The sequence below is a fragment of the Mesorhizobium sp. M0598 genome, from assembly GCF_040320865.1.
In the GTDB taxonomy this organism is placed as follows: Bacteria; Pseudomonadota; Alphaproteobacteria; order Rhizobiales; family Rhizobiaceae; genus Mesorhizobium.
In genome coordinates this window covers 1-99060 of record NZ_JAMYQL010000023.1, presented here as the reverse complement: position 1 = coordinate 99060, position 99060 = coordinate 1, and the positions used below count along the sequence as shown (strand labels likewise).

The 99060-nt window shown below is 62.8% G+C and carries 105 protein-coding genes and 8 pseudogenes; 55 read left to right on the top strand and 58 right to left on the bottom strand.

What is annotated here, in order from left to right:
• Positions 1–615: 615 nt before the first annotated feature.
• Both NKI59_RS24475 and NKI59_RS24470 read left to right on the top strand, forming a co-directional pair.
• Entirely contained in the window at positions 616–1722 is a 1107-nt protein-coding gene (locus NKI59_RS24475) for an efflux RND transporter periplasmic adaptor subunit (RefSeq protein ID WP_051406143.1), read from the top strand.
• Positions 1719–4922 carry an efflux RND transporter permease subunit gene (locus tag NKI59_RS24470; protein WP_352707402.1) on the top strand — a complete coding sequence of 1068 codons (3204 nt, stop codon included), beginning with the start codon at positions 1719–1721 and terminating at the stop codon, positions 4920–4922. The genes NKI59_RS24475 and NKI59_RS24470 overlap by 4 nt, the downstream gene beginning before the upstream one ends.
• 411 nt (positions 4923–5333) lie before the next feature.
• Here the strand turns inward: NKI59_RS24470 and NKI59_RS24465 are convergent, their stop codons facing one another.
• Positions 5334–5975 (bottom strand): peroxiredoxin-like family protein, encoded by a 642-nt coding sequence (locus tag NKI59_RS24465; RefSeq protein WP_352593740.1) that lies wholly within the window; start codon positions 5973–5975, stop codon positions 5334–5336.
• Between the two features lie 415 nt (positions 5976–6390).
• Between NKI59_RS24465 and NKI59_RS24460 the strand changes: the two genes are divergently transcribed.
• Complete coding sequence (locus tag NKI59_RS24460) at positions 6391–6993, top strand: cupin (RefSeq protein WP_352707400.1); 603 nt, start codon at positions 6391–6393, stop codon at positions 6991–6993.
• A gap of 59 nt (positions 6994–7052) precedes the next feature.
• Here the strand turns inward: NKI59_RS24460 and NKI59_RS24455 are convergent, their stop codons facing one another.
• Complete coding sequence (locus NKI59_RS24455; protein WP_352707398.1) at positions 7053–7961, bottom strand: hydrogen peroxide-inducible genes activator; 909 nt, start codon at positions 7959–7961, stop codon at positions 7053–7055.
• Positions 7962–8108: 147 nt separating this feature from the next.
• Between NKI59_RS24455 and katG the strand changes: the two genes are divergently transcribed.
• On the top strand, positions 8109–10307 hold the full coding sequence (gene katG / locus NKI59_RS24450; RefSeq protein ID WP_352707396.1) for a catalase/peroxidase HPI: 2199 nt from the start codon (positions 8109–8111) through the stop codon (positions 10305–10307).
• A gap of 78 nt (positions 10308–10385) precedes the next feature.
• Here katG and NKI59_RS24445 read toward each other — a convergent pair whose 3' ends face one another.
• On the bottom strand, positions 10386–11063 hold the full coding sequence (locus tag NKI59_RS24445) for an MIP/aquaporin family protein (protein WP_023677138.1): 678 nt from the start codon (positions 11061–11063) through the stop codon (positions 10386–10388).
• Positions 11064–11407: 344 nt separating this feature from the next.
• Here NKI59_RS24445 and NKI59_RS24440 point away from each other — a divergent pair, with 344 nt between their 5' ends.
• The 3 genes from NKI59_RS24440 to NKI59_RS24430 all read left to right on the top strand — a co-directional run bounded on the left by NKI59_RS24440 (position 11408) and on the right by NKI59_RS24430 (position 13982).
• Positions 11408–12697, top strand: a complete 1290-nt coding sequence (locus NKI59_RS24440) for an RsmB/NOP family class I SAM-dependent RNA methyltransferase (RefSeq protein WP_352707394.1) — start codon at positions 11408–11410, stop codon at positions 12695–12697.
• Between the two features lie 125 nt (positions 12698–12822).
• The gene (locus tag NKI59_RS24435; RefSeq protein ID WP_023677140.1) at positions 12823–13281 is read left to right on the top strand and encodes a PaaI family thioesterase; all 459 of its coding nucleotides are present in this window, start codon (positions 12823–12825) and stop codon (positions 13279–13281) included.
• A gap of 26 nt (positions 13282–13307) precedes the next feature.
• Entirely contained in the window at positions 13308–13982 is a 675-nt protein-coding gene (locus tag NKI59_RS24430; RefSeq protein ID WP_352707392.1) for a 5'-methylthioadenosine/S-adenosylhomocysteine nucleosidase, read from the top strand.
• On the opposite strand, the gene NKI59_RS24425 is transcribed toward NKI59_RS24430, so the two are convergent.
• Positions 13954–14280 (bottom strand): hypothetical protein, encoded by a 327-nt coding sequence (locus NKI59_RS24425; protein WP_352707390.1) that lies wholly within the window; start codon positions 14278–14280, stop codon positions 13954–13956. The two genes, NKI59_RS24430 and NKI59_RS24425, sit on opposite strands and share 29 nt — an antisense overlap.
• Before the next feature lie 71 nt (positions 14281–14351).
• Between NKI59_RS24425 and NKI59_RS24420 the strand changes: the two genes are divergently transcribed.
• Complete coding sequence (locus tag NKI59_RS24420; RefSeq protein WP_352707387.1) at positions 14352–14885, top strand: MarR family winged helix-turn-helix transcriptional regulator; 534 nt, start codon at positions 14352–14354, stop codon at positions 14883–14885.
• A gap of 55 nt (positions 14886–14940) precedes the next feature.
• Positions 14941–16503, top strand: coding sequence for a glutamine-hydrolyzing GMP synthase (guaA, locus tag NKI59_RS24415; protein WP_352707385.1), 1563 nt, complete (start codon positions 14941–14943; stop codon positions 16501–16503).
• Positions 16504–16879: 376 nt separating this feature from the next.
• On the opposite strand, the gene NKI59_RS24410 is transcribed toward guaA, so the two are convergent.
• The 4 genes and pseudogenes from NKI59_RS24410 to NKI59_RS24395 all read right to left on the bottom strand — a co-directional run bounded on the left by NKI59_RS24410 (position 16880) and on the right by NKI59_RS24395 (position 20137).
• Complete coding sequence (locus NKI59_RS24410) at positions 16880–17674, bottom strand: SDR family NAD(P)-dependent oxidoreductase (protein WP_352707382.1); 795 nt, start codon at positions 17672–17674, stop codon at positions 16880–16882.
• A gap of 36 nt (positions 17675–17710) precedes the next feature.
• Positions 17711–18526, bottom strand: a pseudogene (locus tag NKI59_RS24405) (alpha/beta fold hydrolase).
• A gap of 55 nt (positions 18527–18581) precedes the next feature.
• Positions 18582–19301, bottom strand: a complete 720-nt coding sequence (locus NKI59_RS24400) for a hypothetical protein (protein ID WP_352707380.1) — start codon at positions 19299–19301, stop codon at positions 18582–18584.
• Positions 19302–19312: 11 nt separating this feature from the next.
• Positions 19313–20137 (bottom strand): alpha/beta fold hydrolase, encoded by an 825-nt coding sequence (locus tag NKI59_RS24395; protein ID WP_352707378.1) that lies wholly within the window; start codon positions 20135–20137, stop codon positions 19313–19315.
• Positions 20138–20284: 147 nt separating this feature from the next.
• Between NKI59_RS24395 and NKI59_RS24390 the strand changes: the two genes are divergently transcribed.
• Complete coding sequence (locus tag NKI59_RS24390) at positions 20285–21226, top strand: GlxA family transcriptional regulator (protein WP_352707376.1); 942 nt, start codon at positions 20285–20287, stop codon at positions 21224–21226.
• Here the strand turns inward: NKI59_RS24390 and NKI59_RS24385 are convergent.
• From NKI59_RS24385 to NKI59_RS24370, 4 genes are all read right to left on the bottom strand, one after another.
• Complete coding sequence (locus NKI59_RS24385; protein ID WP_352707374.1) at positions 21223–21702, bottom strand: DUF302 domain-containing protein; 480 nt, start codon at positions 21700–21702, stop codon at positions 21223–21225. The genes NKI59_RS24390 and NKI59_RS24385 overlap by 4 nt on opposite strands.
• Positions 21703–21732: 30 nt before the next feature.
• Complete coding sequence (locus tag NKI59_RS24380; protein ID WP_352707371.1) at positions 21733–22764, bottom strand: zinc-binding alcohol dehydrogenase family protein; 1032 nt, start codon at positions 22762–22764, stop codon at positions 21733–21735.
• Positions 22765–22964: 200 nt separating this feature from the next.
• Positions 22965–23684, bottom strand: a complete 720-nt coding sequence (locus NKI59_RS24375; RefSeq protein WP_352707369.1) for a hypothetical protein — start codon at positions 23682–23684, stop codon at positions 22965–22967.
• Between the two features lie 865 nt (positions 23685–24549).
• Complete coding sequence (locus NKI59_RS24370; protein ID WP_352707367.1) at positions 24550–25197, bottom strand: TetR/AcrR family transcriptional regulator; 648 nt, start codon at positions 25195–25197, stop codon at positions 24550–24552.
• 288 nt (positions 25198–25485) lie between these two features.
• Here NKI59_RS24370 and NKI59_RS24365 point away from each other — a divergent pair, with 288 nt between their 5' ends.
• A complete protein-coding gene (locus NKI59_RS24365) occupies positions 25486–26379 on the top strand; it encodes an NAD(P)/FAD-dependent oxidoreductase (RefSeq protein ID WP_352707365.1) in 894 nt (297 codons plus the stop codon).
• Between the two features lie 133 nt (positions 26380–26512).
• Positions 26513–27375: pseudogene (locus NKI59_RS24360) on the top strand (class I SAM-dependent methyltransferase).
• 906 nt (positions 27376–28281) lie between these two features.
• Here NKI59_RS24360 and NKI59_RS24355 read toward each other — a convergent pair.
• From NKI59_RS24355 to NKI59_RS24335, 5 genes and pseudogenes are all read right to left on the bottom strand, one after another.
• Positions 28282–28394: pseudogene (locus NKI59_RS24355) on the bottom strand (alpha/beta fold hydrolase); the annotation flags it as partial.
• Positions 28395–28397: 3 nt separating this feature from the next.
• Positions 28398–29210 (bottom strand): SDR family NAD(P)-dependent oxidoreductase, encoded by an 813-nt coding sequence (locus tag NKI59_RS24350; RefSeq protein ID WP_352614861.1) that lies wholly within the window; start codon positions 29208–29210, stop codon positions 28398–28400.
• A 34-nt stretch (positions 29211–29244) separates the two neighbouring features.
• Positions 29245–29751: an SRPBCC domain-containing protein gene (locus NKI59_RS24345; protein ID WP_352623146.1), complete on the bottom strand. Its 507-nt coding sequence runs from the start codon at positions 29749–29751 to the stop codon at positions 29245–29247.
• Between the two features lie 3 nt (positions 29752–29754).
• Positions 29755–30353: pseudogene (locus NKI59_RS24340) on the bottom strand (NADPH-dependent F420 reductase).
• Positions 30354–30502: 149 nt separating this feature from the next.
• Positions 30503–31237 (bottom strand): SDR family NAD(P)-dependent oxidoreductase, encoded by a 735-nt coding sequence (locus NKI59_RS24335; protein WP_023676197.1) that lies wholly within the window; start codon positions 31235–31237, stop codon positions 30503–30505.
• A gap of 268 nt (positions 31238–31505) precedes the next feature.
• Here NKI59_RS24335 and NKI59_RS24330 point away from each other — a divergent pair, with 268 nt between their 5' ends.
• The 3 genes and pseudogenes from NKI59_RS24330 to NKI59_RS24320 form a co-directional block, all read left to right on the top strand.
• Positions 31506–32402 carry a LysR family transcriptional regulator gene (locus tag NKI59_RS24330; RefSeq protein ID WP_352457592.1) on the top strand — a complete coding sequence of 299 codons (897 nt, stop codon included), beginning with the start codon at positions 31506–31508 and terminating at the stop codon, positions 32400–32402.
• Between the two features lie 90 nt (positions 32403–32492).
• Positions 32493–33197: an NAD(P)H-dependent oxidoreductase gene (locus tag NKI59_RS24325; RefSeq protein WP_352707413.1), complete on the top strand. Its 705-nt coding sequence runs from the start codon at positions 32493–32495 to the stop codon at positions 33195–33197.
• Positions 33198–33305: 108 nt separating this feature from the next.
• Positions 33306–33470, top strand: a pseudogene (locus tag NKI59_RS24320) (GMP synthase (glutamine-hydrolyzing)); the annotation flags it as partial.
• A 46-nt stretch (positions 33471–33516) separates the two neighbouring features.
• Here NKI59_RS24320 and NKI59_RS24315 read toward each other — a convergent pair.
• From NKI59_RS24315 to NKI59_RS24305, 3 genes and pseudogenes are all read right to left on the bottom strand, one after another.
• Positions 33517–34061: pseudogene (locus NKI59_RS24315) on the bottom strand (dihydrofolate reductase family protein).
• A 155-nt stretch (positions 34062–34216) separates the two neighbouring features.
• The gene (locus NKI59_RS24310; protein ID WP_352707362.1) at positions 34217–34654 is read right to left on the bottom strand and encodes a dihydrofolate reductase family protein; all 438 of its coding nucleotides are present in this window, start codon (positions 34652–34654) and stop codon (positions 34217–34219) included.
• Between the two features lie 458 nt (positions 34655–35112).
• Entirely contained in the window at positions 35113–37179 is a 2067-nt protein-coding gene (locus NKI59_RS24305) for a N,N-dimethylformamidase beta subunit family domain-containing protein (RefSeq protein ID WP_352707360.1), read from the bottom strand.
• A 198-nt stretch (positions 37180–37377) separates the two neighbouring features.
• Between NKI59_RS24305 and NKI59_RS24300 the strand changes: the two genes are divergently transcribed.
• From NKI59_RS24300 to NKI59_RS24255, 10 genes are all read left to right on the top strand, one after another.
• Positions 37378–38151, top strand: a complete 774-nt coding sequence (locus NKI59_RS24300; protein WP_352623151.1) for an SDR family NAD(P)-dependent oxidoreductase — start codon at positions 37378–37380, stop codon at positions 38149–38151.
• Between the two features lie 81 nt (positions 38152–38232).
• A complete protein-coding gene (gene hisD / locus NKI59_RS24295; protein ID WP_352707358.1) occupies positions 38233–39555 on the top strand; it encodes a histidinol dehydrogenase in 1323 nt (440 codons plus the stop codon).
• Between the two features lie 15 nt (positions 39556–39570).
• Positions 39571–40593, top strand: a complete 1023-nt coding sequence (locus tag NKI59_RS24290; protein ID WP_352707355.1) for a zinc-dependent alcohol dehydrogenase — start codon at positions 39571–39573, stop codon at positions 40591–40593.
• A 31-nt stretch (positions 40594–40624) separates the two neighbouring features.
• A complete protein-coding gene (gene hutC, locus NKI59_RS24285) occupies positions 40625–41356 on the top strand; it encodes a histidine utilization transcriptional repressor HutC (protein ID WP_352707353.1) in 732 nt (243 codons plus the stop codon).
• A gap of 224 nt (positions 41357–41580) precedes the next feature.
• Positions 41581–42582, top strand: a complete 1002-nt coding sequence (locus NKI59_RS24280) for an ABC transporter substrate-binding protein (protein WP_502901101.1) — start codon at positions 41581–41583, stop codon at positions 42580–42582.
• Positions 42583–42679: 97 nt separating this feature from the next.
• Positions 42680–43477 (top strand): ABC transporter permease, encoded by a 798-nt coding sequence (locus NKI59_RS24275; protein WP_352707410.1) that lies wholly within the window; start codon positions 42680–42682, stop codon positions 43475–43477.
• Between the two features lie 10 nt (positions 43478–43487).
• A complete protein-coding gene (locus NKI59_RS24270) occupies positions 43488–44270 on the top strand; it encodes an ABC transporter ATP-binding protein (protein WP_352707347.1) in 783 nt (260 codons plus the stop codon).
• A 204-nt stretch (positions 44271–44474) separates the two neighbouring features.
• Complete coding sequence (locus NKI59_RS24265; RefSeq protein WP_051406115.1) at positions 44475–44876, top strand: YciI family protein; 402 nt, start codon at positions 44475–44477, stop codon at positions 44874–44876.
• Between the two features lie 86 nt (positions 44877–44962).
• Positions 44963–45655, top strand: a complete 693-nt coding sequence (locus NKI59_RS24260) for an RNA polymerase sigma factor (RefSeq protein WP_352707344.1) — start codon at positions 44963–44965, stop codon at positions 45653–45655.
• Positions 45556–46218 carry an RNA polymerase sigma factor gene (locus NKI59_RS24255; protein WP_352707408.1) on the top strand — a complete coding sequence of 221 codons (663 nt, stop codon included), beginning with the start codon at positions 45556–45558 and terminating at the stop codon, positions 46216–46218. The genes NKI59_RS24260 and NKI59_RS24255 overlap by 100 nt, the downstream gene beginning before the upstream one ends.
• Positions 46219–46500: 282 nt before the next feature.
• Here the strand turns inward: NKI59_RS24255 and NKI59_RS24250 are convergent, their stop codons facing one another.
• Entirely contained in the window at positions 46501–46929 is a 429-nt protein-coding gene (locus tag NKI59_RS24250) for a type II toxin-antitoxin system VapC family toxin (RefSeq protein WP_352707342.1), read from the bottom strand.
• On the bottom strand, positions 46926–47168 hold the full coding sequence (locus NKI59_RS24245; protein ID WP_352468031.1) for a type II toxin-antitoxin system Phd/YefM family antitoxin: 243 nt from the start codon (positions 47166–47168) through the stop codon (positions 46926–46928). Before NKI59_RS24245 ends, NKI59_RS24250 begins: the two co-directional genes overlap by 4 nt.
• A 193-nt stretch (positions 47169–47361) precedes the next feature.
• Here NKI59_RS24245 and NKI59_RS24240 point away from each other — a divergent pair, with 193 nt between their 5' ends.
• From NKI59_RS24240 to NKI59_RS24215, 6 genes are all read left to right on the top strand, one after another.
• Entirely contained in the window at positions 47362–47685 is a 324-nt protein-coding gene (locus NKI59_RS24240; protein ID WP_023716560.1) for an ArsR/SmtB family transcription factor, read from the top strand.
• Positions 47682–48092: an SRPBCC family protein gene (locus tag NKI59_RS24235; protein WP_352707340.1), complete on the top strand. Its 411-nt coding sequence runs from the start codon at positions 47682–47684 to the stop codon at positions 48090–48092. The genes NKI59_RS24240 and NKI59_RS24235 overlap by 4 nt, the downstream gene beginning before the upstream one ends.
• A 71-nt stretch (positions 48093–48163) precedes the next feature.
• Positions 48164–48556, top strand: a complete 393-nt coding sequence (locus NKI59_RS24230) for a VOC family protein (protein ID WP_352707337.1) — start codon at positions 48164–48166, stop codon at positions 48554–48556.
• Between the two features lie 87 nt (positions 48557–48643).
• The gene (locus NKI59_RS24225) at positions 48644–48874 is read left to right on the top strand and encodes a hypothetical protein (protein WP_023716563.1); all 231 of its coding nucleotides are present in this window, start codon (positions 48644–48646) and stop codon (positions 48872–48874) included.
• A gap of 4 nt (positions 48875–48878) precedes the next feature.
• Entirely contained in the window at positions 48879–49349 is a 471-nt protein-coding gene (locus NKI59_RS24220) for a DUF1801 domain-containing protein (RefSeq protein WP_352451013.1), read from the top strand.
• Between the two features lie 109 nt (positions 49350–49458).
• On the top strand, positions 49459–49839 hold the full coding sequence (locus NKI59_RS24215; RefSeq protein ID WP_502897041.1) for a DUF1801 domain-containing protein: 381 nt from the start codon (positions 49459–49461) through the stop codon (positions 49837–49839).
• On the opposite strand, the gene NKI59_RS24210 is transcribed toward NKI59_RS24215, so the two are convergent.
• Both NKI59_RS24210 and NKI59_RS24205 read right to left on the bottom strand, forming a co-directional pair.
• Positions 49840–50748 (bottom strand): dihydrodipicolinate synthase family protein, encoded by a 909-nt coding sequence (locus tag NKI59_RS24210; RefSeq protein WP_352707334.1) that lies wholly within the window; start codon positions 50746–50748, stop codon positions 49840–49842.
• A gap of 10 nt (positions 50749–50758) precedes the next feature.
• Positions 50759–50986: a hypothetical protein gene (locus NKI59_RS24205; protein ID WP_352707332.1), complete on the bottom strand. Its 228-nt coding sequence runs from the start codon at positions 50984–50986 to the stop codon at positions 50759–50761.
• A gap of 26 nt (positions 50987–51012) precedes the next feature.
• Here NKI59_RS24205 and NKI59_RS24200 point away from each other — a divergent pair, with 26 nt between their 5' ends.
• The 6 genes from NKI59_RS24200 to NKI59_RS24175 all read left to right on the top strand — a co-directional run bounded on the left by NKI59_RS24200 (position 51013) and on the right by NKI59_RS24175 (position 56755).
• Complete coding sequence (locus tag NKI59_RS24200) at positions 51013–52110, top strand: Gfo/Idh/MocA family protein (protein WP_352707329.1); 1098 nt, start codon at positions 51013–51015, stop codon at positions 52108–52110.
• A 10-nt stretch (positions 52111–52120) separates the two neighbouring features.
• Positions 52121–52780: a ThuA domain-containing protein gene (locus tag NKI59_RS24195; RefSeq protein WP_352707327.1), complete on the top strand. Its 660-nt coding sequence runs from the start codon at positions 52121–52123 to the stop codon at positions 52778–52780.
• A 152-nt stretch (positions 52781–52932) separates the two neighbouring features.
• Positions 52933–54132, top strand: a complete 1200-nt coding sequence (gene uxuA, locus NKI59_RS24190; RefSeq protein ID WP_352707325.1) for a mannonate dehydratase — start codon at positions 52933–52935, stop codon at positions 54130–54132.
• Positions 54129–55043: a PfkB family carbohydrate kinase gene (locus NKI59_RS24185; RefSeq protein ID WP_352707323.1), complete on the top strand. Its 915-nt coding sequence runs from the start codon at positions 54129–54131 to the stop codon at positions 55041–55043. The genes uxuA and NKI59_RS24185 overlap by 4 nt, the downstream gene beginning before the upstream one ends.
• 97 nt (positions 55044–55140) lie before the next feature.
• Positions 55141–55923 (top strand): SDR family NAD(P)-dependent oxidoreductase, encoded by a 783-nt coding sequence (locus NKI59_RS24180; protein WP_352623163.1) that lies wholly within the window; start codon positions 55141–55143, stop codon positions 55921–55923.
• Positions 55924–55993: 70 nt separating this feature from the next.
• A complete protein-coding gene (locus NKI59_RS24175) occupies positions 55994–56755 on the top strand; it encodes a GntR family transcriptional regulator (protein WP_352623164.1) in 762 nt (253 codons plus the stop codon).
• On the opposite strand, the gene NKI59_RS24170 is transcribed toward NKI59_RS24175, so the two are convergent.
• From NKI59_RS24170 to NKI59_RS24160, 3 genes are read right to left on the bottom strand one after another with little or no spacing between them, the layout of a single operon-like run.
• A complete protein-coding gene (locus NKI59_RS24170; RefSeq protein WP_352623165.1) occupies positions 56741–56929 on the bottom strand; it encodes a hypothetical protein in 189 nt (62 codons plus the stop codon). The genes NKI59_RS24175 and NKI59_RS24170 overlap by 15 nt on opposite strands.
• Positions 56930–56937: 8 nt before the next feature.
• Positions 56938–57066, bottom strand: coding sequence for a hypothetical protein (locus tag NKI59_RS24165; protein WP_280952094.1), 129 nt, complete (start codon positions 57064–57066; stop codon positions 56938–56940).
• A gap of 5 nt (positions 57067–57071) precedes the next feature.
• Positions 57072–57287, bottom strand: a complete 216-nt coding sequence (locus NKI59_RS24160; RefSeq protein WP_352623166.1) for a DUF2934 domain-containing protein — start codon at positions 57285–57287, stop codon at positions 57072–57074.
• A 219-nt stretch (positions 57288–57506) separates the two neighbouring features.
• Here NKI59_RS24160 and NKI59_RS24155 point away from each other — a divergent pair, with 219 nt between their 5' ends.
• From NKI59_RS24155 to NKI59_RS24115, 9 genes are all read left to right on the top strand, one after another.
• Positions 57507–57905, top strand: coding sequence for a hypothetical protein (locus NKI59_RS24155; protein WP_352623167.1), 399 nt, complete (start codon positions 57507–57509; stop codon positions 57903–57905).
• On the top strand, positions 57902–59122 hold the full coding sequence (locus tag NKI59_RS24150; protein WP_352623168.1) for an Nramp family divalent metal transporter: 1221 nt from the start codon (positions 57902–57904) through the stop codon (positions 59120–59122). The genes NKI59_RS24155 and NKI59_RS24150 overlap by 4 nt, the downstream gene beginning before the upstream one ends.
• Positions 59122–59484, top strand: coding sequence for a hypothetical protein (locus NKI59_RS24145; protein WP_352623169.1), 363 nt, complete (start codon positions 59122–59124; stop codon positions 59482–59484). Before NKI59_RS24150 ends, NKI59_RS24145 begins: the two co-directional genes overlap by 1 nt.
• Entirely contained in the window at positions 59484–59822 is a 339-nt protein-coding gene (locus NKI59_RS24140) for a hypothetical protein (RefSeq protein ID WP_352623170.1), read from the top strand. The genes NKI59_RS24145 and NKI59_RS24140 overlap by 1 nt, the downstream gene beginning before the upstream one ends.
• Before the next feature lie 34 nt (positions 59823–59856).
• Positions 59857–61143 (top strand): SDR family oxidoreductase, encoded by a 1287-nt coding sequence (locus tag NKI59_RS24135; RefSeq protein ID WP_352707320.1) that lies wholly within the window; start codon positions 59857–59859, stop codon positions 61141–61143.
• The gene (locus NKI59_RS24130; protein WP_352593714.1) at positions 61143–61616 is read left to right on the top strand and encodes a DUF2269 family protein; all 474 of its coding nucleotides are present in this window, start codon (positions 61143–61145) and stop codon (positions 61614–61616) included. The genes NKI59_RS24135 and NKI59_RS24130 overlap by 1 nt, the downstream gene beginning before the upstream one ends.
• Before the next feature lie 268 nt (positions 61617–61884).
• Positions 61885–62613: a hypothetical protein gene (locus NKI59_RS24125; RefSeq protein ID WP_352623171.1), complete on the top strand. Its 729-nt coding sequence runs from the start codon at positions 61885–61887 to the stop codon at positions 62611–62613.
• Positions 62610–63005 carry a phage holin family protein gene (locus tag NKI59_RS24120; protein WP_352707318.1) on the top strand — a complete coding sequence of 132 codons (396 nt, stop codon included), beginning with the start codon at positions 62610–62612 and terminating at the stop codon, positions 63003–63005. The genes NKI59_RS24125 and NKI59_RS24120 overlap by 4 nt, the downstream gene beginning before the upstream one ends.
• Entirely contained in the window at positions 63002–63931 is a 930-nt protein-coding gene (locus NKI59_RS24115; protein WP_352593711.1) for a hypothetical protein, read from the top strand. Before NKI59_RS24120 ends, NKI59_RS24115 begins: the two co-directional genes overlap by 4 nt.
• 295 nt (positions 63932–64226) lie before the next feature.
• Here the strand turns inward: NKI59_RS24115 and NKI59_RS24110 are convergent, their stop codons facing one another.
• From NKI59_RS24110 to NKI59_RS24065, 10 genes and pseudogenes are all read right to left on the bottom strand, one after another.
• Positions 64227–64748: a ferritin-like domain-containing protein gene (locus NKI59_RS24110; protein WP_352707404.1), complete on the bottom strand. Its 522-nt coding sequence runs from the start codon at positions 64746–64748 to the stop codon at positions 64227–64229.
• Positions 64749–64855: 107 nt separating this feature from the next.
• Positions 64856–65050: pseudogene (locus NKI59_RS35165) on the bottom strand (c-type cytochrome); the annotation flags it as partial.
• Positions 65051–65249: 199 nt separating this feature from the next.
• Positions 65250–66134: a cytochrome c oxidase assembly protein gene (locus NKI59_RS24100; protein WP_352593709.1), complete on the bottom strand. Its 885-nt coding sequence runs from the start codon at positions 66132–66134 to the stop codon at positions 65250–65252.
• Positions 66131–66472, bottom strand: a complete 342-nt coding sequence (locus NKI59_RS24095) for a hypothetical protein (RefSeq protein ID WP_352593708.1) — start codon at positions 66470–66472, stop codon at positions 66131–66133. Before NKI59_RS24095 ends, NKI59_RS24100 begins: the two co-directional genes overlap by 4 nt.
• A 1-nt stretch (position 66473) precedes the next feature.
• Positions 66474–67079, bottom strand: coding sequence for a cytochrome c oxidase subunit 3 (locus tag NKI59_RS24090; RefSeq protein ID WP_352593707.1), 606 nt, complete (start codon positions 67077–67079; stop codon positions 66474–66476).
• The gene (ctaD, locus tag NKI59_RS24085) at positions 67076–69052 is read right to left on the bottom strand and encodes a cytochrome c oxidase subunit I (protein WP_352707316.1); all 1977 of its coding nucleotides are present in this window, start codon (positions 69050–69052) and stop codon (positions 67076–67078) included. The genes NKI59_RS24090 and ctaD overlap by 4 nt, the downstream gene beginning before the upstream one ends.
• Positions 69049–70065, bottom strand: coding sequence for a cytochrome c oxidase subunit II (coxB, locus tag NKI59_RS24080; protein WP_352707314.1), 1017 nt, complete (start codon positions 70063–70065; stop codon positions 69049–69051). Before coxB ends, ctaD begins: the two co-directional genes overlap by 4 nt.
• The gene (locus NKI59_RS24075) at positions 70062–70595 is read right to left on the bottom strand and encodes a c-type cytochrome (protein ID WP_352707311.1); all 534 of its coding nucleotides are present in this window, start codon (positions 70593–70595) and stop codon (positions 70062–70064) included. Before NKI59_RS24075 ends, coxB begins: the two co-directional genes overlap by 4 nt.
• A gap of 1 nt (position 70596) precedes the next feature.
• Positions 70597–71460, bottom strand: a complete 864-nt coding sequence (locus NKI59_RS24070) for a substrate-binding domain-containing protein (protein ID WP_352593704.1) — start codon at positions 71458–71460, stop codon at positions 70597–70599.
• Positions 71441–73243 (bottom strand): methanol/ethanol family PQQ-dependent dehydrogenase, encoded by a 1803-nt coding sequence (locus NKI59_RS24065; protein WP_352593703.1) that lies wholly within the window; start codon positions 73241–73243, stop codon positions 71441–71443. The genes NKI59_RS24070 and NKI59_RS24065 overlap by 20 nt, the downstream gene beginning before the upstream one ends.
• 322 nt (positions 73244–73565) lie before the next feature.
• Between NKI59_RS24065 and NKI59_RS24060 the strand changes: the two genes are divergently transcribed.
• The 4 genes from NKI59_RS24060 (at position 73566) to NKI59_RS24045 (ending at position 75883) form a co-directional block, all read left to right on the top strand.
• Entirely contained in the window at positions 73566–74396 is an 831-nt protein-coding gene (locus NKI59_RS24060) for an SIR2 family NAD-dependent protein deacylase (RefSeq protein WP_502897040.1), read from the top strand.
• 84 nt (positions 74397–74480) lie between these two features.
• Entirely contained in the window at positions 74481–74666 is a 186-nt protein-coding gene (locus tag NKI59_RS24055; protein ID WP_352623173.1) for a hypothetical protein, read from the top strand.
• A 49-nt stretch (positions 74667–74715) separates the two neighbouring features.
• The gene (locus NKI59_RS24050) at positions 74716–75306 is read left to right on the top strand and encodes a LysE family translocator (protein ID WP_352641024.1); all 591 of its coding nucleotides are present in this window, start codon (positions 74716–74718) and stop codon (positions 75304–75306) included.
• A gap of 82 nt (positions 75307–75388) precedes the next feature.
• Entirely contained in the window at positions 75389–75883 is a 495-nt protein-coding gene (locus tag NKI59_RS24045; protein WP_352707309.1) for a hypothetical protein, read from the top strand.
• 32 nt (positions 75884–75915) lie between these two features.
• Here NKI59_RS24045 and NKI59_RS24040 read toward each other — a convergent pair whose 3' ends face one another.
• The 3 genes from NKI59_RS24040 to NKI59_RS24030 all read right to left on the bottom strand — a co-directional run bounded on the left by NKI59_RS24040 (position 75916) and on the right by NKI59_RS24030 (position 76909).
• Positions 75916–76215 (bottom strand): DUF982 domain-containing protein, encoded by a 300-nt coding sequence (locus tag NKI59_RS24040; RefSeq protein ID WP_352707307.1) that lies wholly within the window; start codon positions 76213–76215, stop codon positions 75916–75918.
• A 41-nt stretch (positions 76216–76256) separates the two neighbouring features.
• Positions 76257–76580 carry a DUF982 domain-containing protein gene (locus NKI59_RS24035; RefSeq protein WP_352707304.1) on the bottom strand — a complete coding sequence of 108 codons (324 nt, stop codon included), beginning with the start codon at positions 76578–76580 and terminating at the stop codon, positions 76257–76259.
• A gap of 125 nt (positions 76581–76705) precedes the next feature.
• The gene (locus NKI59_RS24030; protein WP_023676144.1) at positions 76706–76909 is read right to left on the bottom strand and encodes a hypothetical protein; all 204 of its coding nucleotides are present in this window, start codon (positions 76907–76909) and stop codon (positions 76706–76708) included.
• Between the two features lie 312 nt (positions 76910–77221).
• Here NKI59_RS24030 and NKI59_RS24025 point away from each other — a divergent pair, with 312 nt between their 5' ends.
• Complete coding sequence (locus NKI59_RS24025; RefSeq protein WP_023676143.1) at positions 77222–77785, top strand: sigma-70 family RNA polymerase sigma factor; 564 nt, start codon at positions 77222–77224, stop codon at positions 77783–77785.
• A gap of 50 nt (positions 77786–77835) precedes the next feature.
• Positions 77836–77964, top strand: coding sequence for a hypothetical protein (locus tag NKI59_RS24020; protein WP_352707302.1), 129 nt, complete (start codon positions 77836–77838; stop codon positions 77962–77964).
• A gap of 188 nt (positions 77965–78152) precedes the next feature.
• Here the strand turns inward: NKI59_RS24020 and NKI59_RS24015 are convergent, their stop codons facing one another.
• The 10 genes and pseudogenes from NKI59_RS24015 to NKI59_RS23970 all read right to left on the bottom strand — a co-directional run bounded on the left by NKI59_RS24015 (position 78153) and on the right by NKI59_RS23970 (position 86743).
• Complete coding sequence (locus tag NKI59_RS24015; protein WP_023676213.1) at positions 78153–78371, bottom strand: hypothetical protein; 219 nt, start codon at positions 78369–78371, stop codon at positions 78153–78155.
• A 228-nt stretch (positions 78372–78599) separates the two neighbouring features.
• Positions 78600–79298 (bottom strand): annotated as a pseudogene (locus tag NKI59_RS24010) (class I SAM-dependent methyltransferase); the annotation flags it as partial.
• Between the two features lie 59 nt (positions 79299–79357).
• Complete coding sequence (locus NKI59_RS24005; protein WP_031211613.1) at positions 79358–80347, bottom strand: GNAT family N-acetyltransferase; 990 nt, start codon at positions 80345–80347, stop codon at positions 79358–79360.
• Between the two features lie 7 nt (positions 80348–80354).
• On the bottom strand, positions 80355–81419 hold the full coding sequence (locus NKI59_RS24000; protein WP_352707300.1) for a glycosyltransferase family 4 protein: 1065 nt from the start codon (positions 81417–81419) through the stop codon (positions 80355–80357).
• Between the two features lie 20 nt (positions 81420–81439).
• Positions 81440–82372 (bottom strand): glycoside hydrolase 5 family protein, encoded by a 933-nt coding sequence (locus tag NKI59_RS23995; RefSeq protein ID WP_352593699.1) that lies wholly within the window; start codon positions 82370–82372, stop codon positions 81440–81442.
• Positions 82365–83126: a TIGR04290 family methyltransferase gene (locus tag NKI59_RS23990; protein WP_023676138.1), complete on the bottom strand. Its 762-nt coding sequence runs from the start codon at positions 83124–83126 to the stop codon at positions 82365–82367. Before NKI59_RS23990 ends, NKI59_RS23995 begins: the two co-directional genes overlap by 8 nt.
• 2 nt (positions 83127–83128) lie before the next feature.
• Entirely contained in the window at positions 83129–83929 is an 801-nt protein-coding gene (locus tag NKI59_RS23985) for a nucleotidyltransferase family protein (protein ID WP_352593695.1), read from the bottom strand.
• Positions 83929–85032 (bottom strand): CgeB family protein, encoded by a 1104-nt coding sequence (locus tag NKI59_RS23980; protein ID WP_352457422.1) that lies wholly within the window; start codon positions 85030–85032, stop codon positions 83929–83931. Before NKI59_RS23980 ends, NKI59_RS23985 begins: the two co-directional genes overlap by 1 nt.
• 14 nt (positions 85033–85046) lie before the next feature.
• A complete protein-coding gene (locus NKI59_RS23975; RefSeq protein WP_352579598.1) occupies positions 85047–85643 on the bottom strand; it encodes a histidine phosphatase family protein in 597 nt (198 codons plus the stop codon).
• Positions 85640–86743: an inositol-3-phosphate synthase gene (locus NKI59_RS23970; protein ID WP_352623183.1), complete on the bottom strand. Its 1104-nt coding sequence runs from the start codon at positions 86741–86743 to the stop codon at positions 85640–85642. Before NKI59_RS23970 ends, NKI59_RS23975 begins: the two co-directional genes overlap by 4 nt.
• Positions 86744–86981: 238 nt before the next feature.
• Here NKI59_RS23970 and NKI59_RS23965 point away from each other — a divergent pair, with 238 nt between their 5' ends.
• Complete coding sequence (locus NKI59_RS23965; protein ID WP_352707297.1) at positions 86982–88727, top strand: protein kinase family protein; 1746 nt, start codon at positions 86982–86984, stop codon at positions 88725–88727.
• A gap of 243 nt (positions 88728–88970) precedes the next feature.
• On the opposite strand, the gene NKI59_RS23960 is transcribed toward NKI59_RS23965, so the two are convergent.
• From NKI59_RS23960 to NKI59_RS23925, 8 genes are read right to left on the bottom strand one after another with little or no spacing between them, the layout of a single operon-like run.
• Positions 88971–90017, bottom strand: coding sequence for a UDP-glucuronic acid decarboxylase family protein (locus NKI59_RS23960; protein WP_352707295.1), 1047 nt, complete (start codon positions 90015–90017; stop codon positions 88971–88973).
• Positions 90018–90040: 23 nt separating this feature from the next.
• Positions 90041–91150 (bottom strand): CgeB family protein, encoded by a 1110-nt coding sequence (locus NKI59_RS23955; protein WP_352707293.1) that lies wholly within the window; start codon positions 91148–91150, stop codon positions 90041–90043.
• Positions 91147–92241 (bottom strand): CgeB family protein, encoded by a 1095-nt coding sequence (locus tag NKI59_RS23950; protein WP_023676129.1) that lies wholly within the window; start codon positions 92239–92241, stop codon positions 91147–91149. Before NKI59_RS23950 ends, NKI59_RS23955 begins: the two co-directional genes overlap by 4 nt.
• Positions 92238–93368: a CgeB family protein gene (locus NKI59_RS23945; RefSeq protein ID WP_352623188.1), complete on the bottom strand. Its 1131-nt coding sequence runs from the start codon at positions 93366–93368 to the stop codon at positions 92238–92240. The genes NKI59_RS23950 and NKI59_RS23945 overlap by 4 nt, the downstream gene beginning before the upstream one ends.
• A gap of 2 nt (positions 93369–93370) precedes the next feature.
• A complete protein-coding gene (locus NKI59_RS23940) occupies positions 93371–94474 on the bottom strand; it encodes a glycosyltransferase family 4 protein (RefSeq protein ID WP_352623189.1) in 1104 nt (367 codons plus the stop codon).
• On the bottom strand, positions 94459–95751 hold the full coding sequence (locus NKI59_RS23935) for a TIGR04295 family B12-binding domain-containing radical SAM protein (protein WP_352623190.1): 1293 nt from the start codon (positions 95749–95751) through the stop codon (positions 94459–94461). The genes NKI59_RS23940 and NKI59_RS23935 overlap by 16 nt, the downstream gene beginning before the upstream one ends.
• Positions 95748–96827, bottom strand: coding sequence for an NAD-dependent epimerase/dehydratase family protein (locus NKI59_RS23930; protein ID WP_352623191.1), 1080 nt, complete (start codon positions 96825–96827; stop codon positions 95748–95750). Before NKI59_RS23930 ends, NKI59_RS23935 begins: the two co-directional genes overlap by 4 nt.
• Positions 96824–97930: an NAD-dependent epimerase/dehydratase family protein gene (locus NKI59_RS23925; RefSeq protein ID WP_352623192.1), complete on the bottom strand. Its 1107-nt coding sequence runs from the start codon at positions 97928–97930 to the stop codon at positions 96824–96826. Before NKI59_RS23925 ends, NKI59_RS23930 begins: the two co-directional genes overlap by 4 nt.
• Before the next feature lie 256 nt (positions 97931–98186).
• On the opposite strand from NKI59_RS23925, the gene NKI59_RS23920 reads away from it, so the two are divergent.
• Positions 98187–98459 (top strand): hypothetical protein, encoded by a 273-nt coding sequence (locus NKI59_RS23920; protein WP_352623193.1) that lies wholly within the window; start codon positions 98187–98189, stop codon positions 98457–98459.
• Positions 98460–98563: 104 nt separating this feature from the next.
• A complete protein-coding gene (locus NKI59_RS23915; protein ID WP_352623194.1) occupies positions 98564–98893 on the top strand; it encodes a hypothetical protein in 330 nt (109 codons plus the stop codon).
• Positions 98894–99060 lie beyond the last annotated feature (167 nt).

Sequence of the window (99060 nt, the reverse complement as noted above, 5' to 3'; positions counted from 1 at the left end):
GCCGATGGCCGTCCGTCACCCCTGATCGATTAAAGCCTCACCGACGCTGCCAACGAAGCTCACGCCTCAAACCCCGCGCCCCTCCCGCGAGCGGGTTCGTTCGCTGGCGCAACTACGCCCTCAAGCGCGGTCGCCGGTGATGTCCGCTGTAAGGCGGTGGCACAACTAACTTTAACGGCCGACCTTGGGGCGCGTTGCAGACCGGCAGCCTCGGGGCCGATAGCGGAATGGCGGCTTTAACGTTTGAAGAAGGATTGCGGACGTTCAGCCCGACGGGACCAAGGTCTGCTCCCGGGTCTAGCCGTCCCCTCTCAATGGCGTCCCGGACCGCCCGGTGAATCTGCGTTGCCAGTGGCGGGTGGCGGGGCAGCCACAGGGTGGACATTTCAGCCCACATGGAAAATGATCATGTTGCCATGCACAACACTGCAGTGATCTGATCTCGACGAAAAGCCTGAGCGTAGAAGCGGATCAACCGACCTCCGGGTCCAGCGAGCGAGGACGCAAATGGACACCCCAGAGAATGGGCAATTGCATCGCGACACGGGCGGGCGACCGTGTCGATCGGCCGGCTGGCTTTCCCGCGCCGCCGTGTCGGCGGCATTCCTGCTCGGCATGGCTTTCAGCAGCACTGCGTTTGCGCAGGACCAGCAGCTACCCGTGGTGACAGCGGCCAAGCCGGTGGTCCGTGAAATCGTCGAAGACGACGAGTTCGTCGGGCGCTTCGAAGCCGTCGACCAGGTCGCCATCCGTTCGCGCGTCAGCGGCTATCTGGACAAGGTCAGCTTCCAGGACGGCGCACTGGTCAACAAGGGCGACCTGCTCTTCACCATCGACGAGCGTCCGTACCAGGCGGCTTATGATGCCGCCAAGTCGCAAGTGGACGTCGCCAAGAGTCTGCTCGAATTCTCCAAGATGCAGCTGGATCGCGCCGACGAACTCGCCAAGACCGGCAATATCTCAACCGCGACGGTCGACGACCGCCGGCGGGAATACCTTTCGGCGCAGGCGCAGATGCAGGGCGCGACGGCTGCGCTGACGACGGCCAGCCTGAACATGGAATTCACCGAGATCAAGGCGCCCTTGTCCGGCCGCATCGACCGCCGGCTGGTGTCGGTCGGCAACCTCGTGCAGCCGGATTCCACCTTGCTGACGACCATCGTTACGCGCGATCCGATCGACTTCTATTTCGACGTCGATGAGCGCCTGTATTTCAGCTATGCCCGCGACGCGAAGGAGCGCGGCGGCAGCATGCAGGAAGGCGCCGGCGGGCTCGAGGTGGTGGTTCGCGTCGCCGACCGCGCGGAGGCGGTATTCAAAGGCAAGCTCGATTTTGCCGAGAACCGGATCGACAACGCGACCGGCACCATGCGGGTACGTGCAAGGTTTCCCAACGCCGATGGCATTCTCCAGCCAGGCATGTTCGGGCGCATCAACGTGCCGGGGTCGCTGCCGCATAGCGGCGTGCTGGTGCCCGACGAGGCGATCGGCGCCGATCAGGATCGCCGCATCGTGTTCCTGGTGGACGAGGCCGGGATGGTGTCGGCGAAGCCAGTGCGCACCGGCCCGCTTCTCGACGGCTACCGGGTCATCCGCCAGGGCCTGACCGGCGACGAGACAATCATCGTCAAAGGGCTGATGCACGCCAGGCCGGGCACCAAGGTGAAGGTCGAGATGGTGACGTTGCCGCCCAAGGCCGAGACCGCCGAGTTGCAGCAATGAGGTTCGCACATTTCTTCGTCGACCGTCCGATCTTCGCATCGGTCGTTTCGATCGTCCTGGTGATCCTCGGCGGGATTGCTTATACCCAGCTGCCGGTCGCGCAATATCCCGAGATCGCGCCGCCGACCATCGTCGTTCGCGCGCAGTATCCGGGCGCCGACGCCGAGACGGTCGCAGCGACGGTGGCAACGCCGATCGAGCAGGAGATCAACGGCGTCGAGGGCATGCTCTACATGTCGTCCTATTCGTCGGGCGACGGGGCGATGGCGCTGACCATCACCTTCAAGCTGGGCACCGATCTCGACCAGGCTCAGGTGCTGGTGCAGAACCGCGTGTCGGTCGCCGAGCCGCGCCTGCCCGAAGAAGTCCGCCGCCTCGGCATCACCACCACCAAGAGCTCGCCCGACCTGATGATGGTCGTGCACATGCTGTCGCCCGACAATACCTACGACCAGCTCTACGTCTCGAACTACGCCCGCTCGCGGGTGCGCGACATACTGCTCAGACTAGACGGCGTCGGCGACCTCATCATCTTCGGCGAACGCGAATATTCGCTGCGCATCTGGCTCGATCCGGAAAAACTGTCCGCCCTGGGGATGACCTCGGGCGATGTGGTGCAGGCGCTGCGCGACCAGAACGTCCAGGTGTCGGGCGGCTCGATCGGCGCGCCGCCGACCAGCACCGGCACGGCGTTCCAGTACACGGTCACCACGCAAGGCCGCTTCAACGACGCACGCGACTTCCGATACGTGATCGTCAAATCGACCGACGACGGCCGCCTGATCTCGCTGCAGGACGTGGCGCGCATCGAGCTCGGCGCCAAGGATTACGTCACCAACTCCTATCTCAACGGCAAACCGGCGGTGGCGCTCGCCATCTTCCAGCGGCCGGGCACCAATGCGCTCGCCGCAGCCGCGGAGATCCAGGACAAGATGAAGGAGCTTTCCCGCGACTTCCCGAAGGGGTTGAGCTACGACATCGTCTACAATCCGACCGAGTTCGTCGCCGAGTCGATCCAGGAGGTCTACAAGACGATTCTCGAGGCGATGCTGCTGGTCATCATCGTCATCATCGTCTTCCTGCAATCGTGGCGCATGGCGATCGTGCCGATCGTGGCGATCCCCGTGTCGCTGATCGGCACGCTGGCGGTGCTTTACGCCGCCGGCTTCTCGCTCAACATGCTGACGCTGTTCGGCCTCGTTCTGGCGATCGGCATCGTCGTCGACGATGCGATCGTCGTGGTCGAAAACGTCGAGCGCAATATCGCCAGAGGGCTGGCGCCCAATCCGGCGTCGCACCTGACCATGGACGAAGTCGGAACGGCCGTCATCGCGATCTCGCTGGTGCTGATAGCCGTGTTCGTACCGACAGCCTTCATCCCCGGCATTTCTGGGCAGTTCTATCTGCAGTTTGCGATCACCATCGCGGTGTCGACGGCGATCTCGGCATTCAATTCGCTGACGCTTTCGCCGGCGCTGGCCGCACTGCTGTTCAAGCCGCATCACGCCGCGGCGGCGCCGCCGCGCTTTTTCCTGGCGCGGTTCGGACGGGCGCTCGCCGACGGCTTCAATCGCGGCTTCGACAGGGTCGCCCATTGGTATTCGAGCATCATCCGCGTGCTGGTCGGCTCGTGGATAACGATCGCCGCCATGCTGGCCGTTTTCGCGGCCCTCATCTACGCCACGGTCTACATGGTGCAGTCGGTGCCGCGCGGTTTCATTCCGTCGCTTGACCAGGGCTATGCGATCGTCGTCATCCAGTTGCCGGACGGCGCTTCGCTGTCGAGGACCGATGCGGTCATCCAGCAGGCGTCGCAGATCATCCAGAAAACGCCAGGCGTCGACTACGCAGTCGCCTTCGCCGGCTTCTCCGGCGCGACCTTCACCAACGCCAGCAACGCGGGCGTGATCTTCGCCAGGTTCAAGCCGTTTGACGAGCGACTGAAAGCCGGCCAGTCGGCGACCCAGGTCATCGGCAATCTGTTCGGCAGCCTGCAAAGCATCAAGGAAGCATTCATTATCGCACTGCCGCCGCCGCCGATCCGCGGCGTCGGCAATGCCGGCGGCTTCAAGCTGCAGATCCAGGAGCGCAACAGCGCCGACATGCGGCAGATCCTGGCGCTTGCCAACGAAATCGCCGGCAAGGCCAACAAGACGCCGGGGCTGACGGGTGTGTTCACCACGTTCTCCGCGTCGAGCCCGCAATTCTTCCTGGCGATCGATCGCGACAAGGCGCGCATCCTGAACGTGCCGATCCCCAACATCTTCGAGGCGCTGTCGATCAATTTGGGCACCGCCTACGTCAACGACTTCAACGCTTTCGGGCGCGTCTACCAGGTGCGGGCGCAGGCCGACCAGGCGTTCCGTCTCGATCGCGCCGACATCTTGAAACTGAAGGTGCGATCGGCGACCGGCGCGCTGGTTCCGCTCGGCACATTGGTCGAGATCCGCGACGTCACCGGCCCGGCGCTGGTCCAGCGCTACAACATGTACGTTTCGGTGCCGCTGCAGGGCAACGCCGCGCCCGGCGTTTCCACGGGCGACGCGCTGGCATTGATGGAAGGGATCACGGCAAAGACGCTGCCGGCCGGTACCTCCTATGAATGGACCGAGCTCGCCTATCAGGAGCGCAACACCGGCAATGCCGCTGTCTATATCTTCGGACTGTCGGTGTTGTTCGTGTTCCTGGCGCTGGCGGCGCAATATGAAAGCTGGGTGCTGCCGTTCGCCATTGTGCTGGTGGTGCCGCTCGGCGTGCTCGCGGCGTTGGTCGGCGTGTCGTTCCGAGGGCTGGACAACAACATCCTAGTGCAGATCGGCCTCATCGTGCTGATCGGGCTTGCCGCCAAGAACGCGATCCTGATCGTCGAATTCGCGCGGCAGGCGCAGGAACGCGGGCTGTCGGCCGCCGAGGCTGCCGTCGAAGCCTGCCGGCTCAGGCTGCGGCCGATCCTGATGACCGCCTTCTCGTTCATCCTCGGCGTCGTGCCGCTGATGATCGCAACGGGCCCGGGCGCAGAAATGCGCCAGTCGCTCGGCACCGCGGTATTCTCCGGCATGCTCGGCGTCACCTTCGTCGGCCTGTTCCTGACGCCGGTGTTCTACGTCACGCTCAGGTCGCTGTTTTCACGGCGCAAGCCCCGTGCCGAGGCCGAGCCTTCGGGGCCGGCAGAGGTGCCATCGGAGACGGCCGCCGAGTAGGGTCACGAATTCGCCGCGTCGGGCGCGGCTTATCACTCCAGAAAATCGGCGCGGCGCGGCAACGGCCACGATCTGCGCGATCTCGGCGTCGAGGTGCGGCGGAGACCCTGCTCGGTCTGATCCAGCCTAACAGCCGCATCCAGTTCAGCGAGACGATGCCGGGCGGCGAGGCCAATGCGATCTTCTATCTGGTCGACCGGGCGGGGCTTGAGGGCGCAACCGCGACCTCCGGAGTCCTCGCTTGCGATGTCTGCTTTCAGGACGCGGAGAAGCTGATCTCTACGGCCGAGATCGGACGCGAAGCGGTCATCCACGATCTTCAGGTTTTGACCCAGGACGGCCTTTCCCCGGTAGTGAGCGGGAAGGGCGCGGTCGTCGAGCGAGTTGTCAGCCGCCTATTTCCGCAGCCCATTAATGTGCAACTTGGGAAGCCGCTGACATCAATTCCTCCGGATTCGGCGCCTTGGGGGTATTGAGGCCAGCCTCCAGAACTTCAGTGAAGCTCCAGCGTACAATGCCCCCTCGGTCGATGAGAAACTGACCAACCAGCAGCTCCTTAGCGGAAGCCATCATCTGCTGATCGGCTTCCGTAATCTCATACCCCTCCTTCTTGTTGAGCAACTCGTTTATTGCGATGGGGTCCATAGGCTCGGGCAACTCACCCGGGAGATCGATACGGATCCCCATGACCTTGTCCATCCCGATCTCGCGCAAGCCGAAAGCACGGTGCGAGGCCCGCTCCGGGTCGGACGCGGCGAGAAGATCGGGTGTCGGATGGTAACGGAAATAGAGCCGTGCCCGCTCTACCGGCGTATTGACGACCGCCAGGCATTCGACGCCTTTCTCAGCCAGGGCCGGCTTGAGTTGCGCCATAGCCGCGACATTGCGCCGGCAGAACGCACAGTGCAGGCCTCGAAACAAGCCGATCAACAATGGGCTACGACCTCGAAAATCAGTGAGCGCGATTTTGCCTTCGCGGGAGATCGCATCGAGAATAATATTGGGCGCCCGGTCGCCCGGCTGCAGCGGGCGTTCGACATTACTCGTGGACATGGACAACCTCCTCGCCCGGGTAAGCACACCCAGTCATCGGGGGTTGAGTCCGTGCTGGGGGACGCCAGGGCAAAAATTGCTTTCGACCTTTGCCATATTGCCGAGGTCGAGATTACGCGCGTTGCAGGTGCATCATAACACGAAAAAAGCCTCTGCGGGTCGCCCGTTTCGCGAGCTGTCGCGAGCGCTGTGGTAAACAGTGTATCGTCTCATCCGTGCCATGGGACGACACAGCGGCGGGACTGATTGGATATTCACATGCTTGCGGTGTTCAAGTCTTGAAACTTGGGCGGCTTCGATGTGCCCGGATGTCAAATGCCGACCGCACAGATCGCAGATCTCTACCCTCAGCGGAACCGAGCGCCGTGCAGCCGGTTAAGTCGGCATGAAGCCACCACCAATCCAAGGCCACACCATGAGCATTTTGCAAACTACGAAGAAAGCCGTCGAGCAGGTCACTGGCATCGCCAGACCGGGCCGGCGCGAGGTTCCCGATCTGGTCAGGCCGCGTAAACCGAATACGTTTCGGTTTGGGGATGATGGCCTGGTGCCCAACCATCCGTTCTGGCCGCTTGTCGTCTATCGCGGCGCTGTGAAGTTGCCCGAAGGCTTCGATCCTGCGGCTGTCATGGAGGCGCTGTTCGAGGCAAATGGCTGGGGCGATAGCTGGCGCAACGGCATCTACGGTTACGTCCACTACCATTCGCGGATACACGAGGCGCTGGGCGTTGCGCGCGGCACGGCCAAGGTCCGCTTTGGCGGCAGCAAGGGACGTACGCTGTCGCTGAAGGCCGGCGACGTCGCGGTGCTTCCGGCCGGCACCGGGCACCAGCGTCTTTCCGCATCCGACGACTTTTTGGTCGTCGGCGCCTATCCTCCATCCGGCACCTATGACCTGTGTACGACCGCCGCCGACCATGCCAAGGCAGTCGTCACGATCCCCAGGGTCGGCCGTCCGCGCAAGGACCCTGTCTATGGAAGCAACGGCCCGTTGCTCGCAGCCTGGGAACATGATTGAAGCCGTTCCTTTCTTGCGGGTTGGCTTCGGGACTAAAACCGGATCCTTGACCCGCCGCTCTACGCTGCCAGCACCGCCGTATCCAGCCCGCGAATGATCTTGGCCAGTTCGACGCATTCGTCGTGGCGAACCTTGTTGCGTCGCCACGCCAGGCAGATCGTGCGTTGCGGCATCGGCTCCTGGAACGGCACGATCTTCAAATCGGGGATAGTGCTGGCTGGCCCCGCCGCCATCTCGGGGATGAGCGTGACGCCGAGCCCATGCGCCACCATCTGTAAGAGCGTCGTCAGGCTGGTCGCGCCGTAGCTTGCCATCGCCACCGGCCGCACGTTGCCGCAGACGGCGAGGGCCTGTTCGCGCAGGCAATGGCCTTCCTCCAGCAGCATAAGCCGCTCCAGTGCCGGGCTCTCCGGTGGCACCGGCGGCGAGGCGAAGGCGGGATCGCCGGCCGGCACGGCCAGGAAGAACCGGTCGGAGAAAAGTTCCTCGGTAACCAAGCCCGGGTAATCGAGGGGCAGCGCCGCGACGAAGGCGTCGAGCCTTCCCGAACTGGTGTCGTCGACCAGCGACGCGGTCACCGCCTCGCGCAGTTCCAGCTGTAAGGCCGGGAAATGCTGTTTCAGCTCCGGCAGCACATGCGGCAAGAGATAGGGCGCCACCGTCGGGATGATGCCGAGCCGGAAGCGGCCTTCCAGCGCCGGGCGGCCGCGCCGGGCCGTCGCCTCGACGTCGCGGACGTCGGCAAGAATGCGCTCGATGCGCGGCAGCAGGGCCACGGCCTCGTCGGTCATCCGCACCACCTTGCCGCCGCGCTCGAACAGACGGCAATTCAGCCGCAGCTCCATCTCGGCGATCTGCGAAGACAGCGCCGGCTGGCTGACGCCGGCGAGTTTTGCGGCACGGCCGAAATGCAGCGTCTGCGCCAGCGCCTCGAAATAATGCATCTGCCGGACGGTCAAACCGATCATAAGGAAAACCTATCAGAATAAACAGCAAAGGCAATTTGTCTTTATCGGCTGGGCGGGCTAGTCTGGAACCATTCCAGAATGGCGCGGCCGCTGGCCCTGCCCGGAAAATCAACAAAATCCCGGACAATCAACAAATCGGAGGCAAAGATGGACGCGAAAACCGACGACAACAGCGCCGGCAAATGCCCGGTCCCACATGGATCGGCCAGGAGGAGCAACCGTGACTGGTGGCCGAACCAGCTTGACCTTGGCGTCCTCCATCAGCAGTCCAGCCTCTCGGACCCGATGGACGAGGACTTCGACTACGCCAAGGAATTCAAGAGCCTCGATCTCGATGCGGTGATCAGGGATCTGCACCAGGTGATGACCGATTCGCAGGATTGGTGGCCGGCCGATTTCGGTCATTACGGCCCGCTCTTCATCCGCATGGCCTGGCACAGCGCCGGCACCTATCGCATCGGCGACGGCCGTGGCGGCGCCGGCGCCGGCCAGCAGCGTTTCGCGCCACTCAACAGCTGGCCGGACAACGCCAATCTCGACAAGGCGCGCCGGCTGCTGTGGCCGGTCAAGCAGAAATACGGTAGGAAGATCTCCTGGGCCGACCTGTTGATCCTCACCGGCAACGTCGCGCTGGAATCGATGGGCTTCAAGACCTTCGGCTTCGCCGGCGGCCGCGCCGATGTCTGGGAGCCCGAGCAGGACGTCGACTGGGGATCGGAAACCAAGTGGCTCGCCGACGAGCGCTATTCCGGCGACCGCGAACTTCAGGGCCATCTCGGCGCCGTGCAGATGGGGCTGATCTACGTCAACCCGGAAGGGCCGAACGGCACGCCCGATCCATTGGCCGCGGCGCGCGACATTCGCGAGACCTTCGCTCGCATGGCCATGAACGACGAGGAAACCGTGGCGCTCATCGCCGGCGGTCACACCTTCGGCAAGACCCACGGCGCCGGTGATGCATCGCTGGTCGGGGCGGAGCCGGAAGGCGCCGGCATCGAGGCGCAGGGCCTCGGCTGGTCGAGCAAGCACGCCACCGGCATTGCCGGCGACGCCATCACCTCGGGCCTCGAGGTGACCTGGACCACGACGCCGACCAAATGGAGCAACAACTTCTTCGACAATCTGTTCAACTACGAATGGGAGCTGACCAAGAGCCCGGCCGGCGCCCATCAGTGGACGCCGAAGGGCGGCGCCGGTGCAGGCACCGTGCCGGACGCGCACGATCCCTCGAAGCGCCGCGCGCCGGCGATGCTGACCACCGACCTCGCGCTACGCGTCGACCCGGCCTATGAGAAGATCTCGCGGCGGTTCCATCAGAATCCTGATCAGTTCGCCGATGCCTTCGCCCGCGCCTGGTTCAAGCTGACCCATCGCGACATGGGTCCGGCCGTCCGCTATCTCGGCCCGCTCGTGCCAAAGGAAGAGCTGATCTGGCAGGACCCGATACCGGCAATCGACCACGAGCTGGTCAGCGAACAGGACATCGCCTCGCTGAAGGCGAAGATCCTGGCCTCCGGCCTGTCCGTTTCCGAACTGGTCTCGACCGCCTGGGCCTCGGCCTCGACTTTCCGCGGCTCCGACAAGCGCGGCGGCGCCAACGGCGCCCGCATCCGCCTGGCGCCACAGAAGGATTGGGAGGTCAATCAGCCGGCGCAGCTGGCCAAGGTGCTCGAGACATTCGAAGGCATCCAGAAGGGCTTCAATAACTCGCAGTCCGGCGGCAAGAAGATCTCGCTTGCCGACCTCATCGTTCTCGGCGGCGTCGCCGCGGTCGAGAAGGCGGCCAAGGACGGCGGCCATGACGTGCAGGTTCCTTTCACGCCGGGCCGCATGGACGCTTCGCAGGAACAGACCGACGTCCAGTCCTTCGCCGCGCTCGAGCCGAAAGTCGATGGCTTCCGCAATTATGTCAGGGGCAAGCAGCCGATGTCGGTCGAAGCGATGCTGGTCGACCGGGCGCAGCTGCTGACCTTGACGGCGCCGGAGATGACGGTGCTCGTCGGCGGGTTGCGGGTGCTCGGCGCCAACACCGGTCAGTCGAAGCACGGCGTGTTCACCGACAGGCCGGGCACGTTGACCAACGATTTCTTCGTCAACCTGCTCTCCATGAACACGGTCTGGGATCCGGCCGCCGGCTCCGATGAAGTCTACGAGGCGCGCGACCGCAAGACCAGGGCAGTCAAGTGGACCGGCACCCGCGCGGACCTGATCTTCGGCTCGCACGCGCAATTGCGTGCGCTTGCCGAGGTCTACGGATCGGCCGACGCCGGGCGGAAGTTTGCCAAGGATTTCGTCGCGGCCTGGGCCAAGGTGATGAACGCCGACCGTTTTGACCTCGCGGCGTGATCCGGGCATACGAATTCTCGACGCAACAAAAAAGGCGCGGGCCTCGACCCGCGCCTTTTCCATGAAGCCTTCGAAAAGTCAGTCTTTCTCGAAGATACCGGCCTTGGCGACCACGCCGGCGATGGCGCCGCCGATCAGCGGCGCGACGATGAACAGCCACAGCTGGCCGATCGCCGCAGTTCCCGAAAACAGCGCCGGTCCGATCGAACGGGCCGGGTTGAGCGATGTGCCGGTCACCGGAATGATGGCGAAGTGCAGTCCGGCCAGCGTCAGGCCGATGACCAGGCCGGCGAAGGCCGTCGTGTGCTTGGCGTTGGTGACGCCGAGGATCACCGTGACGAAGGTGAAGGTGCCGATCAGCTCCCACAGGAAGGCCGAGCTGACGCCCCATTTCGTCACGTCCCAGCCATTGGCGCCGAAGCCGCCGGTGTGGCCGCCTACCTGTCCGGAGACGATGATCCACAGCGCCAGCGACGCGATGATGGCGCCGATGACCTGCGCGATCCAGTACGGAATCACATCCCTGGCCGGCATCCGCCCGGCGAGGAACACACCGAGCGTCACCGCCGGATTGAGGTGCGCGCCGGAAATCGGGCCGATCGCGTAAGCGGCCGCTATCAGGCCGATGCCGAACGCCAGACCGATGCCTTCCTGGCCAAGCGGCAGCGCGCCGCCGAAGCCGCCCGTCACCACCGAAGCCGTGCCGATGAACACCAATAGAAACGTGCCTAGAACTTCCGCCAGATAAGTTTTCATTGCCCTCTCCTCGTAACGACCCGCGGCTCCGCTTTTTCTGCGACGCGAATCACCGCGCAAAGAGTATTCGCAACCGGAAAACTTGCAAAGCAGAGCAGTTTCGCAAGCCGCTATGCTTGTGAGCACCAGACACGTACATTAGAAACGTGTAATATATTTATCGAATTGTTTCGTTCCGCATGCCGGCGCCCGCTTGGTGGCGGCGGCTCGCGATGCACCAACCCACATTCGTCACCCTCGGCATGGATCGTCTCGCCGTCGGCGAAACAGAACTGTTTCAATCAGGGCACGAAAAGCTCTAAGAGCAGGGCCGGAATTAATTTGCTGAGTAATGGAAGACGACAATGAGACTGGGCGGGCGGCTGGCGGCAGCCATCGAAGTGCTTGACGACATTGGCCGGCGCCACCGTCCGGTGGCCGATGCGCTGAAGGACTGGGGCCTGTCGCACCGCTTCGCCGGTGGCGGCGACCGTGCCGCGATCGGCAACATCGTCTATGACGCGCTGCGCCGCAAGCGCTCGGCCGGCTGGCTGTTGGGCGAAGACACGCCGCGCGCCATCGGCTTCGGCGCGCTGCTGCTCGAATGGGGCCAGACGGCGCAGTCGCTGAACGAGGCGCTCGAGGGCGACAAGTTCGCGCCGCCGCTGCTTACCGACGACGAATTGAAAACGCTCGGCGGTCGCCGGCTTGCCGATGCGCCGCCGGCCGTCAGGGCAGACATCCCCGACTGGTGCATGCCGCTGTTCGAGCGGGCGTTCGGCACGGCCTGGGTGGAAGAGGGTGCCGCTCTTGGCACTCGCCCGCCGCTCGACCTCAGGGTCAATACGCTGAAGGCCGAGCGCGGCAAGGTGCTGGCCGAATTGGCGGAGACCGGCGCCAAGCCTGCCCGGATCGCGCCGCACGGCATCCGCATCCCGCCGATCGAAGGCGATGGCAGGCACCCGAACGTGCAGGCCGAACCGGCCTTCCAGAAAGGTTGGTTCGAGGTTCAGGACGAGGGTTCGCAGATTGCGGCCGAACTGGCCGGCGCCGAGCCTGGGATGCAGGTGCTCGACTTCTGCGCCGGCGCCGGAGGCAAGACGCTGGCGCTGTCCGCGGCGATGGACAATCGCGGCCAGATCTTCGCCCATGATGCCGAGAAGGCAAGGCTGGCGCCGATCTTCGACCGCATCCGCCGTTCGGAAAACCGCAATGTGCAGATCGTCACCAAGCCGGCCGAACTGGCGCCGCTCGGCAAGCACATGGATATCGTCCTGATCGATGCGCCCTGCACCGGCAGCGGCACCTGGCGGCGCCGGCCGGATGCCAAATGGCGGCTGACGCAGAGACAGCTCGACGCCCGCAAGGGCGAGCAGGAGACGATACTCGATGCCGCCAGGGACTTCGTCAAACCCGGTGGCCTGCTGGTCTATATCACCTGTTCGGTGTTCGACGAGGAGAATGGCGACCAGGTTTCGGCGTTCCGGGACCGCCATCCCGATTTTGTCCCGGTCGATCACCGCCAGCTTTGGGACAGCCGTTTTGCGGGCCACGAAGCGGCAATGCGCATTGGCGCTGCGGGCGGCATTTCGCTGTCGCCATTGCTGAGCGGCACCGACGGCTTTTACTTCTGCGCGCTGCGGCGGGCCGGCTGAATCGTTGTCATCGATACAGGGCTAAGCCGAATGCTGCAGTGCAGCATTTGCGATTGCCTGCCGCCCACCCCTCTGCGATAAATGCCTTTGCAATAAGATTTGCCGAGAAACAAAGGGCGACGGCCATGGCAGCAAAGATCGTTCCTGCTCCCGATTATGAGGACCGCGTCAGGACGTCCTTCGCGCGCCAGAACGCGATGATGACGATTGGCGCCGAGCTGACGCTGGTGACGCCCGGCATCATCGAGATCGAAATGCCCTATTCTGCGGCGCTGACGCAGCAGCACGGCTTTCTCCATGCCGGCGTCATTTCGACGGCTCTCGACTCGGCCTGCGGCTATGCGGCATTCTCGCTGATGCCGGAAAATTCCGGCGTGCTGACCATCGAGTTCAAGGTCAATCTGCTGGCGCCCGGCAGGGGCGAGCGCTTCCTGTTCCGCGGCTCGGTGACCAAGCCCGGCCGCACCATCATCGTCGCCGACGGACAAGCCTATGCGTTCGCCGTCGATGGCGAGGCCAAGCTGATTGCCACAATGACCGGAACGATGATGACAGTGCTCGGCCGCGACGGCATCGAGGGCTGAGGAGCGGGTAGGGAGGATGGACGATCATGGCCGGCAAGACACCTGATGAGCTCACCCCGATGTCCGGCAAGTCCGTTCTCTTCGTCATGGCGGCCGAGGCCGAATACGGTCCACACCTGCAGCGGCTGTTCACGCCGCTGATGACCGGCGTCGGACCGGTCGAGGCAGGTATCGGGCTCGGCGCCGAACTGTCCCGGCTGCACGCCGGGAAGGCGCTGCCGGATCTCGTCGTGTCGCTCGGGTCGGCGGGCAGCCGGACGCTGGAACAGACGGAAATCTACCAGGCCGTTTCGGTTGGCTACCGCGACATGGACGCCTCGCCCCTGGGGTTCGAGAAGGGCGCCACCCCGTTCCTCGACCTGCCTGTCAGCGTGCCGCTGCCGTTCAGGATACAAGGCGTCAGACAGGCGACGCTGTCGACCGGGGCGGCAATCGTCTCCGGCGCCGCCTACGACGCGATCGCCGCCGACATGGTCGATATGGAGACCTTCGCCTGCGTGCGCGCCTGCCAGCTGTTCGACGTGCCGCTTATCGGCCTGCGCGGCATTTCCGACGGCGCGGCCGATCTGAGACACGTTGGCGACTGGACCGAATATCTGCACGTCATCGACGAGAAGCTGGCCGCGGCGGTGCAACTGCTGGAACAGGCGATCGCCTCCGGCGCGATCGACTTCAAGCTTGTTGGGGCGGCAGGTTCTTAGCGTTGCCGAACAGCACGCCGATCATCCTGAAGCGAACGGCGTTGTCGCGATTGATGTAAGTGACTGACCCGGGCTCGTGATCGAGGGCCCAGCGTCCGGTCGCGCCGGTGTCCCAGTCGGCGACATAACCGTCATCGAGCATCCGCCAGCGCCCGCTTCGCGCCTCGCCATCGTCGAGCAGCATGTGCGCGGCACCCTCGCTTTCAAAATAGACGTAAGCCTCCTTGCCGTTTCGTTCCAACACGTGGGTCATGCCCGGAATGAGCATTGCAAGGGTTTCCTTCTGAAGTGCTGCCATGATTTCCTCCTGAATTGAAGTCGCCGATTGCCTTGACCGGCATCGCCACTTAGAGTGAACTAGTAGTCAAGATGCTTGACTATGTATCGGGCGAGAAGAATGTGGTCAAGGGACTTGACGAAAAACCTGAAACGCTGCCGGATCACATAGGTTGGCGGCTGTGGCAGGCGAGCCGCGCCTGGCAGACCGAGTTCGCCGCTGCGATGCGCGCTGCCGGCCATCACTGGTTCACCGAAGCGCGTGCCGGCCTGCTTGGACACATCCCGCGCGGCGGCATGCGCCAGTCGGCGCTGATCGAGCGCTCGGCGATCTCAAAGCAGGCGATTCAGCAATTGCTCGATGGCCTGGAGACGGAAGGTGTGTTGCAGCGTCTGCCCGATCCGCAAGACGGTCGCGGCAAGCTTGTGCGCTACACCCGCAAGGGCCTGGACGCCCTGCGCGATGGCGACCGCATCAAGCTGCAGATCGAACGGAGCTATGTTGCCCGCCTTGGTCACGAGCGTTTCGCGGCGCTGATGGGCGCCTTGCGGTCAGTCGATACAACGCAAACTGATGCAATGGACAAAGCCTCTGGCGTTCAGGACGACACGCCGGAATCGAAGTGAAAGCGCGACCTCACAACCCATTGCGCCGACTCGTTTCTTTCTCTAAACGCTCGCCATGAAAACAGCCAATCATCCCGACACCGTCCTGATTGTCGATTTCGGCAGCCAGTTCACCCAGCTGATCGCCCGCCGCATCCGCGAGGCCGGCGTCTTTTCCGAGATCGTGCCCTTCCAGTCGGCCGAGGCGGCGTTCAAGCGCATCAATCCGAGGGCGGTGATCCTGTCCGGCGGCCCGGCCTCGACCGGCGACATCGGCAGCCCGCGCGCGCCGCAGATCGTCTTCGATGCCGGCGTGCCGGTGCTCGGCATCTGCTATGGCCAGATGGCGATGTGCGTGCAGATGGGCGGCGTCGCCGAAAGCTCCGACCACCGCGAATTCGGCCGCGCCTTCGTCGAGATCGCCGAGGACAGCCCGCTGTTCGAGGGCCTGTGGGCGCCCGGCCAGCGCCACCAGGTGTGGATGAGCCATGGCGATCGCGTCATCTCACTGCCCAAGGGGTTCGAGGTGCTCGGAAAATCGGAGGGCTCGCCCTTCGCCATCTTCGGCAATGTCGAGCGCAAAATGTACGGCCTCATGTTCCACCCCGAAGTGGTGCATACGCCGGACGGCGCCAGGCTGATCCGGAACTTCGTCCACAACATCGCCGGCATCGAAGGCGACTGGACGATGCGCGCCTACCGCGAGCACGCGGTCGAGACGATCCGCAAGCAGGTCGGCAAGGGCAAGGTGATCTGCGCGCTGTCGGGCGGCGTCGATTCCTCGGTCGCGGCCTTGCTGATCCATGAGGCGCTCGGCGACCAGCTCACCTGCATCCTTGTCGACCACGGTCTGATGCGCAAGGACGAGGCATCAGGCGTGGTGGAGATGTTTCGCCAGCATTACAATCTGCCGCTGATCCTGGTCGACGCTTCGGACCGTTTCATCGGCGCGCTCGAGGGCGAGTCGGACCCCGAGAAGAAGCGCAAGACCATCGGGCGGCTGTTCATCGAAGTGTTCGAGGAGGAGGCCGAGAAGCTCGGCGGCGCCGATTTCCTGGCACAAGGCACCCTCTATCCCGACGTCATCGAAAGCGTCTCTTTCAGCGGCGGCCCGTCGGTGACCATCAAGTCGCATCACAATGTCGGCGGCTTGCCCGAACGCATGAACATGCAGTTGGTCGAGCCGCTGCGCGAATTGTTCAAGGACGAGGTGAGGGCGCTCGGCAAGGAGCTCGGCCTGCCCGACAGCTTCATTGGCCGGCATCCGTTCCCCGGTCCCGGTCTCGCCATCCGCTGTCCGGGCGGCATCACCCGCGAAAAGCTGGAGATCCTGCGCGAGGCCGACGCCATCTATCTCGACGAGATCCGCAAGGCCGGCCTCTACGACGCCATCTGGCAAGCCTTCGCCGTGCTGCTGCCGGTGCAGACCGTCGGCGTGATGGGCGACGGCCGCACCTACGAGTTCGTCTGCGCGCTGCGCGCCGTCACCTCGGTCGACGGCATGACGGCAGACTTCTACCATTACGACATGGCATTCCTGGGAGCAGCCGCCAGCCGCATCATCAACGAGGTACGCGGCATCAACCGCGTCGTCTACGACGTGACGAGCAAACCGCCAGGCACCATCGAGTGGGAGTGAGGGAGAGTGCTGTAGAGTATAGAAGCGTAGAATAGCGCATTGCGCGGGACTTCTTCCCAGCGAAAGTGCCGAATGCCGAATAGCTCCCAGGATTTCTCATCGCGGGCACCGTCTATTCTCCGTCACTCCGATCTGATCTCGATTTGGAATCACAATCGGACCCGCACTCGACGACCGGCGAGGCAGTCTCCGAAACAATTGCGCGGGCATCGCTTCGAAGACGCTCGATTGTAACCTTGGTAGTCAAGACCAGCGCAACGAAGACCGCCTTGGCCGCTGAGATATCGTGCAAATAGCAGAGACTCATGCAAGCAGAAGCCGAGCCGCCTGAGCCCGTCAGAGTCCGCGCCAGTCTCAGCGTCGATTCAGAGTCAGATCACCGCAGTTTTCGGTACCGCGGCGCGACGTTGCTCTTCGAGAGGTTCGGCGCCATCGCGAGGCGGGCCTGCTGCATGGCCGTGAACTGCTCTTCGTCCGCCAGCGGCGGTATCGTGACGGTTTCCGCCCGGTCAAAGCCGACCAAAGCTGCATCGACCATGTCGCCGACCTCCATCAGGAAGCCTTCGGGGAAGGAGTCGATGTCCCGGCCGGCCTTTTCCCACAGCTCGGTTCGCGTGGCGCCGGGCAGCACGACCTGGACATAGACGCCCCTGTCCTTGAGCTGGGCGGCCATCGCCTGGCTAAGATTGAGCAGATAGGCCTTGGTGCCGCTGTAGACGCCCTCGAACATCTCCGGCGCAAGCGCGAGCACTGAGGACAGGTTGATGATCGCGCCAGCGCGCTTCGCTGCAAAGGCTTTCGCCGCGGCGGAGGCGAGGCGGGTCGGCGCCGTCATGTTGAGCGCGATGATCCGCGAAAGTTCGGGGGCGCCGTTCTCGAGAATACCCCCCTTCAACGACATGCCAGCATTGTTGACGAGCAGCGTGACGTCGTCGGCGCCCAGGCGCTGTTCAATCTTCGCGACGTCGCCATCCAAGGTGAGGTCTGCCGGGACGATCTCCACCGCAACGCCGGTTTCGCTGCGAAGACGCTCGCCGAGCGCCATCATGCGCGTCAAATCGCGCGCCACAAGGACGAGGTCATAACCACGCTTCGCGAGACGGTCGGCATACACCGCACCGATCCCGGCCGATGCCCCGGTGATGAGGGCGACGCCGTTGGAACTGGCCAAGAGATTTCTCCATTCTTCGGGGAGGATTCGGTTTGTTCAGGCCCTGATGAAGGCAAGCAGGTCCGGGTTGAGCACGTCGGCGTGCGTGGTCAGCATGCCGTGCGGATAGCCCTGATAGACCTTGAGCTGACCGTGCCGCAGCAGCTTGATCGACAGTTCCGAGGAAGCGGCGATCGGCACGACCTGGTCGTCGTCTCCGTGCATCACCAGCGTCGGCACGGTGATCGCCGAAGTCGGTCTCGGAGAACACGGCGATGCAGTCGTAGTGCGCCTTGGCGCCGCCGATCATGCCCTGCCGCCACCAGTTCTGGATCGTGCCTTGGGAGGTGTTCGCGCCGGGACGGTTGAAGCCATAAAAGGGGCCGCTTGCGACGTCGAGGTAGAATTGCGCCCGGTTGGCGGCGAGCGCCGTGCGGAAACCGTCGAACACCGACATCGGCGTGCCGCCCGGATTCTTCTCGGACTTCACCATGATCGGGGGCACTGCTCCGACCAACACCGCCTTGGCGACACGCCCGGGCTTGAGCGGGCAACATAGCGCGCCGCCTCGCCGCCGCCGGTCGAATGGCCAATATGGACGGCGCTCTTGAGATCGAGATGGTGGGTGAGCTCCATCACGTCGGCGACATAGGTGTCCATGTCGTTGCCGGTGTCGGTCTGGGTCGAGCGGCCATGCCCGCGCCGGTCGTGCGCGATCACGCGACAGCCGTGGGACAGGAAGAACAGCATCTGCGCGTCCCAGTCTTCCGCGCTGAGCGGCCAGCCATGGTGGAAGACGATCGGCTGCGCGTCTTTGGGACCCCAGTCCTTGTAGAAAATCTCGGCGCTGTCCGCGACCTTGAGAATAGCCATGCCGGGAAACTCCTTTTTGAGTGTGTCAAATGATAAGGGTGTGTCGGCGCGCCCTTCATTCGATGCGATAGTTTGAGAGATCGACCCCGACGATGAGCGGTTCGGCGGCTGGTTTGTTGTCGGGATTGCGCGGATAGACTCGGAACTTGGAAGGCAACACGACGCCCTCGACGGTGACGGGTTCGAGGAGATAGCGCGCCGCTGCGTTGTTGCCCTGGATCTCGACCTCGTAATCGTGACGCCGGATCAGGCCATCCGGACCAACGTAGAAGGTCTGCTCCCTGCTGTGGGTGGCGATGGTTGCCGGAAAGGTCACCCGCAGCCGGCGCCACGTCTCACCTTCTTCCGACCAGGGTGCGATTTCCTCTGCCACAACGCCTGGCTGCGCGAGGATGAAGGGCGAAGTCAGATAGGTCCACATTGTGTAGCCCGCGAAATAGGCGAGCTGCAGGTCGCTCCAATGCGTCTCCATGGCAAATCCTGTGAAGCTCGCGCGCGGTTGCGGCAGTGTCTCGACGACATCGCCATCGGGTGTCTCGATCCTGACCTCATTGGGCGTGAAGCGGGAGCGGTTCTGTGTGGGTTGGAAGGGCCAGTGCGACACCTCTTCCTTTCGGAGGTTCACCTGGACGTTGGCATGGGCGAGCGTGTCCGGCTTTCCCTTCAGGTCCCAGAGGATACCGAACTGGTGGAGCGTGGCCGTCAGAAAGGAAAATCGCCGGAACCGTTCGAGGCTGCCATGGGCCTCGATCACCTGCTGCTGAAGATCGTGCATATTTCTTCTCCTCAAGCGTCCAGGAAGGTTCGGCAGTGGGTGACGAACGTCTCCCGGTACTGGAACAGTGCGCCGTGGCCTGAGTCCGGATAGAGGATGAGCTGTGCGTTCTTCATGGCCTTGAACATGTTGTACGCATTGATGCTTGGAAACATCGTGTCGTCGCTGCCATGCACGATGAGGGTCGGCTGGGCGATGGCGCGGAGCGTCGCCTCGCCCTCATCCTTGCGGGCGCACCAGCCGATGATCGCTTTCGCCTGCGGCTCGCTGACCTCGTCTCCACTGTCGGGGTCCCGCTCTTGCGTGCGGGTCGTGGCGCGCGCCACGAAAGCCCGGCCGGCGCGCTGGCTTTCTTCCGAGGGCGTGAAGAACAGAGGCAGACGCACATCCGGCGCGCCTTGAGCGAACGCTTCCTCCACTACGGCCAGAAGATGTTCCTCGCCGCCGCGCGGCGCCGCGCCTGCTATGATGATCTTGCGGATCAAGCCGGGGTGTTGCACGGCAAGGATCTGGGCGAGCATGCCGCCGAGGGAGAAGCCGAGAAGATCGACCTTGGCGAGGCCAAGCCCGCGTATGAACGTTTCGGCATCCGTCGCCGTCTGCTCCACGGTGTCGGGCGTTTTGCCGGTTGACGTGCCGATGCCGAGATTGTTGAAGACGATGACCGGCCGCGTCTCGGCCAGCTTGTTCACCACGGCCGGGTCCCAGGCATCCATCGTCCCGGTGAAGTGCTGCAGTAAAACAATTGGGATTCCGGCGGTGGGGCCAAGGCGCCTGTAAGCAAAACGAACACCGCCGATATCGAGATATTCGTTCTTTGTCGTTTCGAGTGACATGTGCGTTCCTGCGTTTGAAAACCGCAAGATAGCTAACAGTGGACTCCCGAAGCCGACAGGACTTAGATGCCATCATTCCGGCCATGAGCATGGCGAGCCATCGCCGGAACAACTATTTACGGGTGAAGCAACCCCTATGGAGAAAGCATGAAGATCGGCCTCGTCCTTTGTCCCGGTTTCCAACCCGTCTGCTTCGGGGCCGTCGCGGCGTTCGACGTCGCCAACAAGCAAGCTGACCAAAAGCTCTACGACATGCGCGTGTTGTCGGAAGATGGAGGGCTGGTCGCCTCGTCATCCGGCATGCAGGTCATGACGGAGGCGTTCGGCGAGGCTCCCTACGACACGCTGATCGTCGCCGCGGGTCTGGAGATTCCGACGTCCTCACCGGGGCTGGTCCGGCTGCTTCGTGGGGCCGCCCGCGACGCCCGCCGGGTCGCGGCCATCTGCCTTGGCTCCTTCGTCCTGGGAGACGCCGGGCTGTTGAACGGCCGGCGCGCCACGACCCATTGGCGTTATGCTCAGACCCTGCAGGACCGGTTTCCGAACTGCCGCGTCGACATGGACAAGATCTACATTGCGGACGGACCGATCTGGACCTCGGCGGGCATGACGGCTGGAACCGACCTCGTCGTCGGCCTGATCGAACGCGATCACGGGGTCGACGTTGCCCGCTCGGTCGCGAAGGGCATGGTCATGTACCATCGCCGCTCGGGCGGACACTCCCAGAACTCTACCTTGCTCGACCTCGGCACCAACGAAGACAGGGTCCAGCGCGCGCTGAACTTCGCCCGCCAGAACCTCGCTCAAAGCCTGACGATCGACGATCTTGCCGAGGCTGCCTGCCTCAGCCCCCGTCAGTTCACGCGGCTGTTTCGGTCGGAAACCGGCACCTCGCCGGCTAAGGCGGTCGAGGCGCTGCGGGTCGAGGCTGCGAAGCTGATGCTGGAGCAGAGCCGGTTGCCGATCGAAGCGATCGCCCGCGAGGTGGGGTTCGCCAATCGGGAGCGGATGCGCCTGGCCTTTGCGCGGCTGCACGGGGAGGTTCCGAGGGCGATCCGCAATGATGCGGGGCCGCTCGCCGCCCTCTAGCCGGCTGCGTTGAGGAGCACCGCTCGGTCGAGGGCGAGCCCGACTTCGCGGATATGCGCGTCGCCGAACTGGCCGAAGAGCGATGAGGGGCGATCATATTCGAAGACTGTCCCGCTCTCGGTCTCGAACAGAGCGACCCGGAGTGGCGCGTAGAGCGCAGCGCCGAGGTGGTGACGGGTCATCTTAGAGGCGGTTATCGGGTTGCCGATCTCATACTGAACCGCATTCTTCCTGCCGCCGGCTATCTCGAGAAGAACTCCGTGGTCGCGCTCAAGGAAAACGAACAGCTTCGGGCCGCTCCTATCGTATTCGTCGATGGCGATCTGGTCTCCGCTGCTCAATAGAGGAATGATCCTCTCATTGAGCTCGGGCAGCTCGGTTGTAAGTACGGCCCGCACTTCGTTGAAAGACCGCCCGCAAGTGATTCTGATATGATCGACGGTGATCGAACGGGACGTGACTGCAACACTGGCCATCAATTGCTCCTTTGCCAGCACCTTTTCCGATCAGCGCTTGCTCAGGGCTGGCCAGCCTGCCAGCACGATCTTGCCCTTGGCGCGCCCGCTCTCGATCAGGGCATGAGCCCGTCGAAGGTTTTCAGCCGAGATGTTTCCGAATGTCTCGGCCAGGGTGGTCTTCAGGGTTCCCGCATCGACCAGCCTCGAGACTTCATTCAGCAGTGCCCCCTGCTCAGCGATATCGGCCGTGCCGAACATCGAGCGGGTGAACATGAACTCCCAGTGCGTCGATACGCTTTTCACCTTGAAGGGCGACACGTCGAGCGAGGCCGGGTCGTCGATCAGGGCAAAGCGGCCCTGCGGCGCAATCAGCTTGGCGATCTCGGCGAGGTGTTGATCGGTGTTGGTCGTCGAGAACACGAAAGCCGGCTGTCCGATCCCCAGCCGTTCGATCTCGATCGAAAGCGGCTTCGAATGATCGATCACATGATCTGCGCCGAGATTGCGGCTCCACTCGGCCGTTTCCGGACGCGACGCTGTCGTGATCACGGTGATATCGGTAAGCTTGCGGGCGAGTTGCGTCGTGATCGATCCGACCCCGCCGGCGCCGCCGATGATCAGGAGGGCATTCGCGGCGCCCGGGACGGCCTTACGGATGTCGAGCCGGTCGAACAAGGCCTCCCAGGCCGTGATGGCAGTCAGCGGCAGGGCCGCCGCTTCCGCGAAGCCGAGCGAAGCGGGCTTCCTGCCCACGATCCGCTCGTCGACCAGATGGAATTCAGCGTTCGTTCCGGGCCGGCCGAACGCACCCGCGTAAAACACCCTATCGCCGGGCTCGAACAGGGCCGCTTCGGGCCCGGTCGCCTCGACCGTGCCGGCGGCATCCCAGCCGAGCACCTTCAAGGGCCCGGGTTCCGGCTGGGGCCGCATCCTCATCTTGGTGTCGACCGGGTTCACTGACACAGCTTCGATCCGCACGAGAATGTCTCGACCGGTGGGTTCCGGCCGCGGCAGATCGATGTCGGTGAGGGATGCCGGATCGCTGATCGGAAGAGGAGACCGGAAACCGATGGCTTTCATGATGATGTGACCTCGTAAGAAACGGTCGGGCCCATCGGCCCGTCAGGTGCCTTGGCCTACCAAACCACGGTGCGTGCCGACAGGACGTAGATGTCATCATTACCGCCATGTCTCTTGGACGATCATAGCTGATCATCCGCATGCCCGATCCGCCGTCAGCCCATTGGTTCGCACCGCAGCGCGATGTCCAAGGCTCGTGGTTAGCCGAGGCGGATGTTTGAGAGATCGATCGAAACCACGAGCGGGTCGATGCCGAAGCTACCATCAGGCTGACGGGCGTAGATCCGACGTCTGGTCGGGAATTTGATACCCAAGACTTCCGTGTAGTCTTCAATGATGTGCGCGCCGGGCGTGTTGCCGGAAATCTCGACGTCATAGTCGTGGCGCTTCAGCAACCCATCGCCGTCGAAATAGAGCGTCTGCACCGTGCTGTGCGTCGCGATGTTGGCCGGGAAGCGGACGGCCAGACGGCGCCAGTCGCCGCTATGAATCGGCCAGGGCTCCAGTTCCTCGGTCTCGACACCCGGCCAGGCAAGCAGGAATGGCATGTTCAGATAGGTCCACATCGCGCATCCGGCGAAATAGGCAAGCTGGAGTTCCGTCCACGGCGTCTGCAGCGTGTGGCCGGCGAAGCTCGCTCGAGGTTGGAGCAGTTCTTCGAGGACGGCGCCATCGGCGTCCTCGATTGCTACCCGCTCCGGAGCGAAGCGGGAGCGCCGATTACCGGCGCCGAACGGCGCATGCGACGCCCGCTCCTGCTTGAGGCCCACCGTGACGTTGGTGCGCGCGAGAGTGTCTGGCAACCCCTTTAAGGACCAGAGGGCGCCGCCCTGCACCAGGTCGGCAGACACCTGCTCGAACTGCCGCCAGCGGTCGAGGCCTCCATGAGCCTTGATAATGAAGTCCTTGAGTTGTGTCATGAATGCGCTCCTGCGAGAGCACGCGCGAGATTGCGCGGCTCGTTCGCTGGAAACTAGAAGGCCGACTGCGCTCCACGAACGTCTTTGATGCCTTGATTCCGGCCACAGCGTTTTGCGGCAACCGAACCAGCAGAGTCTATCCAACAACTGGCCCTGGCGGTCTTTTTCCGACGATGCTGATCGTTAAAGGCGCGTCTAAAGAAGGTCGAAAATCGATCGATCGATGCCGATAGTGGTTGAAACCGAGCAAACTGCGAATCGTCCAAATTCGTCTTTGTAATCAAGAGCGCAAATTTCTGACGGATCGGGGAGACGGTTCTTCATCGCACACAGAAAAAATTTGCGCTGAAACTTCAGCGCGTTACCATGGCTTAAAACAATCGAGTGGGAGTGAGGGAAACGGCGATGATAGGCGGCGCTAGCGTAGAATTTCGCAGAAAATACAATGATTTGCGGGCAGGGCAGACTGCTAGCCAGGGCACATTATCAACGGAATTGACAAATCTATCAAGTCATTGAAATCGTTAAGTTTATCGGAGCGCCTGGCGCGGCTCGCAGCTTGTAGCAGATCACTCTGACGGTACTTTTGACGGTGTTTTTCGTATCCGACAGAGCATTCTAAAAAGTACCGTCATTCGTTTTTAGGATTTGACGGTACTTTTCTGTGTGTCAATGCTTTGAAATATATAACAAAAATGCCCCGTAGCATGACATTTCCGCGCTGACGGTACTTTAGTTATCGACATACATAGTTTCAGCTTTGGCGGCGGTACCGATCGATGTTCCGGACCCGATCGCATATCGTCGGATATCACGAAGCGCCTGGACCACGGTCCCGGCCAAGCTGCCCGGAGCAATCAAATGCTTATCCGCCCGCGTGGTCGTTGCCACCGTGCGCGGCGATGAACATGGCGACGGCCGACCGGCAATAGGATTCGATTTCGTTGTCGTCCTCTGCTCTCGCCTGATCGAAGCGTGCGATAATCGGGAGATCGGATCCTTTGAAAAGCGCGGCAAACAAGCGGGCGGACCGGAGAGGATCGGGCACGTTCAGAACCGCCTTCGCGTGCAACTGACGCAACAGGGCCTCGATTTGGGCGATGACATGGGCGGGGCCGGCTTCGTAATGGAGCTTGCTTAACGACTTTTGATTCGTCTTGTCGGCCATGATCATGGCTTCGACACTGCGGACGTCCGAGCTCAACAGCGTGCGAAGCAGGGATGATCCCACCGCCATGAGCTGATCTTCGGCCGAACCGTCGACGCCTTCAAAAAGGGCCTGTGGTGCAAACTGATGGCAGCGGGTCGCGATGGCCGCGCTGAACAGCGCCTCCTTGTTCTCGAAGTGCCGATAGATGCTGAGCTTGGATATCTTCGCCCGCTGGGCGACCTTGTCCAATGTCGTCGCTTGAAAACCCAATTCCACAAAGAGTTCGCACGCGGCGTCGACTATCGTTTGGCCAAGCGCCTCGTTGGCGGGCCGGCCGCGCCGGCCCTGGCTGTTTACGGTCACGACAATTCCAGTACTTGACAGTATCCTAATTCGCGCATTACGATACCATGTAGTATCGGAAATGTGCAAGCCAGTGGGTAGGTTTCAACCTGTTGTCCAAATCAAGTTTCCCCGGGCCGCCCGGCGATATCGAATGCGGCATTGTCCGGCCGGTCAACACAGTGATGGGCGACTTTCTCGCAGAGGCCGAAGCCCTGCTAGCTGCCCGTCTCGAGCGCGTATCGCTGGACGATATTGCGCGCCCGGCCCAGCCCAACCCCCTCCATCCACGACACGGAGCCCATCACCATGGATGACGTCATCATCATCGGCGGCAGCTTTGCCGGTCTCGCCGGCGCCCTGCAGCTCGGCCGTGCCCGCCGCAAGGTCACCGTTCTCGATACCGGCCTGCCGCGCAACCGCTTCGCCGGCCATTCGCATGGTCTGCTCGGCCACGATCACAAGCCACCGCTGGACATCCTGGCCGAGGCGCGGCAGCAGCTGGCGCGCTATCCCACGATCAGGCTGGTCAATGCCCGGGCCGACAGCGTCTCCGGCGCCATCGACGATTTCTCCGTCCTCACTGGCGATGGCGAAAGCCTTGCGGCGCGCCGCCTGATCCTGAGCTATGGCGTCGCCGACCAGATGCCTGATGTTCCGGGCTTTGCCGAAGGCTGGGGCACGTCCATCGTACCCTGCCCCTATTGCGACGGCTTTGAAGTCGCCGACCAGCATTGGGGCCTCGTCTGGTCCGGCCCGCAGTCGCACAATCATGTCAGGCTGTTCCACGATTGGACCGACACGTTGACGCTCTTCGCCGATGGTCACGACATTCCACCCGATATCCGGGCCGATCTGGCGCGCCGCAACATACCTGTCGTCGATGGCCGGATCATCGAGATCGCCCATCGCGGGGGCCATATCGCCACCGTCAATCTCGAGACCGGCCGCAATGTCGCGGTCGACATCCTGTTCGCCCATCCGCGCAACAAGCCGTCCGCAAGCCTGCATGAATCACTGGGCCTCGGCACGGTCGATACGCCCGGCGGCATCGCCCTCAAGGTCGATGAGCGCCGCGAAACCAGCATTCCCGGCATCTACGCCGCCGGCGACCTCGCCAACCCCGTCATGGCCTCGGTCACCACGGCATCATCGCACGGCGCGATGGCGGGCATCTTCGCCCAGCAGTCGATGCTGGTTTGAGAGCACAGATTCCCTTCTCCGGTTGCCGCGGGCTATCGGATTCAGAAGGTTGCGGGCCGGTGTCACGGAACGCGGGGCCCCTCTCGCCTGAGGGGAGAGCCTAGCAAAGAAAGAATCAGAACAAGGATATGGCATGGCAGAGAAAAATGTTTATCAGGTAGCCGACTGGAATGGCCAAAGCGGGGAGCGCTGGGTCGCTTACCAGGCCCGGCTCGATGCCATGATGGCGGTGTTCGGCCAGGCCGCGATCGAAGCCGCCGCGCCCGTCACGGGCGAACGCGTGCTGGACGTCGGCTGCGGCGCGGGGGCGTCTAGTCTGGATCTGGCCGCCCGCGTCGGCGCGGGGGGTCATGTGCTAGGCGTGGACATATCCGAACCGCTGATCGGCAGAGCGCGCGCGCTAGCGCCGCAGGATACGCCGGCCCTGTTCCAGGTGGCCGACGCCAGCAGCACCGAGTTGCCCGAGGGCGCGTTCGACATCCTGTTCTCGCGCTTCGGAGTGATGTTCTTTGACGATCCTACAGCGGCGTTCGCTCATATGCGCCGTGCGCTCGAGCCGGGCGCGCGGGTCGCTTTCGTCTGCTGGCGCGGCATGGCCGAGAACGATTGGGTGCGCTTGCCGATGGGCGCGATCAAGGGCATCGTCCCGCCGACGGCGCCGCCCGATCCCGAAGCGCCCGGCCCGTTCTCGTTTGGCGACCAGGGGCGGGTGGCGCGTATTCTAACGGCGGCTGGCTTCACCGATGTCGCTATCGCGCCATTCGATGCCTCCATCCCGTTCGGCGAGGGGGGACGCGGGACGCGGCGATCGACGACGCGGTGGAGATGACACTCGAGGTCGGCCCGCTGTCGCGCGCTCTCGCTGATCAGCCCGACGACATCCGCGCCCGCGCCTCGGCCGCGGTTCGTGCCGCCTTCGCGGGCCTCCCCGGCGAGCGGTCGGTGATGATCGGCGGCGCGGCGTGGATCGTCATGGCACGCAATCCGGCAAGCTGACAGGGATTAACAGGGGAGACGCCCCCGCTCGGTGGAGCGGGGCGTCTTTGGCCGGTCAGATTGATGTCCCTTCTGGCTTGGAAGCCGCCATTAGCGAGCTAGAGGCTTTGATGGCGGGGTACAGCGTTTGCACGACACTCGAAAACGTTGGTGCACGTGCTTACGGAGCACGTAGCGGGTACGACGTCCGCACGCGATGTATTCGAGGCTGCACAGAACGCCGCCAAGGCGTAAGTCCGGGACGGATCAAGGCATGAGAGGAACTGCGTGTCGTTCAGGCTCTTGCGAGCCGTGACGGTCTTTTTGCCGACGGGATCGTGAAGGCACAGCTAAAGAATGTCGAAAATCGACCAATCGATGCCGATAGTCGCTGAAACCGAGCAGATTTTGAATCGCCGAAATTCTCCTTTGAATTCAAGAGCGCAAATTTCTGACGGATCGGGGAGACGGTTCTTCATTGCGTGCAGAAAGAATTTGTGCGTGGAATTCAATGCGTTACGATCACTTAAAACAATCGAGTGGGAATGATAGGGCGTACGGTAGAGTAGGTTGGAGTACTGTCGGATATATTCGGAAATTGTTGGTCAACGATAGGAGGCGATAGTTCGCGGGCGATTCTGCAAGAACAAGCAGCCGTTTTGCAGGTCGGCGATAGACCTTCGATTATGTATAGAGAGGCTCAAAGGGATCGATACATCGCGCCGTCCACAGCACATGCTTTGGATTGGGATTGGAGCGCCGATCCAATTCCTCGGACAATAGACATCATGTTCCGTGGATTCGTATCATGGTCCAAGCCCCGGGGCGGGACCAACGAGACGAGCGCACGGCCGCCGAGCACAGCGGGGACGGCGCCGTAGCTGAATACGTTCTCGTGCCTCGCATAGTTTCAGAGTGCTCCCGCAATGCGTGGATCGTGCGCATGCCGTGCGGCAGATCCCTGTAGACTTAAGCGTGCCATGCTTCAGCAGCTTGGCCGACAGCGGACCCGAGTTGGCGAACGGAACAATTTGGTCGTCCTGCTACGCGACGAAGCGGACCACGCCACCATCCACCCGCAAAGCCGCGCCGGTGGTCGCCGAAGCCTGCTCCGAGCATGTGTAGATGATCATGTTGGCCACCTCATCGGTGGTCGCGAAGCGGTGGATGAGGCTCGTCGGACGCATCGCCTGCAGGAAGCCCTGCTCGGCTTCGTGCTGCGTGATTCCATTTGCGTCAGCCTGTTTCGCCATGAAGTTGCCCAGGATCTCAGAGCGGGTAGGTCCCGGCAGGACGGCGTTGACGGTGACGCCCGTGCCCGCGACCGCCTCGGCAAGCCCGCGTGAGACCGCCAGTTGAGCGGTCTTGGTCATGCCATAGTCGAGCATTTCCTTAGGGATGTTGACTGCGGATTCGCTACTTATGAACACGACGCGGCCCCAGCCTTTCGCCACCATCCGCGGCAGGTAATGACGGCTCACGCGCACGCCACTCATTACGTTCAACTGGAAGAGGTCAAGCCAGTCCTCATCGGGGATATTTGCGATATCCTCGACGCCGTTGTAGCTCCGGATGTGTGCTGTACCGACGTTGTTCACAAGGATATCGGCGTCCGGCGCATGCGCGATCAAGGCTTTTGCCCCCTCCGCTGTCGCAAGATCAGCGGCGATACCCGAGATGTCGCTGCCGGGGAAGGCCTGCCGCATCTGCCGCACCGCCTCATCGACCCGAGCGTTTCCACGGCCGTTGACGACGACCGATGCACCGGCACGCGCCAACCCCTCCGCCGTCGCGCGGCCGATACCGGCGGTGGATCCGGTAACAATGGCCTTGCGGCCTTTGAGTTCGATATTCATCTCATTCATCTCCAAAATTAAATAGGAAGCGCAATCAATCCACTGTCGTATTCGCTGTTTCCGCCTCCGCTGCGTGGGCGAGGCTTTCGACCCAGTCTTGGTGATACCGGTAGAGTGCGCCGGGATGTTTGCGCCCGAGCTCATCGAGGAAGAAGGGGCCCTGCTGCGTTTCCTCGGTCAGCACATGGCAGCCATGGTCCGTAGGCGTGATGACCCAGCCATGGTATGCGCTTGAGCCGGTCTCGTCGCCATCAACTGTCGTCGCCCATGCGAGCCTGCGAAGGGGCTCGCATTCCGTTACGACCAGACTCATCGGAAATCCAACCGTCACACGGCTGTATCGCGTTCCGAGCGCCAGTTCAGGCTCCCCCGTCAGAATCTTGACCTGATCCTCGGCGGGAAAGTAGCTCGACCAATTCTCGGCTTCGACGAGCAGCTTCCAGACCGCTTCAGGCGGCGCCTTCACGTCAATGTCGTTGAGTGCGTAGATGGCCGACGTTTTCGGATCATATCGCTCGGGCCAGGTCACATGGTCGTACATCGATTACTGCTCCTTCTTGAACAAATCCTGGAAGATGAGCTGGCCCCAAGTGCGGCCGCGCGCGTGCACCAGCGCGCCACCCTCGTTGAGCTTTCCCAGCTTGACGGGTGCGAACCCGAGTTGTTTGGCCAAGGCCGCCACGGGAGCGGTCGCGTCGTCGTCGTCGCTCGACAGAAAGACGACCCGGTGGCCGCCCTCGACGATCGGATCGGCAGCCAGGGTGGCCGCAACCAGGTGATTGAAACCTTTGACGAACTTGGCGCCGGTGAACGCCTTCGCGACGAAGGCGGAGGACGGGAGGCCGTCCAGCTCTTCAGGCACTGGAAACGCGTTCATCGCGTCGATGACTGTCTTGCCTTCCCAGCTCGGCAGAGCCTTCGCAACCTCGCGATGCTCCCCGAACGGGACCGCCAAGATGATTGTGTCGGCCTCGAGTGCATCCCGCAGCGACTTGGCGACTACCGTGGGTCCAATCGCCCGAGCCTGCGGCGCCAACGCCTCGGGCGGCCGGCGGCTCGCGACGGCCACGTCGATGTTTTACGGGCGAAGGCGTGGGCGAGGGCCTGACCTATCTTACCGAATCCTACAATTGCGTAGCTCATGATCTTCTCCGATCCGTATTGGTATTGTTTCCCCGGCCTTCAACGGCGCTGGGTTATTCGTTCCGCTGTGTGGCGACCTTTGGGTGGTTGTTCCACCATGGACACGCTAGTTCCCGCCGGTCAGCCGCTTCCCGTGATCCGGCGCGATTTCAGATGGCCGAGAAGCCGCCATCGACAGACAACTCCACCCCATTCACGAAGCTCGAATCGTCGGAAGCAAGAAACAGCGCGGCCGTCGCAATTTCCTCAGGACGCCCCATCTTTCCCCGCGGGATCAGGGATTCGAACATCTGCTTCGCCTCCTCGGTGAGGACTTGGTCCTGCATCGGCGTGGCGATCGGCCCCGGGTGCAGCACGTTCACCCGGATATTCCTGCCCTTGAGTTCGTTGAGCCACCCGCGTGCGAATGCGTGCAGCGCCGCCTTGCTCGCCGCATACACGCTGTAACCAGGAAAACCTTTCACCGAAGCAACTGACCCGGTCATGAAGATCGATCCGCCATCGTTGAACAGCGGCAACGCCTTCTGAACCGTAAACAGCGTGCCGCGCGTATTCAGGCCGAAGGCCGCATCGAAGTGCTGCTCGGTAATCTCGCCCAGTGGGACGGCTTCGCCCGTGCCGGCGCTCGCGTACAGGACGTCGATCCTGCCCTTTTCCCGCTTGACTGTATCGAACAGGCGGTCGAGGTCGTCGAGATTGGCCGCGTCGCCGCGCACGCCGGTCACGTTCCGGCCGATCAGCTTGACGGCCTCGTCCAGCGCCTCCTGTCTCCGGCCCGTGATGAAAACATAGGCGCCTTCTTCAACGAACCGCTTGGCGCTCGCCAGCGCCATGCCGCTCGATCCACCCGTGATGACTGCAACCTTACCCTCAAGCTTTCCCATGACTTCTCCTTTCGTGGTGTCGGGACAGCATCTGCCTCCGAGAACCTCGAAATGGGTCCACCGGCATCAGTTGTTGAGTGCGGAAGCGCGCACATCGGTGGTGCGTAATCGATCCGGCTGGACGACTGACGCCAGCCGCGACGATCGGCGTCCGCCGTTCGGAATTGAGCCGCGCTCGTCGACATAGGCTATGATGACCGCCCGTACTGCTGTTCGATGTGTTAGATACGGGCTTTGGAAGGCGCACCGCGCGGTGCCGGATTGCACCATGATCGACTGGGATGACGTTCGCTACTTTCTTGCCGTCGCGCGCGGAGGCTCGGTGCGGGCCGCCGCCGAGCGCCTCGGTGTGAACCACTCGACCGTGCTGCGACGTGTCGCCCAGCTCGAGGAACGCCTCGGGGTGCAGATGTTCGAAAAGCTGCCTTCGGGCTACCGCCTGACGGCTGCGGGCGAGGAGGTCCTCGAGTTCGCTGACCAGATGGAAGTGTCGTCGCACCTGCTGGAGACGCGCGTCTTCGGGCGCGACCAGAGCGTGCGCGGGCTTCTGCGGGTGACGCTGGCACCGCCCCTCGCGACACACCTGCTCATGCCGGACTTCGCCGATTTCGCGCGTCTGCATCCGGACATCGAGATGGAAATCTTGTCGTCCGGCGAGCTGGCAAATCTGACCAACCGAGAGGCCGACGTCGCGATCCGCGTCGTCTACGACCGCAAAACCCTGCCGCTCAATCTTCACGGCCTGAAGGGACCGGAACTGTTCGGCGGCATCTACATGTCCTGCGATCGACTAGCCGCGTGGCGTGCGGGCGCGCCTGATCCCATCCGGTGGATCGTCATAAGCATTCATGGAATTCCGGAATGGGCCAGCGAGGGTGAGGTTCGCACCACGGGGGTTCCCTTCAGGACCACGGACGCCGAGGCGCAGATCGTTGCTGTACGGCAAGGGCTCGGGATCACGACACTGCCCTGCTTCGTCGGCGATGCCGACCCCCTACTGGTGAGGGTGCCGGGCACCGAGCTGCACATGTACGGAACGCTCTGGCTTCTCACACAGGGGGAGACACGCAAGACGAAGCGCGTACGGCTCTTCACGGAGTTCGTATCCCACAGGCTCGCCGCGTACGCGCCGCTTCTCGCGGGGCTGTCCATATCGCGCGACTGACGCCTGGCAGGTCGCCGATGGCGCTGTCTCGAGCGTACCGCTGTAGAAGGGCCATTCTCGGCGTCGAAAAACAATTGCTCTTTGAAGACTGTGGCGCGTACAGCTATTTCGAAATCCATGATTGGTATGAGAAGCTTTGCCCGAGCACCGCGCCGCACGAATGATGACGCGCAGCGCAACCAAATTGGGGAGGATTCAAAATATTGGTATGCGATGTTTGATTGTCACGGCTCATCCACTCAATCCAGCCTTTGCCAAACGCTTTCGGACGCAGCTATCGACACCCTGATGGATGCGAAGCACCAGTGCCGACATGTCGATCTGTATCGATCGGGCTTCTTCCCGGCTCTTACACCGGCGGAGCGCGCGAGCTACTATTCCGGATTCGAGACTACAGAGGTAGCTAAGGAGATTGAGGATCTTCTCTGGGCCGAGACTATCGTCTTGATTTTTCCCACGTGGTGGTTCGGACCTCCAGCTATATTGAAGGGCTGGTTCGACAGGGTATGGGTGCCTGGTATTGCATACGATCACGCAGCCGATCTTGGTGCCATACAACCGCGACTTCGCCAGTTAAGGAAGGTGGTTGCAATAACAACTTTGGGCTCACCTTGGTGGGTCGATTGGCTGATCCTCAGGCGGCCAGTGCGGCGTGTTCTCAAGACAGCTATTCTGAATACCTGTGCTCCTCAAGCCTCGCTTACGTTCCTTTCATTTTACGAGGTTGAAAGTCTGCCTAGGCAAGGTGTCGATGCTGCGGTAAATCGCATTAGATCAATGCTACAGCATCTATAGCTAAGCCCCGTCACAATGCTCCTTTTCTTTGAAGGGCGCAGGTAGAGCAATGCCCGTGGGGACAGCGCGGCTCGTGACCGCTGCCCTTATCGGTATGTACGCGCATACGCGCCGAAAGCGTCACCATCGGTAGATGGCAGCACCGCGGATATCTACCGTGACGACATGGCATTCCTGGGCGCCGCCACCGGCATCATCAACGAGGTGCGCGGCATCAACCGCGTCGTCTATGACGTGACGAGCAAACCGCCAGGCACAATCGATTGGGAATGAGCTCAAATTCGGTCCGACGGACGTTAGGGTGTCGGATGGGTTGTGATCAGGCGGGAACGTACGTCACTCTGATCGCGTCCTCGCCAACCCGGTCGCTGGCCACGAGACGCAGCGGTGGCCGCGGGCCGGCGAAGAATGGCTTGCCGCGACCAAGCACGATGGGACGCAAGTAGAGCCGGTACTCATCGATAAGGCCAAGCTCGGTCAGACTACCCGCAAGCTCCGGTCCGGCCACTTCGATCTCGCCCTCGTGTTCGGCTTTAAGCGCCCTAACGAACCCTTTGAGATCGTCGTCCACCAGCGTGGCGTTCGGCCCGACCGACTTCAGGGTGCGAGAGACGACCCATTTCGGCTGCGCCCGCCAGGCCGCCGCAAAGTCGCGCCCGACCTGGTCCTGTCCCGGCTGATCCTCGTCCAATAGCGCATTACTTCGTACATGCGCCGGCCGTAGAGGCTGCCGGCGATCCCGCGCACATGGGCGTTGAAGTGGCGATGGAGCGCCTCGCCCGGCATCGGCAGCCCGGGCCCGCCCTCGGCGCCAGCGACATAGCCGTCGAGCGACTGCATCATTCCGAACACAAGCTTCGCCATGCACAGGCTCCTATCGATCGACGACGATCCGAAGGGATCGCATTCATTCATACCTCGCCCTTACTTCGTCGGTTCGTTGGTTGCACACATTCTCTGACGTGTTCACGTTGGCCGGTAAATCTGCGCCACCGCGCCCCCCGGGAAGGCTTTCGAGCTCACCAGCTTGAGAGACATCGGCGCGGCGAGTTCGGAGAACAGCGGCAGGCCTTTGCCCAGCGCCACGGGGCCACCATCAGGGCGAGCTGGTCGACCAGTCCTTGGGCGACGAGACTGCGGGCGAAGCTCACTCCGCCGTGGGCGATGATCGGCTTGCCCTCTTGGGCTTTCAACTTCGCGACTTCCTCCGCCAAGTCACCGCTCGCCACATAGGCCTCCGCCCAACTTTCACCACCGGGCTGCAACTCCGCCGGCTGTCTGGTTCCCGCGTTGACGGCGCGAGCCTCATCGAGCGCCGCCGACTTGCTCACCTCCCTCGGGATCTCCGGTCCCCGTCGTGAGAAGACGGCCTTGGGGATCTGGTTCATCGGCGCCGCGAACTGCTCGCAGGAGGTCGGCCACCAGGCGGCCATGTCATGGAAGCTGCGGCCGCCCATGATGTGCAGGCTCGAGTTCCAATGAACTCTACGCCCCAGGCCTTCGCCTCTTGATCGGCGCCGAACATCCATGTGTTTCGGCCATCCAGGTCACTCACGAAGCCGTCGATCGATATGGACGTCTTCAAGATCAGGTCTCTCATCGCGTCTTCCTTGCGCTGGTGAGACCCAAGGACGGGCCAGACCGGTCAGTTCCGACAATTCGTTGCGGGATAGTCCGACGACGCTTGCACGCCGCCGAAGAAGGGATACCGAGCTTCCTTGCCTAGTCGGCGAGGGTGTCGTTGATGCCGCGCCAAATTCTGGTTCAGCGCCGTTTGTCAAAGCAGCGCACCTGAAGGTTGCGGCTGAGGCAACTGCCGTCCGCCAGGTGGCGAGAGGCATGTGAGACGAAGCCGGTGCACGCCGACTGATTTGATTCCCAAAACCGGATATGGGTCTTTCCGTAACGGCGCCAATCAGCCTATCGATTTTTCTCGGCCGGGTTCTCCTTTCGTGGCGCCGAGGCGGGTAAGCAGATTGAGCGTGATCCTGCCGACATCGTTCATGGCGCCTGCGGCTGGCAGCGCGCCGCACCAGGCAACCGAGCTTGCGGAAAAGATCAAGCCGCCTGCTGCGAGCTTTCGCAGGGTCATTTCGGCGCAGCGGCGGGCGATGCGTTGCCTATCCCCGCCCTCGTACCAGCGCGTCGGATCCTGAAAGAAGCTGTCGGGAAATCCCGTCGCACGCGCGATCACGACGGTGTCAGCGGAAGTGCCGAGGGCTGGGCCCGTCGCATCCACTTCGTAGCCCGCGGCACCGCCCAGCACGATGCCGTCCGTGCCAAAGGTCGCATTTTCAACGCCTTCGAACAGCCATGCGCATCCTGCTTCACGGCTTTCGTCAGTGCGCGTGAAGGGGCGCGCGCCTTCGAACCCCATCAGTGAGATCGCGCCACCGATCAGCGTGAATTCGCCTCGGCCGCGGCAACGGAGATAGCCGCCTGGTTCGTTGGTGATCGACAGCGCCTGTTCGGCGACCGGGCCGTCCCAGGTGCGGCCAGCCTCCAGCGGCGAGCGCCGCAGCTCCATCAGGTCGTCCTTGAAAGCCACAGTGGCAGCGAAGCCGTTTCCGCCGAGATAGGCGATGCTGCCGCCTTCGGCCACAAACTGCCGCAGCGCCTGCTCCATCTCGATCGACATATATTCGGGGTGACTGCCGGTGACGACGGCTTGATGTCGACGCAGACCGTCTATGCCGCATTCGTGCAAATCGTGATCGGTCAGGACGTCAAACACGATTCCATTGTGGTGGCAGAATCGGAGGAAGTGCAGATCGACCGGCAAATTGTGTGGGCAGCCGCAGAGCGGATAATCGTAGTCGTCCCTGAGCGTCACTTTCGGCTTTTTGTAGGAGCAGATGGAAACACCGCTAAGGTCGGAATGGTAGTCGTAAAGGGATTTCAGATTGTTGGCGATCGCGAAGCGATGTCCCCGGTCGTCGCCTTTCCATTCATAAAGATGATCCGGGAGATATTCGTCCGCATAAGCGAGATAGGTGGCCGTCGGCACGAGATACAACAGCGGCGACGAAACCTGTGAAGAGGTGACGAAGAACACCACGCGTTCGTAGCCACCCTCCCATTCGACCTGGAACGCGTAGACGCCTGGGTGTGCGTTTTCAGGGATCGTCGCGCGGTGCGATGCCGGCCACTCAAGCGGGCCGATGTCGTCGTCGTGGCAATGGATAGCGTCGTAGTGCGACGGCACCAAGCGAGGCTCGAAGCTCGATCCGTCCCAGCGTGCCGAAGTCACGCAGAAGGCTGGCTGATTGATCACATCTAGGAGCAGCGGATCTGCTCCGCCCGACGACAGGATCGGTTGCGTTGGTAACAGCGTCGGGAAATTCCACGCAACAGTCCCGTGTGGGGTGTCGAGCCGGATCGCAGCAAATTTCGCGTTGAGGGTAGGTTCGTGGTTGGTGGCACTTGCGCCGAAATGGATGCCGTGCGCCTGGAGGTTCCGCGCCGGGCCGCCAAAACCTTCATGGAGTTCGTAAGGCGCGAGAAGATCATGGGATTTGATGCGCAGACGCGATTGTTCCTGCCGCAGATCCAACTCGACAGTGAGCCACACACCAGTTGGCGCCTTCTTCTCGACAAGGGTTTCGCCGCCGATTTCCACGACAAATGCGCCGTCGCGGAGGCGCAGCCCGAGGGCGCCTGCCTCCAGGATCGTGCGCGCACCTTCGTTGCGCGTGAGGAACAGCTCAAAACGTATGCCGTGGACGGCTTGTACTTTGGCCAGTTCGCCGGCTCGCACGAACAGGAACGACCCTTGGTCGAAATGCCGACGCCGTGCTTCACCTACCGTTTCGATGGGCCAGGCGAGAAATTCCGGAGCCGGCTTGTCGAGCCGGCAAATTCGTGTGGCCTTTATCGGCCGATCGCATGACAGGCTGAGCTTGATCCGCTGGCCTGCTTTGGCACTCCAGGGGGTGGTATAGCCAACCACGCTCATCGCGTCGTGGTCTACTGCGCGCTTCATCTATCCCTCCCGATGAACTCCAGATGGGCTGGGGCGAACCGCGTAGTCCGGTCCGATGTCGGCCAATGCGCTGCCGCTCTGACAAGCAAAGTTCCGCATGGCGCACTACAGCCATGATGTACATGCTTGTATAGATAAGCTGCATTCGGGTAGTCTCGACGCGATCGGTCCAAGCGCGACATTACCAAGGAGGATGACATGCGCAACGCATCTCTCTTCGATCTGTCAGGCAGGAAGGCGCTTGTAACCGGCGCAAGCCGTGGCATCGGGCGCAGCATCGCCGAGGCGCTCAGCGCGGCCGGCGCCGACGTCGCGGTCACGGCGCGCAGCGTGGCCTCGCTCAAGAAGACGATGGCCGCCATCCGCACCGCCGGCGGGGTCGCGCATGCCATCGCCCTGGATGTCACCGATGTCGACCGCTGCCGGGCGGCGACAGCCGAGGCCGGCAGCCTGCTCGGAGGTCTCGATATTCTCGTCAACAATGCGGGGGTGGAAGAGGTCCGGCCTTCACTCGATGTCGACGAGGCCTTGTGGGACCGGATTGTCGATACGAATCTCAAGGGCGCCTTCTTCTGCGCCCAAGCCGCCGCGCGGCAGATGAGAGACGCCGGACGGCCCGGCGTCATTATCAATCTCTGCTCGCTGACCTCCGAGGTCGGGATTCCCACGGCGGTGCCGTACGGCTCGTCGAAATCAGGCCTCCTCGGCATGACGCGGGCGCTTGCAGCGGAGTGGGCCGATCTCGGGATCCGGGTCAACGCCATTGCGCCTGGCTATTTCAGGACAGCGATGACAGACGTGTTCTACAGCAACGAGGCATGGCAGCAATCGATGCTCGCCAAGATTCCGCAGCGCCGTTTTGGTGATCTCTCGGACCTGCACGGAATCGCGGTGTTCCTCGCTTCGGATGCGGCAGCCTACATAACCGGCCAGTCCATTCCCGTGGATGGAGGCTTTCTCGCATCGATTTGAAAGGCTTCAGGGGCCGGAGACGTGTCCCAGAAGTGATCGACAAGCGCTAGTCGTAATTGCGTTCTAAGAAAAGGAGCCGCCATGTCTGACGTCAGCTTCCACCGCCTGTCATCCCTCAGTGTCGATCAGCGGGCCAGTTTACTTAAACGCGCCGAAGGAGATCTGTCTTCCTTCATCGAAAAGGTCCGTCCAATCATCCAGGCCGTCAAGGATGAAGGTGACGCGGCACTGCTCCGGTTTGCACGCGAACTCGACAAAGCCGATGTTGCCGACGGTGGACTGAAAGTTTCGGAAGCGGAGTTCGACGAGGCATTCGACAAGGTCGACAAGGATGTCGTGGAGAGTATCCGGTTCGGCATTGACAACATCCGGCATTTCCACGAGGAGCAGCGCCCGGAAACGATGTGGCTCAAGGAAGTTCGGCCGGGCGCCTATGCGGGCGACCGATACACACCGATTGCTTCCGTTGCGCTTTATGTTCCGCGCGGCAAAGGCGCCTTTCCCTCGGTGACGATGATGACCTCGGTTCCGGCGGTGATTGCCGGGGTTCCCCAGATCGCGATCGTGACGCCTGCGACTTCGGATGGTTCCGTCGACGCCGCGACGCTGGTTGCTGCCCGCATCGCCGGCGTGGAGACCGTGTACAAGTGCGGCGGCGCCCATGCGGTCGCCGCCGTCGCCTATGGGACCGAGACTGTGAAGCCCGCCGTCAAGATCGTCGGGCCGGGGAGCCCCTGGGTGGTGGCGGCAAAGAGCGTGCTGTCCCCGATCATCAACACAGGTCTCCCCGCCGGTCCTTCCGAAGCGATCATTTTTGCCGATCACAGCGTCGACGGCGGCCTGGCTGCTCTTGACCTGTTGATCGAGGCCGAGCACGGGCCGGATTCCTCGGCCTATCTGGTGACGCACAGCCGCAAGGTCGCCGAAGCCGCGTTGATTGCGATACCAGAACACTGGTCCCGGATGAGCGAACAGCGTGTGGAGTTCTCGCGCGCGGTGCTGACTGGGAAGCGCGGCGGCATCGTGCTGACCGAGTCGCTGGAGGACAGCTACCGGTTCATCAACGACTATGCGCCGGAGCATCTCGAGATTCTGTCAACGGAGCCATTTGCGCATCTCGGACGTATCACGGAAGCTGCCGAGATCCTCATGGGTCCGCATACGCCGGTGACCCTCGCCAACTTCGTCCTTGGGCCCAATGCGGTGCTGCCGACCAGCCGGTGGGCGCGAACCTTTGGACCGCTTTCCGTGACGGATTTCGTCAAGAGATCGTCGGTCGGCTATGTGACCTCGGCGGCCTATCCGGAACTCGCCCTGCATGCCCGCAGGCTCGCCCGCTACGAAGGATTCAGCTCGCATGAGAACGCGGTTTCGGAGATCCGCGATCGCTATCTCGCCGGCTGAGCGGAAACGATGACGATGAGGGCGGCGCGACTCTATGGACCCGGCGACTTGCGCGTCGAGGATATCGCCACGCCAGGCGCTCCCGAGCCAGGCTGGGTGAAGCTGAGGGTCGATGCCGCAGGCATTTGCGGTTCCGATCTCCACAACTTCCGCACGGGCCAATGGATAAGCCGATCGCCTTCGACGGCTGGCCATGAGCTGACAGGCACGGTGATCGCCATCGGCGAGGGGGCGGATACCGTCGCTGTTGGCGACCGCGTGGTCGCCGATTCCCGTTTCTGGTGTGGAGAATGCGCGCGATGCCATGCAGGCAGGCGGCATCTTTGCACGTCGCTGGGCTTTGTCGGCGAGATATGCGACGGCGGATTTGCCGAACAGGCGGTCCTGCCCGCACGCCTGCTGCACGTCGTCGATGCCGCGCTTGACGAACGGGTCGCGGCGATGGCCGAGCCGCTGGCTGTAGCGTTGCACGCAGTGCGGCGTCTGCCGAAAACGGCCGGCTCCGTTCTGGTGGTCGGCTGCGGGACTATCGGCGGGCTTGCCGCACTGCTGCTTTCCCGGACATTCGCAGGTACCGTGCTCGTCGCCGATCGCAACCCTGGCCGCTGCGCCCGGGTGGCGCGGGTGACCGGCGCCAGCATCGTCGACTTGAACCGGGACGCCATTGCCGCCGCCACCGCGGATGCCCCCTTGCTCGCTGCCGTCGAAGCAACCGGCAGCGTCGCAGCACTCGGCCAGTTGCTCGGCGTTCTCGATGCCGGCGGCACCGTTGCGATGGTCGGCATATTCCATGGCCGCCTCGATATCGATCCCAACATCCTGGTTGAACGCGAAATAGCATTGCTGGGATGCCACGCCTTTGCCGATGAGCTTCCCGACGCCATTCGGATGCTCGGCGAATTGACCGAGCCCATGGTCGAACTGATCGACCGCGAGATCGGCCTGGATGATGTTCCCGCAGCCTATGAGCGGCTGCTGGCGGGGCAGGGTGACGGCTTGAAAACGATCATCCGGATGCGGTCTGCCGGGCGCGTGTGATTTCCGAACCTTGCCGGAAAGGATTTTTGAAATGATCACTTTGCCCGACACCGCCAGCCCTCTTTACGAGAAGGTCAAGGACTACATCCTGACGAACATCGGAACGGGGCGATGGAGCAAGGACCGCAAGCTGCCGTCCGAAAATGAATTCGTGGCGACACTCGGCGTGTCTCGGATGACGGTCCATCGTGCCTTGCGGGAGTTGACCTCTGCGGGTTTTCTGATCCGGCTCCAGGGCGTCGGCACATTCATCGCGCCACCTCGACCGCAATCCGCACTGATCGAGATCAACAACATCGCGGCGGAAATTGTCGCGCGGGGAAACAGGCATCGCTCCGAGGTTATCGTCCTCGAAAAGATCATGCCGACAAAGGAGCTCGCGCTTTCGTTCGAGTTTGCAAAGCGCGTGTCGGTCTATCATTCCATCGTCGTCAACTTCGAGAACGACCTGCCTGTGCAATTGGAAGAGCGCTTCGTCAACCCGGGCCTGATACCCGACTATGACAAGCAGGATTTTTCCAGGACAGCGACCTACGACTACCTCATGCAGAAAACCCCGGTGACGGAGGTCGAGCACATCATCTCGGCGACCCCTGCCGATGCCGAGACGGCGCGGTATCTGGGCATCGACGTCGGCAGCTGCTGCCTGTTTCTGCATCGCCGGACATGGACGGGCGCCGTCGTTGCCACGATCAGCAAGCTGACTTACGTTGGCAGCCGCTACTCGCTTGGCAGTCGATATTCTCCATCCAAAAAAATCTGATCGCAGTGAAGCGAATCAGAGTCGGAAGGAGGGGCTAACTTGTATATGCATGTATGTATTTAGCCTTGACATCCGCTGTTGCTGACGTTGAAGTGTCGTCGCACTTTCGTTGAACGGACAGCTAAGATGCCGAGGCACGGTGCCGCAAGAGCAGAAGCCCGCATTCTCACCAGGCCGGATGTTTGGTTCAAAAAAGCGGCCTGATCATCAAGGGGAACAAGATGATGCGTAACCTAGCAGGACAATTTCGGGCACTCGTTATGGCTGCTGCCGTCGGGTTTGCCCCGGCGGTCTGCGCGGCCGACACGACAATTCCGGCGACGCCTGAGGCAGGAACATTCAAGATCGGCATCGAGCCATGGCTTGGCTACGGCCAGTGGCACGTCGCCGAAGCCAAGGGTCTGTTCAAGGCAAACGGGCTGTCCGACGTGCAGATCGTGAACTTCGCCGAGGACAAGGACATCAACGCCGCCCTGGCGAGCGGCCAACTCGATGCCGCCAACATCGCGACCCACACGGCTATGGGAATGGTTGCGGCCGGCCTGCCGGTGAAGATCGTGCTTCTGCTCGACGTCAGCATGACGGCAGACGCCATGATCGCCGGCAAGGACGTCGCCTCCGTCGCCGACCTCAAGGGCAAACAGGTGGCTTTCGAGGAAGGCACGACGAGCGACATCCTGCTCAAATACGCGCTCGCCAAGAATGGCATGTCCATCGCCGATGTCCAGCCGGTTCCAATGCCGGCGGCGGATGCCGGCAGTGCGTTGATCGCCGGCCAGGTCCCGGTGGCGGTGACCTATGAGCCCTATCTCACCGCGGCCAGGGCACAGAACAAGGACGTCAAGCTGCTCTTCACCGCAGGCGAAGATCCCGGCCTGATCAGCGACGTGTTCGTGGTGCGCGATGAGGTGATCAAGTCGCGTCCCGGCCAGGTGCTTGCCATGATCAAAACCTGGGATGCGGCCCTGAAGGCTTACAATGCCGACACGCCCGACGGCCGGGCGATCATCTCCAAGGCAGTCGGTTCGAGCGTCGAAGACCTTAACACCGCCTTTGATGGCGTGCGTTACTATACTCTCGCCGAAAACAAGGATGCGCTGACGGGCGAATTCTCCACCAAGACATTCGCCGATGTCGAGGCAGCCGCCAAGAACGCCGGGCTGCTTCAGGCGGACGTGACGCCGGAGCAGATGATCGACCCGTCATTCGTCAAGGCCGCGAAATGACGAGGGCCGGCTCGCGGTGGTGACGCAAATGTCCGAGCAGCGTGCGACCAAGCCAAGCCCGTCTCACGCAGCGCCGGGGCCGGTGATCAAACAGCCGATGCGCCGTCGCCGAGCCGCCGGGGTAGGCGCGCCCATCGCACGCTCGCGCTTCCTGATGATTGCGGTGGCGGTTTTTGCCGGCCTCGGCCTTGCCTGGTGGGCGGCAACAGGGCTGGGGCTGGTAAAGCCGATTTTCCTGCCCTCGCCGGGGAGCGTGGTGACCCAGCTCGGCAAGCTCTCGGGTGACGGCACGCTGTGGCTGGATCTCAGGACCTCGATATACCGTATTTCTGTTGGCTTCCTCATCGCCTCGGCATTGGCGATTCCGATTGGCGTGCTGATCGGCAGCTTCAGGACTTGGGAAGCGGCGATCGAGCCGCTTGTGGATTTCATCCGCTACATGCCGGTGGTCGCTTTCGTGCCCCTTTCCATCCTGTGGTCGGGGACGGGCGATGCCCAGAAGTTTCTGATCATCTTCATCGGCACCTTCTTTCAGCAGGTGCTGATGATCATGGACAATGTGAAGCGGGTTCCCGCTGATTTCATTGGCCTTGGCAGGACGCTCGGGCTGCCGGATCGCAAGATCCTGACGCGCATCGTGGTTCCCAGCGCCTTGCCAGGCATCTGGGACACGTTGCGCATCAGTCTCGGCTGGGCATGGACCTGGCTGGTGTTGGCGGAACTTGTCGCGGCGACATCAGGGCTCGGCTACCGCATCACCGTGTCCCAGCGTTATTTCCAGACAAACACCATCATCGGCTACATCCTGCTGCTGGGCGTGCTTGGCCTCATCACCGACCAGGTCATGAAGGCACTGGGAAAAGTGCTGTTCCGGCAGGAGGGCCACGTGCAATGAGGCTGAGCCGATGAGTTTGCCCAAACTGCGGATCAAAGGTCTCCACAAGAGCTTCGGCACGGGCGCGCGGCGCACGGAAGTGCTGCGCGATATCAATCTCGATCTTGCCGACAACGAGTTCGTCTCGCTGGTGGGCACGTCGGGTTGCGGCAAGAGCACGCTGCTGTCGATCGTTGCCGGACTGCAGGATTTCGACGCGGGAGATCTTGCCATCGATGGCGCGCCGATCCTGCAGCCGGGCCTCGACCGCGGCGTCGTCTTCCAGTCCTACACCCTGCTTCCCTGGCTGACGGCGCAGCAGAACATCGAGTTTGCCCTCAAGGCCGCGGGTCATGATCGCGCGACCTGCCGCAGGATAGCACGCGAGCATCTCGATCTGGTCAAGCTCCCTCACAGCGCCAATCGTTATCCGTCTGAGCTTTCGGGCGGCATGAAGCAACGGGTGGCCATAGCGCGTGCTCTTTCCTATCGACCCAAAATGCTTCTGATGGACGAGCCCTTTGGCGCGCTCGATGCCTTGACCAGGCATCAGATGCAGGAACTCCTGACGCAGATCTGGGAGGAGCACAGGCTCACCGTGCTCTTCGTCACCCATGATGTGGAAGAAGCCGTCTACCTGTCGGACCGCATCGTCGTGATGGGGATCGGCCCGGGACGCATCATGCAGACCTTCAATGTCGACATCGAGCGCCCGCGCCGGGAAGAGATCATGGAAACCCCGGCCTTCATGGATTTGCAGCGCAGCGTACACAAGGCGATCCGCGAGGCTTCAAAACGTCCCGAAATGGTTTAGGCGGGCCACTCAATTACTTACAATCGGCGACCAGCGTTGCGCCCAATCTCGATATCGCGCCATCGCGATTCCTGACCAGGGGAGCCGCGATCGGCGGCTTTCTCCTCAACCTCGAAAAAAATTTGCAGGACAATGTCGATTTCCTAAACTCCGTTCGTCGTTTCGATGCCGGCCGGTGAGTCCGGCTCAACAAGGAGACAGACGATGCGTGTGATGGTGCTCGTGAAGGCTACCGAGGACAGCGAAAAGGGCTTTGTCCCCACGCCCGAGGCGAAGGAGGCGATGGAGGCGATGGGCAGGTTTAACGACGAGCTGCGCAATGCCGGCATCTTGCTCGACGCCGATGGCCTCAAGCCCTCCTCGCAGGGCAAGCGCGTTGCGTTCGATGGTCCCCGCCGGACGGTCATCGACGGGCCTTTCGCCGAGACCCGCGAACTGGTCGCCGGCTTTTGGCTCTGGGAAGTCAAGGACATGGACGAGGCTGTCGCCTGGGTGAAGCGCTGCCCCAATCCCATGCCCGGACCGAGCGAGATTGAAATCCGGCCGCTGTACGAGATGGCTGATTGGCAATGGGAATCTGACGCCGGAGGTCACGGAAATCCATGACCGGACGCGCAAGAAGCTCAGCGGCAACTGAACCTGTCGGCCGCAACCTGCTTTGCCTTCGTTATGGCTTTGGCCGATAAGGCAGCATGACGGCAGGCGAGACGCAGCAGGCGATCGAGGCGATTTTTCGCATTGAACGAGCCCGGCTCATCGCGGGCCTGGCCCGCCTCGTGCGCAATGTCGATCTTGCAGAGGAACTGGTGCAGGACGCCCTGGTCATAGCCTTATCCGAATGGTCCAGGACCGGCGTTCCGGCCAATCCCGGCGCTTGGCTGATGACGGTCGCCAAACGCCGCGCCATCGACGCGATCCGTCACGACAAGATGCGCGAGCGCAAGCATGAGGAGATCGCGCGGGAGCTGGACGGCGAGTGCGATGGTACGGCCGAGGGAAACGAAATGGCCATGAACGACGATCTTGGCGACGAGCTGCTGGGCCTCATCTTCACAGCCTGCCACCCCATACTTTCGCCCGACGCCCGCGCGGCCCTCACGCTGCGTGTCATCGGCGGCCTGACGACAGACGAGATCGCCCGTGCTTTCCTGTCGAGCGAGGTGACGATCGCCCAGCGCATCGTCCGCGCAAAGAGGACGATCGGAAAGGCCGGGCTCAGCTTCGAGGTGCCGCGCGGCGCCGAGCGTGCGGCGCGTCTGTCCTCGGTGCTGGAGGTCATCTACTCATCTTCAATGAAGGCTATGCTGCCACGGCAGGCGACGACCTTGTCCGGCCGAGCCTGTGCCTGGAGGCACAACGGCTCGGCCGCATGCTGGCGGGGTTGATGGCCGAGGATGCCGAGGTGTTCGGCCTGCTGGCTCTGATGGAAATCCAGGCATCGCGCCTGCCGGCACGCATCGGGCCGGACGGCGCCCTCTTGACCCTGACCGAGCAAAACCGCGCGCGCTGGGACCAGCTGCTGATCCGCCGAGGCCTTGACGCGCTGGCCCGTGCCGAAGCCCTCGGGGGCGATGGCCCCTATGTGTTGCAGGCCGCGCTTGCAGCCTGTCACGCGCGGGCGCGCAGTCCGGCCGACACCGACGGGCCCCGGATCGCAGCGCTCTACGACCGGCTGCGTGCAGTGATGCCCTCGCCGGTGGTCGATCTCAATCGAGCGGTCGCCCACAGCATGGCCTTCGGGCCCGAAGCGGGCCTGCGGTTGGTAGACGAGATTGCCGACGCCGCCGCCTTGCGCAATTATGCGCCATTGCCGGCGGCGAGGGGCGATTTTCTGTTTCGGGCCGGCCGGCTGGCCGAGGCCCGCGCCGAATTCGAGGCTGCGGCCAAGCTCACCCGCAACGTGCGCGAGGCGGCCTTTCTCCTCGCCCGCGCAGACGCTTGTGGTTGACAGCATCGCTCTCCGTGCCGGACACGCCGCTCGGCAACATCGAAAGCCGCCAGTTCGCTCCCGGCCAGCCCCCTTCAATGAGCGTGATCAGCTCGCAACGCGAAAGGGATTAACGATGCGCAAGCCTTCGTCGAGCGCCATTCCGTGCTGCATGTCCTCTGACCAGAGTGTATCGCAGCCAACGTGAACCGCCGCGGAGGCGATCATCGCGTCATAAGTGGAAAGGCCGTACCGCTCGGCGAGCCTCAATCGGTTTATTCATTTTGGAGGAGAGGGCCTCGATCATGCCAGCAACTGCGTCGGCACGCCGAGAATCGGTCCTGCCTCGGCGAGCCGCTGGTCGAGGGTCCACACCGTGGCGCCATGCTCCGATGCCGTCGCGAGGTGCAGGGCGTCGCCAGCACGAAGCCCGAGCATATGCTGATCGGCGAATTTCGCGGCGACCCGAAAATGCCCGCCCGTCACCGGCAGCACGGTGAAGCTCTCAGCGACAAGCTTATTGAACATCGCGAGCGCTGCCGCGCGTTGCTCCAGGTCGATCTGTCCGGTCCGAAGCTTGATCGCCATGGCGGAGGACATCTCGGTGATGGTCCAGTCGCTGATCACAAGTTGCGCTGGGTCCTGCTCCGCCAGCCAGCCCTGAACGCGCGCGGTCATGGCTTCGTTGGATAGTGCCGCGATGATCAGCGAAGTATCGAGATAGGACGTCAATAGCGATCGCCATCTCGCATCGATCGCACCAGATCGGCGGCAGCCTGGGCCTGCAGAGGCATGGTTGCGGTCAGGGATTGGAGCAGGACGGCGTCGATCCGTTTGCGAGGGCGGGCCACGGCCGTGAGCCTGGCGACGGGCTTGCCACGCCGGGTTATGTCGATCGAGTCTCCAGCCTCGACCCGGTCGACGAGCTCACTCAGATGTGCCTTGGCGTCCGCCAAATTGACCGCGTCCATCTCAGCTCCTGACCATGTAGATGGTCATGTAGCGTATAACGCGTGACAATTCCAGTGCAGAGCACGGCGAATAAGCAACTGGCTGCGTGAGCGAAGCAGGTGACCTGCAACGAGAATTATGCCGCTTCCCGCTTGACCCACACATATCCCGGTGGTTATACATCGATCAATAGCCGAAGGGTTATCGATCCCAATGCCAAACGCTCACGATGTACTCTTCAGAACGCTTGCCGATCCGACTCGGCGCGCTATTTTTGAGCGGCTGTGTCGCGAAGGAGAGCAGACGGTCGGGGCTCTGACGGCTCAGGCCGGGATCTCGCAACCGGCCGTGTCAAAACATCTCGGCGTTTTGAGGCAGGCCGGGCTCGTGCGCGACCGCCATGCAGGGCGACAGACCCATTATAGCGCGCAGCTTGCTGCGCTTGCCCCCCTGATTGACTGGACAAGCCAGATGACCGGGTTCTGGCAGAGCCGGTTCGACGACCTCGAAGACCTGCTCAAAAGGATGGACCAGTGAACGAAATGGCGACCGAAACGCTCTCCGTCGTTGTTGAACGGGAAATCGCTTATCCGCCCGAGAAGATCTGGCGCGCGCTCACGCAACCACACTTGATCGAGGAGTGGCTCATGAAAAATGACTTCAAACCTGTCGCGAACCACCGCTTCAATCTTCACGCAGACTGGGGCGCTGTCGAATGTCAGGTGCAGACGGTCGAGCCGAACAGAACACTGACTTACACGTGGGATACCAAGGATCTCAAGAGTGTCGTCTCCTGGACCCTCACCCCCACGAGCACCGGAGCCCGCTTGCGCATGGAACAGTCGGGCTTCCGGCCGGATCAGCAGCCTTACTTCCGGGGTGCCAAAGTCGGCTGGCCGAGGTTCTTTGACGATCTGGAGCAGGTTCTGGCGCGGACGGACTGAGATCCGCTGGGCTATCCAAGCAAGGGCTCTGTTACAGAGCGACATCACGAGGCGATAATGGAGGCAAGCCAGTGAAGATCAAGTTGGCCAAAGTATACGTGGACGACCAGGAAAAGGCACTGGGCTTTTACACCGAAACGCTCGGCTTTACCAAGAAGACCGATTTCAGCAATGGGCCGTTTCGCTGGCTGACCGTTGGATCACCCGACGAGCCGGACGGTGCCGAGCTGCAACTCGCGCTCAATGACAACCCCGCTGCAAAGACCTACCAGCAAGCCATTTTCCAGCAGGGCCAGCCCGCGGTCATGTTCTTCACCGATAACGTCAAGGGCGACTACGAGCGCATAAAAGCGCGCGGCGCCGAGTTCACGATGCCGCCGACCGAAGTAACCGGCTCGACCATCGCCCAGCTGAACGACAACTGCGGCAATCTCGTTCAAATCACCCAACTGGCGCGCTGGTAAAGCATGCGTTCAGTGGCGTGGCTGCCCGGCGGGAGTCGCCAAACGGGCCGCCCGATCCGCTTCGGTTCGTCTTCAGAGGAGGTCTCAATGGATTGGAACAAATGGGTTCGGCAGATCCACCGCTGGCTGTCGATTATCTTTGCGGCGGTCGTCGCCGCCATCTTCATCAGCCTGGGAGCAGGCAAGGAACCCGCCTACTGGGTATACCTCTTGCCGCTGTTTCCACTCGGCTTGCTCCTGCTTACCGGTCTGTACATGTTCGTGCTGCCTTACGCTCCCAAGTGGCGCAACGCAGGGGGCACCGGCGCATTGGAGTGAACGCATGGCCAACAAGACGTCCATCAAGTCAGCGGCGGTCGCGAAGAAGCCCGCCGCCAAGCCTGCAGCCGCCAAGCCGGTCCTCCTCGCAGGCGGCAACCCGCAGATCCCGAAGGGTGATGGTGACGCTCCTGTGCAGGCCTACATCGCGGCCATGCCGGGCTGGAAACGCGATGTCGGCCGCCGCCTCGACGCACTCATCGAGCGCAACGTTCCCAACCTGCGCAAGGCCGTCAAATGGAACTCGCCCTTCTATGGCGTAGAGGGTCAAGGCTGGTTCCTCAACTTCCATTGCTTCACAAAGTACATCAAGCTGGCTTTCTTCCGCGGCACGTCGCTGCATCCTGTCCCTCCAGGCGAGTCCAAGCACAAGGACGTGCGCTACCTCGACATCCGCGAGGACGACCAGCTCGACGAAGCTCAACTCACCGACTGGGTAAGGCAAGCCAGCCAGTTGCCTGGCGAGCGAATGTGAGTGGAATGCGAGTCATTCCCGCAAACCCGGTGCCGACTAGCGGTATTCATGTGACGGGCGAGCGGCAACAACCCTGGGGAAAGCGACAATGGTGATGAAGAGTGGCTCTATGGAAGGAAATGCAGAGAGCTCCCCCTCGCAGCTGATAGATGCGAGGATCAGTGAGCTGGGCGATTGGCGAGGCAAGACGCTTTCCCATGTCCGCGCTCTCGTCAAGCAGGCTGACCCGGAAGTGGTCGAGGAGTGGAAGTGGCGAGGCGTTCCGGTGTGGTCGCACGCCGGAATAATCTGCACCGGCGAGACCTACAAGAACGTCGTGAAGGTGACCTTCGCAAAGGGCGCCTCCCTGCCGGATCCTTCAGGCCTGTTCAACTCCAGTCTCGAAGGCAACACCAGGCGCGCCATCGATATCCGTGAGGGCGAAGACATAGATGAGAATGCGTTCAAGGCGCTGATACGCGCTGCTGCCGCCCTGAACACGGCCCGATAGTCAGCTCCGGCCGATATGGTCGGCTAGCGGGCCGAAAGCGGCGAGCAAAGCTTCGCCGGTGGCTTGCGTCGCGTTCTCATGCGGCGCGCGCAGGTTCAGCCAGCGTCTGTCGCCGGACCGTACCGCCAGCACTGCCTTCATCGCGGAGATGAGGCCGGCGTCCTGGATGATTTTGCGGAACGCCTTGATGGCGGCATCCGCGTCAGTAATGTCCTCTCCCGCCAGCGCTGCGTCGTAGAGGGCCCGGATCGCTGCGGCATTCAGATTGACCGTCGCCGAGATGCACCCCGCAGCACCGTTGGCGAGGCCTTTCGTCAGCTGTGCTTCCGAACTAGGGAACACCGCGACCCTTGGGGCTGCCGCAATGACCGCCGCGGTGTTGTTCCAATCGCCGGCGCTGTCCTTGTAAGCCACCACGACATCCGGAAACGCTTGGCTCAAGCGGGCGGTCAGCGCCGGGCTCACCGATACGCCGGAATTCTGCGGGATGTGGTAGAGGATCATCCTCATCGCCGGGTTCGCCACCCGTTCGATCAGCTCGCCATAGTAGCGGGCCTGTCCGTTGTCGCCGGCGGCCGTATAGAAGAACGACGGCAGCACCATCACCCCGGCACAGCCGAGCCCGACGGCATGCGCCGTCAGCTCGACGGTCTCGGCAAGTGCTGTGACACCAGTGCCGGGCATCAGATGGCTTGGCGAAATGCCGGCCTCGACCAGCCACTCCAGCGCTTGCATGCGCTCGCGCAACGAGACGGACAAGGCCTCGCCCGTGGTGCCGAACGGCGACAGGAAATGCGCTCCCTGATCCAGCACCCATTTGGCGTGGGATATCCAGAGATCGCGGGCGATCCGGCCGTCGTTTTCGAACGGCGTCAGGATCGGTGCGATGGTTCCTTGTGGGCGGATCATGTGCGTCCTTCTACGGGTGAAAATCTGTGCTGTGCTCAAAGCCGGCATCAAAAATGTCGAGCAAGCTACATGAAGCAATGTTGCTGAGTACCGGCCGTTCGACCTCGAAAGCAAGCGGCTCGCGCATAGGCGCGCGATTGTGATCGGGCGGCGGTTCTGAGGCTCTCGAGGTATATCCTTGTACGGGATAACGTCGTCTGGCCGAAAGGGGGGTGACAAACGAGTTCTGCTGTTTCATCAATGCCGCCTTTTGAGGAGAAGCCCATGCGGAGGATCGGTGTCGGCATTATCGGCTGCGGCAACATTTCGGATGCCTATCTGAAGGCATCGCCACAATTCCCGGTGCTCGACATTGTCGGCGTCGCCGACGTCAACCGGACGGCGGCCGAGGCCAAGGCAGCGGCCTACGGCCTGGCTGCCATGCCGGTTGACGCGCTGTTGGCCGATCCGCGCGTCGAGATCGTGCTCAACCTGACGACGCCGCAGCATCATGTGCCGGTCGGCCTGCAGGCTGTCGGGCAAGGCAAGCACGTCTATTCCGAGAAGCCGCTGGCAACGACGCTCAGCGACGCCGAGCGGCTGGTCGCGGCCGCGCGCGAAAAGGGCGTGCGCGTCGGCTGCGCACCCGACACCTTTCTTGGCGGCTCCCACCAGACGGCGCGGCGGCTGGTCGATAAGGATACGGTCGGGACCATTGTCGCCGGCTCTGCCTTCATGCAGGTGCCCGGCCACGAACTCTGGCATCCCAATCCGGATTTTTACTATCAGCCTGGCGGTGGGCCGATGCTCGACATGGGACCGTACTATCTGACCTGCCTGGTCAATCTCCTTGGTCCGGTAAAATCCGTGACCGGGCAGGCGAAGTCATCCTACGCCACCCGCACCATCGGTTCTGGACCGCGCCAGGGCGAAACCATCCGGGTCGAGGTGCCGACCCATATTTCCGGCCTACTCGCATTCGAGAATGGCGCCGCGGTCTCGATCACCACCAGCTTCGACGTGTGGAAGCATGAACACAATCACATCGAACTTTACGGAACCACGGGCTCGATGATCGTCTCCGATCCCAACCAGTTCCAGGGCGACATCAGGACCAGCCAGCGCAAGGGCGACTGGACGGTAGCCGATCAGATCCATTCCTATGGCAACGGCAACTACCGGGGCCTCGGCCTTGCCGACATGGCGCAGGCGATCGTCTCCGGCAGACAACACCGCGCCAGCCTCGATCTTTCCCTCCATGTCCTGGAAATCATGGAATCGATCATCTCTTCATCTGAGACAGGGCGGCGTATCGATCTCAGATATGGCTGCGCCCGGCCGGCGCCGATGCGCGCCGATCTGCCTTTTGGAATTCTGGAATAGGAACAATGCGATGAGCAAGACGGCACTGATTTTCTGGGGCGGCTGGGAAGGTCACACCCCGGCCCGAAGCGCCGAAATCGTCAAGGAGATGCTGGCCGGCAACGGCTTCGACGTGCAGCTGGAGCAGGGGACTTCGGCGCTTGCCGATCCGCAGCTGAGCAAGCTCGATCTCATCGTCCCGGTGATCACCATGTCGACGATCGAAAAGTCGGAGCTGCAAAACCTGACCAGCGCCGTCGGGGCCGGCACCGGCCTTGCGGGCTTTCACGGCACGATGTGCGACAGCTTCCGCAACGAGCCGGAATACCAGTTCATGACCGGCGGCCAGTGGGTCGCCCATCCCGGCAACATCATCGACTATCACGTCGACATCACCAGGCCGGGCGATCCGGTCATGCAGGGCATCGACAGCTTCGCCTACCGTTCAGAGCAGTATTACATGCATGTCGATCCGACCAACGAGGTGCTGGCGACGACTACTTTCACCGGCGAGCATCTCGATTTCATCGCCGGCGTCGTCATGCCGGTTGTCTGGAAGCGCCGCTACGGCAAGGGCCGCGTCTTCTACAGCGCGCTCGGGCACACCGCCGACGAGTTCGCCGTGCCGCAAATGCGCACGATGTTCGAACGCGGCGCGATTTGGGCCAGCCGAAACTCGGATCTTGGATAGCCGTTCAATCTGAACGCCACGTACCTTTGTAATCTCTCATAGGGCGGCCGCCCGAACGCGGATACAGGCACTGGGCTGCGGCAAGCAATTGACTGCCATGGTAGTATCCAATACACCAGCGGTCATCGAGAAATTCCGCAGCTGGAGGTCGAATGGAGCAGACGTGGCGATGGTTTGGGCCGAGCGACGCGGCAACGCTTGCCCATGCCAGGCAGGCCGGCGCGACCGGCATCGTGACGGCACTGCACGACATCCCTTACGGCGAAGTCTGGCCGATCGACGCCATCAGGCAGCGCCAGGCGCTTATCGAGGCGGATCCGGCGATGGGCCTCAAATGGAGCGTCGTCGAGAGTGTGCCCGTGCACGAGGACATCAAGCTCGGCCGCGGCGATCTCGACCGGCTCTACGACAATTTCAGGCAGACCTTACGCAATCTCGGCGCCTGCGGTGTGCGCACGGTCTGCTACAACTTCATGCTGATCCTCGACTGGACCCGGACCGACCTGGCTGCGCCGCTGCCGGGCGGCGGACGGGCGCTCCGCATGAACATGCACGAGCTTGCCGCGTTCGATTGCTACATGCTGCAGCGCAAGGGATCGGAGCGCGACTATGCGTCCGATGTTCTCCAGCGGGCGAGCGAATGGTTCGAGACGACGCCGGATACGTCAAAAGAGCGTCTGCTCGCCAACATCATGGCCGGCCTGCCAGGCGCCTTCAAGCGCTATGACGTAGCGGAATTGCGCGAAGTGGTGGCCGAGCAGTCGAGCCTGTCGCACGACCGGCTGCGCGAGAACCTCGTCCGTTTTCTCGAAAACGTGCTGCCGGCGGCCGAAGAGGCGGGCGTCACGTTGGCGATCCACCCGGACGATCCGCCGCGCGATCTCGTCGGCCTGTGCCGGATCGTCAAGAACGCCGACGACATCGCCTTTATCCTGGACGCAGTGCCATCGGCTAATAGCGGTCTTACCTTGTGCACGGGGTCGCTGGGCGCCAACCCGGCCAATGACGTGCCCGACATCGCCAGCCGCTTTGCGCACAAGATCAACTTCGTGCATCTGCGCAACGTCAGCAAGGACCCGGACGGCTCGTTCATGGAATCCGAGCATCTGAGCGGCGATGTCGACATGGTCTCGGTGGTTTCGATCTTGCTCGACGAGCAGCAACGCCGCCGCGACGCCGGCGAACCGGCGGCGTTGCTGCCGTTTCGCCCGGATCATGGCCATGAGCTGATCGATGACGCTGCGCGGCACACCCATCCCGGCTATCCCGTGATCGGCCGTCTTCGCGGCCTTGCCGAATTGAGAGGCGTGATGACGGCGATTGCCCATCAGCGCGGCTACCGGCTGCAATGACGGCGCCCCGCCTGCTTTGCGTCGGCGCGCTCACCTACGATACGATCTTGCGCCTCGATGTCCTGCCCTCCGGCGCCGGCAAGTTCCTGCCAAGCGAGGCCGTGCAGCTCGCGGCCGGCATGGCAGCAAGCGCCGCCGCGTCGGCCAGCCGCCAGGGCGGGCAAGTCTGGCTATGGGCAAGCGTCGGCAACGATGCCGTCGGCCGCGACGTCATCGCCCAGATGGAGGCGGAGCGGGTCGACTGTTCGCTGGTGCGAAAGGTCGAGGGCGGCCGCTCGGCCATTGCCACGATCCTGGTCGATGCCGCCGGCGAGCGTATGATTGTGCCCTTCTACGATGCAGTCACGCAAGCCGATCCTGACCGTCTTCCGCCCGCGGATTTTTCCCGCTTCGACGTCGTGCTGGTTGATGTCCGCTGGCCCGGAGCCGCGGCCCTGGCGCTGGCGAAGGCTCGCGAGTGCGGCATCCCGGCGATCCTTGACGCCGATGTCGCTTCGCGACCGGTGCTCGACCGGCTGCTGCCGCTCGCCTCGCATGTCGTTGCTTCGCTGCCGGCGGCACGCATCCTTTGCGGTCCGGAGATATCCGCCGGTTCTGCCGTCGCCATTCTCGGCGAACGGACCGGCGCCTTCGTGGCGGTCACCGATGGCGCGAACGGCACCGTGTTCCGCTACTCGGGCAGCAATGACGTCCATCATCTGCCGTCGCCGCGGGTCGAAGCCGTCGACACCCTGGCGGCAGGCGACGTGTTCCACGGCACCTTCGCTCTCGGCCTGGCCGAAGGTTGGGACGAAGAGCGGGCGATAGCAGTGGCCAGCGCCGCCGCCGCCCTGAAATGCCTGCGCTTTGGCGGACGTCTTGGCGCACCGACGCGCGCGGAAACGCTGGCTTTCATGCAAGGAGCGACATGATGCCGAACACGCTTGGGCCGGCTCGGTGGAAAGAGCACGTCAAGTGCGCCCGTCGACTACCATGGCAGTCGCTGCGCAACTGTTCGAGGGAGGATAAATGGCTGAGTTCAAAAAACGCGCACTGGTCACCGGGGCGGCCATGGGCATCGGCCGTGCTGTCGCCGAAAGACTGGCCGAGCAAGGCGTCGACCTGATCCTGTTCGACCGGGCGGGCGATCAGTTGGATGAGGTAGCGGCGCAGCTTTCGGCGAGCGGCGTGACCGTGCACACCGTGCTTGGCTCGACCGCCGACACTGAGGCCTGTGGCCGCGCCGTCGAGCTTGCCCGGTCCGCGTTCGGCGGGCTCGACATGCTCTCCCACAATGCCGGCATCCAGCGTTACGGAACGGTGGAGACCACGGACGAGGCACTTTGGGACGAGGTGATGAACGTCAACCTCAAGGCTGCCTACCTGCTCTCCCGCGCGGCGATGCCGCTGCTGCGGCAAAGCCGCGGCGCCATCGTCCATATGAGCTCGGTGCAGGGTCTGGCCAGCCAGGAAGGGGTTCTGGCCTACAGCACGGCCAAGCACGGCCTGATCGGCCTGGTCAAATCGATGGCCGTCGACTATGCGCCGCTCGGCGTGCGCGTCAATGCCGTCGCTCCGGGTGCGGTCGACACGCCGATGCTGCGGGATGCGGTGAAACTCAACGATAAGCCCGACGAGATCCTGCGCATCCTCGACAATATGCATCCGCTCGGCCGTACCGCCCGGCCGCAAGAGATTGCCGCAGTCGTCGCCTTCCTGCTGTCCGACGATGCCTCCTTCGTCACCGGCGAGGTCGTACGCGTCGATGGCGGCCTGCTGGCGCGCATCGGCGGTTCTCCGCGCAAGGAATAACCTCGGCGCTGCTGCTTGCGCAGGCATTTCATGAACGGCTTGAAGCTGCAGAGCCTATAAGGGGTCGCCGATGGCAGGGCTTTTGGGAATGCGGACCATCACCGAGGGGCGGTTGGGCGAAACCGGCCCCGGCGTATCGGTCGCGGCGAGGACGTTCGAGGTTCTGCTCGACCAGATCCTGACCTTCCGTCTGAAGCCGCATGAAGTGATCTCGGAAAAGGCGATGTCGGAAGCCCTCGGCGTGAGCCGCACGCCGGTCAGGGAGGCGCTCGCCCGGCTGGCCGGTCTTGGCTTGATCGACATTTATCCGCAGCGCGGCAGCATGGTGGCCCCGCTCCGGATCGCCGATCTCGAAAAATCGCAGTTCCTGCGCGAATCGCTCGAAGTCGGCCTGATCAAGCGTGCGGTCGAGAGCCCGCGTCGCGCCGACCTGCTCGCCATGCTGAAAGGCGAACTGGCCGTCCAGGAGACGTTCGCCTCCATCGCGGACGACAGGCGCTTTTTCAAGTCGGACGAGCTGTTCCACCAGCATATCGCCAGCCATGCCGGCTTCCCCGGAATCTGGGCCGACATCAGCGCGGCGAAGCTGCACATGGACCGCTTCCGTTTCCTGTCTTTCCCGCGCCTCGACAGCATGTCGGTGGTTCTCGGCCAACATCGGCGGATTGTCGATACGCTCGAGCAGGCCGACGCGCTTGCGGCGGAAGAGGCGATGCGAACGCATCTTCGCCGCATCTTCGAGGTGCTCGAAATCGTCCAGGAGCGCTATCCCTATTATTTCGAGGCAAACGGCAGTGTGAGCCCGCTTTCGGCCGGCTCAATCCAAGCTTGAGCCTTTCTTGCGCGCTTCCGAAGGCGTCTTGGTCTTGCTGCCGGATTTGTCGGAAGCTGGCTCGGCTTTGCGATTTTGACCCTCGCCGCCTTGCTCCTTGCGGAGCTGCTTTTCCACTATCGATCGCGATCCTTCTGCCGGGTCTTGTTCAGGATGAGTATCGGTTCCCGTCATGTCGGCTCCTATCCATTTTGATCAATTGCGTGCGGCGTGGGCTGACCTCCGCCGCCGGTTCTGTCGCGCCCGATCATCAGCCAGGCGGCGAACAGCACGACCAGTACGACCACGATCCAGGCGACGAAACGAGGCATCGGCCTCATGTCCCTCGCCGCCGCTTACTGCCACGCGCCTCGGGACTGGAGCCGGCCCCGACCGTTGGATCGGGCACGACCGGACCGCGTTCGGCCTCGGAACCCTCAGCTTCGATCTCCTGCACGGCCTGATCCCAATGCTCGCGCTCGCGTCCTTGGGGACGGCCTTCACGCTCCCAGATCTCATGGGCTCGCTGCCTGATACGCTCTTCCCTGTCCATGACTTTTGCCTCCTCATCCCCCTAATCCGGCGATCGGTGGTTTGTTCCGGGCTGCCAAGGCAGTTCATCGCGGTTAGTTGACGTGATCACCCAGCGCTCTAGATCAAACTTCGCGCCGAAGTCGCTTGGTGCGGGGAGAACAATCGTGTGGCAGCAACGCTACAAGCCCGTATTGTAAATGCCGTTACAGCCGTCGATCTTCGACCAGACCGCCCGTGCTTGCTGCTGATAATATTTGTATTGACGGCATGCTCGCCTTCCGACCAGGTCGAGCAGCAGTCGAAAACCGCGGCTTCCGCCACACAGACCGCATCGCTGGTGCTGGATGCCTGGGCTTCAGGGGCGGCCCCCTCGAAATACACGTCGCGCACCTTGCAATCGGTCGGCAAGACGCTCGCCGATGCCCGTGCGCAAATCCAGTCGGCCAAGTCGCCTGAAGCCAGCGAGCAAGCCGGTCTGACGGCGGCAGTCGGACAGCTTTCGACGGTGGTGACACGCGCCGCGGCGGCAGTGCAGGACGGCAATCGCCCGGAAGTGGAACACGCGCAGCACGATCTTTGGGCTGCCGCTGCGGCCCTGAACGCGTCCCAGGCCAAATATTTCGCGCCGAAACCATGAAGAAGCTGCTCGAAATATCGCTTGGCGTCGTTACCAGCGTTGGCGGCTTTCTCGAGATCGGATCGATGGCAACCGCCGCTCAGGCGGGCGCGGCGTTCGGGTTCCAGCTGATCTGGGCCGTCGTTCTGGGCGTGATCTGCATCATCTTCCTGGTCGAGATGGCCGGCCGGTTCGCCGCCGTAAGCCATCACACCATCGCCGACGGCATCCGGGAACGGTTTGGCTTCAACGCCTTTCTATGGCCGCTGCTTGCGACTTTGCTGGTCAACTTCCTGGTCATGGCAGCGGAGATTGGCGGTGTTGCCATTGCGCTCGAGCTCGCCACCGGCATCGGCTTTCAGTGGTGGGCGCTGCCGGTCGCTTTTCTGGTATGGCTGTTCCTCTGGAAAGGCACGTTCGGCTTCATCGAAAAAGGCGTCTCGATCCTCGGTCTCGTCACGCTGTGCTTCGTGGTTGGCGCTATCATGCTGAGACCCGATTGGGGGCAGGTCGCGGCCGGCGCCGTGCCCACTCTGCCGGACCACGACGCGGCCAAATACTGGTTCATGGCGGTCAGCATTCTTGGCGCGTCGATATCGCCTTACCTGTTCATGTTCTATTCGTCGGGAGCGATCGAGGATCAGTGGGACAGGAGCTATCTCGGAGCCAATCGGGCGATTGCCGGCATTGGCATGAGTTTTGGCGGCACGATCGCGATCGGTGTGCTGATCGTGGCGGCGCTCGTGCTGGCGGCGCACGGCATAGAGCAGGTCGACGACTACCATCAATTGCCGCTGATGCTGATCCAGATCTTCGGTTTCTGGGGATTCATCCTGTTCGTCGCATCGCTCGGCATTGCCTGCTTCGGTGCCGCGCTCGAAATCGGGCTGCAGCAAGCCTATCTCGTGGCGCAGGGTTTCGGCTGGACGTGGGGCGAGGACCAGAAACCGCGCGACGATCCCGGCTTCAGCACCGTCTACACTGTCTCGCTGTTTCTCGCCGCCATTCCGATCGCACTGGGTCTCGATCCGCTGAAGCTAACCATCTTTTCCATGGCGCTGACGGCCGCCAGCCTGCCGCTGACCGTGGTGCCGTTCCTTTTCCTGCTGAATGACGAGCGTTATGTCGGCGAGCACCGCAATGGCATGATCGCGAATGCCGCGGTCATCTTCATCATTGCGCTCGGTTTCGTGCTCGCGATCGTGACCATTCCTTTGCAGATATTCGGAGGCACGTGATGGATTTGCTACGCGACATTCTGGACAAGCAAGTGGTCGACCGCGAGCAGGTCAAGATCGGCAAGGTGGACGGTCTGGTGGCGGAACTCAGGCCAGGCAAGCCGCCCAAAATCGTTGCGGTCGAGCTCGGCTCGATCACGCTGGCGCGTCGGCTTGGCGAGCGACCCGGGCGCTGGATGGCGCGGGTTGCGGCAAGGCTCGGCGGCAAGCGCCATGCCGAGCCGCACCGCATCGCCTGGAACAAGGTGCGCGACATCGGCGTCGACATCGAGTTCGATATCGACGTCCGCGAAACGGCGATTTTCGACTGGCAGGACTGGCTGCGCGATCATGTCATTGGGCGTATTCCGGGAGCTGGATGATGGCCACCGTCAATCTTGAGCAATTGGCTGGCAGGAATGTGCTTTCGCAGCGCGGCAAAAGCATCGGCCGTATCGAGGAGATACGCGCCGAACCGGATGGCGACAACCTGGTAGTTGCCGATTACCACGTCGGCATCTACGCGGCCTTCGAGCGTCTGTCCGCTTCGGCCATCGGCATTGCGGTCCTCGACGCCTTTCGATTGCGCAGTCGCGACAGCGTGTACCGCATTCCCTGGGACAAGCTCGACATCTCCGACCCGGCGCGGCCGCGGTTGTTATGCACGACGGAAGAACTTTCCGGTATGAAGGGGAGTATCGAGGGCGATAAACCGGAATGAACGATACTTTCCCGCCGTCGGAGAATGGGGTCCAGTGAAAGTCCTGGTTACCGGCGCCACCGGCCTGATCGGTGCCTCCGTCGTGGCACGCCTTCTTTCCGAAAGGCATGAGGTGATCGGATTGGTCCGCAGCCCCGGCGCAAGCCGGGCCGGCAATTATCAATTGCTGGTGCTGGACATGGCGGCGGCGCTGCAGCCCGAAGACTGGCTACCGCATCTCAGGGGTGTCGACGCCGTCGTGAATTGTGCCGGCGTCCTGCAGGACAGCCCTCGCGAAAAGACGCGCGAAGTCCATCGCGATGCGGCGGCAGCACTCTTCCTCGCCTGTGCGCGGGCAGGGGTTGCCCGGGTAATCCACTTCTCGGCGATAGGCGTCGATCGGGCGCAGCCTTCGGCATTCTCGGCGACGAAACTGGCCGGCGACCAAGCGCTTATGGCGCTTGATCTGGATTGGGTGATCCTGCGCCCGTCCGTGGTGCTCGGCCGGCCGGTGTTTGGGGCCAGCGCATTGTTTAGGGGTCTCGCCTCGCTGCCGGTGCTGCCGTCCATGCCCGGCACCGGCCGGCTCCAGGTGGTACTACTCGACGATGTGGTCTCAACAGTCGTCTTCCTTCTCGATCCCGACAGTCCATCTCGCGTCGTGTTGGAACTTGTCGGTCCCGAACAGCTGAGCATGGACGAGGTCGTCGGCAGCTATCGCCAATGGCTCGGCTGGGCTCCTGCAGCCAGGTTTGTCTTGCCGGCGGCTGTTGCAAGGCTTCTCTACCGCCTCGGCGACCTTGCCGCGATGTTCGGCTGGCGTCCACCGATGCGCACCAACGCGGCCAGAGAGATCGCCCGAGGAGCGGTTGGAGATCCCTCGGACTGGACCGCCGCGACCGGCATACGCCCGCAAACCCTGGCGGGCTTCCTCGCGCTCAATCCGGCAACGGTGCAGGAAAAATGGTTTGCCCGGCTGTATTTCATCAAGCCTGCGATCTTCGTCGTCCTGCCCGTCTTCTGGATCGTGACGGGTATTGTGACGCTGACCACCGGCTATAACGGTGGCATCGAGCTGATGCAAAGCACGGGGGCTGGCATCTTGTCGGCGCCGACCGTGATAGCCGGTGCTCTTGCCGACATCGCCGTCGGCGCGCTCCTAGCCTGGCGGCCAGCGACGCGAAAAGGCCTCTATGGCGGCATCGCGCTCTCGCTCTTCTACCTGGTCGTCGGAAGCTTCCTGAGCCCCGATCTGTGGAACGACCCGCTTGGGCCGTTGCTCAAGGTGTTGCCGATCCTGGTGCTGCACTTTGTGGCCTTGGCAGTGCTGGAGGAGCGTTGATGCTCTATTTCCTGCTGAAATTTCTGCATGTCATCGGCGCATCCGTGCTGCTTGGTACCGGCGCCGGTATCGCTTTCTTCATGCTGCTCGCCCACAGGACCGGCAATGCCGCGACGGTTGCGGCGGTGGCGCGTATCGTCGTCGTCGCCGACTTCCTTTTCACCGCGACGGCCGTGGTCGCGCAGCCTTTGACCGGAGCCGCGCTCGCCTGGCAGGCAGGCTACTCGCTGTCGGAGGGCTGGATCGTACTTTCGATCGCGCTCTATATCTTCACCGGAATGTTCTGGCTCCCGGTCGTCTGGATGCAAATGCAGATGCGCAAGCTGGCATCGCAAGCCGCCGCTGCAGGCGCGCCGTTGCCGCCGCGCTATCATAGGCTCTTCTGGCTGTGGTTCGCCTTCGGCTTCCCCGCCTTCGCTGCCGTGCTCGGGATTTTCTGGCTGATGATCGCGCGGCCTGCGATCGAGTGGTAGGTCGCAGGCAGGTCCCACTGCGATAATGCCCAGTCAAAGCACTACGGAAAAATTCCGGCCCATGCAGCGCCATGTGCCGGAGCGGACCTGCGCCTCGACCTGTAAGTCGCACCGGAGTCCGGTCTCGTATCATTTCCAACCGCGCGCTCACCGCCATCGGCACAGGACAAGATCCCGTCTTGAGGCTGGTTAGGCTTCGCTTACCAAAAAAGATGACGTCTGAGGGAACACGGGAAGCACAGGCAAGTTCGGTGCGCAGTGGAGGAGATTGCGCCATGAACAGTGTTATTTATCTCATCGGCCTTGTCGTCGTCGTGCTTGCAATCCTCTCCTTCCTCGGATTCCACTAGGAGACACCATGCAGGACCAGGACGATCAGGGCCGTCAGACGGCCGATTTCGAGACCGCCAGAAGCGAGCTTTCAGAAAGACTACAACGGGAAAAGCAGACCGCGACGGAAGCGCTCCACGATGCGCGTGACGAGATCACCAGGAAAGCCGGAGATTACGCATCGGAAGCAAAGCAAGCGTTGTTCAACAAGGCTGAGGGAACGCAGCGCGACGTGAGCGCCAATCTCAAGGCCTTCGGCGGCGCATTGCGCGCGGCAAGCGAGCATCTTGCCAATAATGATCAACGGACCGCTTCGAAATTCGCCCTTGACGCCGCAGGCGGGCTCGAGCGGCTTTCCTCGTCCCTGAAGGATAAACCGTTCGACGAGGTGCTTGGCGAAATTCAGTCGTTCGGCCGTGAAAACTCGGGGGCGCTGATCGCCGGTTCGGTATTGGCAGGCCTGGCGTTGGGGCGGTTCATCAAGAGCTCGCCACCCTCTGCCCAAACCGGAGCACCGGGCCAGTCGGGAACAGGCCGGGCGCCCGAGACGGGTCCTAGCTCGAATGAGTCGGGATGGCGATCGGTAGAGGCAGTTGAGCCGGCCCCGCTAGGATCCGATCAGTCCGGCGATGACTGGGCCAATGCAAGCCTGGAGCGAAACCCATGACTGACAATCAGGACACTCGCAGCCTGACAACCCTTGTCAGCGATCTGGCACAGCAGGTCACAACACTGCTTCAAACCGAAAGCAGGCTGTTGCGGACTGAAATGTCGGAAAAGGTAAGCAAGGCCGGCGCCGGCGCCGTGGAGGTAATGGGAGGCGCCATTTGCCTGCTCGCCGCCCTGATGGTGCTTTTGCAGGCGCTGGTGATTGCCTTGGCGAGCGCCGGGCTGGGAGCCGGATGGTCCTCGCTGCTCGTCGGCGTCGTGGTGGCAGTACTGGGCGTCATACTCTTGCGCTCCGGCAAGGCAAGCATGGCTCCCTCAGAGTTGACCCCCGACCGGACACAAGACCAACTTAAACGCGACGCACGCGTGATCAAGGAACAGATAAGATGACCGACAAATCCGCAGCCGAGTTGGAACGCGATGCTGATATTGCGCGCGCCAGAGTGGCAGATACCGCAGACTCGATCCGCAGCAAGATGACACCGGGCCAACTGATCGACGAATTCACCGGGATGTTCAGCGGCGAGGGATCCGCCATGCTCAGCAATCTTAAGACTCAGGTCAGGGACAATCCGTTGCCGCTTACATTGGTCGGCGCGGGCCTGGCCTGGCTGATGCTTGGCAAGGGCACCTCGGTAGACAGTTCAGCACCTGGTGCCTATTCGACCGGCAGGGAACCTGACGGCAGCCGAAACGTCTCTGACGAGCGGAGCTTGGGCGGGGCCTGGCAGGACTCACGCGGCGATGAGTACGGTGCCGAGGGCGAAGCTTCCGCCGGCTCCATGCTCTCCGATGCCGCTCGTTCGGCTGCGTCCGTGGCAGGCGGTGCGACTGAGGCTGTGGCAGACGTTGCGAGCGGCGCCAAAGAAAGATTGAGAAGCACAGCCGGGCAGGTCGGCTCGGCCGCGACCGATATGACGGGCCGGGTGCGGCAGTCGGCGCAGGACCTGTTCCAGCGCGAACCTCTGGCAATGGCCGCGGTGGGCCTTGCCGTGGGCACAGCCATCGGCGTGATGCTGCCTCACACCGCCGCGGAAGACGCGCAACTCGGCCCTTACCGCGACAAGCTTCGTGACAGTGCCGAAGAAGTCTTTGAAGAAGGCGTGGAGCAAGCCAAGCAGGTCGCCGCCGAAGCATATGAGACTGTAAAGGAAGAGGCTGACCGACAGGGTTCCAGCGGCGACGCCGAGACGTTGGTCGACCGCGTCGAGAAAGTCGTGAAAAAGACGGCAAGCAAAACCGAGGAAGCCATTCGCGATCGTTTGCCGGAGACCGACGAGGCTCCCAAATCGAACGAGTCTCCCGAAACGACGTGATAGCGCTGCGGTCGTTCGTGGCGATTCCAACCGCGGGTCGCCTCGCGGTTGAACATCGAAGTCGGCGCAACCTTCCGCAGACAAATGTGATCGCGGCGCTGAAGTCATTAGCCGAGGCGCTCCGGTCCGTTCCGATTCTTCGCTTGAATCCGTTCGGTTCTTCGGGCTGCATGAAGCGTGTCTGGCCAACGGCGTGGCGTGCAGTCTTAGCAGCACTGTCCAATAAAAAAACAACCACCCCGTCAATTCGACTGGGTGGTTGCCAGGAATTCCTCTCGGCCAGCGGCGGGGCGGCTTAACTTTTGGCGGTCTCTCCCGCCTCACGCAGCCTGGCGTATTGCAAGGTGACGCCGCGCAGGTTCTGCTTCAACCAGTCGGCCATTTTCTCTTCTTCGCTGAGATTCTGCTGAAGAGAGTTGATCGCCTGATTAAACCCTCCGGCCTCCCCGAGCACGAGCAATGAGTTGTAAGCCGCTATCTCGTAATTTTCGAATGCAAAGTTGGCGAAGCTGTTCTTGAGGATTTCGTCGCCGGCTACGGAATGTCCCATCGCGGCCATGCTGCCGACCATCGACATAGCCGTATCCTTCAATGTGGAATGGTCCTCACCGAGGCCATCCAGAATGGATTCCAGGCGGGCGATCTGCCCTTCGGTCTCCGTGATATGCTGCTGCAGGCGGTCGGCGACCTGCGGATAGTTCTCGATCCGCTTGACCTGAGGCTTCATGATCGACAGTGCTTGGTTCTCCATGGCGTGGGCATTGCGCAGCCCGACAATGAAGATCGAGCGGGTTTCGGAATTGACATCAGTGTCCATAGCATTTCCTCGCGGTTTGATCGGTAGAACCAAACCTCGGCCTTGCCGATTTGTTCCTGGCGAGATGTTGCAGCCAACCCTGCTCTTCAAGAAATGCTGCAACAAAGTCATTTCAGCGAGTAGAGGTAGGCAGCGACGTCCCGCGCCTCCTGCTCAGAAATCCTGGTCGAAGGCATTGCCGTATGCGGATTGATCTCCCTTGCCCCACGGATCCACCGAATCAGGTTCTCCGGCCTATTGCGCAAGACGCCGCCGACATAGACCCGGGTGGGCAGGCTTGCGTCGAGGCGTGGACCGACTAACCCTTGCGCACCGGGAACGCCGGTGATGGTGTGGCAACCGGCGCAGCCATTGGCCATCATGATCGGTATAGCGCGGGCGCTGACACCGCCGGTCGCATTGTCGGCCTTCTGCTCGACCCGACGGCTTTGCTCGAAGTACAACGAGATCCCGGCCAAGGCTGCAACGAGCACGACAATAACCGCAGCGCCAATTACGGCTTTAGACAGCGTGAAGCGCATGCGACGCCTCCCGGTCCTTTCGGCTGCTCGAGCGAATCCACAGGCCGGCCAGCAGCAACGCGGCCCCGCCATAAATCAAGCCGGCCGGAACCCACATCACCAGACCGGCGAGCTGCTGGTCCTCGAGCGGGCTAAGGTTCCACAATTCCGCGCCTGCTGCGTTTACCGGAAACCACAGCCTTGGCGAGACCAGCAGCAGCACCCCGAGCAGGCCGGTGTGCAGCGAGGTGAAGAAAAGGTGCATGACCGCGCTGCCATAGGCTTGTTCGCGGCCTGAACGCGGCAGCAGTACCCACCAGAACAGCAGCCCCGTACCGAAGAAGCTGGCATGTTGCGCATAATGCAGGACACTCTGTGCAAGCGCCGCCTCGAACAGCGCCGGAACGTGCCACGCCCATATCGCGACGCCGTGCAAGAAGGTCGCGGCTGCAGGGCGGCTGACGGCGGTCCAAATGGTTCGAAGCACCTTCGCGTGCCCGGCTGCGCCAAATGCCAGCCGCAGCCTGATCGGCAACGCCCACATCAGCGCCGCCGCCGGGCAGGAGGCGACCAGCAGGGGTGCCGCCACCGCCATCAACAGCTCGTGCTCGATCATGTGGGCGGTGAAGACGCGCTCACCCAATGCATGGAGCGGACTGACCAGTGCTGCCGCCAAAATGGCCCAGCCGGCCGCGAACAGCACGGCCTGCCGCAGTCGCAACGGCCGGCTGCGGGCGCTCCGCCGCCACAGCCGAAAGGCGCCTGCCGCGTAAAGCACTGCGACCACGGTTAGCGGCAGCGTGATCGGCAACGCCAGCGTCCAGCCGGCCTGCGGGGCGCCGGCACCGTAGCAGATCGAGGTCGAGAAGAGCGCGTCGAAGCTCATCGCAAGCAGCCGTCAAGAATGAGCGAGGCGGCGCCTTGCATGACGATCACCAGCGCAAACAGCACCGCGCTGAGAATGCCGATATTGGCGACGAAATCCTCGGTGGCGCGCGTACGATCCGGTTTAAAGGCGGCGCCGCCTTGCTGGCGCGCCCGCCACGACAGCACGCCGCCGAGCAAGGCCAGCACTGTCAGCACCAGCGCAATGACCGGTATGACGGGAATGCCATGAGCGCACTGCCACTCCACGAACGCATAATTCAGCTGCGTCGACACCGCCCAGGCCAAAGGCCCGGACAACAGCCCGCCCCATGATGTGCCCAAGCGAAGCGCACGCATCTCAGTCAAGCCTCGGCATCCAGTAGATCAACAGATACATCGGGATCCAGGTCGCGACCACGAAATCCCAGTAGAAGACGTTGTCGCCAACGTCCCCGAAACGCCGGCCGCTATAGCCATGGCGCGTGAACATCAGGACTGTCAGCACCAGCGTGTCGCCGACGTCGGTAATCAGATGCGTTGTGTGAAGGCCGAGCAGCACCCACAGCATTGAGCCGTACGCATTGGTATCCCAATAAATGTTGAGGGCCGGAAATTCGAACCACCGCACGACAAGCGGTGCAATACCGAGCAGCGACATGACGATCAGGCCGATGCGCACAGGCACCATGGCACAGGCTTCGGCGTAGCGGTTCAGTATGTGATTGGGCACCACGCTGGCGAGCAGCAACAGCGTGACGATGGTGCCCGGCCAATGGTTGGGCGGCGGCACGCCCAATGGCCATTCGGGCGACAGATAGGCAAGGTAAAGATAGGCGCCTGCGGCGAGCGCGAAACCGATGCCCTCGAGCGCCATGAAGGCGAGGGTGCCCCACCAGGTCGGGCTGCGTGGTCCGAGCCCGAAGGTCGGGAGTTCGGAAATGTCCGCGAACGGGCGCTGTTTCATTCCTCATCCTCCGGATCGCCTTTTGGCCAGAACCAGCCGATCAGAGTGACGGCGATCGGTCCGGCCCCCCAAACCACCGCCCACGGGCTGAAAATCGAATAAAGAAAGGTGGCGCCGATCGCGAGCGCGGCGAACAATGGCCAGATCGATGGCGTCGCCGACTTCTCGCGTACATCGGCATGCGCCTCTGCCACCGTCGAAACAACAAGTTCGCGAACGTCGACGCGAAGCCCGGTCGCAACCGGCAGCGCGTCGTGTTCGGCCCAGAGCGGCTCGGAGTGGGTAACCACCGGAATCCGGGCGAAATTATAGCTCGGCGGTGGAGAGCTCGTCGCCCATTCCAGCGTGCCGGCATTCCAGGGATTGTCCCCGGCCGGGGCGCCCCTCGAGGCGCTGTACACCAGGTTTGTAGTGAACAGAACGAAGCTTAGGAACAGGATGACCGCGCCGGCTGTGATGAACAGGTTGATGTTGCCCCAGCCGAGTTCCACCGGATAGGTGTAGACCCGCCGCGGCATGCCCCACAGGCCGACAATGTGCATCGGAAAGAACGCCGCATTGAAGCCTAGGAAGGCAAGCCAGAAGTGCCAGCGTCCGAGACGTTCGCTCATCATCCGGCCGGTGATCTTGGGGAACCAGAAATAGGTCGCGCCGAGCAGCGGGAACACCGACCCGCCGATCAGCACGTAATGGAAATGCGCGACCACGAAATAGGTGTCGTGTACTTGCAGGTCCAATGGCACCGACGCCAGCATCACGCCAGTCAGGCCGCCCGCAACGAACGTGAAGAAGAAGCCGAACACGAACAGCAGCGGCGTTCTGATTATCGGGCGTCCGTCCCACAATGTCGCCAGCCAGCAGAAGATCTGCAGCCCGTTCGGGATGGCGATCAACATGCTCGAGGCGGTGAAGAAGCTCGCGCCGAGCTTCGGCAGGCCGGTTGCGAACATGTGGTGGACCCACAGGCCGAACGACAAAAAGCCGACCGCAATCAAGGCCAGTACCATGCCCAGATAGCCGAATACCGGACGCCGGGCGAAAGCGGCGATGATCGAGGACACCATGCCGGTAGCCGGGAGGAAAATGATGTAGACTTCGGGGTGGCCGAAGAACCAGAACAGGTGCTGGAAGAGCAGTACGTCGCCACCCTCGGCGGGGTTGAAGATATGGGTGCCGACCAGCCGGTCGAGGATCAGGAACGTCGACGCGATCATGACCGCTGGCATGGCGAACACGATTACGAAAGAGGTGACCAGCATCGCCCAGACGTAGAGCGGAATCTTATCGAGCGACATGCCCGGCGCACGCTGCTTCAGCACGGTTACGATGGTGGCGACCGCGACCGCCAGCGATGACACTTCGGTGTAAGTGATCATCTGCGCCCACACGTCGGAACGCTTGCCTGGCCCGAATTCAGGACCGGACAGCGGCACGTAGGAGAACCAGCCGACGTCGGGCGCCATGTCGAGTGCAAACGACACCCAAGCGAAGAGGCCACCGGAGAGATAAATCCAGAAGCTGAATGCATTGAGGCGCGGAAAGGCGATGTTGCGGGTGCCGACCATCAGTGGCACGAGGTAGATGCCGGTCGCCTGAACGATCGGCACTGCAAACAGGAACATCATGGTCACGCCATGCATGGTGAACAGCTGGTTGTAGCGGTCGGGCCCGATCAGCCCACGCTCCGGCCCCGACAGTTGGATGCGCATGGCAACGGCGCTGAGGCCACCGAGGCACAGGAAGACGAAAGCGGTGATCAGGTAGCGCCGCGCGACAATTTTGTGGTCGACGCTCGAGAGCGCACCGATGATGCCTGGCGCCGTCTGCCATGTCCGCGCCAACCAGCCGTCAAGGCTGGCGTCGTCGAGGCCGGTATCGCGAGGACCGTCGCGTTCGGGAGCTAGGTCACCCTTTTGTGCTGCGGCGCGTTGCTGGGCGAGGTCACGCCCATGGGCCAGGTCGGCGCTACTCATTTCAAGCCCTCGAGATAGGCTACGATTGCATTCAGCTCGTCCCCGTTCAGTCCCACCACGGGCATGTGGGCACCTGGCTTGATCCCTTGCGGATCGGCTATCCAGGCTGCGAGATTGCCCCGGCTCATCGCCAGCGTTCCGGCAGCGAGCGTCCGCCGGCTTGCGATATGTGTAAGGTCGGGAGCGACCGTACCGCCGGCGATGGTGCCGCCGATCTTGTGGCACATCACGCATGGCCGTTTGAGGAACAGGTCGTGGCCGGTTTTGGCCTCGGCCGACACGGGGGCGGCCGCCGGCCGCAGCTGATCGTTCAGCCAGGCGTCGAATACAGGCCGAGGTTCGGCGATGATGAAGGTGCTCATATTGGCATGCTGCGCGCCACAGAACTCGGCGCACTGGCCGCGATAGACGCCGGGTTTGTCCGCCTTCAGATCGAGAACGTTCTCGTGGCCTGGAATGAGGTCCAGCTTGCCCGAGAGGTTCGGGACCCAGAAGGAATGGATAACGTCGGTCGAGGTCACTACAAGCCGCACCGGCTCGCCCGCCGGGATGTGGATTTCATTGGCGGTCGTCAGAATGCGGTTCGGCTGATCATTTTCGTAGCGCACCTCCCACCACCATTGATGCCCGGTCACCCGGATCGTCAGCGCCGCATCCGAGCCGATAGCAGCGAGCGTCCGGTTGGCGAAGTAGCTCAGCAGGGTCAGGCCTACCAGGATCAGGGCGGTAGCGGCGAGTGCGGCGACGACAATTCGCATTTTGCTGCGCTCGGCGGCAGCGTCGAGGACAAGCGGATCGCCGACCGGCGCCCGGCGTCGTGCCAATGGCACGATCAGCACGGCCATCACCCCAAGCCAGACCACCGCGCAGAGTGCTGTGAAGAACCAGATCAGCCATGCGAGTTCGCTCGCGGCCGGGCCCTTTGGGTCGAGCGCCGATTGCCAGCCGCTGCATCCTGCGAGGAGCAGGATGCAGGCGGTGCACCGGCACACTGTCCAGACACCGCGGTTCACGGCGACTTCCCCAGCGTCGCGGCGTCCGGCAGCCGATTCTCGGATGGATGGGGCATCATGTCGTCGTCGCGGCCCGGCGCAGCGGATTTTGGCGCGTTGCCGCTCAACGCGCGGACGAAGGCGGCAAGCTCCCAGATCTGGTCGTCCGGGATCTTGTCGCGGAAGCTCGGCATACCGTTTGGCCGACCGTCCCTGATCGTGGCGTGGATGCTTTCGATCGAGCTGCCATAGAGCCACTTCTGGTCCATAAGGGCCGGGCCCATGCCGCCACCGCCATTGGCATGGCAGCCGGAACAGTTGAACCAGTTAAACAGACGCTTGCCCTCGCTGAGGTGGAAGGCGTTGGCCTCGAACACGCCGGCCTTGGTGTCGGACGAGGCCGGCCGTTGGCCGCCCGGCTCCAGGGCCGTTACGGCTGCCGGTTGGTCGCCCGAGCCGAGCGCCGACTGTGGACGCGTGTCGCGTTCCTCACGCTGGCAAGCGGCAACCGCGAGGATTGCGAACACCAGCAAGAGAAGACCGCGCTTCATTTCAAGGCGCTCCGACAGGATCGAGGCGGGGCACCTGGTAGGTCGCCAGGATCGCGTCGATCTCGGCGCGGTGTCTGGTCAGGGCGGCGTTCACCTCGCTGCGCAGCGTATCGTCGCCACGGCGCACGCCCATCGAGATGTCGAAGATCATCGGCAGTTGCGGGCCGTCCACGCGCGGCGAAACCGGCGTGATCCGCAGCGCCACCTTCTGCCTGGCTGCAAAGTAGCCGGCCAACGGTCCCCAGACGACGGCCATATCGATGTCGCCATTCGCGACCGCCTCAATGATGCGTGCTGGCGGGTTCGGCGCCGAATAGTCGCCATAGACGGGGAAACCGATGAGATGGCCGACGATGCCACGACGGCCAAGCGCCTGGACGGGGGGCGAGTTGGCGCCATCGTCGCCTATCAGCTGGACGCCGATGTGCAGATCGCGCAGGCGAGGATCGTTGAAGGACGTGATTTCGGGCACATCTTGGCGTGTCACGAACACATAAGAAGACCGGTAGTAGGGCGCGGTGGTGCGCAGCATCTCGAGATTGGCGGGCGTGCCGGGCACAAGATCGCACAAGCCAGCTTTCAACGTGTTGCGGACGAAGCCGCGCCGCTGTGCCCACCACGTGTAGGAAACAGTCGCACCAAGCTCCCGGGCGATGAGTTCGGCGATCTTGTTTTCAAAGCCCTGCCTGGCGGCATTGGAGAACGGCATGTTGTTGGGATCGGCGCAGATCCTCAACTCGCGCGCATTGGCAACGGCGGCAACGAGCGAGAGTGCCAGTGCGCCAACCGCGACGGCTAACCGCCGCGAACGCGTTCTCCGTGGCCCCGCAACTCGGCCGATCGTCTCAAGGCAGCCGGAACACATACAGCGTACCTCCCGGCGTGGTTACATCCTTCAGATCCTTCATGACGTTGACGAAGCCGAGCGCGGCGGTGGCGTCGCGCGGGTCGAGATCGCCGGATACGATCGCGCCGGCCCAGCCACCGACGCCCGAAAGAATCGCGACATATTGGTGCCCGTCCGGGCCGCGATAGGTGATCGGCTGGCCGATGATGCCGGACGACGTCTTGAACTGCCAAAGCAGTTCGCCGGTCCTGGCGCTGACCGCCTTGAACCAGCCTTCCATAGTGCCATAGAACACGACGTTGCCGGCGGTGGCGACGGCGCCGCTCCACACCGGAAAATTCTCCTTCAGGCTCCACGCCGGCTTGGCGGCGGCGACATCCCAGGCGGTGAAAGCACCGCGATTGCCGCCCGGCCCGGGAATCATTCGCACGTTCATGCCGACATAGGGCGTGCCGGCGATGTAATTCACCTCGACGCCTTCTTCGTCCATGCACATGTTATTGTGCGGAATGTAGAGCAGGCCGGTCTTTGGCGAGAACGCCGAAGGTTGCCAGTCCTTGAGGCCAGATGCGGTGGGACAGATGTCGCGGACGACCTTGCCGGTGCCGGTCTTCTTGTCCGGATTTACAATCAGCCGGCCGGTCTTCAGGTCGACGCCCTTGCTGGAATTGACAGGCCCGAACGGCACTGCCGACAGGACCTCGCCCGTGGTGCGGTCCAACAAATAGACGTAGCCGTTGCGTTCCGGCCGCACCAGCACCTTGCGGGGCTTGCCCTGCCAGGTCATGTCCAGCAGCACCTGCTCGTTGATGCCGTCGTAATCGTGCAAATCGTGCGGGGTCCACTGATAGAACCATTTGGCTGCGCCTGTGTCGGGATCGCGGGCAAAGATGCCGGCGGTCCATTTGTTGTCGCCAGGTCGCAGATCCGGGTTCCACGGACCGGGATTTCCGGTGCCATGGAAGATCAGGTTGAGGTCCGGGTCATAGGAGATCCAGCCCCATACATTGCCGCCGCCGATCTTCCAGGCGTCGGGCGGCCACGACGTCACGCCGAGATCCTTGCCCTTGTCCATGTCGTAATGCGGCTTGAAATCGGGGCCGATCAGCACCTCGGCGTCCGGGCCGGTATTGTGGGCCGTCCAGACGACGTGCCCGTCGCCGGCGTCGAGGGCCTTGATCCAGCCGCGTACGCCCATTTCGCCGCCGGAATTGCCAACCAGCACTTTGCCCTTCACCACCAGCGGCGCCATGGTGATGGTCTCGCCGATATTGATGTTGCCGATATGGGTGTTCCAGACCGGTTTGCCGGTGGCCGCATCGACGGCGATGGCATGGCCGTCGAGCGTGTTGAAATAGATGCGCCCGTCGAAGAAGGCTGCACCGCGGTTGACCACGTCGCAACAGGCAACGCCCTGCGCCGCGGGCTCGGGATTGGGCTCAAACTTCCACTTCATCGGCGCGCCGGGCTTGGTAAGGTCAAGCGCATAGAGGATGTTGGGAAACGGCGTCACGATGTACATCGTGTTGCCGACGACCAAGGGCGCAGCCTCCTGGCCCTTGTTGACGCCGGTCGAGAAGGTGAAGGCCACCTGCAGGTTTTTGACGTTGTCTTCGGTGATCTCCGCAAGTTCGCTGTAGCGGGTGGAGGCGTAGTTCTTTGCCGGCATCGCCCACTGGCCGTCGTCGGGCGGAGCAGCTGCGGCCGGCGGATTTATCGCAGGGCTTGATGCTGGCTGAGCAACCGCCGCGGTTATCAGTGCAAACCCCGCCAGCAGCCTCCATCCCAGTATTGCAGCCATTGGCCTCTTTCCCCTTTTGCCAGGCACCCTATTTTTCGCCGCCACCAGTCGCGCTTGCCTCATTTGCTGTCGAGTTGCCGACGTTGGCGCAGAGCTCCATTAGCTGCAGCTGCGCCGTGTTTGTTGAACACTCTCCAACGCGTGAGCGGCGCAGAAGTGCCAAATGCAACGAAATAAATGTCGGATTCGGTTGGCCAAAAGTCGGGGGCCGGGCGCTCGGGACAGCCGATCCGAGTGTCCGCACTCAAGTCGGAAGTAATTCTATTCCGGCAGTGGTCCTGGCTCGGCTGGAACGGAGCGGCACCTATCGCAGTTGTGTCGAATGCTGTCTGCAGTCGAGCAACTGGCTCAATCGGTGAAAGAGCGACGAGCTATCTTGTTCGTTGGAGCCGGGGTGTCGATGAGCGTCGGCTTGCCGTCCTGGCAAAAGCTCATCGAGCACATGCAAAACGAGCTCGGCCTTCACGAGGACATGATCGGCGCACCGGAGGCCAGCTATCAGGCCCTTGCCGAATACTACCGGCTGAAGCAGGGGAGCCTCGGCCCGTTGCGCAGTTGGATGGATCGTGAATGGAGCGTCTCGCGGGAAGAAGTACAGCGGTCGGCAATCCACAAGCTCATCGTATCGCTCGATTTTCCGATCATCTACACCACCAATTATGATCGCAACCTCGAGGTAGCCTTCGAGATCCATGGCCGGCCCTTTGTGAAGGTGGCCAATGCAAAGGACTTGCCCAAGACGACCGGCGAGGTGACGCAGATCATCAAATTCCACGGCGATTTCGACGACGACAAATCGCTGGTCCTGGCGGAGACCGATTATTTCGACCGGCTTTCGTTCGATTCGCCGCTCGACGCGAAGTTTCGCGCCGACGCGCTTGGGCGCACCATCCTGTTCATCGGCTACAGCATGTCTGATATGAACATCCGTCTGCTATTGCACAGGCTTTGGCAGACCTGGCGGCGGTCGGGCTACGAGAAGAGCCGCCCGAAATCCTTTATCTTCATGTCGCAGCCGAGCATCGTCCAGGAGGCTGTTCTCGGCCACTGGGGCATCGAAATGCTGACCGAAGAGGCCGACGATCCTGAGGACGCGCTGCTCGCATTCCTGAACGAACTCAAGGACAAGGTCGGCCGGCCCGACGGCGCCTGAAAAGCCTGCGCAGCGACGAAGCAGTGGGGAACCGGTTGGCCCGATGTGAGTTGGGGACGCTAAGTCTCACGGGATCAAGCATGTATGAGCGGACGCAAACACAAGCGCAGAGTGCATGCCAAGGACGGCCTGTCGGCCGAGCAGGCCTATGAGGTCAATTTCTTTGCCCGCAGGTGCGGCCTGACCAGGGACGAGGCGCTCAAGATGATGCGAGATGCCGGTCGGTTGAAGGACGGCGCGAAGGCCTCCTACGAAACCGGGGCGAAGTAGCGGCATGGATCCTGCCTCGTGGGCGGCCTTTCTCGGGACGGTCATTCTGATGCAGATGCCCCCGGGGCCTGACAGTCTGCTGGTGATGGCGCGTGGCATCGGGCAGGGCCGTGACGTTGCCCTGTTCACCGTCCTGGGAATGACCATCGGCGCCGGCATGGTCCAGCTGCCACTCCTTGCCCTCGGCATATCGTCGCTGCTCCAGGCATCGCCCGTTGTCTTTGCCATGCTTCGATGGATGGGCGCAGCCTATCTGGTTTGGCTTGGATCGCGTCTGGTGCTGCTGCCGTCGGCCGGCGTCGCCGTCGAGGAGCCGCGCAGTGTCGGGCCGCTTGTGGCCGCACGCGAAGGAATGATCGCCAATCTGATAAATCCCTGGCCGATAACCTTCATGGTGGCATTCCTTCCACAGTTCGTCGATCCCGCGCGGGGATCGGTCACACTGCAATTGCTGCTGCTCGGCGGCAGCCAAAAAATAACCGGTGTGCTGGTGCTGGGCACATATGCGCTCGCATCCGGTACGCTCGGGGCCTGGATCATGAGACGACCGAAGGTAAGGCTCTGGCAGCAGCGCGTGGCAGGCTGCTTCGTCGTCTGTCTCGGTATCCGCATGGCAGTCGGTGGTGGCGCGCACCGCTGAGGATCGAGCGATGCAGCGGCCGCCGATGGAACATCCGCCGACAATTTTCGTTGACATGCTCCACAAGGCGAAGAGGTCGAGCATGTCGAAGTTCCAAGCCGCTACCCCGGAGCGTTTGCAGCAGCTCAGGCTTGAGGCGACAGCGCACTTTGCGCCGCTCATACTGCGCGAGGCGCTGGTGCGTCTCTGCCGAGCGTGTGGAAGCGAGAGCCTCGAACGGTTCGAGAAGACCATGGTTGACCGAATCGAGGCATCGCGTGACGAAAAGGCCGATTTCGACACAATGAAGGAATTTGCCATCGAACAGCTCTATGGCTCGATTCGAGAAGTCAGGTCTTCACCGGACATGACACAGCCGCTGGAGAATGTAGACACCCGAAGGACCCCTGGCCGCTCGGAAGAGCCGCAGACGCTGGAAGACCAGCTGCAGGCGGGTCTGGAGGATTCTTTCCCCGCAAGCGACCCGCCGGCTGTTGTTTCCACCGCGATCCCCGGCGGATCGAAGAAGCTGGTCGGAACCGACGAGGTCCTCAGGCAGCAGCGGGAGAAAAAGGCCGAGGAAGCCAGCCATTCGTGATAAACGGCTCTGCGGGGAAGCAGCCTGCCGGTTCACCCGCCGTCCGGCATGAAGGCCGTCCGGGCATGTGTGTCATGCGGCTCGCCTTCGACAAGAATCTTCGCTTCCAAAGCCGCGTCGATAAATGCTTCGCCGGCTTCCGCTGCCGTAATCTGGCCGATCTGGGCGCCATCCAATGCATCTCCCGCCATCAGCGACAACGGGGCATTGCGGGCAGGCCATTTCTCGCTTTTGAGGCAGTAAGAAGCCTCGAAAACGGAGCTGACCATTCGCGATCGTCCCGGCTTGCCGAAGTAGATGCAAACCGGAGCATCGAACTTTATCTCCAGCATGGCGGTCCTCCCGATTTAACCACCCTTGATATAAATTAGCCTCAGCAGGTCACATGGCCTGCTGGGCATTTTAGCCGACGTCGCGAACCGCAGTGGGATTGGTGCCTGCCTGGTATTTCGGCGGCGACATCGTGCGCCAGAATGCCCGCCTTGCGGGCGAATGCTTCGAACGCCGCGCGCACGGTCTCGGCATCGACCTCGTCAGCCAGCCCGGCGCGACAGGCGTCGAACGCCGCCTTGTGCGCCGGGCCGCGACTCGGCCATTCGTTCAAGACGTCATAGGCCTGCCAGATATTTTCGACATGGCGAGGGAAACCAAGGCCGACGAGAATTGGAACGGGGCGGCCAAACGATTTTTTTGTCATCTGTGTCTCCGCGAAAGAGCCTGTCGCATCAACGCTGGGCGGACGCGAGGCCCATGCTCTTTAACGCGGGATTGCTGCACGGGTTGCAGCGGGTTTGTTCGATCGTGCGCCGGCCGATGCTGGCGTCATTTGTTGGTCCGCATCTTTTGCCGGGGATTGATACCGCCTTGAGGCGTGGTGTCGTTCTCGACATCGCCTTCGAACGTGTTGTCGCCCTGATCGAGCCGGTCGCCCTCCTTGATCGTGCCCTTGGAACTGCCGATGCCGGGATCGTTGGCAAGGTCGCTATCGGCCGGCGTTTTGCCTTTGGCGTGCTTGTTTCCTGTCATGGGTTCCTCCTGTTTTGAGGTGGCGGACTGTCCTTGAGGTGGCGGCCCAGGCTCGCTGCGAAAATCGCGTTTCGACACGCCAATGGCGGCGCCCCGGATTTTCGGACGGCCTGGATTCCAACTCCGCGATACCGGTGGTTGTTCCGTCAAAAATATCACCGCCGGCTGGGTTGCCCAGCCAAGCCGCTCCGGTTCCCGATCCGGGTGATTTTCGCCAGCCGGAACGATCTTTCGCCCAATGCATTTAACTGGTCTGCGCTCACGAACTCATTCTGGACGGGAGCTGGACCATTGCCACCTACAGCCTACGCCTTGGCGACTCGCGAAACCGAAGAAGTTTCCATCGTCGACCTCATACCCGCTTTGAGGGCTTTCGCCCGCACCTTCTGCCGCACTCCCGATGATGCCGACGACCTGGTCCAGGAGACGCTGACCAAGGGCTTGGCCAACATTGACAAGTTCGAAGCTGGAACGCGCATGAAGTCATGGCTCTTCACGATCATGCGCAACACCTACTACACGCGTGTCAGGGCCGCGGTGAGGGAAGCGCCCGGCCTGCTCGACTGCGCTTCGCTGCGGCCGATCTCGGAAGCGACGCAGGAATGGTCCGTACAGGGCAAGGAGGTCCACCAGGCCATCCAGAGTCTTCCTGAGCACCAGCGCGAGGTTCTGATGTTGATAGGCGTTCTGGGCATCAGCTATGAGGAAACGGCCGAAATATGCGGTTGCGCGGTGGGAACCGTGAAGAGCCGGCTCAACAGGGCACGCGCCGGCGTGCTGGAATACCTTGGCGAAAGTTCCTCGCAAACCCTGATGGAAAGGCGCAGCTATCTGTCCGAAGGACAACTGGACTTCGAAGCCGAGAGGCGCCGCTAATACACGTCACGTTAGTTGCTGGTCTCGCGCAAGCGCCTTTCGACAAGCGCATGCTGCAACTCGATCGCAAGTTTGGTCAGCCTGTCAGGAACCCTTTCCTGTTCGATGGCCGCAAGCAACGAAGCGATTTCCCGATCTATCGTCAGATCGGCACGCCTGCTGCCGGAATCTTCCCTTGAGCGAGACATCGCGTTCTCTTGGCAAATGTTGGTTCCTTCACCTCACTCTGGTGGCAACAGTGCGAGTTTGCAAGAATTCGCAGGGCGTCCATGCGACCGGCATCGGTCCTTGCACAGCTTCGTCAGCGGTTGGGCTCTCGCCGCCTTTCAATTGCTCACCGGCTGCAAGCCACATGCTGCCGCAACGATCAGTCTTCAGGCCGCCGATCCGCTGAATGATCCTGGTACTGCTCGGACTTGACCCGATTGCCGTCGAGCCCGCGCTCCTTGGTGTGCTGCTTCTTGTCTCTGTTGGACAGAACGGCGTTCTCTCCGATCTTGTCCTTGGGAAGATCGGTCATCGCGCCAGCGCCAGCGCCTTTGCCGTGACTGCCGCGACCGATGTGCTTCTTGCTGCCGGACGCCATCTTGTCCTCCTTCATACTGTCGAATAGCGGCTTTTCCCGTTCGGCATCCGAACCAGCGTTGGGCCGCAATGTTCCGCCGGAAATCGTAAGCAGGAAGGCATCGCCGTCCCAGTGCCGGAACGGCTTTTCGCCGTCGACGAGGACTTGCATGCCATTTGCGTTGGCGAAGTTATGGACATCGGCGCGATCCAGCGCCGGCGATCCGCGATATGAATAATTCAAAAGCGCGGCCATGCCCGGCCCCTTCAGCACGCGCGCGATTTCCACGAAATGTCGCTCCGCAAGGCCGGCCAGCACCAGATAGGGAAAGCTGTCGACGGCCAGCACGCGGTCGAAGCTGGCATCGCAAAAATCGGCAAGATCGAAACCGCGCGCAGGGCGGAATTCTACATTGCCGAGCCCGGCGCATCGCCGGCGGGCGATCGAGATCATCGCAGGGGATATATCGCTGCCGACGATCCGGTGCGACAGAGCGGAGAGCGCCTGTTCGAACCGACCGATACCACAGCCGATATCCAGTATGTCGCGGTCACTGCCGGTAAAGCCTCGCCTCTCCAGCCAGGCAACGATCTCAGCCGTAGCGGCAGAGAGCTTTTCCTCATTGCCCAGCGATGACAGCTGGACGCTCGCCGCCGGGGAGATCGCCGCCGCCGCGTCAAACCCGGCCGCCAGCCGCTTGACGACCGCATCGTCGGTCTCGTCCTCGCCACGCTCGTGCCGAACAGCACCGCCTGTTTTGCGCAGCGTGGCCAAGATCTCGGGCCTGCGCCGAAGCAGGTCCGCAATCCGTTGCAGTTTTGCCGTGTTTCGCGGGTCAGCCGAGTGCGTGTTTTGCGCAATCTTCGCCAATTCTGCAGCATCGATTCCTGTCTCGAAACGGAGAGCCAGCCTTGCGATGACGGCTTCGACGCCGGCACCGTCTGCCATGCAATCCTCCAGCACCCGCCTTGCTGATGTCGACCGCCGAGATTCCGGTTGGGTCGCGCTCATCGCCCTTTGCTCCGCGTCCAGATCTTGCGCATCGTCCACCGGTCTACGGCGCCCCAGCTGTACTTGTAGGCCTCTTGTCCGCGCAGAAAATCGAACTCTTCCGCGCCTTCGCAGATCGCCTGCCTTATCGCCTGGCCGATGAGCAGCGCGCCGGGACTTTCCTCGGCATAGGCCGGATCGAAGCCACCGAGATAAGCGCAAGCGCGGCCACGATGATGGAACCCGTAATAGGCGCCCACGATCGCGTTACCGATCGTGATAAGCCAGCATCGGGCAAGCACCTGTGCCACCAGTTGCGGGAGCGCCTGACGGTGGAATGCTTCCACGCGGGAATCGGACAGAACGCCGTCGCCGTGTCCGGCCCAGCGCGCGCGGTGAAGGCGGATCAGGTGGTCGAGGAATGTCTGCGGATCGGACAAAGCGGGTTCGATGGAGACACTGCCGCGTCTCGACGCGGCCCTGTGGGCGCGGCGCAATTGGCGCCTCCGCCGCGCCGGAACACAGCCTTGAAGCGTCTGGTCGCCGGCGAGGGCGAGCACCGGGCAAGCGGCGTGACCGACGGCTTGGCACGATTCGAGCGCGGCATGCCTGATGGCAAGGCCGGCGCCGCCGGGAGGCAGGTCCTGCAAGATCCACTGTGACCAGCCCACGGAAAGAACGGCGCCACCGATGACTGCGCCGACCGGTTCGGCGATCTCGGGAAGACAAAGGACATCCAGATAGTCGCTCAACGAAATGCCGAGCGGAAGCAATCGCGCGCCGGCGTCGTGGCGTTCCAGATAGAGTGGCGCCAGGCCGACCAGATCGTCGCCACGCCAGATGGCGACCGTCGCTAGCTCGCCGGGAGCAAATGTTCGCCACCATGGCAGCAACCATGCGGGAGACTGGAACGGCGTCGCCGAGGGACTGCGCGACCAGAGTTCCCACCAGTGCGGCTCGAGGGCTTCGAGGTCCGCCGGATCGTCTATGATCTCACTGCGGAGCATGTCGCGCTCACTTTGCCGTCGCGAGCTGCTCGCTGTCTGTGCCGAGCCGTGCCAGCGCCCGATAGGCGTCCATGTAGGAGGAAACCATGCGGTCGAGTGAAAAGCGCCGCCGCGCCTCGGCCCGGCACGTCTCGGGGTCCAGGCTGGGTGCGGCAGCGATGGCTTCGGCCATCTCGTCGACATCCCCGACCAGATACCCGGTCTTGCCGTGCTCGACCACATCCGGCAGTGCGCCATTCGGGAAGGCCACCACGGGGGTGCCGCAGGCGAGCGCCTCCATGGCGACGAGCGAACTGGTTTCCGCGGCAAGGCTCGGGATGACTAGGCAGCGGGCTGTGTTCAGCAGGCGCCGCTTGGCGACAAAGCCGAGCGGACCAAGGAAGCGGCGCCGGTCGTCCAGCCGGGGTTCGACCTCGTCGCGAAAATACTCTGTGTGCGTTTCATAGGGGTAGACCTTGCCACCGATGACCAGCGGCACGCTGGCCTTGTTGGCTGCGTCCAGCGCCAGATGGATGCCCTTTTCAGGGCAGACGCGGCTGAGCACGAGCGCAAAGTTGTGTTTGGCCTGCGGTTCGCTCAGCGCGTCGACGTCCACTCCGTTGGGAATCGGCCCGATCAGCCTGGCTCCCGGCGGCGCGGTTCTTTGCTGAGCCGCCGATACCGCATGCAGCCACAGATCCTCCCGCGCCGGATTGAGAGCGTCGGCCGGATACCAGTCGAGCGGCAAATGCAGGGTCACCAATGTCGGCCCGTCGCCCGGCAGATAGGCATCGAAATCGATACCGTGCAAATGGACCACGTCGATTGGCCAGCGAGCGCGTGCGGTAGCAATTGCGGCGCAATGAGAACGCTGCGCCCGGCGCTTCGCCGCTTCATCGAGCACGCCCGGTTCGGCCGGCGTCTCGATGAGGACACCCGCAGCGCTCGAGCCCTGGCAGCCGATCACGATCGAGCGGTGTCCGGCCTGTACGAGCGCCTGGTCGAGCATCGACAGCACCTGCTCGGCACCACCGACCGCATCCGGCCCGACCGGGGCGAGGGGATAGGCGACGTTGAGGACGGTGAGCATCATGGCTGGAGAGCCGAAGCTCCTCACGCTGCGGAGGCGCGCAGCCTGCCGACCGAAGGGGCAGCGATGCTGCCGGCATATCGGCGCGTCATTGCCGCGCAGAAGTCGGCGAATTCCTCCGGCACCAGCGGCGGACTGCTGTGGTGCGGCATCATTCCGCGGTGTTCCGGCGTGAAGCAGAAAGTAACCGTCACGTCGAAGTCGGCCAAAGCCTCCATCTGCCGGTCGAACCAGTCAAGTGCGTTCGGCCTGAAGCTGTCGGCCCAGGATAGCCCGGTGCGCAGATTGGTGACGCCGAGCCGTTTCATCCAGGCAACGGCGTCGTCCAGCCGGTGATCTTCGAAATGGAACCACTGCACCAGTCCCATTGCCGGCGTGTGGTGCAGGAACTCCTCGAGCGCGGGCTTTGGCGTGCCGTCCTGGCGGAGCAGGCCCATGTAGAAATGGCGGTAGTAAGACGAGCCTTCCGCCTCGCGATGGCGCGTCGTCGCTTCCCACTCGCGCGGCAGGTCGTAGAGGCTGTACCATTGGATGCGCGGTGCGTTGCCGATCAGCAATTCCGCGGTCCGGCGCAGGCCCCAGACCTGTACCTCCTCGGCGCCGAAGGTCGACACGCCGACCTCGCTGACCCATACCGGAAGATCGGTGACAGCCGAAATCTCCCCGATCTTCTGCGGCCATTCGTGGATCTGCCAGAGGTTCCAGTCGAGCGGGAAACCGTGCACGGCGACAGCATCGACATGATCGAGCACGTCGAACTCCTTCATCCGTGTCATGAAACCGGCATCGATCGGCGAGATGCCGCCAAGGACCTTGGTCAAGGCCGGATTCTCCGACGCGATCGCGTCGGCGGCCAGGATTGCCATGTTGGCGAAGCGGCTCCAGTCGGGGTCGAGCTCGGGATCCCAGTGGGATTTGTTGTTGGGCTCGTTCCAGATCATCGCGGCTTCAATCATTTATTTGTCCTTTCGACGGGTAGACGACGCCGCCACCGGCCGGCACGTCGGCGGTGCGGCAGAAATAGACCTCCTGCTCCGGTTGCAGGACGATCTCGAAGCCGGCGCTGCGCAGCATGGCTTCGGTGCAGGCGCGATTGGGAATCCACCAGTTGGTCGGGTCGTCGGCGTAACGATGCTCGATGAAATGCAGCTTTGGGAAATCCGGCCGGTCGAACAGGTCGTGGGTCCAGAAATGATAATTCTGCTCGAGCGCCGGCACGTTGGTGCTGCCGCGCTGCATCGACTGGAAGATCATCAGGTCCCGGGCGACGTGCTCCCGGATCAGATCGAGTGCGAGCAAGGGATGGCGCAAATGGTAGAGCACGCCCATGAACAGCACGATGTCGAACCGCTCATGCAGGGCGCCAACGTCGTAGACCGAGAGCTGCCGGAATTCGATGTCGCAGTCTGCTACCTCAGCGGCAAAGCGCGCCTGCGCCAAGTAAGCCTCATCGAAATCGATGCCAAGCACGCGGCCGGCGCCGCGGCGTTTCATCTCGATCGAATAGAAACCCGCATTGCAGCCTATGTCGAGCACCGCCTTGCCGGAAAGATCGGCGGGAATCGCGTCGGCGAATTTGCGCCATTTGATCAGCGGATAGTTGCCAAGGAAATGGTCGGGAGCGGTTTCGATGCCGGCCAGTTCCATATTGTGGAACCATGGGCCGAGCGCATCGATACGGCGGCGGATTTCGGCATCGGAATGCAGCATGGCTAGCCTCCTTCGCCGGCGAGGACAGGGACGTGCTGGTGGCCGGGCAGCGTAATGGCGACTTGGTCGTCCTTGGTACCGGCGGCGCTTTCAAGCAGGCGAAGTGCGGTGCGGTAGCCGTTGAAGGTGCCGACGTCGACATAGGCGGTGCCAGCCTTGATGCCATAGGCATCGCCTCCGGCGGCAAGATAGGCATTGACCAGCGTGCCGATGTATTCGTCGCACCGGTCCCGTTCCCGCCACAGCGCGGCGAGCTGGTGAAGGGTGCGGCCGGGCATCTTGAACGCACCCCAGATCCAGTTCGATTGGGCATTCTGCTGCTTGACCTGGATTTGCTTCACCCGGTCGTCCTGGTCGACAACGACGGCATCGAAGAACTCCGGCTGGTCCACCGGAAACAGCAGGAAGGACAGGCCGTCGTCCGGGAGGGCCAGGAAGCCGTCTTCGGGAAACCAGATCGTATCGGGCAACCCGACCAGAACGGTCTCATCGGCTGTGACGAGCGGTGCGGCACGGAAGATGGCGTCGCAAAGGCCGACCGGAGAGGGCTGCACCACAAACAGCGCAGTCGCGTCGGCATAGCCGGCAGAATAATATTCGAGGATATCCGACTTACCCGAGCCGATGACGAAGCAGATCTTGTCGGCCCCCGCGCGCACCATGCGGCGCACCAGGTATTCGCTGACCGCGCAAGGCCGCTCGGTGTTGCCGTCGATGCGGCTGCCGACCGGCAGAAGCTCCTTCGAAAAGCCGAGCGGCTGGATGCGGCTTCCCCGTCCGGCTGCGGGCACGATGCCCAACATCAAACTGCCTCCTTCAACGGCTCGCCATGCGTGGAGCCGTGCAGTGCATCGGACAGGATGCGGTCGAATTCCTTCGCGCGCCGCGCCGAGGTGTGTTCGTCCAGCACCCGCTCGCGCGCTCGGCGGCGGATCGCGTCAAGCTCGGCGTCGGACAGGTCGAGCGCGGCGACCACGTCGTCGGTGCTGTTCGCTACGACGATCTCTTCGCCGGGCCGGAAAAAGGCCTCCAGTCCCGGCCATGTGTCGCTCACCATCGCGGCACCGCAAGCGGCGGCTTCGAACAGCCGGCCGGAAGGACACCAGCCCCTTTCGGCCATCGCCTCGCGGGTCACGTTCAGGGTCAGCCGTGATGATGAAAAGAAGGCGGGGTGGTCGGCCGGCGGCAGATGCCGGACGAAGAAAATATTGTCGCTCCACGGGAATTCCTGCGGATATTGTGCGCCGCCAATGATGAAGCGGCGCTCCGGCAGGCGCGCAGCCGGACTGACCAGCAGCCTCTCGACCCCGGCCTGGCGGTCTGCCGCATAGGTCCCGAGATAGGAAAGGTCGCCGGCAAACTCCGGCCTGGGCGGGGCGGGCCGGTGTCGCTCTGGATCGACATGGCCGTAGAGCGGCATGACGCGGCGCGCACCCAGCATCGACCTCAATGCGTCGATCGCGGTGCCTCCCGTGTAGCTCAGCACGAGATCGAAATCGCGAAGCCCTTCCGGCCCGAAATAGGCCGGAGGCTCACCTTGTTCGATCCGCGCCAGCGTCACCGGCGTATCCAGATCGTAGAACACCTTCAGCCCGCGACACGCCTGGTGGGCAAGGCGCGACGCGCTCACGGCATCGGGGCAATAGGAGGTGACGATGACCACATCGGCCTCATTCATCGCCTGCTCGGCAACGCGCTGGATGTCCTCCCAATCCTGATAAAGGACGAGGTTGCCGCCATCCAACTGGTCGAGGTCGCGCGTCCCGGCATAATAGGGAGTGTTGCGTTCGAAGAAGGTGATAGACCAGCCCAGCCCGGCCATCGCCCGGATCAATCCGCGCCACAGCGTGGCGTGCCCATTGCCCCACGACGATGTCACGGTAAGACCGAAAATGACCATGCGCATCCGGCAATTCCTCGTCAGGCAGCTTCGTTGAGTCTGATCAGGTTCGACCCCCAGTCCCCCCAAACAACCGTGGTGATCGACGCTGGGTCGATATCGAAGCGAAAGCAGTTTCCCAGCGACAGGCCGAGCACCTTGCACACGGCGGCCTTGATGACGTCGGCATGGCTGACCAGTGCGACGCCCTGGTTCTGGTAGGTGCCGCGGACCTGCTCGATCAATGAGACGACGCGTTGCTGCACGTCCAGCATGGTCTCGCCGCTCGGTGTTCTCGCCTGCTGACGCTGGTCGTTCCACACCCGCCAGTCGGCATCCTGGTTCAGCTCTTCGAAGGTCTTTCCCGACCAGGTGCCGAAGTCGATCTCATCGAGTTCCTCGCGGATCACGATATCACCGGCATTGCAGGCGAGCGCGATCGGATTGGCAGTCTCCTGCGTGCGTTCGCGCGGGCTGCAGAAGATTGCCGCTATCGCCTCGCGTGCCATGCGGTCTGCCAGATGCGAGGCCTGTGCCTTGCCGGCTTCGCCGAGGCAAACGCCGGCCATCCGTCCGGCAAGATAACAGCCGACATTGTCGTGCGCGGCGTGGCGCACCAGAAAGAACGTCGTCGTCATTCCGCCGCATCGAGCATCGGCTCGTCCTTGCCGGCGATGAAAGAGAGCGTGCGCTGGCGGGCTTCCGCGTCGGTGAACTGCTCGGGCGGCGATTTCATGAAATAGCTGCAGGGACCGGTCAGCGCGCCCGCGATACCGCGGTCGAGCGCCAGCTTGGCGCAACGCACCGCATCGATGACGACGCCGGCCGAATTGGGCGAATCCCACACTTCCAGCTTGAGCTCGGCATTCAGCGGCACACCGCCGAAGGTCGTGCCTTCGACCCGGATATAGGCCCACTTGCGATCGGTCAGCCACGGCACATGGTCGCTCGGCCCGACGTGAATGTTGCCGGGCTCCAGGGGAACGTCGATCTGGCTGGTGACGGATTGCGTCTTTGAGATCTTCTTCGATTCCAGCCGCTCGCGTTCCAGCATGTTGAGGAAGTCGGTGTTGCCGCCGAAATTGAGCTGGTAGGTGCGATCGATGCGCACGCCGCGCTCGCGGAACAGGTTGGCAAGCAGACGATGTACGATCGTCGCACCGACCTGGCTCTTGATGTCGTCGCCGATCAGCGGCAGGCCGTGCTGCTCGAAGCGCCGGCGCCACTCCGGCCGCGAGGCGATGAAGACGGGTATGCAGTTGACGAAGGCACAGCCCGCCTCGAGCGCGCACTCGGCATAAAAGCGCGTTGCCTCCTCCGAACCGACAGGCAGATAGGACACCAGGATTTCGGCGCCGCTTTCGGCGAGGATCTTGCCGACATCGGCGACCGGCTCGTCGGCCTCCTCGATCTCGTCGCGCAGATATTTGCCGATGCCGTCCAGCGTCGGCCCGCGTTCGACGCGGGCGCCGGTAGGCGCCACATCGGCAAAGCGGAAAGTATTGTTCGGCGCGCTGTAGATCGCGTCTGCCACATCGCGTCCGACCTTGCTCTTGGCGACATCGAAAGCGCAGACCACCTCGATGTCTTTGACATGGTAGCCGCCAAGATCGGCATGCATCAGCCCGGGGATGGGCTCATTGCTCCTTGCGTCACGGTAATAGGTGATGCCCTGAATAAGGGAGGAGGCGCAGTTGCCCACGCCTACTATTCCGATCCGAACTTTCTTCGATCCCACGAAACCGCTGCCTATGCTGTTGAAGGTAAGTTCTTCGTGCCAAACCGCCTGCCTCGCTGATTGTTCCTTGCCGGCTGCAAAAATCGTGCAACCGATGGTGGATCAAAGTAGCGCTCGCCGAGTTGTGCAGTGAGGCCAACCGGGACGGACAATGATCGTCTATGGCGACCACAAGCGAATGCAGAGCGCGCAACATGTTCGCGGCTCAGCCTGCAAAGCGGCCGAGCACATTGCGGACATGCCAAGTGGGACCGAACGCCACGCAGCCCTGGTCGGCCTGTTCATCAAGGTCTCGGAACTGGTCCAGGGCCTTGCCGATGCTGAATTCGAGGCCAACGGCATGGACAGGAATTCCCGACAGCGGATCGCGGGCGCAAATCTCCTGGTCGGCTTGGCTCGGGACGTGGGCAGATCGTGGGCGGCCGGATTCGCCATCGACGGCCCGGTCGATGCCGACGTGCCGCGAATGCTGGCCGAACTCGATTGCGACGGCGAAATCCTCACCGGCACGGCTGAGGGATATGCTCACTATGCGCTCTATCCGGAAAGCTATTTCGTCGCCGCGCGGCAGTCGGGTCTCGATGCGAACACATGCGTAATCGGCATCCGCAGCATCGGCCTGGGGCTTGCAGCGATGGTGGCTGCAGCCATCGGCGCACCGGCACCCGTCAGCGTCCGTCCGACCGGTCATCCGTTTCGCAGGCGGCTTGCCGCCGATCCGGAACTGATCGGCGGCTGGAGGACAAGGCCATCGGCCCATTTCGCTGTCGTCGATGAGGGCCCGGGCCTGTCCGGCAGCTCGTTTCACGCCGTCGTCGCATGGCTGCAAAGGCTGGGCATCGATCCCAGGCGCATCCATCTGTTCCCAAGCCATTCGGCTGGCCCGGGCCCCGAGGCATCGACGAACAGTCGGGAGGCATGGACGGTTTGCCAAAAACACAGCGTGGATTTCGAACGGACTTTCCCCGCTGGATCCGCTGTCCCGACGTTGCGGGATTGGGTGGCCAGGACGATCGGCCGCACAGCGGCCAGCCTGACCGAAACATCCGCCGGAGAGTGGCGTCGCTTGCACTATGGCTCGCTGGATCATTGGCCACCTGTTCACCGCGGCTTCGAGCGGCGAAAGTTCCTCGCTTTTGCGGGCCGGGGAAAATGGTCGGTCAAATTCGTTGGCCTCGGCGAAATCGGAATGCAAAAGGCCGAGACCGCCAGGAAGCTGCACGATGCAGGCTTTGGCCCGGAAGTCGCCGGGCTGTGCCATGGCTTTCTCGTCGAACGCTGGATCGACGGTGCAACGCTGGACCGGGCAAGGCTTTCGAAAGAAAAAATGGTCACTCGTCTCGCGCGCTATCTGGCCTGGCGCGCAGCCAATCTGCCCGCCTCCCAGCCGGGCGCCTCGCTGGAGGCCCTTGCCGACATGGCCGTGCGGAATACAAGTGAGGCGCTGGGCGAAAACCGCGCGGCGGAGCTGCAGAATTGGTTTTCGACACGGGCTCCACCCAAGAACATGCAGCGGGTCGAGATCGACGGGCGGCTTCATCCGTGGGAGTTCATCCTTTCGCGCGGCGGAACGCTGATCAAGACGGACGCCCTCGACCATTGTCGGTCGCACGATCTGGTCGGCTGCCAGGACATCGCCTGGGACATTGCTGGCGCCCGTGTCGAGTACAGCCTCGCCGACGCGGCGACTGCGGCACTGTGCAAAGCTGTCGAGGCGACTACGTCTCGTCCCGTCGATGCCAATCTGGTCCACTACTACGAGCCCTGCTATCTCGCCTTCCAGCTTGGCTTGTGGAGCATGGCTGAGCGATCGGGCGATGATCGGGAACAGATCCGGCTGGCGGCCGCGGCAAGACGTTACGCTGCCGCGCTGCTTCGTTTCCTGGAAAGCCAAGGCGACCTGCCGCCGCTCGACCAGGATCAGTCCAGCCGGCGCAGCATATCCGCTTCCTTTTCGAGGATGGCCGCTACCTCCTCGCGCTGAAGATGCGTCATCATCAGGCTCACACAACATTCCAGATAGGTGATGGAGGCGCGCCGCAGGAAGGCAGCCGTCTCCTTTGCGGCCATTTGTTCGATGTCTTTGGCGGATCGCTTCGGATGCACAATCGTCTCCATGCCGGTACCTTGACAGAACCAGAAGCTGGACGGGTTGTTCCCGCGACGAGAAAAAGTGACCAAATCCGAGACGACGGCGCTTTCATGCAGAGGCCAGACGCTCCCCGCCTCAGGCCGGCAGGTTTTGCAGCCGGCCTGAGGCAGAACGCACGGTGGCGGCAATTCGACGTCTTCTGTCGACCATCTGCGCCGTCTCAAGCTCGGCAAAATAGGCGATTGTGCGCATCAAACCCTGCCTGAGCGGCACTTTGGGCGACCAGCCGAGAAGCTTCCTTGCACGGGAAATGTCGGGTTGCCGACGACGAGGATCGTCTTGCGGCAGCGGCAGGAATTTCAAGTCCGATTTGGTGGCGGTCATGCCTCTCACCAGGCTCGCCAGTTGCAGGATGGTGAACTCCCCCGGATTGCCCAGATTGACGGGCTGGCGCGGATTGGGATCGACCTCCATCAACCGGATCAAGCCGTCGACCAGATCGGAAACGTAGCAGAACGACCTGGTCTGCAGCCCGTCGCCAAATATCGTCAGCGGCCGTCTCTCGAGTGCCTGCATGATCAGATTGGAAACGATCCGTCCATCCGCAGGGTCCATCCTGGGACCATAGGTGTTGAAGATGCGCGCTACACGGATATCGGCTTTTCCCATTCTCAAATAATCGAAGCATAAGGTTTCGGCGGTGCGCTTGCCTTCGTCATAGCAGGCGCGGGGCCCGATGCAGTTCACGTGGCCGACATAGTCTTCCTTCTGCGGATGCTGTTCGGGATCGCCATAAATTTCGCTGGTGGACGCCTGCAGGAACCGGGCGCCATTGCGGGCGGCGAGCTCCAGCAGATTGAGCGTCCCGATGACGCAAGTCCGTGTCGTGTGGACCGGGTCGGCCTGATAGCGTGGTGGCGAGGCCGCGCACGCCATGTTGAAGATGCGGTCCACCGGTTCGCCAAGCTCCAACGGTCGGCAAATGTCTTGCTTGATCAGCCGAAAATCCGGACGATCGGCGATCGATGCTATGTTCTCCATGCGGCCGGTAAGGAAATTGTCGACGCAGATCACGCGCCAGCCGGCCTGGAGCATTGTCTCGCAAAGATGCGAACCGAGGAAACCTGCGCCGCCGGCGACAAGCACGGTCTTGGTCCGTTGCGCCTTTCTTGATAGCTGCATCTCTATCTTCTCCCGTCTGCGGGTCATGCTGCGCTCTCGACGTCCAGATCGAGAACAGAACGTGGCGATTTGGTCTGCGCCAGCAGCGAAACGAATTCGCGGGCTCTTGCGATGCTTGTGTGAGCTGCGAGGATGAGCACGCGCGCCTGCCTGGCCATGGCAAGCCGGGCGCCGTCGGATTCCCCAGACAGGATACCGATTACGTCCTCGGTCCTGCGCGCCGTGTGGATCGTCCGCTCTGGAAACAGGCTGTCCAGTCCGGCCCAGCTATCGCTGATGATCGCCGTGCCGCAGGCGGCTGCCTCGAAGAGGCGTACGCTGGGCGACCATCCGGCCGCGATCATGGAACTGCGCGTGACGTTCAACGTGTACCGTTGGCGGCTGTAAAAGGCGGCGTGATCTGCCGGCGGCAGGTGTTCGATGCGATCCACATTGTCCGGCCAGGCGATTTCGCGCGGATATTGCGAGCCTGCCACGACGAAGCGGCGCTCCGGCATGCGACGTGCCGGTTCGAACAGCAGGGCCTCCAGCGTCGCCTGGCGATCGGGGCTGTAGGTGCCGAGATAGCCGAGATCCCAGCGGATTGGATCACCGGTTCCGTGATGCCGTTCCGGGTCGACGGAGCAGTAGAGTGGCTCGGCCCGCCTCGCGCCGAATTCCGCTGTCAGACGGGCAAGCGTCGGCCCGCCGGTGAAGGAGAAGTAGACGTCGAAATACGGGACCTGCCGCCTGGCAATGTACTCGCAATCATCGGTCGAAAGCTTTGCCAGCGTGATCGGCGTGTCGATGTCGTAGAAGCAGAACTGACTCGTGCACAGCGATGCCACGACGTCAATGATTTCAGGGCCTTCGGGAACGAAGGAGCCGACGACCACGATATCGGCATCGCGCAGGCAGCGCGCAAAATTGCGGCGAAGATCATCGATCGTTTCATAGTAGCGCAAGGCGCAGAAATCGGGATCGCGCAGATCCCGGTGACTTGCGTACCACGGCACGTCGCGTTCGAGAAAAGTGACGCGGTGGCCGAGTTCGTGGAGACCTTTAAGCAGCCCCCGAAAGGTGGTGGCGTGGCCGTTTCCCCAGGATGAGGAGAGCGACAGGCCAAGAAAGACGATGTCGAGCGGCTTTGTCATTCGGCCGCCTCCACGGTCGGACGCTCGAAATGGCGCCTGAAGATGGCGTCGGCTAAAACGGCACGTGTCGTATAGGTATGTTCGCCAAGCACGCGCCGAAGCGCCGATGTCCCGATCGCCTTAGCCCGTTCGGCACTAAGGCTTTGCATGATCTCGGCGACGTCCTCGCCATCGCGCGCGACCAGGATTTCCTCGCCGGGTTTCAGGAACAGGTCGACGCCGAGCCAGGCGTCGGTGATGAGGCATGCGCCGGCGCCCGCCGCCTCAAAAACGCGCGTCGCAGGTGAAAAGCCATTGGCCGCCATGCTGTCGCGGCTGATGTTCAGCACCGCCTTGGCCGTGACGTTCAATGCATTGTGGTCGCGCGTGCCGACATGGCCGAGCCATCGGACATTGGCGGGCATCTGCTTGTCGCCCCAGCCCGATCCGCCGAGCAGGAAGCGCTGATCGGCGGAGCGGCCGGCCGGGTCGAGGAAGAAGGCTTCGACGCGCGCCTCGCGGTCCGGCAGCCGGTTGCCGAGAAAGGCGAGATCGCAGGCAAAGCGCATGTCCTTGCCGACCGGATGATGCGTTTCCGGATCGAGCGCGTTGTAGATCGGCACGCATTCGGCCGCCCCCATTGCCCGATAGGCCCAGACCACCGGGTCGCCGCCGCCATAGGTCAGCACGAGGTCGATTTCCTGCAGCGCGCGATGCAGCGGATGGTCGGGCTCGTCGCGCAACTGGCCAAGCGTCGCCGGCGCATCGACATCCCAGAATACGGTGAGCGCACCGGCACGGGCGTGATCGAGCACCGCCCGCAACAGCGCGTCGTCGGCGAAACCGACGCCGCTCGCCTTGACGACGATATCTGCCTCCGCCGCCCGCGCCGCCACCTGCATCAGCGCCTGTGGGGTCGCCTCATAGACGACGACGGCACACCAGTCCGGCGCCTCGATGTCGCGGTTCTTCTGGCGATCGTAGACATCGGGCTCATAGAAGGTGATGTCATAGCCGAGCCTGGCCAGAGCCTTGAGCAGCCCGCGGTAATAGGTGGCCGCGCCGTTCCAGTAGGACGACAGCAGGCTTGACCCGTAAAATGCAATCTTCATTCGGCGGCCTCCGTTGCAAGGATCGTGTCCGCGGCTTGGCGGCGCCCGCATTCGGCGAGCACGCCGAACAATTGATCCGCCCGGTGCCGGCATGTGTGCCGCAAGCGGATGGTCTCGAGGCCCGATGTCGCCAGAGAAGCGGCGAGATCCGCGTCGTGCAGCACGGCGCGAAGATGACGCCGCATCTCGGAACCGTTGTTTGCAAACAGAAAATCTACGCCGGGCCTGAACAGGCGTTCGACATCGGACCACGGCGCCGAAACGAGCGGGATGCCGCAGGCGAGCGCCTCGAACATGCGGATGGTCGGGATGCCGGGCAGGCTTTCGCGGTATGGACGCCTGGGGATGTGCACTGTGATGCGGTTTGCTGCAAACGCCTTCGGCACGTCGGCGTTGGCGATCCAACCTTCGTAGTGCAGGCCGGCGGCCGCAAGGTCGGCGAGCGCTTCCCGTGGATAGCGAACGCCGTGGACAGTGCCGCTCAATCCGAGCTCACGCACCGGCTCGACCAGGAATTCCCTGATTTCGGCGCTGCGCTCGTCGTCGCCCCAATTGCCGATCCAGATCAGGTCGGCGCTGCGCTCGATTTCAGGATGGGGCTGGAACAGATGGTCATCGGCTGCCTCGTGCCAGGTAAAGACCCGCTTGCCCCATCCGGCGCGAAGATAGCTTTCCCGCAGGGCCTCCCCAAAGGCGAGCACGCCGTCGTAATGTTCAAGCTGCAAGGCAGAAATCGCTTGCGTTGCCGAGATGGCGCGATGGTGCGTGTCGTGGAACAGCAGCGTGAAACGGCCGCCAGTTGCTTTCGCCCTGCCCAGCCGCGCAACAAGGGCCGGCTCGGTCCACTCATGCACGATCACCACATCGGCGTCGGAGATCCAGGCTTCGTGGTCGAAGGCGGCGTCATAGGTGACCGGCATCAACTCGGGAAAGTCCTTCCGGAATCGCTCGATTGCGAAGGACCCTTTCTCGGCCAGCAGGTTCGACCGGCTCCAGCCGTCGGCGGGCTCCAGCGCGATAGCCTGGTGCCCGCGCGCGACCAGCTCGCGCATGATGCCGCGCAGGAAATGTGCGTTGCCGTGGTTCCAGTCGGAAACGATCGAATGGGTGTAGAATAAAAATCGCATAATCAATTATCCGCCATGGTGGCCAGGGCCGCCTTGTCGTAGACGCCGCGCATGGCGGTCGCCTGCCTTGCCAGTGAAAATCTGCGGCTTCGGCGCGCCGCCGCCTCACCGAGCTCTCGCCGGCGCTGCGCGTCATTGCAAAGGCCATTGATGCAGCTGGCGAGATCACTCGGATCGCGCACGTCGTAGAACAGGGCCGCGCCGTCCCACAGTTCCTGGTAGGTCGCGATATCGGCGAGCACCAAGGGCGTTGCCGACATTGCGGCTTCCAGCGTGGCCAGGCCGAACGGTTCGTAGAGCGACGGCGATACGAAGATACCGGCCCGCGCCATCAGCGAGCGCACTTCCTCATGTGGCACCGGTCCGACGGGAACGGCGTGACTGAAGCCAACATGCTGGCCGTCCGGGCCTTGCTGCGAGCCGGCGACGAAGACCGGCCATTGCGTCAGGGAGGCGGCCTGGTCCAGCACCGCCGCATTCTTTCCTTCGTCCCACCAGCGCGCGGCGGCGAAAGCGACCGATTCCCGTCTTTCGCTCTTCGCGCCGGGCCGCGCCCCGTTGCCGACGACGCTCAGGCGGGCGATCGGCCCGTAGCAGGTTTCGAGCATGTCGGCATGGCTGCGGCTGGGTGCAACGACAATGCCTGCTTTGTCGAAACCGCGCCGGTTGCGGTCCTTCTGCCAGGCCCATTCGCCGTCCGCCGCCTGTCCCTTGACGGCGTGGAACCATGTCACCACGCAGGAATGCGACACCGCCACGACGGGGCAGGGCACGTCGAGCCCCGCGGCCTGCGTCGGCGCGTTGAGATGGACGATTTCGACGGCGTAGTCACGTATGAGCGGGTGCAGCTCCTGCTGCAGTGTGTCGAGGTCGTGCTCGTTGCGGGTCATCCAGTCCGGCGGCGTGTTGAGCCATGTCAGCGCCGCAAACGACTGGGCCTCCTCGGCCTGCTGCCTGGACGGTTCCGGACCAAGCCCGGCAAGCACGACGCTGTCCCCGCCGGCGACCAGTTGTCTGGCCAGATCGAGCGCATAGCGCCAGACGCCGCCAACGGCATCGACAGTCATCAGGATGCGGCGCGGCCGCGGGCTCAGTGTCCGCAACATGTGGCCTCCAATTCGGCCAGCGGACGCGGACGCTTCTCCTGGATGTCGCTGAACGTTCGGAAGGATGCGAGATAATGTTCATGCGCGCGCTCCCAGGCGAGATCGTCCGGCTCGCCCCAAAGTTCGCGGTAGCTCGGCGAACTCGGATAAGGATAAAGCGGCACCGGTTCGTTGGCCCAAACACCGTTGTCGATCAGGTGCTTTCGCCAATAGTCGACCAGCGCGGGATCGTCCTCGACCACGCCGATCAGGTTGGCCTGCACGAACGGCACGTGGCGCCTTGCGTCGACCAGCAGCGCGGCCAGCTCCTCGGTGCCCAGCCGGCAGCGTTTTGCCAGCATGGCGCGGCCTTCCACCGTCAGGCTTTCGAGCCCCGCCTCTATGGAGACGCAGCCGGCGGCGCCGAGCAGTCTCAGCAGTTCCGGTTTCCAGAGGTCGATACGGGTCTGCACGCCGAACTTCACATCGCGATCGACCAGTGCCTCCAGCAAAGCCTTTTGCGGCAGGAAGATCTCGTCGATGAAGTAGATGTAGCCGACGCCCTGTGCGATCAGCCGGTCGATCTCGGCGATCACTGCTTCCTGGTTCCGGCGGCGATAGGCATCGCGGAAATCGATCTTGGCGCAGAAGCTGCAATTATACGGGCAGCCGCGCGACGCCTCGACCTCCGCACCGAAACCGACCTGGTTGTCGTCGAAGCGGTGATGGTGGTGCGAATGCGCGGCAATCCAGTCCGACGGCCATTCGAGCGGTGGGTGATCGATGAACGAACTCGCATGGACGCCGCCGTTCGAGACCAGTTTTCCGTTCTCGAAACGGGCGGTGGACGGCACCGCGCTCCAGTCGTCGCGCCGGGCAAGTTCCGCGACCACTTCCTCGCATTCGCCGCGCACGACAATGTCGACGCCAAGCTTGCGCAAAGTCGGCGTCGGCGTCGCAGAGCCATGCGGCCCGACGGCGGCGGTGCGACCGCCGCGCCCGGCAAGATGATTGAGGAAATCGGCCGGCACGCGCAACTCGGGCGGTGCGCAGCGCCAGAACAGGTAGGTCGGCGCGGTGCTGACGACGGTCATGTCAGGCTCGAATGCGGCGACGCGATCGGCGAGCGCGGCGTTGTCGAGCTTCTGGATCTGCCCGTCCAGCATCAGCACCTCGTGGCCGGCTGCTTCGAGCAGCGCTTTCGAATAGCCGAGTTCGAGCGGCAGATGCGGCTGGCGGCAGCCGAAATAGATGCTGTCCTGGTACGTCCAGGACGGATTGACCAGAGCGACCCTCATGCCACGTACCTCGCCGGTTCGGGATGCGGGTCGAGGCGATGACGCTGCAGCCAGTCGGCGAGGTCGCGGATGCCGTTTTGCCACGGGACGTGCGCTTTCCACCCCAGCGCCGCCTCGATCGCGCGTGTGTCGGCGACGAAGAACGGTTGGTCGCCGGTGCGTTCGCGGTCGTAACGAATCGGAACGTCCCGTTTCGTTATGTCGCAAATCTCCTTCAGCAGCATGCGCAGGCTGACGGCGTTTTCCGGTCCGCCGCCGAGATTGAATGCTTGGCCCTTGATCGCCTCGATCCGGTCGAGCACGGCGCGGTAAGCCGCGACCGCGTCGGCAACATGGAGGATGTCGCGCACCTGCTTGCCGTCACCGTAGATGGTGATCGGCCGGTCGGAGAACGCGTTAAGCAGGAAATGGGCGACCCAGCCCTGATCCTCCGTGCCGAACTGGCGCGGTCCATAGATGCAGCTCATGCGCAGCACCGCCGTCGGCAGATCGTATGACTTGGCGTAATCGAGGACATACTGGTCCGCTGCGCCCTTGGAGCAGCCATAGGGCGTGCAGAAATCGAGGCCGCGCGTCTCGTCGACGCCGTGCGCTCGGATGCCCGCGTCGCGAGGCGCGTATCTGCCGTCTTCTTCGCGCATAGCAAGGTCGGCGAGGCGGCCATAGACCTTGTTGGTGCTGGCGAAAACGACGGGGATGCGCTTGCCGCTGCGGCGAGCGGCTTCCAGGACGTTGAACGTCCCGCGCAGGTTGATGTCGAAATCCTCGTCCGGCCGAACCAGGCTCGTGGTGACGGCGGTCTGCGCGGCAAAGTGGAAAACCGCCTTCGAACGCGCCACCAGCGGCATCAGCGCCTCGGCGTCACGGACATCGGCGATTTCGACGGCGAGGCGGTTGCCGTGCTTTTGCGTCAGCCATTCCAGGTTCTGTTCGACGCCGGGACGGCTCAGATTGTCGATGACCAGCACCGGCTCGCCGTCCGACAACAGGCTGTCGGCGAGGTTCGAGCCGATGAAGCCGCTGCCGCCGATAATGGCGACGGGCGCTTCGCGAAAATTGCGTGAATCCGGTCTCATGATACCAGCCCTCGCGCTTCGAGTTCCCGCTTCATCTCGGCGCTGCGATCGATGGCGACCGTGTTACGCACCCAGGCGACGAAATCGCCGAGCGAATGCTCCAGCCGGTGCTGCGGCTGGAAGCCGAGCAGTTCGCGCGCCTTGGAGATGTCGGCAAAGCAGTTGCGGATATCGCCGGAGCGTGCCTTGCCGAGGATTTCCGGCTGGCGGCCAGGCACGCCCATTGCTTCGGCGAGCAGCCGGGCGACGTCGCTGACCGCGTAGGCTCGCCCGCTGCCGATGTTGATGACGTGGCCGCGCGCCTGGGGCTGTTCCAGCGCCAGCCGGAAGGCGAGGGCGACATCGCGTACATGAACGAAGTCGCGCTGCTGTTCGCCGTCTTCGAAAATCAGCGGCCGCTGGCCATTGGCGATGCGCGAGGCGAAGTTCGCCAGGACGCCGGTATACGGGTTCGAGAGCGCCTGTCCGGCGCCGAAGACATTGAACAGGCGCAGCGCCACCGCATCGACGCCGTAGGCCTCGCCGAAGATCAGTACGGCGCGTTCCTGGGCGTATTTCGTCAGCGCGTAAATCGAGGCGAGATCGACCGGTTTCTGTTCGTCGGTCGGCAGCGGCGACAGGACTTCACCTTCCGGCGACAGGGGATTCCATTGGCCGCTACGGATGTCGTCCGGCTGCCGTCTTGCATTGTCGATGCGCCGGCCGTCCGGCGTCGCATAGAGACCCTCGCCATAGACGCTCATCGATGAAGCAACGACGATCCGTTCGATCGGGCGTTTGATCAGCGCTTCCAGCAACGTGGCGGTGCCGAGGTCGTTGGCGCCGACATAGCGGGCGATCTCGTACATGGACTGTCCGACACCCACTTCAGCCGCCAGGTGAATGATCGCGTCGACATCGTCGACCGCCTCTGCGATGGCGTCGCGATCGCGAACGTCGCCTTTGATCAGCTTGGCGCCTGGCGGCAGGCTGATTGCCTCGCCACCATGCACCTGGTCCAGCAGCGCATCGAGAATTGAAACCCCATAGCCATGTTCAACGAGTTCCTGGGTGACGTGGCGGCCGATAAAACCGCAGCCTCCCGTGACCAGTATACGTTTCACGACAACTCCTCATACGAATGGCTTTGCCGCCCCAAACTTCCGGGCGAAAGGTTTGTTCCCTTGCTTCAACAAAGTTCAGGAGGCTCGCAGGGGTAAGTTCAACCAGGCGTGGGAACATCGAAGGCTGCTTGGTGTTAGGAGCTATGTTCGACCAACCGCGCGCACATGCCGGGCAGCGATGCATCTGCTGGTTGTGTGGAGGCAGACCGGCAACGCGGGGTCTCGCGGTCTGCGGTGGAATCGAAGGGAGATTGCGATGTCTGAATCGAAGACGACCACCGATCACGACGAAATCCGCCGTTGGGCCGAGGATCGCGACGGGCGGCCGGCGGTGGTGCGCACCAAGGGCGAGGGCGGCATACTGCGCATCGACTTCGGCGAGCCTGAAGAGACGTTCGAGCCCGTTGAATGGGACGAGTTCTTCAGGATCTTCGATGAGAACGAACTAGCCTTCCTCTACCAGGATGAGACCAGCGGCGGAAAGACCAGCCGCTTCAACAAGTTCATCGAGCGCAGCCGGAAAGGCTAACATCGTCTAGTACCCCTGCACAGAGGATTCGACGGGTTCGATGGGTTGTAGCCTGGGTAGGATATCGGGTTTGACGAGCAGTTCAATGCTGCGCGCGAGGCCCGGTGCCTGCGGATCAATCCGGCCCGCTCGAGGGTGAGCACCATCTGATGGACGGAAGGCGCGGTGACGCTGAAGAAGCGCTGCATGTGGCGTTGGCCGCAGAACTATTCGAGACGACGGAAGCGATCGAGCGCGTCCTCGTCATAAGGGATGCCTCCCAACTCTCGGGGTGCGCCGAGGCTAGACTTCGCCTGGAAAAGGCGACGACGCGCATCATCGACCATGGCGGCGGCGACTGGAGCGCTACGACTGCGAGTACAAACGCAACGGCACCGCAAACCTGTTCGTTTTCCTCGACGCGCAGCGTAAGCGCTGTTTGCCTCGCACCTTGACCACGACGCCGTTGTGCCGTTTCGAAGACTGCCGCTGTGACGGAGATGGCAACAATGCGCCAGGGAACGAACCCGCTCGCGGGAGGGGCGCGGGGTTTGAGGCGTGAGCTTCGTTGGCAGCGTCGGTGAGGCTTTAATCGATCAGGGGTGACGGACGGCCATCGGCC

Excerpts from the sequence above, each read along its gene's own strand:
- NKI59_RS24335 (WP_023676197.1), bottom strand. The coding sequence starts at position 31,237 with ATGGGAAAGCTTGAGGGTAAGGTTGCAGTCATCACGGGTGGATCGAGC.
- NKI59_RS24440 (WP_352707394.1), top strand. The coding sequence starts at position 11,408 with ATGAGACTGGGCGGGCGGCTGGCGGCAGCCATCGAAGTGCTTGACGAC.
- NKI59_RS24425 (WP_352707390.1), bottom strand. The coding sequence starts at position 14,280 with ATGGCAGCACTTCAGAAGGAAACCCTTGCAATGCTCATTCCGGGCATG.
- NKI59_RS24455 (WP_352707398.1), bottom strand. The coding sequence starts at position 7,961 with ATGATCGGTTTGACCGTCCGGCAGATGCATTATTTCGAGGCGCTGGCG.
- NKI59_RS24070 (WP_352593704.1), bottom strand. The coding sequence starts at position 71,460 with ATGTGTTCCGGCTGCCTTGAGACGATCGGCCGAGTTGCGGGGCCACGG.
- NKI59_RS23995 (WP_352593699.1), bottom strand. The coding sequence starts at position 82,372 with ATGATTGAAGCCGCGATGATCTGGAACGAGCCCAACAACAAATCCCAC.
- NKI59_RS24395 (WP_352707378.1), bottom strand. The coding sequence starts at position 20,137 with ATGTCACTCGAAACGACAAAGAACGAATATCTCGATATCGGCGGTGTT.
- NKI59_RS24040 (WP_352707307.1), bottom strand. The coding sequence starts at position 76,215 with ATGCTGGAGATAAAGTTCGATGCTCCGGTTTGCATCTACTTCGGCAAG.
- NKI59_RS24380 (WP_352707371.1), bottom strand. The coding sequence starts at position 22,764 with ATGAAAGCCATCGGTTTCCGGTCTCCTCTTCCGATCAGCGATCCGGCA.
- NKI59_RS24110 (WP_352707404.1), bottom strand. The coding sequence starts at position 64,748 with ATGGACACTGATGTCAATTCCGAAACCCGCTCGATCTTCATTGTCGGG.
- NKI59_RS24270 (WP_352707347.1), top strand. The coding sequence starts at position 43,488 with ATGAGTTTGCCCAAACTGCGGATCAAAGGTCTCCACAAGAGCTTCGGC.
- NKI59_RS24220 (WP_352451013.1), top strand. The coding sequence starts at position 48,879 with ATGGCCAACAAGACGTCCATCAAGTCAGCGGCGGTCGCGAAGAAGCCC.
- NKI59_RS24165 (WP_280952094.1), bottom strand. The coding sequence starts at position 57,066 with ATGCCTCGTTTCGTCGCCTGGATCGTGGTCGTACTGGTCGTGCTGTTC.
- NKI59_RS24100 (WP_352593709.1), bottom strand. The coding sequence starts at position 66,134 with ATGAGCTTCGACGCGCTCTTCTCGACCTCGATCTGCTACGGTGCCGGC.
- NKI59_RS24350 (WP_352614861.1), bottom strand. The coding sequence starts at position 29,210 with ATGAATATCGAACTCAAAGGCCGCAAGGCCATTGTTACCGGATCCACC.
- NKI59_RS24375 (WP_352707369.1), bottom strand. The coding sequence starts at position 23,684 with ATGACACAACTCAAGGACTTCATTATCAAGGCTCATGGAGGCCTCGAC.
- NKI59_RS23935 (WP_352623190.1), bottom strand. The coding sequence starts at position 95,751 with ATGAGGGTCGCTCTGGTCAATCCGTCCTGGACGTACCAGGACAGCATC.
- NKI59_RS24275 (WP_352707410.1), top strand. The coding sequence starts at position 42,680 with ATGCGCCGTCGCCGAGCCGCCGGGGTAGGCGCGCCCATCGCACGCTCG.
- NKI59_RS23980 (WP_352457422.1), bottom strand. The coding sequence starts at position 85,032 with ATGCGCATGGTCATTTTCGGTCTTACCGTGACATCGTCGTGGGGCAAT.
- NKI59_RS23930 (WP_352623191.1), bottom strand. The coding sequence starts at position 96,827 with ATGAGACCGGATTCACGCAATTTTCGCGAAGCGCCCGTCGCCATTATC.
- NKI59_RS24265 (WP_051406115.1), top strand. The coding sequence starts at position 44,475 with ATGCGTGTGATGGTGCTCGTGAAGGCTACCGAGGACAGCGAAAAGGGC.
- NKI59_RS23975 (WP_352579598.1), bottom strand. The coding sequence starts at position 85,643 with ATGACGACGACGTTCTTTCTGGTGCGCCACGCCGCGCACGACAATGTC.
- NKI59_RS24470 (WP_352707402.1), top strand. The coding sequence starts at position 1,719 with ATGAGGTTCGCACATTTCTTCGTCGACCGTCCGATCTTCGCATCGGTC.
- NKI59_RS24210 (WP_352707334.1), bottom strand. The coding sequence starts at position 50,748 with ATGATCCGCCCACAAGGAACCATCGCACCGATCCTGACGCCGTTCGAA.
- NKI59_RS23955 (WP_352707293.1), bottom strand. The coding sequence starts at position 91,150 with ATGACAAAGCCGCTCGACATCGTCTTTCTTGGCCTGTCGCTCTCCTCA.
- guaA (WP_352707385.1), top strand. The coding sequence starts at position 14,941 with ATGAAAACAGCCAATCATCCCGACACCGTCCTGATTGTCGATTTCGGC.
- NKI59_RS24175 (WP_352623164.1), top strand. The coding sequence starts at position 55,994 with ATGGCAGGGCTTTTGGGAATGCGGACCATCACCGAGGGGCGGTTGGGC.
- NKI59_RS23950 (WP_023676129.1), bottom strand. The coding sequence starts at position 92,241 with ATGAAGATTGCATTTTACGGGTCAAGCCTGCTGTCGTCCTACTGGAAC.
- NKI59_RS24400 (WP_352707380.1), bottom strand. The coding sequence starts at position 19,301 with ATGCACGATCTTCAGCAGCAGGTGATCGAGGCCCATGGCAGCCTCGAA.
- NKI59_RS23965 (WP_352707297.1), top strand. The coding sequence starts at position 86,982 with ATGCCAAGTGGGACCGAACGCCACGCAGCCCTGGTCGGCCTGTTCATC.
- NKI59_RS24055 (WP_352623173.1), top strand. The coding sequence starts at position 74,481 with ATGAGCGGACGCAAACACAAGCGCAGAGTGCATGCCAAGGACGGCCTG.
- NKI59_RS24200 (WP_352707329.1), top strand. The coding sequence starts at position 51,013 with ATGCGGAGGATCGGTGTCGGCATTATCGGCTGCGGCAACATTTCGGAT.
- NKI59_RS24130 (WP_352593714.1), top strand. The coding sequence starts at position 61,143 with ATGCTCTATTTCCTGCTGAAATTTCTGCATGTCATCGGCGCATCCGTG.
- NKI59_RS24090 (WP_352593707.1), bottom strand. The coding sequence starts at position 67,079 with ATGAAACAGCGCCCGTTCGCGGACATTTCCGAACTCCCGACCTTCGGG.
- NKI59_RS24015 (WP_023676213.1), bottom strand. The coding sequence starts at position 78,371 with ATGGCGTCCGGCAGCAAGAAGCACATCGGTCGCGGCAGTCACGGCAAA.
- NKI59_RS24240 (WP_023716560.1), top strand. The coding sequence starts at position 47,362 with ATGCCAAACGCTCACGATGTACTCTTCAGAACGCTTGCCGATCCGACT.
- NKI59_RS24000 (WP_352707300.1), bottom strand. The coding sequence starts at position 81,419 with ATGATGCTCACCGTCCTCAACGTCGCCTATCCCCTCGCCCCGGTCGGG.
- NKI59_RS24195 (WP_352707327.1), top strand. The coding sequence starts at position 52,121 with ATGAGCAAGACGGCACTGATTTTCTGGGGCGGCTGGGAAGGTCACACC.
- NKI59_RS24095 (WP_352593708.1), bottom strand. The coding sequence starts at position 66,472 with ATGCGTGCGCTTCGCTTGGGCACATCATGGGGCGGGCTGTTGTCCGGG.
- NKI59_RS24345 (WP_352623146.1), bottom strand. The coding sequence starts at position 29,751 with ATGTACGACCATGTGACCTGGCCCGAGCGATATGATCCGAAAACGTCG.
- NKI59_RS24475 (WP_051406143.1), top strand. The coding sequence starts at position 616 with ATGGCTTTCAGCAGCACTGCGTTTGCGCAGGACCAGCAGCTACCCGTG.
- NKI59_RS24030 (WP_023676144.1), bottom strand. The coding sequence starts at position 76,909 with ATGACAGGAAACAAGCACGCCAAAGGCAAAACGCCGGCCGATAGCGAC.
- NKI59_RS24035 (WP_352707304.1), bottom strand. The coding sequence starts at position 76,580 with ATGACAAAAAAATCGTTTGGCCGCCCCGTTCCAATTCTCGTCGGCCTT.
- NKI59_RS24245 (WP_352468031.1), bottom strand. The coding sequence starts at position 47,168 with ATGGACGCGGTCAATTTGGCGGACGCCAAGGCACATCTGAGTGAGCTC.
- NKI59_RS24390 (WP_352707376.1), top strand. The coding sequence starts at position 20,285 with ATGAAGATCGGCCTCGTCCTTTGTCCCGGTTTCCAACCCGTCTGCTTC.
- NKI59_RS24225 (WP_023716563.1), top strand. The coding sequence starts at position 48,644 with ATGGATTGGAACAAATGGGTTCGGCAGATCCACCGCTGGCTGTCGATT.
- NKI59_RS24430 (WP_352707392.1), top strand. The coding sequence starts at position 13,308 with ATGGCCGGCAAGACACCTGATGAGCTCACCCCGATGTCCGGCAAGTCC.
- NKI59_RS24365 (WP_352707365.1), top strand. The coding sequence starts at position 25,486 with ATGGATGACGTCATCATCATCGGCGGCAGCTTTGCCGGTCTCGCCGGC.
- NKI59_RS23960 (WP_352707295.1), bottom strand. The coding sequence starts at position 90,017 with ATGCAGCTATCAAGAAAGGCGCAACGGACCAAGACCGTGCTTGTCGCC.
- NKI59_RS24050 (WP_352641024.1), top strand. The coding sequence starts at position 74,716 with ATGCAGATGCCCCCGGGGCCTGACAGTCTGCTGGTGATGGCGCGTGGC.
- NKI59_RS24160 (WP_352623166.1), bottom strand. The coding sequence starts at position 57,287 with ATGGACAGGGAAGAGCGTATCAGGCAGCGAGCCCATGAGATCTGGGAG.
- NKI59_RS24420 (WP_352707387.1), top strand. The coding sequence starts at position 14,352 with ATGCTTGACTATGTATCGGGCGAGAAGAATGTGGTCAAGGGACTTGAC.
- NKI59_RS23940 (WP_352623189.1), bottom strand. The coding sequence starts at position 94,474 with ATGTTGCGGACACTGAGCCCGCGGCCGCGCCGCATCCTGATGACTGTC.
- NKI59_RS23985 (WP_352593695.1), bottom strand. The coding sequence starts at position 83,929 with ATGTTGGGCATCGTGCCCGCAGCCGGACGGGGAAGCCGCATCCAGCCG.
- NKI59_RS24300 (WP_352623151.1), top strand. The coding sequence starts at position 37,378 with ATGCGCAACGCATCTCTCTTCGATCTGTCAGGCAGGAAGGCGCTTGTA.
- NKI59_RS24075 (WP_352707311.1), bottom strand. The coding sequence starts at position 70,595 with ATGAAGCGCGGTCTTCTCTTGCTGGTGTTCGCAATCCTCGCGGTTGCC.
- NKI59_RS23920 (WP_352623193.1), top strand. The coding sequence starts at position 98,187 with ATGTCTGAATCGAAGACGACCACCGATCACGACGAAATCCGCCGTTGG.
- NKI59_RS24435 (WP_023677140.1), top strand. The coding sequence starts at position 12,823 with ATGGCAGCAAAGATCGTTCCTGCTCCCGATTATGAGGACCGCGTCAGG.
- NKI59_RS24185 (WP_352707323.1), top strand. The coding sequence starts at position 54,129 with ATGACGGCGCCCCGCCTGCTTTGCGTCGGCGCGCTCACCTACGATACG.
- NKI59_RS24445 (WP_023677138.1), bottom strand. The coding sequence starts at position 11,063 with ATGAAAACTTATCTGGCGGAAGTTCTAGGCACGTTTCTATTGGTGTTC.
- NKI59_RS24460 (WP_352707400.1), top strand. The coding sequence starts at position 6,391 with ATGAGCATTTTGCAAACTACGAAGAAAGCCGTCGAGCAGGTCACTGGC.
- NKI59_RS24290 (WP_352707355.1), top strand. The coding sequence starts at position 39,571 with ATGAGGGCGGCGCGACTCTATGGACCCGGCGACTTGCGCGTCGAGGAT.
- NKI59_RS24310 (WP_352707362.1), bottom strand. The coding sequence starts at position 34,654 with ATGGGCGGCCGCAGCTTCCATGACATGGCCGCCTGGTGGCCGACCTCC.
- NKI59_RS24005 (WP_031211613.1), bottom strand. The coding sequence starts at position 80,347 with ATGCTCCGCAGTGAGATCATAGACGATCCGGCGGACCTCGAAGCCCTC.
- NKI59_RS24305 (WP_352707360.1), bottom strand. The coding sequence starts at position 37,179 with ATGAAGCGCGCAGTAGACCACGACGCGATGAGCGTGGTTGGCTATACC.
- NKI59_RS24060 (WP_502897040.1), top strand. The coding sequence starts at position 73,566 with ATGCTGTCTGCAGTCGAGCAACTGGCTCAATCGGTGAAAGAGCGACGA.
- NKI59_RS24020 (WP_352707302.1), top strand. The coding sequence starts at position 77,836 with ATGCTGCAACTCGATCGCAAGTTTGGTCAGCCTGTCAGGAACCCTTTC.
- NKI59_RS24215 (WP_502897041.1), top strand. The coding sequence starts at position 49,459 with ATGGAAGGAAATGCAGAGAGCTCCCCCTCGCAGCTGATAGATGCGAGG.
- NKI59_RS24330 (WP_352457592.1), top strand. The coding sequence starts at position 31,506 with ATGATCGACTGGGATGACGTTCGCTACTTTCTTGCCGTCGCGCGCGGA.
- NKI59_RS23945 (WP_352623188.1), bottom strand. The coding sequence starts at position 93,368 with ATGCGATTTTTATTCTACACCCATTCGATCGTTTCCGACTGGAACCAC.
- NKI59_RS24205 (WP_352707332.1), bottom strand. The coding sequence starts at position 50,986 with ATGAAACAGCAGAACTCGTTTGTCACCCCCCTTTCGGCCAGACGACGT.
- NKI59_RS24065 (WP_352593703.1), bottom strand. The coding sequence starts at position 73,243 with ATGGCTGCAATACTGGGATGGAGGCTGCTGGCGGGGTTTGCACTGATA.
- NKI59_RS24140 (WP_352623170.1), top strand. The coding sequence starts at position 59,484 with ATGGCCACCGTCAATCTTGAGCAATTGGCTGGCAGGAATGTGCTTTCG.
- NKI59_RS24170 (WP_352623165.1), bottom strand. The coding sequence starts at position 56,929 with ATGACGGGAACCGATACTCATCCTGAACAAGACCCGGCAGAAGGATCG.
- NKI59_RS24385 (WP_352707374.1), bottom strand. The coding sequence starts at position 21,702 with ATGGCCAGTGTTGCAGTCACGTCCCGTTCGATCACCGTCGATCATATC.
- hutC (WP_352707353.1), top strand. The coding sequence starts at position 40,625 with ATGATCACTTTGCCCGACACCGCCAGCCCTCTTTACGAGAAGGTCAAG.
- NKI59_RS24120 (WP_352707318.1), top strand. The coding sequence starts at position 62,610 with ATGACTGACAATCAGGACACTCGCAGCCTGACAACCCTTGTCAGCGAT.
- katG (WP_352707396.1), top strand. The coding sequence starts at position 8,109 with ATGGACGCGAAAACCGACGACAACAGCGCCGGCAAATGCCCGGTCCCA.
- ctaD (WP_352707316.1), bottom strand. The coding sequence starts at position 69,052 with ATGAGTAGCGCCGACCTGGCCCATGGGCGTGACCTCGCCCAGCAACGC.
- NKI59_RS24115 (WP_352593711.1), top strand. The coding sequence starts at position 63,002 with ATGACCGACAAATCCGCAGCCGAGTTGGAACGCGATGCTGATATTGCG.
- NKI59_RS24045 (WP_352707309.1), top strand. The coding sequence starts at position 75,389 with ATGTCGAAGTTCCAAGCCGCTACCCCGGAGCGTTTGCAGCAGCTCAGG.
- NKI59_RS24280 (WP_502901101.1), top strand. The coding sequence starts at position 41,581 with ATGCGTAACCTAGCAGGACAATTTCGGGCACTCGTTATGGCTGCTGCC.
- NKI59_RS24260 (WP_352707344.1), top strand. The coding sequence starts at position 44,963 with ATGACGGCAGGCGAGACGCAGCAGGCGATCGAGGCGATTTTTCGCATT.
- NKI59_RS24465 (WP_352593740.1), bottom strand. The coding sequence starts at position 5,975 with ATGTCCACGAGTAATGTCGAACGCCCGCTGCAGCCGGGCGACCGGGCG.
- hisD (WP_352707358.1), top strand. The coding sequence starts at position 38,233 with ATGTCTGACGTCAGCTTCCACCGCCTGTCATCCCTCAGTGTCGATCAG.
- uxuA (WP_352707325.1), top strand. The coding sequence starts at position 52,933 with ATGGAGCAGACGTGGCGATGGTTTGGGCCGAGCGACGCGGCAACGCTT.
- NKI59_RS24150 (WP_352623168.1), top strand. The coding sequence starts at position 57,902 with ATGAAGAAGCTGCTCGAAATATCGCTTGGCGTCGTTACCAGCGTTGGC.
- NKI59_RS23990 (WP_023676138.1), bottom strand. The coding sequence starts at position 83,126 with ATGCTGCATTCCGATGCCGAAATCCGCCGCCGTATCGATGCGCTCGGC.
- NKI59_RS24145 (WP_352623169.1), top strand. The coding sequence starts at position 59,122 with ATGGATTTGCTACGCGACATTCTGGACAAGCAAGTGGTCGACCGCGAG.
- NKI59_RS24180 (WP_352623163.1), top strand. The coding sequence starts at position 55,141 with ATGGCTGAGTTCAAAAAACGCGCACTGGTCACCGGGGCGGCCATGGGC.